Source organism: Microbacterium indicum DSM 19969, assembly GCF_000422385.1.
GTDB classification, from domain to species: Bacteria; Actinomycetota; Actinomycetes; order Actinomycetales; family Microbacteriaceae; genus Microbacterium; species Microbacterium indicum.
In genome coordinates this window covers 1-112,198 of sequence record NZ_AULR01000002.1, presented here as the reverse complement: position 1 = coordinate 112,198, position 112,198 = coordinate 1, and the positions used below count along the sequence as shown (strand labels likewise).

At 71.9% G+C, this 112,198-nt stretch carries 108 protein-coding genes, 2 tRNA genes and 1 pseudogene (1 of these 111 cut by a window edge); 37 read left to right on the top strand and 74 right to left on the bottom strand.

From position 1 onward, the window contains the following. A protein-coding gene (gene moaA, locus H576_RS0103125) for a GTP 3',8-cyclase MoaA (RefSeq protein WP_029149720.1) crosses the window boundary here: on the bottom strand, positions 1-436 show its start. It extends 611 nt beyond the left edge of the window; the window shows 436 of its 1,047 coding nt (coding positions 1-436); the start codon lies at positions 434-436; the stop codon falls past the left edge of the window. A gap of 96 nt (positions 437-532) precedes the next feature. On the opposite strand from moaA, the gene H576_RS0103120 reads away from it, so the two are divergent. From H576_RS0103120 to H576_RS0103100, 5 genes are read left to right on the top strand one after another with little or no spacing between them, the layout of a single operon-like run. Next, the gene (locus H576_RS0103120) at positions 533-1,600 is read left to right on the top strand and encodes a HesA/MoeB/ThiF family protein (protein WP_029149719.1); all 1,068 of its coding nucleotides are present in this window, start codon (positions 533-535) and stop codon (positions 1,598-1,600) included. Continuing rightward, the gene (locus H576_RS0103115) at positions 1,597-2,802 is read left to right on the top strand and encodes a molybdopterin molybdotransferase MoeA (RefSeq protein WP_029149718.1); all 1,206 of its coding nucleotides are present in this window, start codon (positions 1,597-1,599) and stop codon (positions 2,800-2,802) included. Before H576_RS0103120 ends, H576_RS0103115 begins: the two co-directional genes overlap by 4 nt. Then, positions 2,799-3,275 (top strand): cyclic pyranopterin monophosphate synthase MoaC, encoded by a 477-nt coding sequence (moaC, locus tag H576_RS0103110; protein ID WP_029149717.1) that lies wholly within the window; start codon positions 2,799-2,801, stop codon positions 3,273-3,275. Before H576_RS0103115 ends, moaC begins: the two co-directional genes overlap by 4 nt. Next, a complete protein-coding gene (locus tag H576_RS14130; protein WP_051172095.1) occupies positions 3,272-4,051 on the top strand; it encodes an NTP transferase domain-containing protein in 780 nt (259 codons plus the stop codon). The genes moaC and H576_RS14130 overlap by 4 nt, the downstream gene beginning before the upstream one ends. Then, positions 4,048-4,281, top strand: coding sequence for a MoaD/ThiS family protein (locus H576_RS0103100; protein WP_029149716.1), 234 nt, complete (start codon positions 4,048-4,050; stop codon positions 4,279-4,281). The genes H576_RS14130 and H576_RS0103100 overlap by 4 nt, the downstream gene beginning before the upstream one ends. 1 nt (position 4,282) lies before the next feature. On the opposite strand, the gene H576_RS0103095 is transcribed toward H576_RS0103100, so the two are convergent. The 3 genes from H576_RS0103095 to trmD are packed head-to-tail and all read right to left on the bottom strand — an operon-like array spanning position 4,283 to position 5,878. After that, positions 4,283-4,711 carry a molybdenum cofactor biosynthesis protein MoaE gene (locus tag H576_RS0103095; RefSeq protein WP_029149715.1) on the bottom strand — a complete coding sequence of 143 codons (429 nt, stop codon included), beginning with the start codon at positions 4,709-4,711 and terminating at the stop codon, positions 4,283-4,285. Next, positions 4,704-5,180 carry a MogA/MoaB family molybdenum cofactor biosynthesis protein gene (locus H576_RS0103090; RefSeq protein ID WP_029149714.1) on the bottom strand — a complete coding sequence of 159 codons (477 nt, stop codon included), beginning with the start codon at positions 5,178-5,180 and terminating at the stop codon, positions 4,704-4,706. Before H576_RS0103090 ends, H576_RS0103095 begins: the two co-directional genes overlap by 8 nt. After that, complete coding sequence (trmD, locus tag H576_RS0103085) at positions 5,177-5,878, bottom strand: tRNA (guanosine(37)-N1)-methyltransferase TrmD (RefSeq protein WP_029149713.1); 702 nt, start codon at positions 5,876-5,878, stop codon at positions 5,177-5,179. Before trmD ends, H576_RS0103090 begins: the two co-directional genes overlap by 4 nt. A 176-nt stretch (positions 5,879-6,054) precedes the next feature. Here trmD and H576_RS0103080 point away from each other — a divergent pair, with 176 nt between their 5' ends. Genes H576_RS0103080 through H576_RS0103070 form a run of 3 tightly spaced genes read left to right on the top strand, consistent with a single transcriptional unit; the run spans position 6,055 to position 11,069 of the window. Continuing rightward, entirely contained in the window at positions 6,055-7,446 is a 1,392-nt protein-coding gene (locus H576_RS0103080; protein WP_029149712.1) for an MFS transporter, read from the top strand. A gap of 3 nt (positions 7,447-7,449) precedes the next feature. After that, entirely contained in the window at positions 7,450-9,003 is a 1,554-nt protein-coding gene (locus H576_RS0103075; RefSeq protein WP_029149711.1) for an FAD-dependent oxidoreductase, read from the top strand. Further along, the gene (locus tag H576_RS0103070; RefSeq protein WP_084502404.1) at positions 8,943-11,069 is read left to right on the top strand and encodes a molybdopterin oxidoreductase family protein; all 2,127 of its coding nucleotides are present in this window, start codon (positions 8,943-8,945) and stop codon (positions 11,067-11,069) included. Before H576_RS0103075 ends, H576_RS0103070 begins: the two co-directional genes overlap by 61 nt. 27 nt (positions 11,070-11,096) lie before the next feature. Here H576_RS0103070 and H576_RS0103065 read toward each other — a convergent pair whose 3' ends face one another. The 11 genes from H576_RS0103065 to H576_RS0103010 all read right to left on the bottom strand — a co-directional run bounded on the left by H576_RS0103065 (position 11,097) and on the right by H576_RS0103010 (position 23,402). Further along, entirely contained in the window at positions 11,097-12,155 is a 1,059-nt protein-coding gene (locus tag H576_RS0103065) for an ABC transporter ATP-binding protein (protein ID WP_029149709.1), read from the bottom strand. Next, positions 12,152-12,976 (bottom strand): ABC transporter permease, encoded by an 825-nt coding sequence (locus tag H576_RS0103060; protein ID WP_029149708.1) that lies wholly within the window; start codon positions 12,974-12,976, stop codon positions 12,152-12,154. Before H576_RS0103060 ends, H576_RS0103065 begins: the two co-directional genes overlap by 4 nt. After that, positions 12,973-13,902, bottom strand: a complete 930-nt coding sequence (locus H576_RS0103055) for an ABC transporter permease (protein WP_029149707.1) — start codon at positions 13,900-13,902, stop codon at positions 12,973-12,975. Before H576_RS0103055 ends, H576_RS0103060 begins: the two co-directional genes overlap by 4 nt. Then, positions 13,899-15,014 carry an ABC transporter substrate-binding protein gene (locus H576_RS0103050; RefSeq protein ID WP_029149706.1) on the bottom strand — a complete coding sequence of 372 codons (1,116 nt, stop codon included), beginning with the start codon at positions 15,012-15,014 and terminating at the stop codon, positions 13,899-13,901. Before H576_RS0103050 ends, H576_RS0103055 begins: the two co-directional genes overlap by 4 nt. 136 nt (positions 15,015-15,150) lie before the next feature. Further along, on the bottom strand, positions 15,151-17,568 hold the full coding sequence (locus tag H576_RS0103045; protein ID WP_029149705.1) for a DEAD/DEAH box helicase: 2,418 nt from the start codon (positions 17,566-17,568) through the stop codon (positions 15,151-15,153). Between the two features lie 28 nt (positions 17,569-17,596). Continuing rightward, a complete protein-coding gene (gene tatC, locus H576_RS0103040) occupies positions 17,597-18,361 on the bottom strand; it encodes a twin-arginine translocase subunit TatC (protein ID WP_036319067.1) in 765 nt (254 codons plus the stop codon). Positions 18,362-18,430: 69 nt separating this feature from the next. Next, positions 18,431-18,661, bottom strand: a complete 231-nt coding sequence (gene tatA / locus H576_RS0103035) for a twin-arginine translocase TatA/TatE family subunit (protein WP_051172092.1) — start codon at positions 18,659-18,661, stop codon at positions 18,431-18,433. Between the two features lie 48 nt (positions 18,662-18,709). Continuing rightward, positions 18,710-20,674: a helix-turn-helix transcriptional regulator gene (locus H576_RS16260; RefSeq protein ID WP_084502402.1), complete on the bottom strand. Its 1,965-nt coding sequence runs from the start codon at positions 20,672-20,674 to the stop codon at positions 18,710-18,712. Between the two features lie 28 nt (positions 20,675-20,702). Further along, positions 20,703-21,701, bottom strand: a complete 999-nt coding sequence (locus H576_RS0103020) for an FKBP-type peptidyl-prolyl cis-trans isomerase (protein WP_029149702.1) — start codon at positions 21,699-21,701, stop codon at positions 20,703-20,705. A gap of 13 nt (positions 21,702-21,714) precedes the next feature. Further along, positions 21,715-22,713, bottom strand: a complete 999-nt coding sequence (locus H576_RS0103015; protein ID WP_029149701.1) for a tRNA (adenine-N1)-methyltransferase — start codon at positions 22,711-22,713, stop codon at positions 21,715-21,717. Then, positions 22,710-23,402, bottom strand: a complete 693-nt coding sequence (locus tag H576_RS0103010) for an HAD family hydrolase (protein ID WP_084502400.1) — start codon at positions 23,400-23,402, stop codon at positions 22,710-22,712. The genes H576_RS0103015 and H576_RS0103010 overlap by 4 nt, the downstream gene beginning before the upstream one ends. A 65-nt stretch (positions 23,403-23,467) precedes the next feature. Between H576_RS0103010 and H576_RS0103005 the strand changes: the two genes are divergently transcribed. Further along, positions 23,468-24,319 (top strand): PAC2 family protein, encoded by an 852-nt coding sequence (locus H576_RS0103005; RefSeq protein WP_036319055.1) that lies wholly within the window; start codon positions 23,468-23,470, stop codon positions 24,317-24,319. A gap of 1 nt (position 24,320) precedes the next feature. Here H576_RS0103005 and H576_RS0103000 read toward each other — a convergent pair whose 3' ends face one another. From H576_RS0103000 to H576_RS0102975, 6 genes are all read right to left on the bottom strand, one after another. After that, a complete protein-coding gene (locus H576_RS0103000; RefSeq protein ID WP_029149698.1) occupies positions 24,321-25,163 on the bottom strand; it encodes an undecaprenyl-diphosphate phosphatase in 843 nt (280 codons plus the stop codon). Between the two features lie 15 nt (positions 25,164-25,178). After that, complete coding sequence (locus H576_RS0102995) at positions 25,179-26,474, bottom strand: M20/M25/M40 family metallo-hydrolase (protein ID WP_029149697.1); 1,296 nt, start codon at positions 26,472-26,474, stop codon at positions 25,179-25,181. Between the two features lie 45 nt (positions 26,475-26,519). Further along, positions 26,520-26,891 (bottom strand): DUF5684 domain-containing protein, encoded by a 372-nt coding sequence (locus H576_RS0102990; protein WP_051172090.1) that lies wholly within the window; start codon positions 26,889-26,891, stop codon positions 26,520-26,522. Positions 26,892-27,045: 154 nt separating this feature from the next. Next, a tRNA-Leu gene (locus H576_RS0102985) sits at positions 27,046-27,131 on the bottom strand. Positions 27,132-27,230: 99 nt separating this feature from the next. Then, entirely contained in the window at positions 27,231-28,322 is a 1,092-nt protein-coding gene (locus tag H576_RS0102980; RefSeq protein ID WP_029149695.1) for a VIT1/CCC1 transporter family protein, read from the bottom strand. Positions 28,323-28,450: 128 nt separating this feature from the next. Continuing rightward, a complete protein-coding gene (locus H576_RS0102975; RefSeq protein ID WP_029149694.1) occupies positions 28,451-30,211 on the bottom strand; it encodes a DEAD/DEAH box helicase in 1,761 nt (586 codons plus the stop codon). A 41-nt stretch (positions 30,212-30,252) separates the two neighbouring features. Between H576_RS0102975 and H576_RS0102970 the strand changes: the two genes are divergently transcribed. After that, a complete protein-coding gene (locus H576_RS0102970; RefSeq protein WP_036319051.1) occupies positions 30,253-31,050 on the top strand; it encodes an SGNH/GDSL hydrolase family protein in 798 nt (265 codons plus the stop codon). 7 nt (positions 31,051-31,057) lie between these two features. On the opposite strand, the gene H576_RS0102965 is transcribed toward H576_RS0102970, so the two are convergent. Then, positions 31,058-31,885 (bottom strand): TrmH family RNA methyltransferase, encoded by an 828-nt coding sequence (locus H576_RS0102965; protein ID WP_029149692.1) that lies wholly within the window; start codon positions 31,883-31,885, stop codon positions 31,058-31,060. Between the two features lie 48 nt (positions 31,886-31,933). Between H576_RS0102965 and H576_RS0102960 the strand changes: the two genes are divergently transcribed. The 6 genes from H576_RS0102960 to H576_RS0102935 all read left to right on the top strand — a co-directional run bounded on the left by H576_RS0102960 (position 31,934) and on the right by H576_RS0102935 (position 37,877). Beyond that, a complete protein-coding gene (locus H576_RS0102960; RefSeq protein ID WP_029149691.1) occupies positions 31,934-32,776 on the top strand; it encodes a Sir2 family NAD-dependent protein deacetylase in 843 nt (280 codons plus the stop codon). A 9-nt stretch (positions 32,777-32,785) separates the two neighbouring features. Continuing rightward, a complete protein-coding gene (locus tag H576_RS0102955; protein WP_029149690.1) occupies positions 32,786-33,352 on the top strand; it encodes a histidine phosphatase family protein in 567 nt (188 codons plus the stop codon). A gap of 88 nt (positions 33,353-33,440) precedes the next feature. Further along, the gene (locus H576_RS0102950) at positions 33,441-33,920 is read left to right on the top strand and encodes an Lrp/AsnC family transcriptional regulator (RefSeq protein ID WP_029149689.1); all 480 of its coding nucleotides are present in this window, start codon (positions 33,441-33,443) and stop codon (positions 33,918-33,920) included. 35 nt (positions 33,921-33,955) lie between these two features. Next, positions 33,956-34,735 carry a GntR family transcriptional regulator gene (locus H576_RS0102945; protein ID WP_051172088.1) on the top strand — a complete coding sequence of 260 codons (780 nt, stop codon included), beginning with the start codon at positions 33,956-33,958 and terminating at the stop codon, positions 34,733-34,735. Positions 34,736-34,887: 152 nt separating this feature from the next. Beyond that, entirely contained in the window at positions 34,888-36,840 is a 1,953-nt protein-coding gene (locus H576_RS17060) for a glycerophosphodiester phosphodiesterase family protein (RefSeq protein WP_245559100.1), read from the top strand. A gap of 59 nt (positions 36,841-36,899) precedes the next feature. Continuing rightward, positions 36,900-37,877: a WxL protein peptidoglycan domain-containing protein gene (locus tag H576_RS0102935; RefSeq protein WP_029149687.1), complete on the top strand. Its 978-nt coding sequence runs from the start codon at positions 36,900-36,902 to the stop codon at positions 37,875-37,877. A gap of 18 nt (positions 37,878-37,895) precedes the next feature. On the opposite strand, the gene H576_RS0102930 is transcribed toward H576_RS0102935, so the two are convergent. After that, positions 37,896-38,774, bottom strand: coding sequence for an alpha/beta fold hydrolase (locus tag H576_RS0102930; protein ID WP_029149686.1), 879 nt, complete (start codon positions 38,772-38,774; stop codon positions 37,896-37,898). Positions 38,775-39,038: 264 nt separating this feature from the next. Here H576_RS0102930 and H576_RS0102925 point away from each other — a divergent pair, with 264 nt between their 5' ends. Then, a complete protein-coding gene (locus H576_RS0102925) occupies positions 39,039-39,770 on the top strand; it encodes a 3'-5' exonuclease (RefSeq protein WP_051172173.1) in 732 nt (243 codons plus the stop codon). A gap of 58 nt (positions 39,771-39,828) precedes the next feature. Here the strand turns inward: H576_RS0102925 and H576_RS0102920 are convergent, their stop codons facing one another. Both H576_RS0102920 and H576_RS0102915 read right to left on the bottom strand, forming a co-directional pair. After that, the gene (locus H576_RS0102920) at positions 39,829-40,077 is read right to left on the bottom strand and encodes a type B 50S ribosomal protein L31 (RefSeq protein WP_029149684.1); all 249 of its coding nucleotides are present in this window, start codon (positions 40,075-40,077) and stop codon (positions 39,829-39,831) included. Between the two features lie 110 nt (positions 40,078-40,187). Beyond that, positions 40,188-40,988, bottom strand: a complete 801-nt coding sequence (locus H576_RS0102915; RefSeq protein WP_029149683.1) for an ABC transporter ATP-binding protein — start codon at positions 40,986-40,988, stop codon at positions 40,188-40,190. A 38-nt stretch (positions 40,989-41,026) separates the two neighbouring features. Here H576_RS0102915 and serB point away from each other — a divergent pair, with 38 nt between their 5' ends. Beyond that, positions 41,027-41,662, top strand: coding sequence for a phosphoserine phosphatase SerB (gene serB, locus H576_RS0102910; protein WP_029149682.1), 636 nt, complete (start codon positions 41,027-41,029; stop codon positions 41,660-41,662). On the opposite strand, the gene fabG is transcribed toward serB, so the two are convergent. Next, positions 41,659-42,381, bottom strand: a complete 723-nt coding sequence (fabG, locus tag H576_RS0102905; RefSeq protein ID WP_029149681.1) for a 3-oxoacyl-ACP reductase FabG — start codon at positions 42,379-42,381, stop codon at positions 41,659-41,661. The two genes, serB and fabG, sit on opposite strands and share 4 nt — an antisense overlap. A 115-nt stretch (positions 42,382-42,496) precedes the next feature. On the opposite strand from fabG, the gene H576_RS14110 reads away from it, so the two are divergent. Genes H576_RS14110 through H576_RS0102885 form a run of 4 tightly spaced genes read left to right on the top strand, consistent with a single transcriptional unit; the run spans position 42,497 to position 44,405 of the window. Then, a complete protein-coding gene (locus H576_RS14110; protein WP_051172086.1) occupies positions 42,497-42,904 on the top strand; it encodes a DUF4190 domain-containing protein in 408 nt (135 codons plus the stop codon). A gap of 42 nt (positions 42,905-42,946) precedes the next feature. Next, positions 42,947-43,306, top strand: a complete 360-nt coding sequence (locus H576_RS0102895; protein WP_029149680.1) for a DUF3099 domain-containing protein — start codon at positions 42,947-42,949, stop codon at positions 43,304-43,306. Further along, positions 43,303-43,548 (top strand): hypothetical protein, encoded by a 246-nt coding sequence (locus H576_RS0102890; RefSeq protein WP_425411262.1) that lies wholly within the window; start codon positions 43,303-43,305, stop codon positions 43,546-43,548. Before H576_RS0102895 ends, H576_RS0102890 begins: the two co-directional genes overlap by 4 nt. Further along, entirely contained in the window at positions 43,545-44,405 is an 861-nt protein-coding gene (locus tag H576_RS0102885; protein ID WP_029149678.1) for an SURF1 family cytochrome oxidase biogenesis protein, read from the top strand. Before H576_RS0102890 ends, H576_RS0102885 begins: the two co-directional genes overlap by 4 nt. Positions 44,406-44,506: 101 nt before the next feature. Here the strand turns inward: H576_RS0102885 and H576_RS0102880 are convergent, their stop codons facing one another. From H576_RS0102880 to H576_RS14105, 4 genes are all read right to left on the bottom strand, one after another. Then, the gene (locus H576_RS0102880; RefSeq protein ID WP_029149677.1) at positions 44,507-46,105 is read right to left on the bottom strand and encodes an ABC-F family ATP-binding cassette domain-containing protein; all 1,599 of its coding nucleotides are present in this window, start codon (positions 46,103-46,105) and stop codon (positions 44,507-44,509) included. A gap of 104 nt (positions 46,106-46,209) precedes the next feature. Continuing rightward, a complete protein-coding gene (locus tag H576_RS0102875) occupies positions 46,210-46,797 on the bottom strand; it encodes an energy-coupling factor transporter transmembrane component T family protein (RefSeq protein WP_029149676.1) in 588 nt (195 codons plus the stop codon). After that, complete coding sequence (locus H576_RS0102870; protein ID WP_029149675.1) at positions 46,794-47,477, bottom strand: energy-coupling factor ABC transporter ATP-binding protein; 684 nt, start codon at positions 47,475-47,477, stop codon at positions 46,794-46,796. The genes H576_RS0102875 and H576_RS0102870 overlap by 4 nt, the downstream gene beginning before the upstream one ends. Then, positions 47,474-48,061 (bottom strand): biotin transporter BioY, encoded by a 588-nt coding sequence (locus H576_RS14105; protein ID WP_036319046.1) that lies wholly within the window; start codon positions 48,059-48,061, stop codon positions 47,474-47,476. The genes H576_RS0102870 and H576_RS14105 overlap by 4 nt, the downstream gene beginning before the upstream one ends. 50 nt (positions 48,062-48,111) lie before the next feature. Here H576_RS14105 and H576_RS0102860 point away from each other — a divergent pair, with 50 nt between their 5' ends. After that, positions 48,112-48,633 (top strand): TetR family transcriptional regulator, encoded by a 522-nt coding sequence (locus H576_RS0102860; RefSeq protein ID WP_029149674.1) that lies wholly within the window; start codon positions 48,112-48,114, stop codon positions 48,631-48,633. Here the strand turns inward: H576_RS0102860 and H576_RS0102855 are convergent. The 8 genes from H576_RS0102855 to sufB form a co-directional block, all read right to left on the bottom strand. Further along, on the bottom strand, positions 48,623-50,026 hold the full coding sequence (locus H576_RS0102855) for an MFS transporter (RefSeq protein WP_084502398.1): 1,404 nt from the start codon (positions 50,024-50,026) through the stop codon (positions 48,623-48,625). The genes H576_RS0102860 and H576_RS0102855 overlap by 11 nt on opposite strands. After that, positions 50,023-51,162 (bottom strand): MalY/PatB family protein, encoded by a 1,140-nt coding sequence (locus tag H576_RS0102850; RefSeq protein WP_036319042.1) that lies wholly within the window; start codon positions 51,160-51,162, stop codon positions 50,023-50,025. The genes H576_RS0102855 and H576_RS0102850 overlap by 4 nt, the downstream gene beginning before the upstream one ends. Before the next feature lie 98 nt (positions 51,163-51,260). After that, positions 51,261-52,010 (bottom strand): hypothetical protein, encoded by a 750-nt coding sequence (locus H576_RS0102845; protein WP_156888113.1) that lies wholly within the window; start codon positions 52,008-52,010, stop codon positions 51,261-51,263. A gap of 114 nt (positions 52,011-52,124) precedes the next feature. Further along, positions 52,125-52,454, bottom strand: a complete 330-nt coding sequence (locus H576_RS0102840; protein ID WP_029149670.1) for a metal-sulfur cluster assembly factor — start codon at positions 52,452-52,454, stop codon at positions 52,125-52,127. 10 nt (positions 52,455-52,464) lie between these two features. Then, a complete protein-coding gene (gene sufC / locus H576_RS0102835; RefSeq protein ID WP_029149669.1) occupies positions 52,465-53,235 on the bottom strand; it encodes a Fe-S cluster assembly ATPase SufC in 771 nt (256 codons plus the stop codon). A 1-nt stretch (position 53,236) separates the two neighbouring features. Next, positions 53,237-53,563: a non-heme iron oxygenase ferredoxin subunit gene (locus tag H576_RS0102830; protein WP_029149668.1), complete on the bottom strand. Its 327-nt coding sequence runs from the start codon at positions 53,561-53,563 to the stop codon at positions 53,237-53,239. Beyond that, positions 53,560-54,771 (bottom strand): Fe-S cluster assembly protein SufD, encoded by a 1,212-nt coding sequence (gene sufD / locus H576_RS0102825; protein WP_029149667.1) that lies wholly within the window; start codon positions 54,769-54,771, stop codon positions 53,560-53,562. Before sufD ends, H576_RS0102830 begins: the two co-directional genes overlap by 4 nt. 2 nt (positions 54,772-54,773) lie before the next feature. Further along, a complete protein-coding gene (sufB, locus tag H576_RS0102820) occupies positions 54,774-56,192 on the bottom strand; it encodes a Fe-S cluster assembly protein SufB (protein WP_029149666.1) in 1,419 nt (472 codons plus the stop codon). A gap of 229 nt (positions 56,193-56,421) precedes the next feature. Here sufB and H576_RS14100 point away from each other — a divergent pair, with 229 nt between their 5' ends. After that, entirely contained in the window at positions 56,422-57,474 is a 1,053-nt protein-coding gene (locus H576_RS14100; RefSeq protein ID WP_084502396.1) for a COX15/CtaA family protein, read from the top strand. Here H576_RS14100 and H576_RS0102810 read toward each other — a convergent pair. The 3 genes from H576_RS0102810 to H576_RS0102800 are packed head-to-tail and all read right to left on the bottom strand — an operon-like array spanning position 57,461 to position 61,149. Then, the gene (locus tag H576_RS0102810; protein ID WP_029149665.1) at positions 57,461-58,648 is read right to left on the bottom strand and encodes a hypothetical protein; all 1,188 of its coding nucleotides are present in this window, start codon (positions 58,646-58,648) and stop codon (positions 57,461-57,463) included. The two genes, H576_RS14100 and H576_RS0102810, sit on opposite strands and share 14 nt — an antisense overlap. Continuing rightward, on the bottom strand, positions 58,645-60,135 hold the full coding sequence (locus H576_RS0102805; protein ID WP_029149664.1) for an MFS transporter: 1,491 nt from the start codon (positions 60,133-60,135) through the stop codon (positions 58,645-58,647). Before H576_RS0102805 ends, H576_RS0102810 begins: the two co-directional genes overlap by 4 nt. A gap of 51 nt (positions 60,136-60,186) precedes the next feature. Then, the gene (locus H576_RS0102800) at positions 60,187-61,149 is read right to left on the bottom strand and encodes a heme o synthase (RefSeq protein WP_084502450.1); all 963 of its coding nucleotides are present in this window, start codon (positions 61,147-61,149) and stop codon (positions 60,187-60,189) included. A gap of 278 nt (positions 61,150-61,427) precedes the next feature. Here H576_RS0102800 and tkt point away from each other — a divergent pair, with 278 nt between their 5' ends. The 4 genes from tkt (at position 61,428) to H576_RS0102780 (ending at position 67,207) form a co-directional block, all read left to right on the top strand. Beyond that, positions 61,428-63,524 carry a transketolase gene (tkt, locus tag H576_RS0102795; RefSeq protein ID WP_029149662.1) on the top strand — a complete coding sequence of 699 codons (2,097 nt, stop codon included), beginning with the start codon at positions 61,428-61,430 and terminating at the stop codon, positions 63,522-63,524. After that, positions 63,521-64,627: a transaldolase gene (gene tal / locus H576_RS0102790; RefSeq protein WP_029149661.1), complete on the top strand. Its 1,107-nt coding sequence runs from the start codon at positions 63,521-63,523 to the stop codon at positions 64,625-64,627. The genes tkt and tal overlap by 4 nt, the downstream gene beginning before the upstream one ends. A 103-nt stretch (positions 64,628-64,730) precedes the next feature. Continuing rightward, a complete protein-coding gene (zwf, locus tag H576_RS0102785; protein ID WP_029149660.1) occupies positions 64,731-66,278 on the top strand; it encodes a glucose-6-phosphate dehydrogenase in 1,548 nt (515 codons plus the stop codon). Further along, positions 66,275-67,207: a glucose-6-phosphate dehydrogenase assembly protein OpcA gene (locus H576_RS0102780; protein ID WP_029149659.1), complete on the top strand. Its 933-nt coding sequence runs from the start codon at positions 66,275-66,277 to the stop codon at positions 67,205-67,207. The genes zwf and H576_RS0102780 overlap by 4 nt, the downstream gene beginning before the upstream one ends. A 56-nt stretch (positions 67,208-67,263) precedes the next feature. Here the strand turns inward: H576_RS0102780 and H576_RS0102775 are convergent, their stop codons facing one another. The 15 genes from H576_RS0102775 to H576_RS0102705 form a co-directional block, all read right to left on the bottom strand. Continuing rightward, complete coding sequence (locus tag H576_RS0102775) at positions 67,264-67,617, bottom strand: RNA polymerase-binding protein RbpA (protein ID WP_029149658.1); 354 nt, start codon at positions 67,615-67,617, stop codon at positions 67,264-67,266. After that, complete coding sequence (gene secG / locus H576_RS0102770) at positions 67,617-67,865, bottom strand: preprotein translocase subunit SecG (protein WP_029149657.1); 249 nt, start codon at positions 67,863-67,865, stop codon at positions 67,617-67,619. Before secG ends, H576_RS0102775 begins: the two co-directional genes overlap by 1 nt. 130 nt (positions 67,866-67,995) lie before the next feature. Next, complete coding sequence (gene tpiA / locus H576_RS0102765) at positions 67,996-68,784, bottom strand: triose-phosphate isomerase (protein WP_029149656.1); 789 nt, start codon at positions 68,782-68,784, stop codon at positions 67,996-67,998. Beyond that, entirely contained in the window at positions 68,778-69,989 is a 1,212-nt protein-coding gene (locus H576_RS0102760; RefSeq protein WP_029149655.1) for a phosphoglycerate kinase, read from the bottom strand. The genes tpiA and H576_RS0102760 overlap by 7 nt, the downstream gene beginning before the upstream one ends. A gap of 82 nt (positions 69,990-70,071) precedes the next feature. Continuing rightward, positions 70,072-71,079 carry a type I glyceraldehyde-3-phosphate dehydrogenase gene (gap, locus tag H576_RS0102755; protein WP_029149654.1) on the bottom strand — a complete coding sequence of 336 codons (1,008 nt, stop codon included), beginning with the start codon at positions 71,077-71,079 and terminating at the stop codon, positions 70,072-70,074. 135 nt (positions 71,080-71,214) lie between these two features. Then, positions 71,215-72,192 carry a DNA-binding protein WhiA gene (gene whiA / locus H576_RS0102750; RefSeq protein ID WP_029149653.1) on the bottom strand — a complete coding sequence of 326 codons (978 nt, stop codon included), beginning with the start codon at positions 72,190-72,192 and terminating at the stop codon, positions 71,215-71,217. A gap of 146 nt (positions 72,193-72,338) precedes the next feature. Beyond that, complete coding sequence (gene rapZ, locus H576_RS0102745) at positions 72,339-73,244, bottom strand: RNase adapter RapZ (RefSeq protein WP_051172082.1); 906 nt, start codon at positions 73,242-73,244, stop codon at positions 72,339-72,341. Beyond that, positions 73,219-75,156 carry an excinuclease ABC subunit UvrC gene (uvrC, locus tag H576_RS0102740; protein ID WP_029149651.1) on the bottom strand — a complete coding sequence of 646 codons (1,938 nt, stop codon included), beginning with the start codon at positions 75,154-75,156 and terminating at the stop codon, positions 73,219-73,221. The genes rapZ and uvrC overlap by 26 nt, the downstream gene beginning before the upstream one ends. 2 nt (positions 75,157-75,158) lie before the next feature. Further along, entirely contained in the window at positions 75,159-78,065 is a 2,907-nt protein-coding gene (uvrA, locus tag H576_RS0102735) for an excinuclease ABC subunit UvrA (protein WP_029149650.1), read from the bottom strand. 87 nt (positions 78,066-78,152) lie between these two features. Continuing rightward, complete coding sequence (gene uvrB, locus H576_RS0102730) at positions 78,153-80,240, bottom strand: excinuclease ABC subunit UvrB (protein WP_029149649.1); 2,088 nt, start codon at positions 80,238-80,240, stop codon at positions 78,153-78,155. Positions 80,241-80,278: 38 nt separating this feature from the next. After that, on the bottom strand, positions 80,279-82,000 hold the full coding sequence (locus H576_RS0102725; protein ID WP_029149648.1) for an acetyl/propionyl/methylcrotonyl-CoA carboxylase subunit alpha: 1,722 nt from the start codon (positions 81,998-82,000) through the stop codon (positions 80,279-80,281). A 1-nt stretch (position 82,001) separates the two neighbouring features. Continuing rightward, positions 82,002-83,591: a 5-oxoprolinase subunit B/C family protein gene (locus H576_RS0102720; protein WP_029149647.1), complete on the bottom strand. Its 1,590-nt coding sequence runs from the start codon at positions 83,589-83,591 to the stop codon at positions 82,002-82,004. Continuing rightward, on the bottom strand, positions 83,588-84,370 hold the full coding sequence (locus H576_RS0102715; protein ID WP_029149646.1) for a putative hydro-lyase: 783 nt from the start codon (positions 84,368-84,370) through the stop codon (positions 83,588-83,590). Before H576_RS0102715 ends, H576_RS0102720 begins: the two co-directional genes overlap by 4 nt. Beyond that, entirely contained in the window at positions 84,367-85,137 is a 771-nt protein-coding gene (locus H576_RS0102710; protein ID WP_029149645.1) for a LamB/YcsF family protein, read from the bottom strand. The genes H576_RS0102715 and H576_RS0102710 overlap by 4 nt, the downstream gene beginning before the upstream one ends. Before the next feature lie 3 nt (positions 85,138-85,140). Next, positions 85,141-86,397: an NRAMP family divalent metal transporter gene (locus tag H576_RS0102705; RefSeq protein ID WP_029149644.1), complete on the bottom strand. Its 1,257-nt coding sequence runs from the start codon at positions 86,395-86,397 to the stop codon at positions 85,141-85,143. A gap of 137 nt (positions 86,398-86,534) precedes the next feature. Here H576_RS0102705 and H576_RS0102700 point away from each other — a divergent pair, with 137 nt between their 5' ends. Further along, positions 86,535-87,176 (top strand): GntR family transcriptional regulator, encoded by a 642-nt coding sequence (locus H576_RS0102700; protein ID WP_029149643.1) that lies wholly within the window; start codon positions 86,535-86,537, stop codon positions 87,174-87,176. Here H576_RS0102700 and coaE read toward each other — a convergent pair. From coaE to H576_RS0102645, 11 genes are all read right to left on the bottom strand, one after another. Beyond that, positions 87,154-87,762 (bottom strand): dephospho-CoA kinase, encoded by a 609-nt coding sequence (coaE, locus tag H576_RS0102695; protein WP_029149642.1) that lies wholly within the window; start codon positions 87,760-87,762, stop codon positions 87,154-87,156. The genes H576_RS0102700 and coaE overlap by 23 nt on opposite strands. A gap of 22 nt (positions 87,763-87,784) precedes the next feature. Beyond that, entirely contained in the window at positions 87,785-88,630 is an 846-nt protein-coding gene (locus H576_RS16050; protein WP_156888112.1) for a hypothetical protein, read from the bottom strand. Further along, on the bottom strand, positions 88,624-89,109 hold the full coding sequence (locus H576_RS0102685) for a hypothetical protein (RefSeq protein WP_156888111.1): 486 nt from the start codon (positions 89,107-89,109) through the stop codon (positions 88,624-88,626). The genes H576_RS16050 and H576_RS0102685 overlap by 7 nt, the downstream gene beginning before the upstream one ends. Before the next feature lie 113 nt (positions 89,110-89,222). Then, entirely contained in the window at positions 89,223-90,677 is a 1,455-nt protein-coding gene (gene rpsA / locus H576_RS0102680) for a 30S ribosomal protein S1 (RefSeq protein ID WP_029149640.1), read from the bottom strand. Between the two features lie 215 nt (positions 90,678-90,892). After that, positions 90,893-91,990, bottom strand: a complete 1,098-nt coding sequence (locus H576_RS0102675; RefSeq protein WP_029149639.1) for an NAD(P)-dependent alcohol dehydrogenase — start codon at positions 91,988-91,990, stop codon at positions 90,893-90,895. Positions 91,991-92,097: 107 nt separating this feature from the next. Then, a complete protein-coding gene (gene ilvC, locus H576_RS0102670) occupies positions 92,098-93,129 on the bottom strand; it encodes a ketol-acid reductoisomerase (protein WP_036318998.1) in 1,032 nt (343 codons plus the stop codon). Positions 93,130-93,173: 44 nt separating this feature from the next. Further along, a complete protein-coding gene (gene ilvN, locus H576_RS0102665) occupies positions 93,174-93,680 on the bottom strand; it encodes an acetolactate synthase small subunit (RefSeq protein ID WP_029149637.1) in 507 nt (168 codons plus the stop codon). 1 nt (position 93,681) lies between these two features. After that, positions 93,682-95,484 (bottom strand): acetolactate synthase large subunit, encoded by a 1,803-nt coding sequence (locus H576_RS0102660; protein WP_029149636.1) that lies wholly within the window; start codon positions 95,482-95,484, stop codon positions 93,682-93,684. A 45-nt stretch (positions 95,485-95,529) separates the two neighbouring features. After that, complete coding sequence (gene ilvD / locus H576_RS0102655) at positions 95,530-97,242, bottom strand: dihydroxy-acid dehydratase (protein WP_029149635.1); 1,713 nt, start codon at positions 97,240-97,242, stop codon at positions 95,530-95,532. Positions 97,243-97,318: 76 nt separating this feature from the next. Continuing rightward, on the bottom strand, positions 97,319-98,101 hold the full coding sequence (gene otsB / locus H576_RS0102650; RefSeq protein WP_029149634.1) for a trehalose-phosphatase: 783 nt from the start codon (positions 98,099-98,101) through the stop codon (positions 97,319-97,321). Further along, entirely contained in the window at positions 98,098-99,528 is a 1,431-nt protein-coding gene (locus H576_RS0102645) for an alpha,alpha-trehalose-phosphate synthase (UDP-forming) (protein ID WP_029149633.1), read from the bottom strand. The genes otsB and H576_RS0102645 overlap by 4 nt, the downstream gene beginning before the upstream one ends. Positions 99,529-99,598: 70 nt before the next feature. Between H576_RS0102645 and H576_RS14090 the strand changes: the two genes are divergently transcribed. Further along, on the top strand, positions 99,599-99,880 hold the full coding sequence (locus H576_RS14090; RefSeq protein WP_051172078.1) for a hypothetical protein: 282 nt from the start codon (positions 99,599-99,601) through the stop codon (positions 99,878-99,880). Between the two features lie 49 nt (positions 99,881-99,929). Here H576_RS14090 and H576_RS0102635 read toward each other — a convergent pair whose 3' ends face one another. The 5 genes from H576_RS0102635 to H576_RS0102615 form a co-directional block, all read right to left on the bottom strand. Further along, positions 99,930-101,186, bottom strand: coding sequence for a D-arabinono-1,4-lactone oxidase (locus tag H576_RS0102635; protein ID WP_029149632.1), 1,257 nt, complete (start codon positions 101,184-101,186; stop codon positions 99,930-99,932). Positions 101,187-101,279: 93 nt separating this feature from the next. Then, the gene (gene araA / locus H576_RS0102630; protein WP_029149631.1) at positions 101,280-102,785 is read right to left on the bottom strand and encodes an L-arabinose isomerase; all 1,506 of its coding nucleotides are present in this window, start codon (positions 102,783-102,785) and stop codon (positions 101,280-101,282) included. Between the two features lie 21 nt (positions 102,786-102,806). After that, positions 102,807-103,508 carry an L-ribulose-5-phosphate 4-epimerase gene (locus H576_RS0102625; RefSeq protein ID WP_029149630.1) on the bottom strand — a complete coding sequence of 234 codons (702 nt, stop codon included), beginning with the start codon at positions 103,506-103,508 and terminating at the stop codon, positions 102,807-102,809. A 14-nt stretch (positions 103,509-103,522) separates the two neighbouring features. Next, the gene (locus H576_RS0102620) at positions 103,523-105,121 is read right to left on the bottom strand and encodes an FGGY-family carbohydrate kinase (RefSeq protein ID WP_029149629.1); all 1,599 of its coding nucleotides are present in this window, start codon (positions 105,119-105,121) and stop codon (positions 103,523-103,525) included. A gap of 60 nt (positions 105,122-105,181) precedes the next feature. Further along, positions 105,182-106,222: a LacI family DNA-binding transcriptional regulator gene (locus H576_RS0102615; protein ID WP_245559099.1), complete on the bottom strand. Its 1,041-nt coding sequence runs from the start codon at positions 106,220-106,222 to the stop codon at positions 105,182-105,184. Positions 106,223-106,342: 120 nt separating this feature from the next. Between H576_RS0102615 and H576_RS0102610 the strand changes: the two genes are divergently transcribed. The 7 genes from H576_RS0102610 (at position 106,343) to H576_RS0102580 (ending at position 111,020) form a co-directional block, all read left to right on the top strand. Next, a tRNA-Lys gene (locus tag H576_RS0102610) sits at positions 106,343-106,415 on the top strand. A 55-nt stretch (positions 106,416-106,470) separates the two neighbouring features. Further along, a complete protein-coding gene (locus H576_RS0102605) occupies positions 106,471-107,256 on the top strand; it encodes an inositol monophosphatase family protein (protein ID WP_036318990.1) in 786 nt (261 codons plus the stop codon). Beyond that, a complete protein-coding gene (locus H576_RS14085) occupies positions 107,253-107,768 on the top strand; it encodes a hypothetical protein (RefSeq protein WP_036318986.1) in 516 nt (171 codons plus the stop codon). Before H576_RS0102605 ends, H576_RS14085 begins: the two co-directional genes overlap by 4 nt. Positions 107,769-107,928: 160 nt before the next feature. Then, on the top strand, positions 107,929-108,537 hold the full coding sequence (locus H576_RS16930; RefSeq protein WP_029149626.1) for a GntR family transcriptional regulator: 609 nt from the start codon (positions 107,929-107,931) through the stop codon (positions 108,535-108,537). A gap of 49 nt (positions 108,538-108,586) precedes the next feature. Then, positions 108,587-109,969: a PQQ-binding-like beta-propeller repeat protein gene (locus H576_RS0102590; RefSeq protein WP_029149625.1), complete on the top strand. Its 1,383-nt coding sequence runs from the start codon at positions 108,587-108,589 to the stop codon at positions 109,967-109,969. A gap of 80 nt (positions 109,970-110,049) precedes the next feature. Beyond that, a complete protein-coding gene (locus H576_RS0102585) occupies positions 110,050-110,580 on the top strand; it encodes a type 1 glutamine amidotransferase domain-containing protein (protein ID WP_245559098.1) in 531 nt (176 codons plus the stop codon). Between the two features lie 47 nt (positions 110,581-110,627). Further along, positions 110,628-111,020 (top strand): VOC family protein, encoded by a 393-nt coding sequence (locus H576_RS0102580; RefSeq protein WP_029149623.1) that lies wholly within the window; start codon positions 110,628-110,630, stop codon positions 111,018-111,020. A gap of 12 nt (positions 111,021-111,032) precedes the next feature. On the opposite strand, the gene H576_RS16560 is transcribed toward H576_RS0102580, so the two are convergent. Both H576_RS16560 and H576_RS0102570 read right to left on the bottom strand, forming a co-directional pair. Next, positions 111,033-111,921, bottom strand: a protein-coding gene (locus H576_RS16560; RefSeq protein ID WP_156888110.1) for an IS5 family transposase whose coding sequence is annotated in 2 segments (ribosomal slippage) — positions 111,033-111,569 and positions 111,571-111,921 — 888 coding nt in all. Because the reading frame shifts where the segments join, the coding sequence is not laid out codon by codon here. A 46-nt stretch (positions 111,922-111,967) separates the two neighbouring features. Then, positions 111,968-112,198, bottom strand: a pseudogene (locus H576_RS0102570) (IS5/IS1182 family transposase); the annotation flags it as partial.

The window sequence follows — 112,198 nt, the reverse complement described above, 5'->3', positions numbered from 1 at the left end:
CGAGCGTGTCGATCGAGATGTTGAGGCGTCCGAGCCCCGCGTCGACGAGAGCGGGGAGCCGCCTGTCGAGCCCGATCGCGTTCGTCGTCATGGCGATCTCGGCGCCGGGAATCCGCGCGAGCCGGGCGACGACGTCCTCGAGGTCGCGCCGGAGGAGCGGCTCTCCGCCCGTGAGTCGGAAAGTCGTGATCCCGTGCGTCGCCGCGATCCGGGCGATGCGCTCGATCTCGTCGGTCGTGAGGATCGACTGGCGCGCGAGCCACTCGCTGCCCTGCTCGGGCATGCAGTACGTGCAGCGCAGCGAACAGCGGTCGGTGAGCGAGATCCGCATGTCGCGGTGCACGCGCCCGAAGCGGTCGGCGATGGGGCCCGAGGCGGGCATGTCGGGCGCGGAACGGTGCGGCGCGGGGGCGATCGCGACGTTCACGGCTGGCATCCTCCGAGCCTACGACCGGATCTGTTGCCGCGGCCTCACCGCGGGCCGAGCGCGCTCGTGAGGCCCGGGAAACCGCGGCCGTCCTAGGCTCGTGGCATGCCCCTCCCCCCTCTCGTCGAGCCCGTCGCGGCGCTCTCGCCGGCCGAGTCCGCCCGCACAGCACGCCACGCCGCGCTCTACCCCCTGGGCGAGGCGGGGCAGAGGCGGCTCGCGGCGGCCCACGTCGCGATCGTCGGCGCGGGCGGGCTCGGCTCCCCCGCTGTCCTGGCGCTCGCGGCCGCGGGCGTCGGGCGGCTCACGGTGATCGACGACGACCGCGTCGAGGCGTCGAACCTCCAGCGGCAGGTGATCCACCGCGCGACCGACGTCGGCGAGCCCAAGGTCGAGAGCGCGGTGCGCGCCGCGCGCGACCTCGCGCCCGAGTGCGTCGTGACGCCGATCGCCGAGCGCCTGACCGGCGCCGACGCCGCGCGGCTCCTCGCGGGCGCCGACGTCGTGATCGACGGGAGCGACGGGTTCGCGACGCGCGTCGACGTCGCTGCGGCGTGCGAGGCGCTCGGGGTGCCGCTCGTCTGGGGCGTCGTGCAGGAGTTCGCGGCGCAGGTCACGGTGTTCTGGTCGCGCCCGCCGGAAGGCGCGGCCCCCGTGCGGCTCGCGGATCTGTATCCCGAGGGCTCGGCGGGCGAGCCGCCGAGCTGCTCCGAGGTCGGCGTCCTCGGGGCGCTCACGATGCAGGTGGGCTCGCTGCTCGCGACGCAGGCGATCCTCCTCATCGCCGGGATCGGCGAGCCCCTCCTCGGGCGTCTCGCACTCATCGACGGGCTGCGCGGCACGATGCGCGAGGTCGCGCTCCGCGCCGCCGCGCCGCGCGGGACCTCCCCCGCCCCCGAGCCCGCGTCGCGGCCCGACGCCCCCGTGACGTACCTCGACGTGCGGAACCCCGACGAGTGGGCGACGGGGGTGATCCCGGGCGCCGTGCTCCTGCCCCTCGACGCGCTGCTGGCGGGCGCCGCGGCGCGCTTCGACGGACCGGTCGTCGCCGTCTGCGCCTCGGGCGTCCGCTCGCTGCACGCCGCGCGCGTCCTGCGCGATCGCGGGGTCGACGCGACGAGCCTCGACGGCGGCATGGCGGCGTGGACGGGCGACGTGGAGGTGCGCGCGTGATCACGGTCGAGGAGCACCTCGGGCGCGTGCTCGCGGCCGCCCGCCCCCTTCCCCCGGAGACGGTCCCGGTCGAGACGGCGACGGGCCGCACGCTCGCGGCCCCCGCGTTCTCGCGGCTCGACGTCCCCGCCTTCGCGAACTCGGCGATGGACGGGTTCGCGGTGCGCTTCGACGACCTCTCCTCGATCCCCGCGACGCTCCGCGTCGTCGCCGACGTCCCGGCGGGATCCGCGGAGGATCCCCGGCTCGGCCCCGGCGAGTGCGCGCGGATCATGACCGGCGCGCCGCTGCCGTCCGACGCCGACGCCGTCGTGCCGTTCGAGCAGACCGCGGGCGGCCTCGACGACTCGCTCGAGACCGCCGTCGTCGTCGCCCGTCCGGCCGCGCGCGGCGCCAACGTCCGCGGGCGCGCCGAGGACGTCGCGGCGGGCGACGAGGCTCTGCCCGCCGGGATCCTCGTCGGGCCCCGCCAGGTCGCGGCGCTGATCTCGACGGGCGTCGCCGAGGTCGCGGTCGCGCGCCGCCCCCGCGTCGCGGTCGTCTCGACGGGCGCCGAGCTCGTCGCCCCCGGCGTCGACCCGGGTCCCGGACGGATCCCCGACTCCAACGGCGCGCTGCTCGCGGGGCTCGTCGCCGAGGCGGGGGCCGAGGTCGTCGCCCGCGGGCGCGTCGGCGACGACCCCGCCGAGCTGACGAGCCTGCTCGCGGGCCTCGACGCCGACGTCGTCGTGACGTCGGGCGGGGTGAGCGCGGGCGCGTTCGAGCCCGTGAAGCTCGCGCTCGCGGGCCGCGTCGCCTTCGAGAAGGTCGCGATGCAGCCCGGCAAGCCGCAGGCGTTCGGCGTCCTGGACGGCGCGCTCTTCTTCGGCCTCCCCGGCAACCCCGTGAGCGTCGCGGTCTCGTTCGAGGTGTTCGTCCGCCCGGCGCTCCTCGCGATGCAGCGGCGGCGCGAGATCGCCCGTCCCCTCCTCCGGCTCCCGGCCGCCGTGGGATGGCGCACGCCCCCGGGCCGCCGCCAGCACATCCCGATCGCCGTCAACCGTGCGGACCCGGGGTGCTGGACGGTCGGGCCGGCGACGACGGGCGGGTCCGGCTCCCACCTGCCCGCCGGGCTGGGCCTCGCCGAGGGATACGCCGTCGTGCCGGCCGAGGTCGACGCCGTCGCGGCGGGCGACCTCGTCGATGTCATGCTGATCCCATGAGCGATTTCACGCACCTCGACGCCGCGGGCAACGCGCGGATGGTCGACGTCACCGAGAAGCGCCCCACGGTCCGTTCGGCGACGGCGCGCGCGTTCGTGCGGTGCGCCGCCGAGACCGTCGCGGCGCTGCGCGACGGCACGGTCCCGAAGGGCGATGTCCTCGCGGTCGCCCGGATCGCGGGGATCCAGGCCGCCAAGCGGACCCCCGAGCTGCTGCCGCTCGCCCACGTGATCGGCGTGCACGGCGCGACCGTCGACCTCGAGATCGTCGACGCGGGCGTAGAGATCGAGGCGACCGTCCGCACGGCGGACCGGACGGGCGTCGAGATGGAGGCCGTCACGGCGGCGACCGTCGCGGCGCTCACGATCCTCGACATGGTCAAGGGATCCGACCGCTCGGCGCTCATCGAGAACGCCCGCGTCGTCGCGAAGCACGGCGGCCGCAGCGGCTCGTGGGAGCGGCCGGGCGGATGACGCGGGTCGCGGGCGTCATCCTCGCGGGCGGGCGCGCGTCGCGCGTCGGGGGCGCCGACAAGGCGCTCTTCGTCGTCGCCGGCCGCACCCTCCTCGCGGCGGCCGCGGCGGCGCTCGCGTCGTGCGACGAGGTCATCGCGGTCGGCCCCGAGCGCGGGGGCGCCGCTGGCGTGCGCTGGGTGCGCGAGGATCCGCCCTTCGGCGGCCCCGTCCCCGCCCTCCGCGCCGCCCTCGCCACGACGACGGCCGACGACCTCCTCGTCCTTCCCGCGGATCTCCCCGGCGCGTCCGCCGCCGCCGCGCTGCTCCGCGTGCCGCTCGCGGGCGACGGGGCGGTGCTCGAGGATCCGGGCGGCCGCGCGCAGTGGCTCACGGCACGCTATCGCCGTGCGGCGCTCGAGCGCGCCCTCGACGAGGTCACGGAGCCGTCGATGCGGGCCGTCGCCGCGCGCCTGCGGCTCGAGCGGATCCCCGCGCCCGCGCGCGCGACGGAGGACGTCGACACGTGGGAGGATCTCGAGCGGGCGAAAGGACGCGCGACCATGGCAGAGAACACACCCGAGGACCTCGAGAGCTGGGCCGCGGCAGCGGCCGCGGAGGTCGGCGTCGACCCCGCGCGCGTCGACATCGCGGCGATCCTCGACATGACGCGCGAGGTCGCGCACGGCGTCGCGCGTCCCGCGGCCCCCGTCACGGCCTACATCGCGGGCCTCGCGGGAGGCGATCCCGAGGCGGTCGCGAAGCTCGCGGCGCTCGCGCAGGGCTGGCGCGCATGAGCGTCGTCCGGTTCTTCGCCGCCGCGGAGGAGGCCGCGGGCACGGCCGAGGAGCAGCGCACCGAGGCGAGCCTCGACGCGCTGCGCGCGGGTCTCGTCGCGGATCATCCGCTGCTCGCGCCGATCCTCCCCCGGTGCGCCGTGCTCGTCGACGGCACGCGCCGCGACGACGACGTGGCGATCCCCGAGGGCGCGACGGTCGACGTGCTCCCGCCGTTCGCGGGCGGCTGAGTCAGCCGCCGAGGCCCTTCCACGCCGTCTGGCCGTCGGCCTCGATCTGGCGCTTCCAGACGGGCAGCTCGCGCTTGATGTCCTCGATGATCCGCCGGCACGCGTCGAAGGCCTCGGCGCGGTGAGCCGAGGCGACGGCGATCACGACGGCTGCGTCGCCCACGGCGAGGCGCCCGATCCTGTGGCTCACGGCGACGAGGGATCCCGTCTCCTCGGCCGCGCGCCGCGCGAGCTCGCCGAGGATCCGCTCGGCGTCGGGGTGCGCCGTGTACTCGAGCGCCGCCACGGCGCCCGCCGCGTCGGGGTCGTGGTCGCGCACGCGCCCGACGAAGCTCGTCTCGGCGCCCATGCGCGGGTCGTCGACCGCGGCCGCGTGATCGGCGAGGCCGATCGGCTCGGCGCTGATCCGCGCGAGTCGCACCTCACCCATGGTCGCCCCCGTCGAGCTGCGAGAGCACGTGCGGCGCGAGGCGCAGGACGAGGCCGACGCCGTCGCGCACGGCCCCGGGCGATCCCGGGAGGTTCACGACGAAGCCGCGGCCCGCGACGCCCGCGAGCCCACGGGAGAGGAGCCCTCCCGGCGCGACGCCCGCCCCGATGCGCCGGAGCTCCTCCGGGATCCCCCGCAGGTGCCGGTCGAGGACGGGCTCGGTGCCCTCGGGCGTGAGGTCGCGCGGGCCCACGCCCGTGCCGCCCGTCGTCACGACGATGCGCGCCCCCGCGGCGAGCGCGTCGCGCAGGGCCGCCTCGACCGACCACGCGCCGTCCGGCACGACGACGGCGTCGTCGCACGCGTAACCCGCGCCGCGCAGCGCCTCGACCGCGACGGGGCCGCCGCGATCCTCGCGCTCGCCCGCGGCGGAGCGGTCGCTGACCGTGATGACCGCGGCGCGGATCATGCCTCGTCCAGGAGATCGGGGCGGCGCTCGCGGGTGCGCTCGAGCGCCTGGTCGCGGCGCCACGCGTCGACCCTGCCGTGGTCGCCGCTGAGGAGGACGGGCGGGACCTCGAGGCCGCGCCAGGCGGCCGGTTTGGTGTAGATCGGGTACTCGAGCATGCCGAGCTCGTGCGACTCCTCGACGAGGCTCTCGGGGTTGCCGACGACGCCGGGGATGAGGCGGCCGATCGCCTCGATCATCGCCATCGTCGCGACCTCACCGCCGTTCAGCACGTAGTCGCCGATCGAGACGAAGCGCACGCGGCCGCGCGACGCGTAGTGGTCGAGCACGCGCTGGTCGATGCCCTCGTAGCGGCCGCACGCGAACGCCAGGTGGTCCTCCTGCGCGAGCTCCCGCGCGGTGCGCTGCGTGAAGACCTCGCCCGACGGGGTCGGCACGATGAGGACGCCCTCGAAGGGATCCGGGTCGGCCGCGCCGAAGACGGCGTCGAGCGCCTCGCCCCAGGGCTCGGGCTTCATGACCATGCCCGCGCCTCCCCCGTACGGGGTGTCGTCGACGGTGCGGTGTCGGTCGTGCGTCCAGTCGCGCAGGTCGTGGACGCGCAGGTTGAGGAGGCCCTTCTCGCGCGCCTTGCCGATCAGCGAGACATCGAGCACGTCGAAGAACGTCGGGAAGATCGTGACGATGTCGAGGCGCATTCCTCGAGTCTACGGATCCGGCGCCTGTTTCCGCCGTGTTACGCGGCCCTCCCCCGCCGATCGTGCGGCGCGTGATCGGACGGTGACGGGGCGGCAACCGCGGGGCCGCGCCCCCGGAAACACCCCGCCCGTACCGTCGCCGGTATCCGTGACGACACCTCTCGAAGGGCAGGCCCATGGCCTCGACTGTGAGCACCACGAGCACCACCCCCGCGAGCACCGCGCTCACGACGCGGCCCGGCCGCTGGATCGACGGCTGGAACGCCGAGGATCCCGCGCAGTGGGCGGCGGACGGGCGGCGGATCGCGAAGCGCAACCTCGGCTGGTCGATCTTCGCCGAGTTCCTCGGCTTCGTCGTCTGGCAGCTCTGGAGCATCGTCGTCGTGATGCTCCCCGACGCGGGCTTCGCGATCTCGGCGAGCGAGCAGTTCTGGCTCATCTCGGTTCCGACCCTCGTGGGCGCGACGCTGCGCTTCCCCTACACCTTCGCGGTCGCCCGCTTCGGCGGCCGCAACTGGACGATCGTCTCGGCCTGCCTCCTCCTCGTCCCGGCGATCCTCCTCGGCATCGTCGTCCAGCACCCCGAGGCGACGTTCTGGCTGCTCCTCGTGATCGCGGCCCTGAGCGGCGTCGGCGGCGGCAACTTCGCGAGCTCGATGGCGAACATCACCTACTTCTTCCCGCAGAAGGAGAAGGGCTGGGCGCTCGGGCTCAACGCCGCGGGCGGCAACCTCGGCGCCGCCGTCGCGCAGCTCCTCGTCCCCATCGTCGTGACGCTCGGCGCAGCGGGGACCCTGAACCTCGGCCTCGCGGGCTTCGTGTGGATCCCGCTGATCGTCGTCGCGATCGTCGGGGCGTGGATGGCGATGGACAACATCTCGACGGCGCGCAGCGACTTCGCGGGCGTCGCCGCGGCGCTCCGCGAGCCGCACCTCTGGATCATGGCCGTCCTCTACATCGGCACCTTCGGCTCCTTCATCGGCTTCGCGGGCGTCTTCCCCAAGCTGATCCGCGACCAGTTCCCCGACTTCTCGGAGTTCCACATCGGCACCGCGGCGCTCTCGCTCGCCTTCCTCGGCGCCCTCGTCGGCTCGCTCGCCCGTCCCTACGGCGGCAGGCTCGCCGACCGGATCGGCGGCGCCCGCATGACGATCGTCTCGTTCGCCGTCATGATCGCCGCGACGATCGCGGTGGTCGCGACCCTGCCCCTCGGCAGCTTCTGGCTCTTCCTCGGCCTGTTCCTCGTCCTGTTCTGCGCGACGGGCATCGGCAACGGGGCGACCTACCGCATGATCCCGTCGATCTTCGCGGCGCGCGGCGCGGCGAAGGCAGGCGAGGAGCACGGCGTCTCGACGCAGCGCCAGGCCGCCGCCGCGACCGGCATCATCGCGGCGATCGGGGCGTACGGCGGCTTCCTCATCCCGCAGGTGCTCAACGCGTCGCAGTCGGCGACGGGCGCGTACACGGCCGCGTTCTGGGCCTTCGTCGCGCTCTACGCCGGGATGGCGGTCCTCACCGCCGTCGTCTACCTCGTGCCGCGCGCCTCGCTCGACCGCCGTATCGTCTGACCGATGGAGAACCGCCCCGCCATGCGCATCGCCGTCATCGGCTTCGGCCCCACGGCCGTGCGCTTCGCCGAGGAGATCCTGCCCGAGGTCGACGCGGGCCGCGTCGAGCTGACGATCGTCGGCGCCGAGACGCATGCCCCGTACAACCGGATCCTCATCGCCGAGTACGCGGCGGGCGAGGCGGTGCGCGACGACCTCGTGATCGCCGATCCCGACGAGCTGCGCGCCGCGGGCGTCCGCATCGTGATGGGCCGCCGCGCCGTGCGCATCGACCGGGAGGGATCCGCCGTGGAGCTCGACGACGGATCCCGGGTCCCCTTCGACCGGGTCGTCATCGCGACGGGAGCCCGCGCGAACGTCCCGCGGCTCGACGGGCTGGAGCTCACGGGGCGCGACGCGTCGGGACACGACGAGACCCTCACCGAGGGCGTCGTCGTGCTGCGCTCGATCGACGACGCCGAGCGGGTCGCCCGCGTCGTCGAGGCCGGAGGGCGCGTCGTCGTCCTCGGGGCGGGGGTCCTCGGGATCGAGCTCGCCCTGATCCTCGCGCAGGCGGGAGCGATCCCCCATATCGCGCACTTCGGCCCCATCCCCATGCCGCGACAGCTCGACCGCGGGGCGGCGCACGTGCTCGCCGGCGCCCTCGCCGCGTCGGGCGTCACGGTCGTCCCCCACACGCGCGCCGAGGCGATCGTCGCCCGCGAACAGGGCGGGGTCCGCCGCTTCGAGGCGCTCGTCTCGGGCGACGGCAAGCGCATCGACGGGGATCTCCTCGTCCTCTCGTGCGGGGTGCAGCCGCGCGCCGAGCTCGCCGAGGGGGCCGGGCTGCGCACGGGCCGCGGCGTGCTCGTCGACGAGCGGCTGCGCTCGTGGACCGACCCGCGCATCCACGCGATCGGCGACGTCGCCCACATCGCCGACCCCGCCGTGCACGGCGAGGAGAAGCGCGTGCCCGGCGGCCCGTCGGGCCTCATCGGACCCGGGTGGCGCCAGGCGGAGTGGCTCGCCGCCGCGATCACGGCCGAGCTCGACGGGGCCGACACCGAGCCGTTCCGCGAAGAGGCCCCGGGCGTCGTCCTCGTGAAGGCGAGCCAAGTCGACCTCGTGTCGGCCGGCGACGTGCAGGGCGATCCGTTCGCCCCCGCCGCGCACGGCGAGGAACCCGCGGAGATCGCGATGTGGGCCGACCCGCAGCACGGCACCTACGTGAAGATGCAGACGACGGGAGGGGTGCTCGACGGCTTCGTCGCCGTCGGGATGCCGCGCGCCGCCGCCGAGCTGTCCGTCCTCTATCAGCGCCGCGGGGAGCTGCCGAGCGACCGGTCGCTGCTCCTCCGCCTCGACGCCGCCGAGGCGAGCGCCCCCCGCGCCGAGGGTCGCGACGCCATGGTCTGCATGTGCAACGCCGTCACGGCGGGCGCGATCGAGGACGCCGTCGCGGAGCACGAGTGCACGACGGTCGAGGACGTCGGCCGCTGCACCCGCGCCGGCACGGGATGCGGCGGGTGCCGCGCTCGCATCGGCGAGATGCTCCAGCAGCTCGAGGTCGCGGCGTGAGCGCGGCGACCCACTGCCCGTACTGCGCGCTGCAGTGTGCCATGACGCTCGAGCCGACGCCGGGAGAGCGCCTGCCGGTCTCGGTCGCGGGCCGCGACTTCCCCACGAACCGCGGCGGCCTCTGTCGCAAGGGGTGGACCTCGGCAGAGCTCCTCGGGCGCGGCGATCGCCTCACGACCCCGCTCATGCGGCGCCCCGACGGATCCCTCGGCGAGGCCTCGTGGGAGGAGGCGCTCGACCGGATCGCGGCCGAGGTCGTCCGGCTCCGGGCCGAGAGCGGGCCCGACGCGATCGGCGTGTTCGGCGGCGGCGGGCTCACGAACGAGAAGGCGTACCAGCTCGGGAAGTTCGCGCGCATCGGCTTCGGCACGCGGCTCATCGACTACAACGGGCGCTTCTGCATGTCGTCGGCCGCGGCGGCCGCGAACCGCGCGTTCGGGCTCGACCGCGGACTCCCCTTCCCCCTCGCCGACCTCGACACCGCCGAGGCGATCCTCGTGCTCGGGTCGAACATGGGCGACACGATGCCGCCGTTCGTGCAGCATCTGCAGGGCGCGCGCGGCCGCGGCGGGCTCGTCGTCGTCGACCCGCGGCGCTCGACGACCGCACGGCTCACGGAGGACGGCGCGGGGATCCACGTGCAGCCCGTCCCCGGGACCGACCTCGCGCTGCTCCTCGGCATCGCGCACGTCATCGTCGCCGAGGGCCTCGTCGACGAGAGCTACGTCGCCGATCGGACGGTGGGGCTCGCGGCCCTCAAGCGCTCGGTCTCGCCGTGGTGGCCCGCGCGCACGGCCGAGGTGACGGGCGTGCCCGCCGAGCAGATCCGGGCGGTCGCGCACCTGCTCGCGGGCGCGCGCAGCGCGTACGTGCTCACGGGGCGCGGCGTCGAGCAGCACGCCGACGGCACCGACACCGCGACCGCCGCGATCAACGTCGCTCTCCTCCTCGGCCTCGTCGGCCGCGAGGGCTCGGGATACGGAACCCTCACGGGCCAGGGCAACGGCCAGGGCGGGCGCGAGCACGGGCAGAAGAGCGACCAGCTCCCCGGCTACCGCAAGATCACCGACCCCGCCGCCCGCGCGCACGTCGCCCGTGTGTGGGGCGTCGACCCCGCGTCGATCCCGGGGCCCGGCCTCCCCGCCGTGCAGCTGCTCGAGCGGTGCGGCGCGGACGGCGGCGTCCGCGCCCTGTTCGTGCACGGCTCGAACGTCGTCGTCTCGGCGCCCGACGTCTCGCGCGTGCGCTCGGCCCTCGGCCGGCTCGACCTGCTCGTGGTGAGCGACTTCTTCCTCTCCGAGACGGCCGAGCTCGCCGACATCGTGCTCCCGGTCCTGCAGTGGGCCGAGGAAGAGGGCACCATGACGAACCTCGAGGGGCGCGTGATCCGCCGCCGCCGCGCCGCCGAGCCTCCCGCGGGCGCGCGCAGCGAGCTGTGGATCCTCGCCGAGCTCACGCGCCGTCTCGGGGCGCCCGGCACCTGGTCGACCGACCCGTCCGAGGTCTTCGACGAGCTCGCGCGGGCCTCGGCGGGCGGCCTCAGCGACTACTCGGGCCTCTCGCACGCACTGCTCGACACGGGCGTCGCGGCGCACTGGCCGTATCCCGCGGGCTCGGCCGGAACGCCGCACCTGTTCCGCGAGCGCTTCGCGCACGACGACGGGCGCGCGCGCCTCGTCGCCGTGCGCGCGCGGCGCCCCGAGACGCCCCGCGGATCCGAGATGAGCCTCATCACGGGGCGGCTCCTCGGCCACTACCAGTCGGGCGCGCAGACCCGTCGCGTCGGCGAGCTCAACGACCTCGCCCCGCGCCTCGTGGCGCAGATCCACCCTGCGACGGCGGGCGACAGGGGCATCGCGGCGGGATCGCGGATCCGCCTCGCGAACGCCCGCGGGTCCGTCGAGGCCGACGTCGAGCTCTCTCCCGACATCCGCGCCGACACCGTCTTCCTGCCGTTCCACTACGCGGGCTCGGAGAGCGCCAACATCCTGACGAGTGCGAGGACCGACCCGCACTCGTCGATGCCCGAGTTCAAGAACGCCGTCGTGACGGTGACGCCGGCCTGATCCGGGGCGGGGGTTCCCCGCCCCGGATCAGCGGCGCACGACGACGGGAACCGGTTCGACCCCGACCGTCACGCGGTCGCCCGGGGCGACGGCGTCGGCGGCCGCGTGCTGCACCGTGAGCTCGACTCCGCCCTCGGCCTCGAGGCGCGTGCGCCGGAGCGATCCGAGGAACGTCGACTCGCGCACGACGGCGGGCACGGGGCCCCCGAGCCGCAGGTTCTCGGGGCGGACGAACGCCTCGGCGGGGCCGTCGGGCTCGTCGCCCACGACGGGGACGCGCGTGCCGAGCACCTCCGCCGCGCCGGACGAGACCGTGACGGGGACGAGAGAGGACAGGCCGACGAACGCCGCGACGTTCGCCGTGGCGGGGCGCCGGTACAGCTCCTCGGGCGTGCCGATCTGCTCGATGCGGCCCGCGTCCATGACCGCGACGCGGTCGGAGACCGCGAGCGCCTCCTCCTGGTCGTGCGTCACGAACACCGTCGTGATGCCGAGGCGCAGCTGGATGCGGCGGATCTCGTCGCGCAGCTGGACGCGCACCTTCGCGTCGAGCGCCGAGAGCGGCTCGTCGAGCAGCAGGACGCTCGGCTCCGTCACGAGCGCCCGCGCGAGCGCGACGCGCTGCTGCTGGCCGCCCGAGAGCTCGTGCGGGAAGCGGTCGGCGAGGTGCCCGAGCCCCACGAGCTCGAGCGCGTCGCCGGCGCGCCGGGCGGCCTCGGCGCGGGCGACGCCGCGACGCCGCAGCCCGAAGGCCGTGTTGTCGCCGACCCGCAGGTGCGGGAAGAGCGAGTAGGCCTGGAACACCATGCCGATGTCCCGCTTGTTCGTGGGCGTGCCCGACACGTCGCGGCCGCCGAGCATGACGGGTCCGCCGCTCGACTGCTCGAGGCCCGCGAGGACGCGCAGCGCGGTCGTCTTGCCGCAGCCCGACGGGCCGAGCAGCGACACGAACTCGCCGGGCCGGATGTCGAGATCGATGCCGTGCAGGACCCGCGTCGCACCGTAGTCCTTGACGACGCCGCGGAACTCCACGCGCGTCCCCGGGGCCGCCGACGCGCGCGGCGTGGTGGTGTCGACCGAAGTCATCGTTTCCTGGCCTTCCTGAGGGGGCGCCGCGCGGCCGTGCCGCCGCCCGCCCCGCCGATGATGAGGAGCAGGACGAACACGAACGCGAGCGCGAGCGCGAGCAGGGTGAAGATCGCGGGCGCGTAGACGTCCTGTTTGCTGACGACGATCATCGCCGTCTGGAGGACCTGCCTGTTGAGGAGCGACGCGATCGTGAACTCGCCGAGCACGACGGCGACCGAGATGAGCGCGGCGGCCAGCAGGCCCTGCCGGAGGTTCGGGGCGAGAACGCGCAGGACGACCGTGATCCACCCGGCGCCGAGGGAGCGCGCCGCCTCCGTGAGGGTGCGCAGGTCGATCGCGTCGACCGACGCCTGGATCGCGCGATACGCGAAGGGGAGCACCGTGACCCCGTAGGCGAACGCGAGCGTCCACGCGCCCGTCCCGAGCGTGCGCGACACCTGGAGGTAGACGGGAGCGAGCCCGACGACCAGCACGATCGCGGGGATCGAGATGGGCAGAAGCGCCACGAACTCGAACGCGCGCTTGAGGCGCGGGAACCGGAGGTTCACGAGGATGATCGTGGGCGCGAACAGCACGAGGACGATGATCACGGTGACGAGCACCAGGACGAGCGAGTTGCCGAGGCCCGTCCACAGCGGCTTGAGCGTGCTCGCGGACGCGGGGTCGAGGAGCCGCGCCCAGTTCGCACCCGAATAGCCGTCGCCGTCGCGCAGCGTGTAGAGCAGCGTCGCGACGAGCGGCACGAGGAAGAACAGGCCGACGACGACGCCGATGACCCAGCGCACGGCGCGCGAGGGGGCGAGGGGGCCGGCGCTCATCGCTGCCACCGCGCCGCGCGGCGCTGGATCGCCGAGTAGCCCCACATGACGAGGGCGACGACGAGGATCATGCCGACGGCGAGGGCGCCCGCGAGGTTCTCCCGGCCGAGCACGGTCTCGCTCGTGAGGGCCGCCCGGATCTGCAGGGGCACGATCGGCGCGCCCTGGCTCACGAGCGCCGCGGCGGTCGCGTACGACGAGAACGCGTTGGCGAACAGGAGCAGGAGGCTCGCGAGGAACGACGGCGCGAGAACGGGGATCCCGACGTGGGCCCAGAAGCTCGCGCGCGTGCCGCCCAGCGTCAGGTTCGCCTCGGCCCACTGCGGCCTCAGGGCCGAGAGGGCGGGCATGAACGTGATGACCATGAGCGGGATCTGGAAGTAGAGGTACGGGGCGACGAGGCCGGGCAGGTCGTACAGCCACATGCCGCCCGCGTAGATGTCGAGGCCGAACGCGTCCTGCAGGACGACCCGGAGGATCCCCTGCTGGCCGATCGTCGCGATGAAGATGAACGCGAGCATGACGCCGCCGAACTGCGCGAGCACGCCCGAGGCGGCGTCGACGGCGCGGCGCACCGCGCTGCTCTCGGAGAGCCCGAGGAGGGCGTAGCAGACGAGCGCGCCGACGATCGCTCCGATGACGGCTGTGAGGGCCGAGACCCCGATCGTGCTCGCGAAGGCCTGCACGATGACGGGGTCGGCGAGCGCCGTGAGATTGTCGACGGTCAGCGCCCCGTCGGCGTCGAACAGCCCCGAGACGAGGGCGAGCACCGTCGGGACGACGAGGAACAGCAGGATGTACGCGGCGAACGGGGCGAGGCCGAGCCAGGAGAACAGCGCCGAGAGCCGTCGCCTCGGGGCGGGCGCCCCGCCGGTCGCGGCCCCCGAGCGCGCGGGGGCCGCGACCGGAAGAGCGGCGGACGTCACTGGATGGCCGCGGCCCACTCGGAGCCGAGCAGCTCGCCGGCCGCGGAGCTCTGCTCCTCGGTCGGGACGAGGGTCTCGGCCGGGGTCGCGGGGAGCGCCGACGCCAGGTCGGCGTCGATCGTGCCGGCCTCGGTCATCGCGTCCATGCGCACGGGGCGGGCGCCGCCCGCGAGCCACAGGTTCTGCACCTTGTCGCTGTACAGGAACTCCTGCCAGAGGCGCGCCGCCGCGGGGTGCGCCGCGTCCTTGTTGATCGCCTGGTTGTAGTAGCCGGCGTAGCCGAGGTCGTCGAACACGACGACCTTCCAGTCGTCGTTGTCAGCCGTGTGCGTCGCGTTGAGGTAGTCCCAGTCGAAGACGACGGGGGTCTCGCCGCTCTCGATCGTCGCGGGCGTCACGTCGACCTTGAGGAAGTTGCCCGCCGCGTTGAGCTCCTGGAAGAAGTCGATCCCGGGCTGGAAGTCGTCGAGGTCCCCGCCCGACTGGAGGGTCGCGAGGCCCACGCCCGCGAACGCCGCGCCCGCCTGGGTCGGGTCGCCGTTGAGCGCGACGGATCCCGAGAAGTCCGAGCCGAGCAGGTCGTCGAGCGACGTGATCTCGGGGAACTTCGACGAGTCGTAGCCGATCGACATGTATCCGCCGTAGTCGCCGACGAACAGGCCGGTCGACTCCTTGAGGGCGTCGGGGATCTCGTCCCAGGTCTGCACCTGGTACGGCGCGAACTGGTCGGTGCTCTCGAGCGCGACCGCGAGACCGAGGTCGAACACGTCGGGAGCGGTGTCGAGGCCCGCGTTGGTCTCGGCGGCCTGGATCTCCTCGGCGCTCGACACGTCGGGCGACTGCTCGGTGATCTCGATCTCGGGGTACTTCTCGGCGAACAGGTCGAGGATCGCGCCGTAGTTCGCCCAGTCGCGCGGCAGCGCGATGACGTTGAGCGCGCCCTCGGCCTTCGCGGCCTCCTCGAGGTCGGAGAACGAGCCGAAGTCCGACAGGGAGGTCGCGGACGCGGCGTCGCTCGACGCGGCGTCGGTCGACGGGTCCGAGGAGCAGCCCGCGAGGACGAGCGCCGACACGGCGAGGAGGGAGGCGGGAAGCAGGGCACGGCGGAGCATTCGGGTCCTTCCGAAGGGGCGACGCCGCGGCACGGCCGGGCATCGCACGAGACGGCCCGCCAGGGGAACGGGCCTCCCGAAATCTAGGGACGCCCGGTGAACGGCCGCCCCTCCGGACGGTGAACGGACGGTGTCGTCAGACGCCGGAGTACGCGACGATCCCGCGCCGCACGGCGTCGAGCGCGCGGCGCGCCGTGCGGGCGAGGTCGCCCGACGCGACGAGCGAGATCTGGTCGAGCAGGTCGATCGTCTGCTTCGCCCAGCGCACGAAGTCGCCCGCCGCCATGTCGGCGGATCCGAGGACCCGATCGAGCAGCTGGCCGCGCGCCCACATGTGCATCGCGGCAGAGAGGCCGGGCGCGAGCGGCGCCGTCCCGGGCAGGCGGTGATCCTGCTCGAGGTCGTCGAGCTCGGCCCACAACCGCTCCGTCTGGTCGAGCGCCTCGCGGAACGCGCCCCGCGGCAGCGCGTAGTCGCCGCCCTGGTCGGCCCCGCGGCGCGGCTCGTACACGAGCGAGCAGGCGAGCGCCGCGAGCGACGGCGCATCGAGCTTCTGCCACAGGCCGAGCCGCAGCGCCTCGGCGACGAGCAGATCGCGCTCGCCGTAGATCCGCTTCATCGTGCGGCCCTCGTCGGTGAGCTCCGCGGCGTCGCCGTCGGTGCGGACGTAGTCAAGGGTCTCGAGCACCTCGACGATCCGGTCGAACTGGCGCGCGACGGTTCCCGTGCGGCCCTCGATCTGGCGGCGCAGCTTATCGGTCTGCCGCTTGAGCTTGTAGTAGCGCTCGCCCCAGCGCGCGTGCTGCTCGCGGTCGTTGCACTGGTGGCAGGGGTGGCGCTGCATGCGCTTGCGCAGCTGGGCCATCTGCTGCCGGCGCTGCTCCTGCCGCGCCTTCGACGCCGTGACGTCCTTGCGGCTCTTCTTCTCGAGATCGTTGAGCTCGCGCCGGAGGGCGGCGTACTCCGAGAAGTCGCCCTTGTCGCACGTCATCGCCTCGAGGTAGCCGCCGAGCGACTCCTCGGCGGCGCGCACCTCGCGGGCGAGGCCCACGACGGCGCGGTCGGCCTGGAACTGCGCGAACGATGACTCGAGGATCTCGCGCGCCTCGGCGCGGCCGAACTGGTCGATGAGGTTCACGGCCATGTTGTAGGTCGGCCGGAACGACGAGTTGAGCGGGTACGTGCGGCGCGACGCGAGCGACGCGACGGCATGCGGGTCGAGCCCGTCGGTCCAGTGCACGACCGAGTGCCCCTCGACGTCGATCCCCCGGCGGCCCGCGCGCCCCGTCAGCTGCGTGTACTCCCCCGACGTGATGGGAACCCGCGCCTCGCCGTTGAACTTCTCGAGCTTCTCGAGCACGACGGTGCGGGCGGGCATGTTGATCCCGAGCGCGAGGGTCTCGGTCGCGAAGACGACCTTCACGAGCTTGCGCTGGAAGAGCTCCTCGACGACCTCCTTGAACGCGGGCAGGAGCCCCGCGTGGTGCGACGCGATCCCGCGCTCGAGATCCTCGGCCCACTCGTAGTAGCCGAGCACGCCGAGGTCCTCATCCTGCAGCGAGGTTGTGCGCTGGCGCACGATCTCGCGGATCTCCAGGCGCTCGTCGCGGTCGGTGAGGCGGGTCCCCGCCCGCCGCACCTGCTGGACGGCCTGGTCGCAGCCGACGCGGCTGAAGATGAAGAAGATCGCCGGCAGAAGATTCTGCCCCTCGAGCAGCTCGATCGCCTGGCCCCGGTCGAGGCGGGCCCCCGCGCGCGGCGGGCGCCCCTGCGCGTGCGGGCTGCGGCGCCCGCGGTGGGGCCGGTTCGACGATGGAAGCGCGCGCCCGATCCGCAGCAGGTCGCGGTTCACCTCGGATCCCGTGCCGCCCGTCTCGTCGAAAAGGGGAAGGAGGTCGCCGCGCGCCAGGACGTGCTGCTCGAGCGGGACGGGCCGCGTCTCGGAGACGATGACCTCGGTGTCGCCCCGGACGGTGCCCAGCCAGTCGCCGAACTCCTCGGCGTTCGACACCGTCGCCGAGAGCGACACGAGGCGCACGCTCTGCGGCAGGTGGATGATGACCTCCTCCCACACCGCCCCGCGGAAGCGGTCGGCGAGGTAATGCACCTCGTCCATCACGACGTAGCGCAGGCCGTCGAGCGCGCTCGACCCCGCGTAGATCATGTTGCGCAGGACCTCGGTCGTCATCACGACGACGCGGGCGTGGGCGTTGACGTTGGTGTCGCCCGTCAGGAGGCCCACCTCGTCGGCGCCGTACACCTCCTGCAGCTCGCGGAACTTCTGGTTCGAGAGCGCCTTCATGGGCGTCGTGTAGAACGCCTTCTCGCCCGGGGTGCGCATCGCGAGGTGGATCGCGAACTCGCCGACGATCGTCTTTCCCGCGCCCGTCGGCGCGGCGACGAGGACCGAGGATCCCCCCTCGAGCGCCCGGCACCCGGCGATCTGGAACGGGTCGAGGTCGAAGCGCTGGGCCCCCGCGAACTCCTCCGTCACGGGGTGGGTGCGTCGCTCGCGATCTTCCGCGTAGCTTTCGGCGGGCGTCACGGAGGTCATGCTCCCATCCCACCACTCCCCGGACGGTTCAGGCGTATTCGATGAAGAGGTCGGGGTTGCGCTTCTTCTTGCGCCAGTCGAAGAACAGCGCCACGCCCGTCGCGAGGAAGTAGAGCACGTACATGATGCCGGCGACGACGAACATCGTCACCATGTCGGCGGGCGGCGACGCGAGCATGCCGAAGACGAGGCACACGACGAGCACCCAGCGCCACGCCTTGAGGATCGCCTTGGCCCGCACGATGTCGGCGAGGTTCAGCGCGACGAGGAAGACGGGCGAGACGAAGCCGACGCCGATGAGCGTCAGGACGCGGAAGACGAAGTTGTAGTACTCGGGCGCCGTGAACATCTGCGCGACGCCGTCGATGTCGTCGGGGACGAACGACGTCATGAGGACGATCATGTTCGGCAGCAGGAAGATCGCGAGCACGACGCCGCCGAGGAACAGCGGGATCGCGGCCGCCATGAACCCGAAGGCGTACCAGAACTCCTTGCGGGTGAGGCCCGGCGTCACGAAGCGCCAGATCTGCCACAGCCACACGGGGGATGAGATCACGAGGCCCGCGACGAACGAGATCCGCAGGCGCATGTCGAACGCGCCCGTCACGGTCGTGTAGGTGAGCCGCGTGAAGTTCTCGTCGCCGAGGCGATCGGCCACCTCATCGATGGGGTACGTGAGCCACGTGATGATCCCCTCGGTGAGGAACCACGAGATGACCATGCCGACCACGAGCCCGATGGCCGCGATCGTGAGCCGCTTGCGCAGCTCCCTGAGGTGCTGCGACAGCGTCATGCGCCGATCGTTCGGCGGCTGGGCCGGTGCGGCAGGCCCCTCGCTCGGGAGGGTGCCGGACACGGTCGCTTACTTCGTGGTGTCGGGAGACGCGGAGGCGTCGTCGCCCGGCTTCTCCTGGTCGACGGCCTCGGAGGTCGCGGTTCCGGCGGAGGCGGCGTCCTCCTCCTTCATCTGCTTCATCTCGCCCTTGAAGGCGCGGGCCGACTGGCCCATGCTCTTCGCGAGAGCGGGGAGGCGCGAGGCGCCGAAGATCAGCAGGACGATGACGAGGATCAGCAGGATCTGCCAGATACCCATATTGGCGAACATGACGACTCCGTCGTTGAGGGGAAGGTCCGGCTCAGTCTAACCCTGGGGATACAGATCGCGACCGGCACGCGCCCACGCCCGCGCCGCGTCTCGCGCCGCGGGAGGGCCGAGCACCTCGACGCGGCCGCCGCCGCGAGCGGCGAGCGACTTGACGACGCCGACGTCTCCTACCGCGATCCGCGCGAGCACGAAGCCCGGGATCTCGCGGATCTCGGCGTGTTCGAGGTACCCGGCGATGACGGGGAGCATGACGGCGGGGAACCGCAGCTCGACCGTCACGTCGCCCGTTCCCGTCGCGAAGAGGCCCGCGGCCGCGCGTCCGGAATGCTGGACGACCTCATCGGTGACGGATAGGGCGCTCATACGCTCGATGAGGAACGTGCGGGGTGCGCGGCGCAGGTGGCACCACCCCTGGAGGTACCACTCGCCTCCCGCGAACAGCAGGCCCCACGGATCCACGGTGCGCGCCGTCGCCTCGCCGCCGGGGCGCGTGTACGAGAAGCGCACCGCGCGGCCGTCGCGGACCGCCCGCGCGAGGGCGGAGCGCGTCGGGTCGGCGGGACCGTCGGCGACGACGACCTCCGCGGGCTCGGATCCGCTCCCGCGGGCGAGCTTGTCGCGCAGGCCGCGGACGAGCGAGTCGTCGGCGACGCCCGGAGCGGCGGCGATGAGCTGGAGACCCGCCGCGAGGGCCGCGGCCTCCCGCGACGTGAAGCGCTGCACGCGCTCGATCCCCACCGAGCGCGTGAGCCGGATCACGCCGTCGGCGTCGAGCGCGTCCCAGTCGATGTCGAACATGTCGCCCGTGTAGGCGTCGAGGTCGGGCGCGCCCACGAGCGTGAGCGTCTCGACCATGCGGCGCATGTCGGACGGCGCGACCTCGAACTCGGCCGCGGCCTCCGCGACGGTCGCCTCGCCGCGTTCGAGGAGCCACGGCACGAGCGTCAGATAGGTTCGCACGCGCTCGGCCGCCGCGACGGGCGATCGCCGGCGACGGCGCGGCTCGGGCGCGTCGGCCGGCGCCGGGTCGGGAGCCCCCGTGTGCACGCGCTCCGCCTCGGCGAGGCGCAGGACGACGAGCTCGCGCAGGCTCTCGGGCTCCACGACGCGCGCGTCGGGGCCGTACGACGCGATCTCGTCGGCGAGGACGTGCTGGTCGATATACGCGACAGCCGTGCCGCGGCCCTCGGCCCCCGGCACGGCCCGTCGCGCGAGCCGCAGGGCGGCCTCGGATCCCGGCGTCGCCTCGATGAGCGCGCGGTTCCGGGACGCGACGTCGCGGAGCCCCGCGATCGCGCGCTCGCCGGCGCCCACGCGCAGAGCCGGGTCGAAGCGCTCCCCCGTCTCGACGACGGGCGAGACGATGCGGACGAGGAGGAAGGTGCGCGCCTCGTCGAAGTGCGTGTCGTGTGCGTGCAGGTGCCAGCGCCCCTCGAACTGCACGAGGGCGAGGGGGCGCACGGTGCGGGCCCGGACGTTCGCCGATCCGGGCCGCAGGTAGTCGAAGCGCACGACGGCGGCGCGGTCGATCGCGGCCTCGAGGGGCGCGAACGCCGGCTCGCGGGCCGTGAGCCGCGGCGTGAACCCGAGGACGGGCTCGTCGACGTCGAGGCCGAGGGCGCGGATCTTGCGCACCCCCGCGCGCGCCTCGCGCGACATCGTCGCCTCGCCCCAGGCGTCGGCCGCGAGGCTCAGGAGCGCGAGCTCGGCTGGTGTGAACTCGAGGTCGACGGGCAGGGCGTTGTCGTCGCGCGGGATCCGGTACCGCGCGTCGCGCTGGTTCTGCGGATTCTCGGGATCGCCGATCACCTCGATCCGCGTGCCGAGGCCGACGAGGGTCTCCTTGTCGCGCTCGAACATGCGCTCGCGCGCCTCGGTCCCCGCGTGCTCGGCGTAGCCCGAGACGCTCTGGAAGATCTGCGCGCGGCTCAGCCCCACGTCGGTGCCCAGAAGGGCGACCGTCAGATTGAGAAGCCGCTCTTCGGCCGGGATCCGCGCCACCCGCCGATCCTATCGGCGGGAGGGCGGGTCAGGACGCAGCGACGGAGCCGAGGACGTCGATCACCGAGACGGTCGCGTTGCCGTCGTCGCCGGGGACGACCGTGAGGATCTGCGATCCGACCGTCGCGCCCGTGATCGCGTCGGCGAATCCCGCCGGCAGCTGGTCGAGCGTCGTGGTCGCGGGCGATCCGCTCTCCCACGTCGAGGTGGTCTGCGCCTTCGTGTTCCAGTTGACCGAGAGGTACTGGATCGTCACGACGTCGCGGTCGGCGACCTCCGCACCGTCGCCCGCGAGGAGCGTCTGCGTCTTCTGCTCGGTCGGGGCGTCGCCGTCGGGCACGATGACGCCGGGCACGCCCTCGGGCGTGCGGACGACGCTCGGCATGCCGTGGCCCGAGTTGTAGACGGGCGAGCCGTCGGCCGAGGCGGGCAGGACGCGCTCGATGTCGACGACGACGAGGGTGCGCGAACCGTCGACCGTGTCGAAGCCGCCGGGCCACGTGTCGGTGCCCTGCACCTGGTCGATCATCGCGTTCTGCTGCGACGCCGAGGTCAGCTGCTGGCCGTACGAATCCTCGATGCCGCCGGCGCCGAGCGCCGCGACGACGCGCGATCCCTCCGACGCGCACATGAGCGCGTCCTCGAGGCCGGGCATCGCGGTGAGGAAGGTCTGGATCGGCAGCACCTGCGTGAGGTCGCCGGCCGGAGCCGCCGCCGTGAGCTGCGCGCCCGTCTCGCCGTCGACGAGCGTGACGTCTGCGACGATCGCCTGCGACGTCGAGGTGATCACGGGGCCGTCACCCGTCGTGAGGTCGAGGTGCTCCGCCGACTTCGAGACGAAGGGCTCGGGGGCGTCGACCGTCAGGGTCGAGCCCGCGTCGCCGTCGACGGCGATGTCGCCCATGAGGCTCGCGTCGGTGTCGGCGACGCGGCCGCAGGCCTCCGGGGTCTCCGGCTGCGACGAGCAGCCGACGAGGGCGATGGCCGCGAGGCCGAGGATCGAAGCAGCAGCGAGGGTCTTGCGCACCCCCGCAGTCTAATCAGGCTTCTTCAGTGGATCCGTTCACGGCCCGGCGCACGCCCTCCGCCGCCTTCTCGGCGTCGCGGATCCGCTTGCGCAGGTTCTTGTCGGTGATCTCCCGATCCCCGACGGCCCCCGGCGTCCAGACCTCCTGGTCCTCATCGGTGTAGCTGCGCTTCGAGGCGCGGCGCTTGACCTCCGGCGGGACCGATCCGTCGGCGAGGCGGCGCGCCGTGATGAGGAACCCCGTGTGGCCGACCATGCGGTGGTCGGGGCGCACCGAGAGGCCGTCGACGTTCCAGCCGCGCACCATCGTCTCGCTCGCCTCCGGCTCCGTGAAGCTGCCGTAGTCGCGGAGGAACTCGGCGACGCGGCTCAGCTGGGTCGCGGTCGCGACATAGCAGAGCACGACGCCGCCGGGCGTGAGCGCGTCGGAGACGGCGGGGAGCACCTCCCACGGCGCGAGCATGTCGAGCACGACCCGGTCGACCGTGCCGTTCTCGACGTCGCGAGGCAGCGCCTCGGCGAGATCTCCCTCGTGGATCTCCCACCACGCGGGCTCCTCGCCGAAGAACGTCTCGACGTTCGCGCGGGCGACCTCGGCGAACTCCATGCGGCGCTCGAACGAGAGGAGCCGCCCCGTCTCGCCCACGGCGCGGAGGAGCGAGAGCGAGAGCGCCCCGGACCCGACGCCCGCCTCGACGACGACCGCGCCGGGGAACACGTCGGCCTGGACGACGATCTGGCCCGCGTCCTTGGGGTAGACGATCGCCGCGCCGCGCGGCATCGACATGACGAAGTCCCGCAGAAGAGGGCGCAGCGCGAGGTACTCGTGACCCATGTCGTTCTGCACGACGGATCCGTCGGGCCGGCCGACTAGCACCTCGTGGCGCAGGACGCCCTGGTGCGTGTGCCACTCCCCGCCCTCGCGGATCGTCATCGTGTGGAGCTTGCCCTTGGGACCCGTCAGCTGCACGCGGTCGCCGTAGCGGAACGGCCCGCGGGGCGCGCCGGTCACGCGCGGCCCTCCGCCGCGCTCGCGCGCCACACGCCCGCGACGTCGGCGGCGGTGCGGCCCTCGAGCGTGTCCCAGATCGCGGCGGCGCCCGGCACCTCGAGCGGCACGAAGTGCGGCACGCCGATCGCCGCGGCGCCCGAGGCGACCGCCGAGGTCAGGCCCGTCGGGGAGTCCTCGATCGCGACGCAGTCGCGGATGTCGACGCCGAGCGCCTCGGCGCCCGCGAGGTACGGATCCGGGAACGGCTTGGGGCGCGCGACGTCGTCGCCGCCGAGGACCGCGTCGAACGCGTCGAAGCCGAACAGGTCGGCGATCCGGCGCGCCATGCGGCGGCGCGACATCGTCACGATCGCCGTCCGGACGCCGGCGGCGCGCAGGTCGCGCAGCAGCTGCTCGGCGCCGGGGCGGAAGGGAACGCCCTTCTCGGCCATCTGGCGCAGCACGCCGTCGGTGAGGTGCTCGACGATCTCGTTCGCGCCCATCCGGACGCCCGCGCGCTGGAGGATCTCGGCGGAGCCCTCGAGCGAGCTGCCGACGAGCTGCAGCGCGTCCTCGTGGGTCCAGGAGCCGCCGAAGCTCTCCACGAGCGGGGTCTCGGCCGCCATCCAATAGGGCTCGGAGTCGACGAGGGTGCCGTCCATATCCCAGAGCACGGCCTTCGGATACGCGAGGTCGGTCGAAGCAGTCACCGGACAAGCCTAGGGGCCCGGAAGCGGGTCTACCCTGGGGGAACGCGAGAGCAGGAGGGAGCCCGGTGAGCTCACGCACGCAGCAGGCACTCGGACCGAGGATCGCCGTCGCCGCATTCGACGGCTGGAACGACGCAGGAGAGGCCGCCTCGCAGGCGGTGCAGGCCCTGCGCGACGAGTACCCCTCGGTCGAGATCGCGTCCGTCGATCCCGAGGCCTATTTCGACTACCAGTACACGCGCCCGTTCGTCCGGACGGCCGCGGACGGCAGCCGCGTCATCGACTGGCCCGAGGCGGCGCTGCACCGCCCGATCGGGCCCGACGGCTTCTGGACGCTGCGCGGCGCCGAGCCGGCCCGCGCGTGGAAGGGCTTCACGGGTGAGATCATCGACGCGATGCTCGCCGAGGACGTCACGGGGTTCGTGACGATCGGCGCGATGATGAGCGACGTCCCGCACACCCGCCCCATCTCGGTGCACGCGTCGAGCGACAACGAGCTGCTGCGCAACCAGCTCGAGATCGACCGCTCGCGCTACGACGGCCCGACGGGGATCCTCGGTGTCCTCACCGACGCCGCCGAGAGCGCCGGGATCCCGACGCTCTCGCTGTGGGCGAGCGTTCCGCACTACGTCGCGGGGGCGACGCCCTCCCCCAAGGCGACGCTCGCGCTCCTCGAGAAGCTCGGCGAGGTCTCGGGGCGGGAGATCTCGATGGGGTCGCTCCCGACCGAGGCCGCCACGTGGGAGGCGACGGTCGACGCGGCCGCCGCCGACGACGAGGAGATGACGGAGTACATCCACCAGCTCGAGGAGACCCGCGACGCGTGGGACTCGCCCGAGGCCTCGGGCGACGCCATCGCGCAGGCGTTCGAGCGCTACCTGCGCGGCGACGGCAACGGCAAGGGGCCGCGCCGCTAGATCACGCCCCGCCGTAGGGCGTGAGGACGCCCGCTGCGAGCAGGATCATGACGGCGACTCCGAGCACGATGCGGTAGACGACGAACGGCAGGAAGCTGCCCGTCTTGAGATACCGCATCAGGTAGGCGATGACGAGCCAGCCCACGACGCCCGCGATGATCGTCGCGACGATGACGCCCGCCCACCCGTAGGGGCCGGGATCGCCCGTCTGCAGGCCGTCGCGCAGCTCAAACAGGCCCGATCCGAAGACAGCGGGGACCGCGAGCAGGAACGCGAACTCGGACGCGGCCGTGCGGCTGAAGCCGAGCCAGCGCGCGGCCGTCGTCGTGGCGCCCGAGCGCGAGACGCCCGGGATGAGGGCGAGCGCCTGGGCGATGCCGATCGTGAGGCCCTGGGGGTAGCTGACCTCGTCCATCTCCTTGCGGCGCGACGCGACGCGGTCGACGACGCCGAGCAGGATGCCGAAGACGATGAGCACGACGGCGACGAGCCACAGGTTGCGGAAGGTGTTGCGGATGACGTCCTGGAGCACGAAGCCGAGCACGCCGATGGGGATCGATCCGAGGATCACGATCCAGCCCATGCGCGCGTCGGGGTCGTTTCGCGGCACGCGCCCGGCGAGCGACTGCGCCCACCGCGAGATGATGCGCCCGATCTTCGGCAGGAAGTAGACGACGACCGCGAGCTCGGTGCCGATCTGCGTGATCGCGGTGAACGTCGCGCCCGGGTCGGCCTGCGAGGGCAGGAACTCGCCGACGATGCGGATGTGCGCGCTCGACGAGACCGGGAGGAACTCGGTGAGGCCCTGGACAAGGCCGAGGATGATCGCCTCGATGATGTGCATGCGTGCCCTCTGGCGTCAGTAGGAGCGGATGAGGTCTGTCAGGACGTTCTGTCCGAACACCAGAGCATCCATCGGAACGCGCTCGTCCACGCCATGGAACATGCCGGTGAAATCGAGTTCACGGGGGAGCTTCAGCGGAGCGAATCCGAATCCGCGGATCCCGAGCTCGGCGAGCGCCTTGTTGTCGGTCCCCGCACCGAGGAGGTACGGCAGGACCGGGACGCCGGGATCGTGCGCGCCGAGCGCGGCGATCATCGCCTCGACGAGCTCGCCGTCGAACGTCGTCTCGAGGCCGATGTCGCGGTGGAACATGCCGATCTCGATGTCGGGTCCGACGAGCTCCTGCAGCTCGGCGAGGACGCGGTCCTCCTGACCCGGCAGGACGCGCACGTCGACCGTGGCGGTCGCCGCGTCGGGGATGACGTTGTGCTTGTAGCCGGCCGTGAGCCCGGTGGGGTTCGCGGTCGTGCGCCAGGTCGAGGCGAGGAAGGCCTCGGCGGGGCCCGCCTGCCGCGCGACGGCGTCGGGGTCGGCCGGGTCGACGCCGCAGATCTCGCTCATGCCCGCGATCAGCTGTCGCGTCGTGTCGGTGAGCTCGACGGGCCAGCTCTTCGTCCCGATCGCCTCGATCGCGCGGGCGAGGGTCGTGATCGCGTTGTCGGGGTGCACGCGCGACCCGTGCCCCGCGCGGCCGCGGGCCGTGAGAGTGATCCACAGGAGGGCCTTCTCGCCGACCTGCAGGAGGTAGGCCGAGTCGTCGCCGACGGGGATCGAGTACCCGCCGACCTCGCTGATCGCCTCGGTCGCCCCCGCGAACCACTCGGGGCGGTCCTCGACGACGCGCATCGACCCCTCGATCCCGCCGTTCTCCTCGTCGGAGAAGAACACGAGCACGAGGTCGCGCGCGGGCTTCTCCCCCGCGCGCAGCAGGTCGGCGACGGCCGTGAGGATCATGGCGTCCATGTTCTTCATGTCGACGGCGCCGCGACCCCAGAGCATGCCGTCGCGGATCTCGCCCGCGAACGGGTCGACCGACCAGTCGGCGGCGACGGCCGGCACGACGTCGAGGTGGCCGTGCAGCACGAGGGCCGGCTTGTCGCGGTCGCGGCCCGCCACGCGCGCCATGACGCTCGTGCGGCGGTCGACCGGTTCGTAGTACTCGGGCTCGAGCCCGAGCGACTCGAGGAACGCGCCGACGTACTGTGCGGCCTCGCGCTCGCCCTTCGCGTCGCCCCCGCCGTAGTTCGAGGTGTCGAAGCGGATCAGATCGCGCGCGATCCGCACGACCTCGGGCAGCTGGGCGTCAGGCATGCGCTCCACGCTACCCGGGCGCGATCGGAGCGTCCTTCGCGGAGCTCAGCGGTCGGAGTAGCGCGCCCCGCCGAAGCCGAGGATCAGGTAGCCAATGACCTGGAGCAGCCAGAGCAGGAAGAACGAGAAGGCGCCGCCCTTGCCGAAGCGGCCGCCGACCCGCACGGCGACGACGATCGAGAAGACGATGTTGACGACGGGGACGATGTACAGGAGCGTCCACCACATCGACAGGCCCGCGACCTTCGTGAGGAAGAACACGTTGACGATGGGGATGACGGCGAGGAATCCGGGGATCCCCGCCTTCGCGAAGACGCGCCAGAGCGCGATCGCGACGACGACGTACCAGATGACGCCGAAGACGCCGCCTGCGCCCCAGAGCGCGCCGAGACCTGCCGAGTCGGTGATCGAGTACATGCTGCTCTCCTGGTCGTGTGGCTGATGGGGGCGGATCCGGGGATCTGCACCTCATCGTATGGGAGGCCGGGGCGCGGCGCGGCGGAGCGCACGCGCGGCTCCCCGCCCCCGGGTACGACGAAGGCCCCGGATCTCTCCGGGGCCTTCGTTTCTGTGCGCGAGGGGGGACTTGAACCCCCACGCCCTAATACGGGCACTAGCACCTCAAGCTAGCGCGTCTACCTATTCCGCCACCCGCGCATCTGGGTGTCGTTGCTGCGAGATTCTCTCTCGCGGCAACGAAGAACAACATTACCACGCGCGGTGGAGGCGCACGAACCGCGCCGCCCTCCGGGCGTGTCAGACCGCGCCGACCCCGAAGAGCAGGCCCAGGACGTAGGTCACGCCGGCGGCGCCGAGGCCGATGCACAGCTGCCGGAGCGCGCGCGGGAGGGGCGACGAGCCCGACAGGATCCCGACGGCGGATCCCGTGAGCATGAGCGCGAGCCCGACGATCACGAGCGCCACGAGGATCGCGCCGATGCCCGACATCCCGAAGATCCACGGCAGGACGGGAAGCAGCGCTCCCGTGCCGAAGAACGCGAAGCTCGACCCCGCGGCGCGCCAGGCGCCGCCGATCTCCTCGTACGCGTCGTCGTGCTTCGCCCGGCTCGGCATGCGCCCCGCGTGGGCCGCCTCGATCGTCGCGCGCGCCTTGCGCTCGGCGTCCTCCTCGGACATGCCGCGCGTGCGGTAGACGAGGGCGAGCTCATTCGCGTCGATGTCGAGGTCGGGCAGCCCCGAGTCGGCGAAGCCGCTCTCCTTCGTCGAGTCGAGGAGCTCGCGCTGCGAACGGATCGACACGTACTCCCCCGCGGCCATCGAGAGCGCGCCGGCGAGGAGCCCCGCGATGCCGCTGAACAGCACGAACTGCGGCGCGGCGCCCGTCGCGCCGATGCCGAGGACGAGCGCGAGGTTCGACACGAGGCCGTCGTTCGCGCCGAAGATCGCGGCTCGGAAGGTTCCCGAGAAGCTGCGGCGGCTGCGGGCGGCGAGCCCACGCACGACCTCGTGGTGGATCTTCTCGTCGGCGCGCATCGCCGGGGTCGCGTGCGGGTCGTCGTCGTACGGCGAGCGGGCCTCGGCTCGCTGCGCGAGCGCGAGCGTGAAGACCGACCCGAAGCGCGCCGCGAAGAACGCCGTGAGGCGGGTCGTGAAGCTCGCCCGCGGCACCCGTTCGGGCTCCTCGCCGAGGAGGTCGAGCCAGTGCTGCTCGTGGCGCTTCTCGGCTTGCTCGAGCTCGAGCAGGATCTCGCGCTCCTCGCCCTCGCGGCGACGCGCGAGGCGGCGGTAGACGGCGGCCTCGGCGCGTTCGTCGGCGAGGTACTGTGCCCACCGGCGCCGCTGGGCGGGCGACGCGGACGAGGGATCGAGGTCGATAGCGGCGTTCATGGGGTGCTCCGGGATCGATTCGCCCCGCGCGGCGTGCCGCGGGGCCTCAACGAGGTTAGGGCCGGAGGCGCCCCGGAACCGCGCGGATCCGCGGCTTTCGAAGCATTTCGGGCCGCCAAAGCGGCGGATCAGCTGCGGACGCGCTTGCGGAGGGTGTCGATGCGCGACTGCAGCTGCGTGACGGTCGCCTGCGCGACGGCGGGACCCCCGCAGGTGCTGCGGAGCCACGCGTGGATCTGCCCGTGCGGTTGGCCGGTCTGGCGCGCGTAGACGCCGACCAGGCTGTTGAGCAGCTGCCGCTGCTCCTTGAGCGTGCGGTGCAGCGGCGCGGGGAGGTCGGTCTCGGCCCGCCCCGTCTGCTGCTCGCGCGTCTCGCGCACCTGCCGATGGCGCGACTGGCGGGCCTGGCGCTGCATGAGGAGGTCGTGCACGTGCTCGGGCTCGAGGAGCCCCGGCAGGCCGATGAACTCGAGCTCCTCCTCGGTTCCCGGCACGGCGAGCTGCCCGAACTGCTGTCCGTCGAAGACGACCGAGTCGAAGTGCGCCGTCGACTCGAGCGACTGGAATGCGAACTCCTCCTCGTCGCCCGCGAGCTCGTCGCTCGCCTTCTCCTCGCGCTGCGCCGAGTCGAGCAGCGAGTCGTCGAGACCGTCGGAGTCCTTCTCGCCGCGATCGAGGACGTGATCGCGCTGCTTCTCCATCTCGTGCGCGAGCTCCATGAGCGCCGGCACCTGGGGCAGGAAGACGCTCGCGGCCTCTCCCCTGCGGCGAGCGCGCACAAAGCGCCCGATCGCCTGCGCGAAGAAGAGCGGGGTCGACGAGCTCGTGGCGTAGACCCCGACGGCGAGGCGCGGGACGTCGACGCCCTCCGACACCATGCGCACGGCGACCATCCAGCGCGACGAGTTCGCGGCGAACTGCTCGATGCGGCTCGACGCCTCGGCCTCGTCGCTCAGCACGATCGTGGGCGGCTGCCCGGTGAGGCCACGGAGGATCTCGGCGTAGGCGCGCGCGTTCGCCTGGTCGCTCGCGATCACGAGGCCGCCCGCGTCGGGGACGTGGTGGCGGATCTCCGTGAGCCGCTGGTCGGCGCTGCGCAGGACGGCCGGCATCCACTCGCCGGCAGGGTCGAGCGCCGTGCGCCACGCCTGGCTCGTGATGTCCTTCGTGTTGTCCTGCCCGAGGTGCGCTTCGAGCTCGTCGCCCATGCGGGTGCGCCACTTCATGTGCCCGGAGTAGACGTGGAAGAGGACGGGACGGACGACGCCGTCGGCGAGGGCACGCCCGTACCCGTAGCTGTAGTCGGTGATCGAGGTGCGCAGGCCCTGCGCGTCGGGCGCGTACTCGACGAACGGGATCGGCGCGTCGTCGCTGCGGAAGGGGGTCCCGCTGAGCAGCAGCCGGCGCTTCGCGGGGCCGTACGCGTCGCGGATCGCGTCTCCCCAGCTCAGCGCGTCGCCGCCGTGGTGCACCTCGTCGAGGACCACGAGGGTGCGCGCGCCCTTCGTCAGGTCGCGGTGCACCGTCGCCTTCACGGCGACCTGCGCGTACGTGACGACGGCGCCATGGTACTGGCGCGAGAGGTACGGCGATCCGTTCGAGAAGTCGGGGTCGAGGCGGATCCCCACCCGCGCCGCCGCGTCGGCCCACTGCGTCTTGAGGTGCTCGGTCGGGCACACGACGACGATGCGGTCGATCTCGCCGCGCTGGCGCAGCTCGCGCGCGACCGTGAGGGCGAAGGTCGTCTTCCCGGCGCCGGGGGTCGCGGCGACGAGGAAGTCGCGCCTGTCGGCCTCGAAGAACAGGTCGAGCGCCTCGCGCTGCCAGGCGCGCAGGTTGTCCGCCGTTCCGCGTGGCGCGCGCAGGGGGAATGACGGGCTCAGAACCATGGGGGATCCAGGATAAGCCCGCTCTCCGATAGGTTTCCCTTATGCCCCGTTCACCTTTCGTGCCCAACGAGGGCGCGCATCCCTGGCACCGCTACGTCGCCGTGGGCGACTCGTTCACCGAGGGGATCGGCGACCCCGAGCCCTCGGTTCCCGGCGGCTTCCGGGGCTGGGCCGACCGCACCGCCGAGGTCCTCGCCCAGCGCGAGGACGACTTCTCGTACGCGAACCTCGCCGTGCGGGGGAAGCTCATCCGCCAGATCCGCGACGACCAGCTCGACGCGGCGCTTGCACTGCAGCCCGACCTCATCACGCTGTGCGCCGGCGGCAACGACGTCCTCCGCCCGGGAAGCGACCCCGACGAGATCGCGACGATCCTCGACGAGTGCGTCGCGAAGCTGTCGACGACGGGCGCGGCGGTCGTCGTGTTCACGGGCTTCGACGTCGCGTGGAACCCGGTCTTCCGCCCCATGCGCGGGCGGATCGCGATCTACAACGAGAACGTGCGCGCCGTCGCCGAGAAGCACGACGCGATCGTGGCCGACCTGTGGGCGCTGCTCGAGATCCAGGACGCGCGGTTCTGGGCGACCGACCGTCTCCACCTGAACCCGCTCGGGCACCACGAGGTCGCCCGCATGGTGCTCCGCACGCTCAACGTCGCGAACGACCTGCAGCCGATGCAGCCGGATCCCGTGCCCGCGCGCACGTGGCGCGCGGCCCGCGGCAACGACCTCGTGTGGGCGCGCGAGTACTTCGTGCCCTGGGTGCTGCGGCGCCTGCGCCACCAGTCCTCGGGCGACGGCCGCTCGGCGAAGCGCCCCGAGGCCGGCCCCGTCGCCTGACGCGCTCTCAGATCCGGGGCGGGTGCTGGAGCGCCCAGAGCGCGACCGACGCGGCCGCCGACACGTTGAGCGAGTCGACGCCGCCCGCCATCGGGATGACCACCTTCGTGTCGGCGGCCTCGAGCGCCCAGGCCGTGAGGCCGGGCCCCTCGGATCCCATCGCGAACGCCACGCGCTCGGGCCGCTCCGCCGCGAAGCGGTCGAGCGGGACGGCGTCGTCGGCGAGCGCCATCGCGGCGATGTGGAAGCCCGCGGCGTGCAGCATGTCGCGCGCGCCCTCGCCGTCGCGCGAGCGCCACTCGGGCAGGCGCGTCCACGGCACCTGGAACACGGTCCCCATCGACACGCGGACGCTGCGCCGGTAGAGCGGGTCGGCGCAGCGGGGCGTCACGAGCACGGCCTCGGCCCCGAGCCCCGCCGCGCCGCGGAACGCCGCTCCGACGTTCGTGTGGTCGACGACGTCCTCGAGCACGAGGACCGTCCGCGCCCCGCGCAGCACCTCGGCGACGGGCGGCAGGGCGGGCCGGTGCATCGCCGCGAGCATCCCGCGGTGCACCTGGAAGCCCGTGACCCCCTCGGCGACGCCGTCGGGGACGACGTAGACCGGCACGTCGAGCGCGCCGACGAGCGCCTCGACGTCGCCGAGCCACTTCTCGGCCGTCAGGACCGAGCGCGGCCGGTGCCCCGCGGCGAGCGCCCGCCCGAGCACCTTGGCCGACTCGGCCATGTAGAGCCCGTTCTCGGTCTCGAGGAGGCGCCGGAGGGCCACGTCGGTGAGCCCCCGGTAGTCGGAGAGCCGCTCGTCTGCGGCGTCGTCGATGCGCACGATCTGCATGTGCCCATCTTCGCCGACCCGCCCGTGCGCGCCCCTAGGATCGGAGACGTGACGACCACCGAGAGCCTCTTCGCCGAGCAGGTGGATCGCGCGATCGACGCGCTGTCGGGGCGACGGCTCGCCGTCCTCACGGGGGCCGGGGTCTCGACCGACTCGGGGATCCCCGACTACCGCGGCGAGGGCGCCCCGCCGCGCACCCCCATGACGTGGCACGACTACTCCTCGAGCGACGCGGCGCGCCGGCGGTACTGGATCGGATCCCATCTCGGGTGGAAGGCGTTCACCGCGCCCGTCCCGAACGCAGGCCACGCGGCGCTCGCCTCGCTCGAGCGCGACGGGATCGTGAACGGGATCGTGACGCAGAACGTCGACGGCCTGCACCTGCGCGCGGGGTCGACGCGGGTCGTCGAGCTGCACGGCACCATGCGGCGCGTGTACTGCCTCGACTGCGGCCAGGTCTTCGACAGGCGCGACATCGGCGAGCGCATCGAGCGCGACAACCCGTGGATCTCGGTGCCCGACAGCGTGCCGCTGGGCCCCGACGGCGACGTCGACCCCGGCGCCGACCTGCCGTTCGCGATCCCCGACTGCACGGTGTGCGGCGGCCGGCTCAAGCCCGACGTCGTGTTCTTCGGAGAGTTCATCCCCGCCGAGCGGTTCCGCGCCGCCGAGCAGCTCGTGAACGCGGCCGACGCGCTGCTCGTCGCGGGATCGTCGCTCGTCGTCAACAGCGGGATCCGGCTCGTCGAGCGGGCGCGCCGGCGGCGCCTGCCGATCGTCGTCGTCAACCGCGGAACGACGAAGGGCGACGGCCGCGCGACCGTGAAGGTCGACGGCGGCACGAGCGAGGCCCTGGCGCGCTTCGCCGAGGCGCTGCCGCAGGCCCGATAGGGTCGACCCGTGACCGTCATCGCCCTCGTCCGTCATGGTGAGACCGAGTGGAACAGGCTCGGCAAGGTGCAGGGATCGAGCGACATCCCCCTCAACGACACGGGCCGCGCCCAGGCCGCGGGCGCCGCGGCCGCTCTCCGGGGCGGCGAATACGAGCTGCTCGTCGCGAGCCCGCTCTCGCGCGCCCGCGAGACCGCCGAGATCATCGGATCCGCCCTCGGGCTCGGCGCGCCCGAGCTCGTCCCCGACCTGCGCGAGCGCGGCTACGGAGACGCCGAGGGCATGGCGGTCGGCGAGTGGACCGCGCTCTGGCCCGGCGGCGCCGTGCCCGGCATCGAGCCGCGCGAGGATGTCGTCGCCCGCTCGGCACGGGCGCTCCACGAGATCGCCGAGCGCGCGGGCGAGCGCCCCGTCATCGCCGTCGCGCACGGCGCCGTGATCAGCTCGCTGCTGCGGGCCGTCTCGGACGAGCAGTACCCGCTGCGCGGCGAGCGGATCGGCAACGCGAGCCAGCAGATCCTCGACGTCACGCCCGACGGCATGCGCGTGCTCTCCTACATCGGCGTCCCGATCTGAGCCGGGCGTTGCGGATCGCGCACTCGATCCGATAACGACCGTGCACAACGATCATGAGCACGCGGCCGACGCTGATAACGTCGACATCATGCCCTCCCTGGATCACGTCGACCTCGAGCTGATCGCCGCCCTCTCGCGCGACCCCCGCGCGACCGTCGTGGCCCTCGCCGAGCAGCTGCACCTCTCGCGCAACACCGTGCAGGCCCGCATGGCCCGCCTCGAGAAGTCGGGCGTCTTCCAGTCGTACGAGCGGTCGATCTCGCCGGCCGCCCTCGGGTTCCCGCTGCAGGCGTTCATCTCGATCGGCGCGACCCAGCTGTCGCTCCCCGCGATCACCGAGGACCTCCGCCGCATCCCCGAGGTCGTCGAGGTGCACGGCGTCTCGGGGCAGATCGACCTCATCGCGCTCGTCGCCTGCCGCGACGCGCGCCACCTCTTCGACGTCGACGCGCGGATCCTCGCAGTTCCCGGCGTCGAGCGCACCGAGACGCAGCTCGTGATGAGCGACGCGATCCCCTACCGGGTATCGGGGCTCATGGAGCTCGCCCGCCGCGAGAGCCGCCGGTAACCGCCGGTTCATACGCCGCCCACAGGATGGGCGGCATGTCCGGAACCTCCCCCGCACCGGCACCGCGCACCGTCGCGCCCCGGCACCGCATCGCCCGCAGGACCCACAAGCACACGGCCGTCGCCGCCGACATCGAGGCCGACATCGCGGCGGGGCGCTTCGCCGACGGCGCCCTCCCGAGCGAGTCGGCGCTCGCGGCACGCTTCGGGGTCGCACGCGGCACCGTCCGCCGCGCGCTCGAGCACCTCGAGCAGACCGCGGGCGTGGTCTCGCACCAGGGCACGCGCTGGGCCGCGCACCCCCGCCCGCTCGACCAGGACATCTCGCGGCTGCGCTCCTTCGGGCAGTGGGCGCAGGCGATCGGCCACACCCCCGGCGGCCGCACGGTGTCGAGCAACGAGGGCCGCGCGACGGCGGTCGAGGCGCGCGAGCTGGGCGTCGGCGAGAAGTCGCCCGTGCTGCGGATCGTGCGCCTGCGCTCGCTCGACGGCGACCCCGTCATGGTCAAGCGCACGACCTTCCCCGAGTGGCTCATCCCCACGATCGCGCGCCTCCCGGACGACGCCCGCTCCATCATGGAGGTCGTCGAGAGGCGGCACGGGCCGCACCAGCTCGCCCACGGAGAGCTGCGGGTCTCGGCGATGCTCCCCGACGCCGAGGACGCGCGCCTGCTCGGCATCGCCCGGTCAGCACCCCTCCTGCGGGTGCAGCGGGCCGCGCGCACCCGCGACGGCCGGCCGTTCGAGTACAGCGACGACCGCTACGTCGCGACCGCGACGACCCTGCGGTTCGCGAGCTCGGCGGAATCCCGCTGACGGTTCGCCGCAACCGTCACGCGGCGTCACGGATCCTTCTCCCCCGGGCCGGGCCGGGGATCCCGCCCGTGCACCCCGCCGTCGCCCGCGCTTCCTGGGATGGACGAGCCGCGCATTCCGCGCGGCCTCCACCCCCATGGAAGGACACCCCCATGTCCCAGCGCTCCCCGCGCATGGTGCGGCTCGGCGCGGCAGGAATCGCCGCCGCGGCGATCCTCGCCGGCTGCCTCGCAGCACCTCCCGCCCTCGCCCAGACGGGCGACGCCCCCGCCGCCGCGGACGAGGCGGGCGACGTCCTCGTCTCCGAGTCGTTCGACTCGGGCGAGATCCCCGACGGCTGGACCGTCGCCGGCGGATCCTGGTCCGTCGAGGACGGCGCGCTCGTCGGCACGAGCGGATCCGAGGACGCCAAGATCCTCTTCGGCCGCTCCGCCGAGAACTTCTCCTTCGACGTCGACGTCACCTTCGAGAAGGCTTCCGACAGCGCGCGCTGGCTCGCGCTCGTGCTCGACGCCCGCGCCGACGGATCGGTCCCGTGGCAGCATGCCGCGCTGCGCAACGGATCGAACGCCGCGAACGGCGTCGAGTTCGCCCAGCGCACGGCGCAGAGCACCTGGAACGTCACCGACACGGGCTCGACCGCCGACCCCGTCGGGATCGGGAACACGGCGCACCTCCGCGTCGAGGTGCACGGCAACCAGGGCACCTGGTACGTCGACGGCCAGGAGATCATGTCGACGCGCCAGCTCGCCCGCACCGCAGACGGCGTCCAGGGCCTCATCGCGAACAGCTCGACGGTGCGGTACGACAACGTCGAGGTGCGCGAGATCGACCCGCTCCCCCCGATCGCGCTCAAGAACCCGGGCGAGACGGGCATCGTCGCCGCCCACCGCGGGAACTCGTCGATGGCGCCGGAGAACACGATGCCGGCGTTCGTCGCCGCGACGCGCGCCGGATCCGACTACTTCGAGATCGACATCGACATGACGAGCGACGGCGTGCCCGTCGTGATCCACGACGACACCGTCGACCGCACGACCGACGGCACCGGGCGCGTGCGCGACCTGACCTACGACGAGATCCGCTCGCTCGACGCCGGCTCGTGGTTCTCGCCGGCCTACGCGGGGACGCAGATCCCCTCGCTCGAGGAGGTGCTCACCTACGTCGAGAACGGCGGGGCCGACCTGCTGCTCGAGTACAAGGGCGACTGGACGACCGACGAGGCGCAGGTGACGCTCGACATGATCGAGGAGCACGGGGTCGCGCAGAAGGTCTTCGCGCAGAGCTTCAGCCAGACGACCGTCGCGAACCTCGCGCAGGTCGCCCCCGACCTCACCCTCGGGTGGCTCGTCGGCGGACTCGACCAGGCGACGATCGACCGCACCGTCGAGCTCGGCGCCGACGCCGTCAACCCGTCGGGCCCGACGGCCGAGACCGTCGCGGCCGCCCACGCCGCGGGCCTCGGCGTGTTCACGTGGACGAAGGACACCGCGGGCGAGTGGCAGCAGCTCACGGCCATGGGCGTCGACGGCATCATCACGAACCGTCCCGACCAGCTCGTCGGCTGGAACCTGCGCTACAACCAGGGCGGCGGCGCCCCCGAGGAGCCCGAGCAGCCCGAGCCCGGCGAGCAGCCCATCGCCGTGACGATCCCCGACGCGGTCCAGCCGAGCGGCGAGTTCACCTGGCGCCTCCGCTCGCAGGACGTCGTCTCACTCGGCACCGCGACGGCGCTCGGCGACAGCTACGTCGCGTCCGGCGTGCTGAACGACATCGAGATCACCGACACCCGCGCGAACCCCGCCGGCACGTGGACCCTCACGGGCCAGGCGTCGCCGTTCCGGGCGGGCGACGACGAGTTCGACGCGAGCGCGCTCGGCTGGACCCCCGAGGTCCGCGCCGAGGGCGCAGGGGCCGCCGCCGGCGAGCCGGCCGTCGCGGGATCGGGCGGCCTCGCCGAGGCCTCGGTCCTCGCCTCGGCCGCGAGCGACGAGTACAAGGGCGCCGGCACGGCCGTCGTCGGCGCCGGCCTCTCGCTGCGCCTCCCCCTCGGCCAGGAGGCGGGCGACTACACGTCGACCCTCTCCGTCACCGCCATCCAGTAGCACCCCCTGGGGAGGGGCCGCCCGGCCCCTCCCCTCCCTCTCTTCCCCGAAGGATCCTCATGCGCATCGCCCGCATCGCCGCAGCCCTCGCCCTCACCGCCGCCCTCGCCGCAGGCTCGACCCCCGCGCTCGCGGCGGGCGACGGGTCGATCGCCTGGAGCGTCACCCCCGTGATCACGAACGTCGGGGCGGAGCGCGCGAACTTCCAGCTCGCCGCAGACCCGGGCCAGACGCTCAGCGACGCGGCGCTCGTGCGCAACTCGGGATCCGACGCGCTCGTCCTCGAGGTCTCGGGCGCCGACGCCGTGACCGACGCCGCGGGCCAGCTCGACATCGCGACCGAGGAGGCGGGATCCGCCGACGCCGGCACGTGGATCCGACCAGGCGTCGACGCGATCGAGGTCGCCCCAGGCGAGCTCGCGCGGATCCCCTTCACGGTCGAGGTGCCGGACGACGCGGTCCCCGGCGAGCACGCCGCCGCCCTCCTGACGGTCCTGCCGCGCGACGGCGAGACCGTCGCGGTCGACATGCGCTACGCGACCCGCGTCACCGTCACCGTCTCGGGCGAGCTCACGGCCGGGCTCGCGCTCGCCGACGGATCCCTCGACGTCGCGACGGGCTTCTGGCCCTGGGAGGCCGCGACCGCCGCCGCGTCGTACTCGGCGTCGAACACGGGGAACACGCGGCTCACGGCGCCGCAGCTCCTCGAGGCGCAGGGCCGACAGCTCTTCTCGTCCCCCGACGGGTCCTCGGGCCTCGCCGACCTCGCCGAGCTCCTGCCGGGCGCGTCGGTCGACGTCGACGCGCGCCTCGACGGCCTCGCCGCCTGGTCGCCGTTCTTCTCGGCGACGGTCTCGGTCGCCCCGCAGGTGCTCACGACCGCGACGGGCGACGTCCCGACGATCGCGCAGCAGCAGGTCGACCTCGAGGCCGTCGCGATCGCCCCGGGCTGGTGGGTGATCCTCGCAGCCGTCCTCGTCGTCGCGGCGGTCGTGATCGCCCTGATCGTCCGCCGGCGCCGCCGCTCCGCGCGTTAGCGGGGCCCGCGATCCGCGCTATGCGAGGAAGGCGCGGATCGCGGCGGCCGCCTCGGCGGGCTTCTCGTAGTGGATCAGGTGTCCGACGCCGTCGATCTCGACGAGGCGCGCGTCGGGGAACATGCCGACGAGCTCGCGCTCGGCGGCGATCGGCGTGATGTCGTCCTGGACGGCGGCGATGAGGAGCGTCGGCCGCGCGATCCGCGGGGCAGAGGCGCGCACGTCGTGCGAGACGCTCGTCACGAAGCCGTCGCGCAACGAGTCGCGCGAGAAGAAGCCCGAGAAGTAGCGGCGGTGCTGGTCGTGGATCCAGCGGCGCAGCCCCGCGTCGCGCGTCTTCGCCATCGCGATGCTCGCGACGCGCACGATGACCCGCGAGCGCAGCAGCCAGGATCCGAGACGCTCCGGAAGCCACGCGCCCGCGCGGTAGTAGAAGACCGCGAGGCGCGTCATGACGCCGCGCGGTCCCTCGAGCGCGGGGGCCCCGATGGGGTTCACGAGGATGAGGCGCGGGGTGTCGAGCCCGCGGGCGACCGCCTCAGCCGACACGATCGAGCCGAACGAGTGGCCGAGGACCACGGCGCCGGGCGCGACCCGTCCCGCGAAGTCGCGAAGCCAGTCGACGTATGCGTCGAGGTCGAGCGCGCTCCCCGGCGCCGGATCCGTCTCGCCGAACCCCGGCAGGTCGGGCATGATCCAGCGCACGTCGCGCAGCTGGGCGACGATCGGCTCGAGGCCGTGGTGGTCGCCGCGGAACCCGTGCACCGCGAGGATCGTCGTCTCGGCGTCGTCGGGTCCGTAGACCCAGTACGCGGTCTCGGTGCCCCCGGCCCGGACCGCGCGGCGCCGCGCGGGGATCCGGCTGAGCAGTTCGGCGTAGGGAGAGGGCACGGGCACCCCGCGATTCTACGGGCGTGGCGCCCCGCGTTCCGCCGCGCGACGCCTAGCGTCGGGACTATGAAGACGACGTGGCCCGATCCGCCGCCGCTCTTCGGGCTCAGCGACATCGACCCGGGCGAGCACTGCACGTGGGTGCCCCGCGAGCCGCGCGTCCGCGCTCCGCGCCGATCCGCCGACGGCCGCGGCCACGCGCAGCCGGCCCTCGTCGACATCGACGGCACGCTCTTCATCGACACGACCCCCCACGACGAGGACTCCCTCATGACCTTCGACGACGTCACGATGGCGTTCGCCCCGACGCCCGGCCGTCTCTTCCCCCGCATCGCGGTCTTCGACCTCGAGACGACGGGCGTCGACACCTCGACGGTGCGCATCGTGACGGCCTACGTGGGCGTCCTCGACGCCCAGGGGAACGTCTCCGATGAGGCGTCCTGGATCGCCGACCCCGGGGTCGAGATCCCCGCGGGCGCCGCGGCCGTGCACGGCTTCACGACCGAGCGGGCGCGCGCCGAGGGCCGCCCCGCCGTCGAGGTCGTGGGCGAGATCGTCGCCCGGCTGCGCGAGATCTTCGCGGCGGGGATCCCCGTCGTCGCCTACAACGCGCCCTTCGACTTCTCGGTGCTGAAGAACGAGGCGATCCGCCACGGCCTCGACCCGATCGCCGATCCGTCCCCCGTCGTCGACCCGCTCGTCATCGACAAGCAGCACGACCGGTACCGTCGCGGGAAGCGCACGCTCGACATCGTCGCGGCGCACTACGGCGTCGCCCTCGACGACGCGCATGAGGCCTCGGCCGACGCCATCGCGGCGGGCCGCGTCGCCCTCGCGCAGGCCGACCGCTACGAGGCCGATCTCCCGGGGTCGGCGGCCGAGCTCCACGACCAGCAGGTCGGGTGGGCGGCCGAGCAGGCCGCGAGCCTCACCGAGTACTTCCACAAGGTCGGGCGCATGCAGCCGCACGAGAGCGTCTCGGGCACCTGGCCGATCCGGTAGCGGCCCGGACGCGACGAAGCCCCCGCCGAGGCGGGGGCTTCGTCGTATCGGCTCGGGCTTACTTGCCGAAGCCCTTGAAGCGCTGGTTGAACTTCTCGACGCGGCCGGCCGAGTCCATGATGCGCTGCTTGCCCGTGTAGAACGGGTGCGACGCCGACGAGATCTCGACGTCGATGACGGGGTACTCGACGCCATCGAGCTCGATCGTCTTGTCGCTCGTCGCGGTCGAACGGGTGAGGAAGGTCTCGCCCGAGCCGAGGTCGCGGAAGACGACCGGCTGGTACGTGGGGTGGATCTCAGTCTTCATGGCTGTCCTTGCAGGAAAATCGGGATGAGGAGGGAAGCGCACGGGCCCGCGCCCGTGCAGGCGCACCTCGAGCGCCAGCGAACGATTCTACCAGACGGGATCCCCGGACCTCAGGACGCGGTGGGAGCCTCGGCGCGTGCGACCCAGCGCCCGCCGATCTCGGCGATCGCGATCGGGAGGCCGAAGGTCGCCTGCAGGTTCTCGCGCGTCAGCGTCTCGCGGAGCGGGCCCTGCGCGACCGCCTGGCCGTCGCGCAGCAGAAGCACGTGCGTGAAGCCGACGGGGATCTCCTCGACGTGGTGCGTGACCATGACGATCGCGGGGGTGTTCGGCTCGCGCGAGTAGTCGGTCAGGAGCTGGAGGAGCACCTCGCGGGCGCCGAGGTCGAGGCTCGCGGTCGGCTCGTCGAGCAGCAGCAGCTCGGGGTCGGTCATGACGGCGCGGGCGATCTGCACGCGCTTCTGCTCGCCGTCGCTGAGCGTGCCGAAGAGGCGATCCGCGAGGTGGTCGAGCTGCCAGTCGACGAGCACCTCGCGGGCGCGGTCCTCGTCGACGCCCTCGTACTCCTCGCGCCAGCGCCCCGTGACCGCGTACGCGGCGGTCAGGACGACGTCGAGCACCGTCTCGTCGGCGGGGATCCGCCTCGCCATCGCCGAGGAGGCGAGGCCGATCATCGTGCGGACCTCGAAGACGTTGGTGCGGCCGAGCCGCTCCCCCAGGACGTCGACCGTTCCGGTCGTCGGGAAGAGAAGGGTGTCGGCGAGCTGGAGCAGCGTCGTCTTGCCCGCGCCGTTGGCGCCGAGCACGACCCACCGCTCGCCCTCGCGCACGGTCCACGAGACCCCGTCGACGATGTGGCGGCCGGTGCGACGCACGACGACGTCGTTCATCTCGAGGACTGCGGTGCTCATGGGTCCCAGCCTAGTGAGGGCGCCCGCTACGCTCGGTCATCGTGACCGCGCGTTTTCTCGTCGTCCTCGACGCCGACTCCACCCTGATCCGCAACGAAGTGATCGAGCTCATCGCCGACGAGGCGGGGCGCGGGGCCGAGGTGGCCGCCGCGACCGAGGCGGCGATGCGCGGCGAGACCGACTTCGCGACGAGCCTCCGCTCGCGCGTCTCGGCCCTCGCCGGCGTTCCCGTCGCCGCGTTCGAGCGGGTGCTCGCGCGGATCGAGCCGACGCCCGGCGTGCGCGACCTGACCGCGGCCGTTCACGCGCGAGGCGGAATCGTCGGCGTCGTCTCCGGCGGGTTCCACGAGATCCTCGACGAGCTCGCGCCGGCCCTCGGCGTCGACGTGTGGCGGGCGAACCGCCTCGCGGTCGCCGACGGATCCGTGACGGGCGAGGTCGCGGGCGCGATCGTCGACGCGCAGGCGAAGGCCGATCAGCTCGCGGCGTGGGCCGCCGAGCACGGCGTCGCACCGCACCGCACGATCGCGATCGGCGACGGCGCGAACGACCTGAGGATGATCGCGGCCGCGGGGCTCGGGCTCGCGTTCAACGCGAAGCCGCGCGTGCGCGCCGAGGCGCCGCTCGTCGTCGGCACCGTCGACCTCGCGCAGGTGATCCCGCTCCTGCCCTAGTGGCCCATCCCGAGGCCGCCGTCGACCGGGATCACGGCGCCCGAGATGTACGAGGCGTCGTCGGACGCGAGCCACGAGACGACGCCCGCGACCTCCGCCGGCGTGCCGTAGCGGCCGGCCGGGACCTGCTTCTTGTACTGGGCCTGCAGGTCGTCGCCGAGCTCGGCGGTCATGTCGCTCTCGATGAAGCCGGGGGCCACGACGTTCGCCGTGATGCCGCGGCCGCCGAGCTCGCGCGTGATCGAGCGGGCGAAGCCCACGAGGCCCGCCTTCGACGACGAGTAGTTCGCCTGGCCCGCGACCCCGAAGAGGCCCGAGACGCTCGAGATGAGGATCACGCGACCGCGGCGGGCGCGGATCATGCTCGTGATCGCGCGCTTGACGACGCGGAACGCGCCGCCGAGGTTCGTGCCGACGACGGCGTCGAAGTCGTCGTCGCTCATGCGCATCAGCAGGGTGTCCTTCGTGATGCCGGCGTTCGCGACGACCGTCGTGACGGGGCCGAGCTCGGCCTCGATCTGCTTCAGGGCCGCGTCGAGCGAGGCGCCGTCGTTGACGTCGGCCGTGACCGTGAGGGATCCCTCCGGGCCCTGGCCGCTGCGCGCCGTGACCGCGACGCGGTAGCCGTCGGCGACGAGGCGCTCGGCGATCGCGTAGCCGATGCCGCGGTTGCCTCCTGTGACGAGGGCGACGCGGTCGGACGGGGCGGGTGCGCTCATGTGATGCTCCAGAGGATCGAGGGACGTCGCGTCCCAGGCTAACGAAGCGCCCCTGGTGCGGCGGTGCGCGCCGCCCATAGGGTGGGTATGTCGCCATCCCGGGGAAGGATCCGCCATGTCCGATCAGCAGTATCAGTCGCAGTACTACCCGCCCGCGCCGCAGTACCAGCCGCCGACCGGATACACGCCGCTTCCGCCGACGGGCCCCGCGAACCCCATGGCGCTCACGGCGCTCATCCTCGGGATCGTCCCCTTCGCCGCGCTCGTGCTGTTCTGGATCCCGATCGTCGGGACGATCCTCGTCACGGCGGGCGGGATCTCCGCGATCCTCGCCGTCGTCTTCGGACACATCGCGCTCTCGCAGATCAAGCGCTCCGGCCAGAGCGGCAAGGGCATGGCCGTCACCGGGCTCGTGCTCGGCTACATCAGCATCGGCTTCACGCTGCTGCTCATCCTGATCGCGGTGGCGCTCTTCGGCGGCCTCGCCGCCGTCCTCTCGACGACGTCGGGCGGCATGGCCTGACCCGCGACCCTTCGGGTCGCGCCGCGTAGACTGAGCGGCACCGTGAAGAACCGCAGGAACCCGGCGCACACCGCCACGTCGCTCGAGAAGTCGCCGCAGGACGACGAGACGTCGCGCATGCGGCAGTACCTCATCTCGATGGCGATCCGCACGGCCTGCGTCGTCGCGATGTTCGCGTGGCAGCCGTTCGGGTGGCACACCGCGATCCTCGCCGTCGGCGGCGTCTTCCTGCCCTACTTCGCCGTGGTGATCGCGAACCAGTCGATGGCGGGGCGCGTCTCGCGGGCCGAGCGGCCCGAGATCCAGATCGCCCCGACGGCCTCGGGCGCGGCGCCCGCGACCGGCGACGACCGAGTCATCCGCCTCGAGGAGTCGCCGCGGCCGGGCGAGGCCGCGACATGATGTTCGGCTTCGAGCCCGACGCCGCGCAGTGCGCCCGCGCGGGCTGCCGCGAGACCGCGACGGCGAGCGTCGTCTGGCGGAACCCCCGGATCCACACGCCCGACCGGCGCAAGGTGTGGCTCGCGTGCCCCGATCACGTCTCGTACCTCGAGGGCTTCCTCGCCTCGCGCGGATTCCCCGTCGTCGTGGCGGCCGGCGTCGTCGACGGATCGGGCGTCGAGCTCCCGGAGGCGGCCGCATGAAGGCCTGGCCCCGCGCCGGACGGTGGGCGATGTACGTCGCGATCGCGATCCTGTTCGCGGTCGCGTGCGGCTTCCTGTCGCACTGGCAGTTCAGCCGCAACGCGGGCCGGGAGGCCGCGAACGCGCTCATCGCGGACAACTACGACGCGACGCCCGTCGCCGTGGACGAGCTGCTCCCCGAGGGATCCGACTTCGATCCGGGCGACGAGTGGCGCCAGGTCGTCCTGACGGGTGAGTACCTCGCCGACAAGCAGGTCCTCGCGCGCAACAGGCCGCGCGGCAACACGAGCGCGTATGAGGCGCTCGTGCCGTTCCGGCTCGACGACGGGCGCGTCATCGTGGTCGACCGCGGATGGGTCGAGCCCGTCTCGGGCGTCGAGGCGTCCGAGGTCCCCGATCCGCCGGAGGGCGAGGTGACGGTCGTCGCGCGTCTGCGCCCGAGCGAGGCCGAGCCGCGCAACGGCCGGGGCGCCCCCGAGGGCCAGGTCGCGACGATCTGGCTGCCGGGCATCGCGTCGGACCTCGCCGACGACGGCGTCGCGGGCGAGGTCGTCGACGACGCCTACGCGCTCATGGCGTCGGAGGACCCGGCGCCGGCGGCGGCGCCGAACCAGATCGATCGGCCCGAGCAGGATCCGGGGCCGTTCCTCTCGTACGCCGTGCAGTGGATCCTCTTCGCCGTCATGGGCTTCGGGTTCATCGGCTACATGATCCGCACCGAGATCGTCGCGGCCCGCGCCCCGGAGCCCGATCCCGACGACGACGATGACGACGACCCGCTCCCCCCGCCGCGCCCGAAGCGCCGCGCCCCCCGACCCTCCGACGAGGACATCGAAGACGCCCTCCTCGACGCCTAAGTCTCCTTTTCTCCGTGTTTTCCCCATTCGATGAATGGGGAAAACACGGAGAAAAGGAGACTTACGGCGGGCAGGCAGGTGGGCGGGGCGGCCGGGGCGGGTCAGTCGAGCGCGATGAGGTCGGCGTATGACTTGTTCCAGATGTCCTCGGTGCCGTCGGGCAGGAGGAGGACGCGCTCGGGGTTGAGCGCCTCGACGGCCCCCTCGTCGTGCGACACGAGCACGACCGCGCCCTCGTAGTGCGCGAGCGCGCCGAGGATCTCATCGCGCGACGCCGGGTCGAGGTTGTTCGTCGGCTCATCGAGCAGCAGCACGTTCGCGCTCGAGACGACGAGCGTCGCGAGGGAGAGGCGCGTCTTCTCGCCGCCCGACAACACGCCGGCGGGCTTGTGCACGTCGTCGCCCGTGAAGAGGAACGACCCCAGCACCTTGCGGGCCTCGGTCTCGTTGAGATCGGGCGCCGACGACATCATGTTCTGCAGCACCGACCGCGTGACGTCGAGGTTCTCGTGTTCCTGCGCGTAGTACCCGATCTTCAGGCCGTGGCCCGGGTCGACCGAGCCCGTGTCGCTCTCGGAGACGCCCGCGAGGATCCGCAGCAGCGTCGTCTTGCCCGCTCCGTTGAAGCCGAGCACGACGACCTTCGAGCCGCGGTCGATCGCCAGGTCGACGCCCGCGAAGATCTCGAGCGCGCCGTACGACTTCGACAGGCTCGTCGCCATGAGCGGCGTCTTGCCGCACGGCGCCGGCTTCGGGAAGCGGATGTTCGCGACGCGATCGACCTGGCGGACCTCCTCGAGACCCGAGAGGAGCTTCTCGGCGCGCGCCTGCATCTGGTGCGCGGCGGCCGCCTTCGTCGCCTTCGCCCCGAACTTCGCGGCCTGCTGCTGCAGCGCCGACGCCTTCTTCTCGGCGTTGGCGCGCTCCTTCTTGCGGCGCTCCTCGTCGGCGACGCGCTGGCGCTGGTAGTTCTTCCAGCCCATGTTGTAGACGTCGATCAGCTGGCGGTTCGCGTCGAGGTAGAACACGCGGTTGACGGTCTCGCCGACGAGCTCGACGTCGTGGCTGATCACGATGAGCCCGCCGCGGTAGCCCTGCAGGAACTGCCGCAGCCACACGACGCTGTCGGCGTCGAGGTGGTTCGTCGGCTCGTCGAGGATCATCGTGTCGGCGTCGGAGAAGAGGATCCGCGCGAGCTCGATGCGGCGGCGCTGACCGCCCGACAGGGTCTTGAGCGGCTGGTCGAGGATCCGATCCGGGAGCGCGAGGTTGTTGCAGATCACCGCGGCCTCGGACTCGGCCGAGTACCCGCCGATCGCCTCGAACTGCTCGGTCAGGCGGCCGAAGCGGCGCATCGCCTTCTCGGCGACGGCCGGATCCTCGGACGCCATCTCCTCGGTCGCGCGCGCGATGCCGGCCTGGAGGTCTCCGAGGCCGCGCGCGTTGAGGATGCGCGTGCGCGCGAGTTCCTCGGGGTCGCCCGTGCGCGGGTCCTGCGGCAGGTAGCCGAGCTCGCCCGAGAGGGTGACGGTGCCGTCGGACGGCAGCAGGTCGCCCGCCAGGACCTTCGTGAGCGTCGTCTTGCCCGCGCCGTTGCGCCCGACGAGGCCGACCTTGTCGCCGTCGGCGACGCGGAACGACACATCGCTCATGAGCGTGCGAGCGCCCACGCGGATCTCGAGATTGCTGACGGCGAGCACGAGGGAGGGTTCCGATCTGTCGGGAGACGGCGCGGCCGCGCCAGCCTCCCATCCTAAGTCGCCCCGGGTGAACGGGCCGTGCACGCCGGTGCGGACGGGATCCGTTACAGGACCCCGCGCGCCGTGAGCGCGTCGCCCACCTCGTCTGCGTGGCGCAGCGCGAGGACGAGGAGCGTGACGACGGACCGCACCCCGAGTCGCACGCCGCGCGCGCGGCTCGCCTCGCGGATCTGCGCCGCGAGGCCCGCGACGACGGGGATCGCCGCGATCGTCAGCGAGACGGTGAACGACACCCGCCACGCGTCGATCCCCGGGACCCGGCGCAGGAGCGCCTCGATCGCGTCGATCATCGCGCCGACGGGCGTCGTGAGCGTCACGAGGGCCGCGAGCAGGATCACCGCGACGACCCGCGTCGTCCCGATGAGGGCGGGCACGGCGCCGAGGAACAGGAGCTGCGAGGCGACCAGGATCGCGACGAGCCACTTCATCGACCACACCTGCCGCGCCCAGACCACAGGCGCGAAGCCCCCGAGCCCGAACAGCGCGACGGTCGCGGCGAGCGATCCCGCCGCCGTCCACGCCGTGTGCGGCCAGAGCGACACCGCGAGCGCGAGGACCGCGAGCCCCGCGAGCTTGGCCCCGGCCGGCAGCCGGTGCAGGGGGCTCGTGCCGGGGCGATGGAGCGCGATCACGCGACGTCCGCGCGGTACCGGGCGATGACCTCGCCGGGATCGCCCCTGTCGACGAGGCGCCCTCCCGCGAACCGCAGCGCGACGTCGCACCGCGCCGCGAGCTCGAGGTCGTGCGTGACGATCACGACCTGTTCGGCGCCGGTTCCGGACCCCGCCAGCAGATCCCCGATCCGGCGCGCGTTGCCGAGGTCGAGGAGCGTCGTGGGCTCGTCGGCGACGAGCACCCGCGGTCCGCGCGCGATGACGGCGGCGAGGGCGAGGAGCTGCTTCTGACCCCCCGACAGGCTGTAGGCGGGCTGGTCTGCGTGCTCCGCGAGCCCGAACCGGGCGAGCGCCTCAGCGGCGCGTCCCGGGATCTCCGCGCGGGGGATCCCCGCCGCGCGGAGCGAGAGGCCGACGTCCTCGGCGGGCGTCGGCAGGAGGATCTGCGCGTCGGGGTTCGAGAAGAGGAACCCGACGGCGTCCCGCGCGCGCTTCGGCGAGCGGACGACGTCGACGCCCGCGACCTCGAGCGAACCCTCGGAGGGCGTGACGAGCCCGTTGAGGGTCCGGGCGAACGTCGACTTCCCCGATCCGTTGGCCCCGATCACCGCGACGCGCGGCGCGTCGAGCTCGAGCGTCACGCCCGCGAGGATCCGCGCGCCGTCGATCTCGACGCCGACGCCCTCCGCGCGGATCACACCGCGACCGCGCGCCGGCGGGCGACGGCGGGGAAGGCCGGCGGGTAGGCGCGCGCGAGCGCCATCGTGAGCACGACGGCGACGGCGGCCTTGATCGCGTCGCCCGGCAGGAACGCGAGCGAGAAGAGCCCGGCCTCGCCGACCGAGATCCCCGTCACGGCGGCCTGCACCGGCACGCCCACGGCGTAGATCACCGCGATGCCGCCGACGACCGCGCCCACGATCGTCCGCCAGACGCGCGGGCGTCCCCCGGCGTGGGCGATGAGGCCGATGACGATCACGCCGGGAAGCCACCCGACGAGGTAGCCCGCCGTCGGGCCGACGAAGGCGCCGAGGCCCCCGCGGCCACCCGAGAGCACGGGCAGCCCCACGGCGACGAGGAGGAACACGACGAGCACCGCCGCTCCCCCGCGCTTCCACCCGAGGACGGTCCCGGCGAGCATGACGCCGAGCGTCTGCGCCGTGATCGGGACGAGGCCGGGTACGGGGATCGGCCCGACGACCCCCAGCACGACGATGATTCCGGCGAAGACGGCGATGCGCGCGATGTCGCGCGCGTCGAAGCGGTCGGGCGATGCGGCCACGGGATCCTCCTGAACACTGTTCACTGAACGGTGTTCACTATACTCGAACCATGCGCAGCGCCCGGCCCGGACTCGACGGCATCGTCGACGAGGCCCTCGCGCTCCTCGACGAGATGGGGCTTCCCGACCTCTCGATGCGCCGCCTCGCCGGGCGACTCGGCGTGCAGCCCAGCGCCCTCTACTGGCACGTCGACAGCAAGCAGGCGATGCTCGCAGCGCTCGCCGACCGGATCCTCGACGAGGCTCCCCCGGCCGAGGGCGTCGCCGCGACGGCCCGGGCTCTGCGCGGCGCGATCCTCGCGCACCGCGACGGCGCCGAGGTCGTGCTCAGCTCGGCCGCGCTCGCGCTCGGCGGCGACGCGGCGCGCGAGCGGCTCGCCGCCGCGTTCCGGGCCGAGGGCCGCGACGAGCGCGCCGCGACCGTCACCCTGCAGTTCCTCCTGGGCCACGCGTCGCTCGTGCAGCAGCGCATGCAGGCGGCCGAGCTCGGGATCTACGAGGCCGACCCCGCCGCCGTCGCCGCCGAGACGCTCGCCGAGTTCGACGCCGGCATCGCCCGCCTCATCGCCTGAGCTCGCGCGCGTGCCCGAGCCGCAGCCCCGGGACGAGGGCCGCGAGCGCGATCAGCAGCGCGAGGCCGAAGACGAGGGGGAACCCGTCGGGCACCGCCGTGAAGATCAGGCCCATGATCGCCATCGACGCCGCGGTTCCGACGGCGTCGGAGATCTGGATCGCCGACGAGTTGAAGCCCTGCGTCGTGCGCGACGAGTACGCGAGCGCGAGAACCGTCGTGCGCGGGTGCATGAAGCCCATGCCGAGCCCCGCGAGCCCCCAGAACGCGATGGGGATCCAGGGCGCGAGCCCGAGCAGCGCCGAGAGGAGCATGACCACGAGGGCCGACGCGAGGAGGGCGATCCCCGTGAGTGCGACCCGGCGGTTGCCCATGCGATCACCGCGCCTGCCTGAGACCTCCGACCCGACCGCCCAGGTGATCGCCGCGGCGGTGAGCGCGAGCCCCGCGAACGTCGGTGAGAAGCCGTACTCGGCCTGGAACAGGTAGGGGACGTAGATCTCGGCGCCGAAGAGCGCGCCCGCGATGACGCCGCGCAGGAGGACGACGCTCGGCAGACCCCGCGCAGCCGTGAAGGTGCCGCGCGGCAGCAGGGGGCGCATCGCGATGAGCACCACGGCGAGCGCGGCGACCGCGACGATCGCCCGCGCCGCGGTCGTCGGGAGCTCGCCCGCGAGATTCAGGAGCAGCGCCCCGACCGCGACGACGACCGAGAGAGCGATGCGCCTGCCGAAGCGGTCGTCCTCGGGCTTCTCGTCGGCGTGCGGGATCGACCGCAGGCGCGGTGCGAGCATCGCGAACGACGCGACCGCGAGGATCGCGACGCCGCCGAAGACCCAGCGCCAGTGCAGGTACTCCGTCACGGCCCCCGCGAGCGCCGGGCCGATGAGCGAGGGGACGACCCACGCGGCGGCGAAGAGCGCGAGCACCCTCCCGTGCAGGTTCGCGGGATAGACCCGCGCGACGATCACGTAGAGCGACACCACGAGGCCGCCCGATCCGAGGCCCATCACGAGGCGGCCCACCACGAGGATCTCCATCGTCGGCGCCGCAGCGTCGATCACGACGCCCGCGAGGAAGAGCGCGACGGCCGCCGTGATCGGGATGCCCGGGCCGCGCCTGTCGCTCAGCGAACCGGCGGCGACCATGCCGATGACGCTCGTCGCGAAGGTCCCCGAGAACGCGAGCGCGTACAGCGAGCCCCCGTCGAGGTCGGCCGCGACGACGGGCATGACGGTCGTGACGGCGAGCGACTGGATCGCCGCGAGGAAGATCAGGGCGACGGCGCCGAGGGTCGTCCAGACGAAGCGGCGGCTCCAGATGCTCGCGCCGGGCTCGTCGGGCTGCAGCGGAAGCGGGCCCGAGAAGCTCGACGGATCCGCTGAGTGGCTCACCGACGGACGAGCGCGCCGATGCGGCGCACGGCCTCGGTCAGGATCTCGGGGCCCGTCCCGATGTTGATGCGCACGAAGCCCGGGGCCCCGAACGCCTCGCCGGGGTTCAGCGCGACGCGCGCCTCGGCGAGGATCCGGTCGCGCGGGCGCTCTCCGAGGCCCGTTCCGCGCACGTCGACCCACGCGAGGAAGCCCGCGTCGCCCGGCTCGTACACCGCGCCCGGGAGGTGCTCGGCGAGCAGATCGACGAGGAGCGCCTGGTTGCGCACGAGCCGCTCGCGGAGGGCGTCGAGCCACGCGTCGCCCTCGGAGTACGCGGCGATCCCCGCCGTGATGCCGAAGATGCCCGTGCGCCACTCGACCTCGTCGGGCATCGCGTCGACGACCGCCGTCGTCTCGTCGGCCGCCGTCACGATGTGCGCGCACTTCAGGCCCGCGAGGTTGAACGCCTTGCTCGCGCTGTGCAGCGCGTAGCCGACGCGGCTGGCGTCGTCCGACACGGTGAGGAACGGCACGAAGGCCGTCTTCCCGGGAAGCGCCAGGGGGGCGTGGATCTCGTCGCTCACGATCGCGACGTCGTGGAGCGCGGCGAGGCGGGCGAGCTCCGCGAGCTCCTCCGCCGTGTGCACCGTGCCGGTCGGGTTGTGGGGGTTGCACAGGAGCATCGCGACGGCGCCGTCGGCGAAGGCACGCTCAATCCCGGCGAGGTCGAGCCGGTCGTCCACGAGCGGAACGTCGACGTACTCGGTGTGCGACTCGGCGTGCACATCGAAGAACGGCGGGTACACGGGCGAGGTCAGCACGACCTTCTCCCCCGGCTCCGCGACGGCGCGAAGCAGCTCGGCGACGCCCATCATGACGTCGCACGTCGTGCGGATCCGCCGCTCCTCGACCGCCCAGCCCCAGCGCCGCGCGGCGAAGGACGCGAACGCCGCGGGGTACCCCGTGCGCGGCGGCACGTAGCCCGTGTCGCCGAGCGCGACGGCGTCGGCGAGCGCCGCGCGGATCGGCTCCGCGAGCGGGAAGTCGGTCTCGGCGACGAAGAGCGGCAGCACGTCGTCGCCGAACGTCGACCACTTCGTGCTCGTCCGCTGTCGCAGGGTCTCGAGGGGCAGGGCGTCAAGCGGAGCGGTCACGCAACCCAGCGTATGCCACGACCGGCGGCGCGCGGAGGGGCGATCGGGCCGCGGCGGAACGCGGCGTCATGAGGGGCGTCGCCGAGCCGCCGCCGGGCTCAGCTTCCGCTGGGCGGGGCGTAGCGCGCGGCCGCCCCGGGATCGCGGATGCTGTCGGGATCGGGCTCGAGGAGGATCTCCGACCGGTCGCCGTCGCCGAGGTGCCAGACGAGCACCGTCCCCTCGAGGATGGGCGCGGCGGCGGGCTCCGTGCGCAGATCGCCGGTCACGGTGCGGGCGCCGGAGGGCGCGGCGAACCGCGCCGTGACGCGGAGTCGCGGGTACCCGTAGTTCCACTCACCCGTGAAGTCGACGCCGACGACCTCGCCGACGGACCGCTCGCCGTGGCCGCGCACGCGCGTGACGTACCGGCGGAGCCGCTCCGACTCCGCACGGTCCCTCCGCCCGTCCGCCGTGATGAACGCGGCGATGAGCCCGACGATGACGGCGACCGTCGCGGCGACGAGCCGCATGTCGGGCGTCGCCGTCAGGACGGTGATCGCCGCCCCCGCCGCGAATCCCCACACGAGCGGCAGGAGGGCGACCTCGAAGGCGTCCCCCTCGGCCGCCACCTGGCGCACGTACGGCGAGGCGTCGTCGAGGAAAGCGGGCGGCGCCGAGCGCCGAGCGCTGTCCCGCCGCAGCAGGGCGGCGGATCCGAGCGGCACGGCGACGGTCAGCAGCGACAGCTCGCCGCCCTCGTACCGCCCGTCGCCGAATCCGAGGAGCACGCGGAAGATCACCCAGATCGACGCGGCGGCGGTGACAGCGGTGATCCACCACAGCGCGCCGCGCATCTTCCCGTCCATGTGGCCAGTCTCGCGCACCGCGATGCTCCCGATCACGGCTCCGCGCCGGATCCCGGATACGCAGAGAGATCCTCCGGCCGGGTTCGTCCCGGCCGGAGGATCTCTCTCAGCGGCTCAGATCGCGAAGCCGAGCGCGCGCATCTGGTCGCGCCCGTCCTCGGTGATGCGCTCGGGGCCCCACGGCGGCATCCAGACCCAGTTGATGCGGAACCGCTCCACGACGCCGTCGAGCGCCTGCGCGGTCTGCTCCTCGAGGACGTCGGTGAGAGGGCAGCCGGCGCTCGTGAGCGTCATGTGGATCACGAGGGCGTCGTTCTCGTCGTCCCACGCGAGGTCGTAGATCAGGCCGAGATCCACGACGTTGACCCCGAGCTCGGGGTCCATGACGTCCTTGAGCGCCTCGGTGACCTCGTCCCACTTCTGGGGAGTCAGCGTGCCGGTCATGTCAGCGACCCTACGCCTCGATGGGGGCGTCGGCGGGGAGGTACGCGGCGTAGCCCTCCTCCTCGAGGCGCTCGGCGAGCTCGGGACCGCCCTCCTCGACGACCTTGCCCTTGACGATGAGGTGCACGAACTCGGGCTTGATGTAGCGGAGGATGCGCGTGTAGTGCGTGATCAGCAGGACGCCGAGGCCGGTCGACTCCTTGGCGCGGTTGACGCCCTCCGAGACGATCTTGAGCGCGTCGACGTCGAGGCCCGAGTCGGTCTCGTCGAGGATCGCGAAGTGCGGCTTGAGCAGCTCGAGCTGCAGGATCTCGTGGCGCTTCTTCTCGCCGCCCGAGAAGCCCTCGTTGACGTTGCGCTGTGCGAACCGCGGGTCCATGCGCAGGTTCGCCATGCCCTCCTTGACCTCCTTGGCCCAGGTGCGGATCGCCGGCGCCTCGCCGTCGACCGCGGTCTTGGCCGTGCGGAGGAAGTTCGTGACCGTGACGCCGGGGATCTCGACGGGGTACTGCATCGCGAGGAACAGGCCCGCGCGGGCGCGCTCGTCGACCGTCATCGCGAGGACGTCCGCGCCGTCGAGCGTGATGGTGCCGCCCGTGACGGTGTACTTGGGGTGACCGGCGATCGTCGACGCGAGCGTCGACTTGCCCGAGCCGTTGGGGCCCATGATCGCGTGCGTCTCGCCGCTCCGGATGGTGAGGTTGACGCCGTTGAGGATGGGGAGCGTTCCCTCGTCGGTGTCGACCGTGACGTGCAGGTCGCGGATCTCGAGGACAGCCATGTCAGTTTTCCTTCTTCACGTTGATGTCGATGAGCACGTCGTCGCCGTCGATCTCGACGGCGTAGACCGGGACGGGCTCGAAAGCGGGGAGGGTGAGGGGCTTGCCGGTCGTCAGCGAGAACGCCGACCCGTGCGCCCAGCACTCGAGGGTGTCGCCCTCGACGAAGCCCTCGCTGAGCGAGATGTCTCCGTGGGTGCAGGTGTCGCCGATGGCGTGCACCTCGTCGTTGGAGTCGCGCACGACCGCGATCGGCACGCCGTTGACCTCGACCCGCATCGCGGTGTCCTGCTCGAGGTCGCTGAACGCGCACACGCGGGTCGCGGTCACGCGGCCACTCCCTCGGCGATCTCGCGCTCGATCGCGGCGAGGAGCTGCTCGCGCAGCTCGGGGACCTCGATCTTCTGGGCGATCTCGGCGAGGAACCCGAGGACGACGAGGCGGCGGGCCTCCTCCTCGGAGATGCCGCGCGCCTGCAGGTAGAAGAGCTGCTCGTCGTCGAAGCGACCGGTCGCCGACGCGTGTCCGGCGCCCTGGATGTCGCCCGTCTCGATCTCGAGGTTCGGGATCGAGTCGGCGCGCGCGCCCGTCGTGAGGACGAGGTTGCGGTTCCGCTCGTACGAGTCGGTGCCCGTGGCGTCGGGGCCGATGAGCACGTCGCCGATCCACACGGCGCGGGCGGTCTCGCCCTGCAGCGCCGTCTTGTAGAGCACGTTGCCGAACGTGTCGGCGCCCTTGTGGAAGAGGTACACCTGGCTCTCGAGGTGCTGGCCGGCGTCGCTGAACGAGAGGCCGAAGAGCTCGCCGTGCGATCCGCGGCCCGCGAGCTCGACGTTGGGGTTGACACGGACGACGCCGCCGCCGAAGCTCACGACGAAGTGCTTGAGCTGGGCGTCGCGGTCGACGCGCACCTGGTGCGCCGAGGCGTGGATCGCCTCGTCGTCCCAGTCCTGCAGCGTGATGACGGTGAGGTCGGCGCCGTCGCGCACGAGCACCTCGACGTTCTCGGCGAGCTGCGCCGATCCCGTGTGGCGCAGGATCACGATGCCCTTCGACATCGGCTGCGCCTCGATCACGATGTGCTGGTCGGCGCGCTCGCCCGAGCCCGCGACGTCGACGACGATCGGCTCGGCGATCTCGGCCTCGCGGGGCAGCTCGATGTGCAGGGCCTCGGCGGATCCCTGCCACGCGAGGGCGGCCGGGAGGTCCTCGGGCTCGAAGAACTCGCCGCGCGGGGCGTCGCCGGCCTTCAGCGGGGCCGCGACGTACTCGGATCCGGCCGACACCGTGACCGAGACGGATCCCGTCGCGGCCTCGAACAGCGGCGCGAAGCGGCGCAGCGGGGTGTGCTTCCAGTTGACCTCGCGGCCCGTCGGGGCGCCGAAGTCGGCGGGATCGAACGAACGCGGTCGCTCGGAGCGGGTCTGGACGGGCACGAAGTCCTCGTCCTCGCGCAGCGCCTTCGCGAGCTGGGCACCCGGGTCGACGTGGGCGTGCGTGTCCTGCGCGCTCGCGGGCGCGCTCGTCGGGGTCGTCATGCTCAGCCGACCGATCCTTCCATGCCCATCTCGATGAGCTTGTTGAGTTCCAGCGCGTACTCCATGGGCAGCTCGCGCGCGATCGGCTCGATGAAGCCGCGCACGATCATCGCCATCGCCTCGTCCTCGGGCATGCCGCGGCTCATGAGGTAGAACAGCTGCTCCTCGGAGACCTTCGAGACCGTGGCCTCGTGGCCGAGCTCGACGTCGTCGACGCGGATGTCGATCGCCGGGTACGTGTCGCTGCGCGACTGCGTGTCGACCAGCAGCGCGTCGCAGCGGACCGTGTTCGCCGAGTGGTGCGCCTTCTCGTCGACGCGGACCTCGCCGCGGTAGCCGGCGCGGCCGCCGCCGCGCGCGATCGACTTCGAGACGATCGACGACTGCGTGTACGGCGCCATGTGGATCATCTTCGCGCCGGCGTCCTGGTGCTGGCCCGGGCCCGCGAACGCGACCGAGAGGGTCTCGCCCTTGGCGTGCTCGCCCATGAGGTAGATCGACGGGTACTTCATCGTGACCTTCGACCCGATGTTGCCGTCGATCCACTCCATCGTCGCGCCCTCTTCGGCGATCGCGCGCTTCGTGACGAGGTTGTAGACGTTGTTCGACCAGTTCTGGATCGTCGTGTAGCGCACGCGGGCGTTTTTCTTCACGATGATCTCGACGACGGCAGAGTGCAGCGAGTCGGACTTGTAGATCGGCGCCGTGCAGCCCTCGATGTAGTGCACGTAGCTGCCCTCGTCGGCGATGATCAGCGTGCGCTCGAACTGGCCCATGTTCTCGGTGTTGATCCGGAAGTAGGCCTGGAGCGGGATCTCGACGTGGACGCCCTTCGGGACGTAGACGAACGAGCCGCCCGACCACACCGCCGTGTTGAGCGCCGCGAACTTGTTGTCGCCCGAGGGGATCACGGTGCCGAAGTACTCGTCGAAGAACTCGGGGTGCTCGCGGAGCGCCGTGTCGGTGTCCATGAAGATGACGCCCTGCTCCTCCAGGTCCTCGCGGATCTGGTGGTAGACGACCTCGGACTCGTACTGCGCGGCGACGCCCGCGACGAGGCGCTGGCGCTCGGCCTCGGGGATGCCGAGGCGCTCGTACGTGTTCTTGATGTCGTCGGGCAGGTCGTCCCAGGTCTGGGCCTGCTTCTCCGTCGTGCGGACGAAGTACTTGATGTTGTCGAAGTCGATGTCGCTGAGGTCGGCGCCCCAGGTCGGCATGGGCTTCTTCTCGAAGAGCTGAAGCGCCTTGAGGCGGTTCTTCAGCATCGACTCGGGCTCGTTCTTCAGGCGCGAGATGTCGCGCACGACGGCTTCGGAGAGCCCGCGCTGGGCGCTGGCGCCGGCGACATCGGAATCGTGCCAGCCGAACTCATACACCCCCAGGCCCTCGAGCTCGGGTCGGTCGATCAGCACGTCAGACATGGCTGCTCACACTCTCTTCTCCGGGTCTCAAACAGTGTCATCTGCCCCGCCGCCCGGAGCGCGGACGGCGATGGGAACCCTGCGGTTCGGCGCAGGTTGCGGCGCCTAGACTGTCTGCGGATGCTCCGAGCCTCGGGCTCGCATCCGCGTTGCACCCGATTCTACAGGTCTGCATGCCGCCCGGCCCCGTCGCGGCGCACCGCATTCCGTCCGCCAGGAGCCCCGCCGCATGACCGCCGACGCCCCCGTCCGCACCCGTTTCTCCCCCACGCTCACGGTCTTCGCGTGGCTGTCGTTCCTCTCCGAGGTGCTCATCGTCGCCACGGGAGGCACCGTCCGGCTCACGAGCTCGGGCCTCGGCTGCTCCGACTGGCCCCTGTGCACGCCCGGTTCGCTCGTGCCGACGCAGGAGCTCGGGATCCACGGGCTCATCGAGTTCGGCAACCGCACGATGACGGGCGCCGTGGGGATCCTCGCGATCGTCGTGCTGCTCCTGACGCTCGGCGCGCTGGGCCGCCGCCGCGACGCCCTCGCGGCCGTGTGGTTCGCCGCCGGGGGCCTCGTCCTCGCCGTCATCGGCTTCGCGATCCAGCTGCCCGCATGGATCCCCTCGGCCGTTCTGCTCGTGACGGTCATCGTCGCCGCCGTCTACTCGCTGCGCACCGTTCCCGTGCGCCGCGATCTGTCGACGCTCGCCTGGGTCGTCCTCGCCGGCGTCATGTCGCAGGCCGTCGTCGGCGGATTCGCGGTGCTGACCGAACTCAACGCGTTCCTCGTCGGCTTCCACTACGTCGTATCGCTGCTGCTCGTCTGCGTGACGGCCGCGTTCCTCGTGCGCCTCCGAGCCGTGCCCGGCCCGCGCGAGCGCGCCGTTCCGCTCTGGTACCTCGTCCTCGCTCACGTGACCTCGCTCGTCCTCGCGGTCACGGTCGTCTTCGGCGTCCTCACGACGGCCAACGGCCCGCACTCGGGCGACGACGCGATCGTCCGCAACGGCTTCGACGCGACGATCATGGCCCACGTCCACTCGATCCCGGGCTACACGCTCGCGGTGCTCACGATCGTGCTCGTCGCCGCGGCGTGGACGCTGCGCCTGCCGACGCGCGGCTGGCTCGTCGCCTTCGTCGTCGCGCTGCTCGCCCAGATCGGCGTGGGCGTCTGGCAGGCGAACTCGGCCCTGCCGCCCCTGCTCGTCGGCACGCACATGGTCATCGCTGCACTGCTATCGGCCGCGTACGTCGTCGTGATCCTGCGGCTCAAGCGGCCGGTCAGCGGCAGCTGAGCGTCGCGTCGACGAGGTCCTGATCCGGGGCCCGGCCGCCGTAGTAGTAGTCGACGCCGTTGCCCCAGGGGTTCGTGTAGCCCATCCCGATCGCCCAGGCGGTCGCCATGAGCTCGACGTCGCCGTCGAAGGCGTCGTCGAGGAGCGAGCGGCACTGCGACGTGATCGCGTGCCCCGACTCGTGCACCACGAGGCCCTGGAACCGCTCGTCGGGCCAGTACGCCGCGACGCTGTCGGACAGCTCCATCGTCGAGTAGCCGCCGTCGTCGTACCACCAGGTCGTGTAGCCGCCCGCCGAGACGCCCTCCCCGAGGCCGTTGACGAGGGGCGACCAGTCGAAGTCGACGCGGGTCGCGCCGACGATGCCCCGCACGAACTCCTCAACCGCGAGGCGCGCCTCGTACAGCCCGTCGCCCCTCTGCTTCTCGGCGAGCTCGGCTGCCTGCGACTCGACGACGTCCTGCGCCGCGGCGGCGTACTGCGCGACGGCGCCAGCCAGCGACGCCGCGTCGGCCTCCGCGGCTCCCGCGGCGGCGTCCTGCATCGCGATGCGCGTCGGTGCGCGAGACGAGATGCTGCCGCGCTCGACGCGGTCGGCGGCGGCGGGCAGGTCGGCGACGAGGGCCGCGACCGCGGCGTCGAGCGGCGGGACCGCGTCCGAGAGCCCGTCGAGGGCATCGGTCAGCGATGCCGTCTGCGCGTCGAGATCCTCCGTCGCGGTGGCGACGTCCGCGGCGCCCGCCCGATACTCGGCGATCGTCTCGCACGCGCACGGCCCGGCCCCCGCGACGTCGGCCGGGTCGGTGCGCTCCTCGCCGTCCGCGAGCGCCGCGACGGGGGCCGCGGCGTCGGCGACCCGCTGCAGGAGCGCGTCGTCGAAGACCGCGGATCCGGCGAAGGGCCGGGCGGCGTCGGCGACGCCCAGGAGGACGGCCGGCTCGGACGAGGCCTGCGCGTCGTCGCCCTGCGGCCCCGCCGCGAGCGCGTCGTACGCTGCGGCGTAGGACGCCGCGGCCGCGTCGTAGTCGTCGACCGCCGACGAGTACGCGCCCTCGGCGACGACGAGGCGGATCGCCTGGACCGCGGAGAACCCGCCGACGACCACCGCGACGGCGCCGGCCGCCGCGATGACCCCGAGGAGGGCGCCGCGACGGCGCCGGTGCGATCCGGTCACGCCTCGCGCGCGCCCGCCCGCTCGGCGCGGCGGCGGCTCGACTGGTCGACGAGCGCGACCGCCAGCGCGAGCGCGACGAGCACGCCGGCCGCGATGATCCCGTTGCCGTAGGCGTCGTGGAAGGTCGCGCTGTCGACGTTCCCCGACGGATCCGACGCGTAGATCGTCGAGTAGAAGAGCGAGAGCGCGATCGCCGCCCCGATGGCGTTGCCGATGCGCTGCCCGAGCTGGCCCACCGAACCCGCGAGGCCGCCCTCGCTCGGCGGGATCTCGGCGAGCGTGAGCGTCTGGTTCGGCGAGATCACGAATCCGCCGCCGACGCCGCCCACGACCATGATCCCCGCCATGAGCCACGGCGTCGCGGCGTCGCTCGCGGTGTGGGCGATGACGACGAGCCCGACGATCGTGACGAGGACGAGGCCGAGCCCCCAGATCACGAGCGTGCGGCCGTAGCGCTGCACGAGGCGGCCGCCGAGATACGACGAGTAGGCGCTCGCGAGCGCGAAGCCGATCGTCACCATCCCGGCGAAGACCGCCTGCAGGCCGACGCCGGTCTGGAGGAAGAGCGCGGTGAGGAGGAACACGGACGGGAGCGCGGCGAAGTACAGGGTCTGCAGCAGCGTGCCGTTGCGCCACGAGCTGATGCCGAACAGGCGCAGGGGCACGAGGGGCGATCCGCCGCGCGCGGCGTACCGGCGCTCCCAGGCGATGAACCCGCCGATGAAGAGCACGAAGGGCACGAGCAGCCACCAGCGCAGCGGGCTGTCGGTCGGCTCGCCCGTCGTGAAGAGGAACGGCAGCATGAGCGAGACCACCGACAGCGCGAAGAGCACGAGGCCGACGGGATCGAGCGAGAGCTTCGCCGTGCTCGGCCTGCGCACCTCGGGCAGGACCGTGATCGCGAGGATCACGACGACGAGGCTCAGGGGGACGTTCATCCAGAAGATCCAGCGCCACCCGTCGGTCGGCCCGCCGACCGCGATGAGGAGCCCTCCGATCGTGGGCCCGAACGCCGTCGCGAGGCCGATCGTCGCGCCGAAGAGGCCGAAGGCCGTCGCGCGCTCCCTGCCCGTGAACAGCTGCTGGATCGTCCCCATCACCTGCGGCATCTGCACGCCGGCGGCGACGCCCTGGAGGAAGCGCGCGACGATGAGGAAGTACACGTTGGGCGAGAGCGCGCACAGGGCGCTCGTGACGAGGAAGCCGATGAGGCCGCCGATCATGAGGCGGCGGCGCGAGCGCTGGTCTCCGATCCGCCCGAACGGCACGAGCGTGAGGCCGAAGGCGAGGATGTAGCCCGAGACGACGAGCTGCAGCTCGGTGGATCCGCCCCCGAGCGCCTGCTCGATCGAGTGGAGCCCGACGTTGACCTTCGAGATGTCGAGGATCGTCAGGGCCGAGACGGACACGCAGACCCAGAACGCGCGCCAGCGCGCACCGCGGTCGATCGTGATGGATCTCGTCTGGTGCGGGTCAGCTTCTGTCATCACCGGACGAGCTTAGTGCCGCATGGTGGACGGCGGTCGACGCGCTGTGCGTCAGAACGGCAGGAGCGGGTCGACCGCGACCGCGATGAAGAGGAACGTCAGGTACGAGATCGAGGCGTGGAACACGCGCATGGGGCGTGCCTCGGATCCCTCTTCCTGACCCGCCGCCGCGCGGACCGACATCGCGTACATGCGGTGCGACTCGTAGATGAACCAGCCGCCGAACACGATCGCGCTCGCGATGTAGACGATGCCCATGTGGCCGACCGGGATGAGGATCAGCGAGCAGGCGACCGTCGCCCACGCGTAGAGCACGACCTGCAGGCCGACCTGCGCGTTCGAGCGGGTGACGCCGAGCATCGGCACGTCGGCCGCGTCGTAGTCGGCCGCGTACTTGATCGAGAGCGGCCAGTAGTGCGGCGGCGTCCACAGGAAGATCAGGGCGAACAGCACCCAGGCGGGCCAGTCGAGCGAGTTCGTGACGGCCGCCCAGCCGATGAGGACGGGGAAGCAGCCGGCGATGCCGCCCCACACGATGTTCTGCTCGGTGTGGCGCTTGAGCAGGATCGTGTAGATGACGACGTAGAAGAAGATCGCGACCGACGAGAGCACTGCCGTCAGCACGTTCGTGAACGCGAGGAACCAGACCGCCTGGATCACGGCGAGCGACCACGAGAAGATCAGCGCCGCGCGCGGCGTGACCTCGCCCGTCACGAGCGGCCGGTCCTTGGTGCGCCGCATGTGCGCGTCCATGCCGCGGTCGATGTACATGTTGAACGACGCCGCGGATCCCGCGCTCATCGCGCCGCCGATGACGGTCGCGAGAACGAGCCAGAGGTTCGGCATGCCGCCCTGGGCGAGGAACATGACGGGGATCGTCGAGACGAGCAGCAGCTCGAGGACGCGCGGCTTGGTGAGCTGCACGTACGCCATGATCGTGCGCCGCCAGTCGCGCTTCGCCGGGGCCCCGTCCGCCGTCTCCGGCGCGAACGCCCCGTCAGGGCGACTGGTGATCGACACGCGCGTGCCTCCCGGCTTCTCGAGTGCTGTGCAACCCTCCAAGTGTAGGCCAGCGTGCGCAGCGGATCCGCTCAGCCCGCTCACAAACTGGGGGCAGGCGAAGAGAGGTCGATGCGCCGCGCGCGGGCGGCGTCGCGGGCGTGCACGGACCCTCCCGCGACACTATGCTGGGAGACGGACGTGCGCCGGCGACGCCAAGCGGGCATCTCCCGTGGGCGCGGAACGGTCGATCAGGACCACGGCGCTTTCACCCACACACGAAAGGCGGTCCCGTGGCGGATCTGCGTTGGGACGAGATCGATGAGCGCGCGGTCAACACCGCACGCGTGCTTGCGGCAGACGCGGTTGAGAAGGTGGGCAACGGGCACCCCGGCACGGCGATGAGCCTCGCGCCGGCCGCCTACCTGCTCTACCAGCGGGTCATGAACCACGACCCGGCCGACACCCACTGGGTCGGTCGCGACCGCTTCATCCTCTCGGCGGGGCACTCCTCGCTCACCCAGTACGTTCAGCTGTACCTCGGCGGCTTCGGCCTCGAGCTCGAGGACCTCGAGTCGCTCCGCACGTGGGGCTCGAAGACCCCGGGTCACCCGGAGTACCGCGAGACCGACGGCGTCGAGATCACGACCGGTCCTCTCGGCCAGGGCCTGGCCTCGTCGGTGGGCTTCGCGTACGCGGCCCGCTACGAGCGCGGCCTCTTCGACCCCGAGACCCCGGCCGGCGAGAGCCCCTTCGACCACAACATCTACGTCATCGCCTCGGACGGCGACCTGCAGGAGGGCGTCACGAGCGAGACCTCGTCGCTCGCGGGCCACCAGAAGCTCGGCAACCTCGTCGTCGTGTACGACGCCAACCAGATCTCCATCGAGGACGACACCGACGTGGCGTTCACCGAGGACGTCGCGGCCCGCTACGAGGCCTACGGCTGGCAGGTCATCACGGTCGACTGGAAGAAGTCGGGCGAGTACGTCGAGGACGTCCAGGAGCTCTTCGACGCGATCGAGGCCGCGAAGGCCGAGACCGACAAGCCGTCGCTCATCGTCCTCAAGACCGTCATCGGCTGGCCGGCCCCCGGCAAGCAGAACACGGGCGGCATCCACGGCTCGAAGCTCGGCGGCGAGGAGCTCGCGGCGACCAAGACGGTCATGGGCTTCGACCCCGAGAAGAGCTTCGACGTCGCCGCCGACGTCATCGAGCACACCCGCTCGCTCGCCGAGCGCGGCGCCGCCGCCCACGCCGAGTGGCAGACGAAGTTCGACGCCTGGGCCGCCGCGAACCCCGAGCGCAAGGCGCTGTTCGACCGCCTCGAGGCGGGCGAGCTGCCCGAGGGCCTCGAGGCCGCTCTCCCCGCGTTCGAGGCCGGCAAGGCCGTCGCCACGCGCGCCGCGTCGGGCAAGGTCCTGAACGCGATCGCCGCCGTGATGCCCGAGCTGTGGGGCGGTTCGGCCGACCTCGCGGGCTCGAACAACACGACGATCGAGGGCGCGAAGTCGTTCCTGCCCCCCGAGCACTCGACCGCCAAGTGGACGGGCAGCCCCTACGGCCGCGTCCTCCACTTCGGCATCCGCGAGCACGGCATGGGCGCGATCCTCAACGGCATCACGCTGCACGGCAAGACGCGCGCCTACGGCGGCACGTTCCTGCAGTTCGCCGACTACATGCGCCCCGCGGTCCGTATCGCGGCGCTCATGAACATCCCGAGCCTCTTCGTGTGGACGCACGACTCGATCGGCCTCGGCGAGGACGGCCCGACCCACCAGCCGGTCGAGCACTACGCCGCGCTCCGCGCGATCCCGAACCTCGCGTTCGTCCGCCCGGCCGACGCCAACGAGACGGCGTACGCCTGGTTCGAGATGCTCAAGCGCCAGGAGGGCCCCGCCGGCATCGCGCTCACGCGCCAGGGCGTCCCGACCTACGCGCGCGGCGAGGGCGAGGCCTCGGGCGACACGTTCGCTTCGGCGTCGCTCACCGGCAAGGGCGCGTACGTCCTCGCCGAGGCGCCGAACGGCACCCCCGACGTCATCCTGATCGGCACGGGCTCGGAGGTGCAGCTCGCCGTCGAGGCGCGCGAGGCGCTGAAGGCCGAGGGCGTGAACGCCCGCGTCGTGTCGGCCCCGTCGCTCGAGTGGTTCGCCGAGCAGCCCGAGGAGTACCGCGAGAGCGTCCTCCCCTCGAGCGTCAAGGCGCGCGTCTCGGTCGAGGCCGGCATCGCGATGCCCTGGGCCCCGATCGTCGGCAGCACGGGCCGTTCGGTCTCGCTCGAGCACTTCGGTGCATCGGCCGACGCGAACGTCCTCTTCGAGAAATTCGGAATCACCACTGACGCGGTCGTCGAGGCCGCTCGCGAAACCATCAAGGAGAACGCATGACCTCCCCCACCGCCCAGCTCGCCGCCGCCGGCGTCAGCATCTGGCTCGACGACCTCTCGCGCTCGCGCATCTCGACCGGCAACCTCGAGCAGCTCATCTCGTCGCGCAGCGTGACCGGCGTCACGACCAACCCGACGATCTTCGCCGGTGCGCTCTCGAACGGCGAGTCCTACGCTCCCGCCGTCGCCGAGCTCGCGAAGGCCGGCACGGGCGTCGACGAGGCGATCTTCACGATCACCTCGACCGACGTGCGCGACGCGTGCGACATCTTCCGCCCCGTCTACGACGCCACGAACGGCGTCGACGGCCGCGTCTCGATCGAGGTCTCCCCCGACCTCGCTCACGACACCGAGGGCACCGTCGCGCAGGCGAAGGACCTCTTCGGCCGCGTCGACCGCGAGAACGTCCTCATCAAGATCCCCGCGACCAAGGCCGGCCTCCCCGCCATCACCGAGGTCATCGGCGCGGGCATCAGCGTCAACGTCACGCTGATCTTCTCGCTCGAGCGCTACGCCGAGGTCATCGACGCGTACGTCGCGGGCCTCGAGAAGGCGAAGGCCGCCGGCCTCGACCTCTCGAAGATCCACTCGGTCGCCTCGTTCTTCGTGTCGCGCGTCGACACCGAGGTCGACAAGCGCCTGACGGCGATCGGCTCGGACGAGGCGCTCGCGCTCAAGTCGAAGGCCGGCGTCGCGAACGCCCGCCTCGCCTACGAGCTCTTCGAGCAGAAGTTCGCCGAGGAGGGCGCCCAGGCGCTCGTCGCCGGCGGCGCCAACGTGCAGCGTCCGCTGTGGGCCTCGACGGGCGTCAAGGACCCGTCGCTGCCCGACACGCTCTACGTGACCGAGCTCGCCGCGGCCGGCACCGTCAACACGATGCCCGAGAAGACGCTCGAGGCGACCTTCGACCACGGCGTCGTCACGGGCGACACCATCACGGCGAACTACGCCGACGCGCACAGCGTGTTCGAGCAGCTCGCCGCCGTCGGCGTCGACTTCGCCGACGTCACCCAGGTGCTCGAGGATGAGGGAGTCGAGAAGTTCATCGGCTCCTGGCACGAGCTCCAGGACACCGTCAAGACGGCCCTCGACGCCGCCAAGTAAGTGACGCCCCGTACGGCCGCCGCGCAGAACCCCGTGTTCGTCGCGGCGGCCGTACGCGTACCCCCTCGCGGTCTCTGACCGCCCATCGTCCCCAAGGGAATCCATGCCTGCTCCGATCCAGCGCGGCGTCAACCCGCTGCGCGACCCCCACGATCGCCGCCTCAACCGGATCGCGGGGCCCAGCGCCCTCGTGATCTTCGGCGTGACCGGCGACCTCTCGCGCAAGAAGCTCATGCCCGCCGTGTACGACCTCGCCAACCGCGGCCTCCTGCCCCCCGGATTCGCGCTCGTGGGCTTCGCCCGCCGCGACTGGGAGGACGAGGACTTCGCGCAGGTCGTCCACGACGCCGTCAAGGACCACGCCCGCACCGAGTTCCGCGAGGAGACCTGGCAGCAGCTCTCGCGCGGGATCCGCTTCGTGCAGGGTGAGTTCGACGACGCCGAGGCCTTCGCGCGCCTGCGCTCGACGCTCGAGGCACTCGACACCGAGCGCGGCACGATGAGCAACCACGCGTTCTACCTGTCGATCCCGCCCAAGGCGTTCTCGATGGTCACGACGCGCCTGCTCGAGTCGGGCCTCGTCGACGGCACGAAGGACGGCGACAGCGCCTGGCAGCGCGTCGTCATCGAGAAGCCGTTCGGCCATGACCTCGCGTCGGCCCGCGAGCTGAACGACTCGCTCGAGGCCGCGTTCCCGAGCGACTCGATCTTCCGCATCGACCACTACCTCGGCAAGGAGACGGTGCAGAACATCCTCGCGCTGCGCTTCGCCAACGAGCTGTACGAGCCGATCTGGAATCGCAACCACATCGACCACGTGCAGATCACGATGGCCGAGGACATCGGCGTGGGCGGCCGCGCGGGCTACTACGACGGCGTCGGCGCCGCCCGCGACGTGATCCAGAACCACCTGCTGCAGCTCTTCGCCCTCACGGCGATGGAGGAGCCGATCAGCCTCTCCGCCGAGCACCTGCGCGCCGAGAAGGAGAAGGTCCTCGCCGCGGTCTCGCTGCCGGACGACCTCTCGACGGCGACGGCCCGCGGCCAGTACGCGGGCGGCTGGCAGGGCGGCGAGGAGGTCACGGGCTTCCTCGACGAGGACGGCATGGACCCGCACTCGACGACCGAGACCTACGCCGCGATCAAGCTCGAGGTCGACACGCGCCGCTGGGCGGGCGTGCCGTTCTACCTGCGCACGGGCAAGCGCCTGGGCCGCCGCGTCACCGAGATCGCGGTCGTGTTCAAGAAGGCCCCGGGCCACCTGTTCGGCGACGACGAGACCGAGCTCGGGCAGAACGCCCTCGTGATCCGGGTGCAGCCCGACGAGGGCGTCACGATCCGCTTCGGGTCGAAGGTCCCCGGCAACGGCACGCACGTGCGCGACGTCACGATGGACTTCGGATACGGCCACGCCTTCACCGAGGCGAGCCCCGAGGCCTACGAGCGCCTGATCCTCGACGTCCTCCTCGGCGACCCGCCCCTCTTCCCCCGGCACGAGGAGGTCGAGCAGTCCTGGCGGATCCTCGACCCGGTCGAGGAGTACTGGGCCTCGCTCGACGAGCCGCTCGAACAGTACGAGTCGGGCTCGTGGGGCCCGTCGTCCGCTGATGCCCTGCTCGCGCAGGATGGCCGCGTCTGGAGGCGGCCGTGATCATCGACCTGGAACAGACGACGGTCTCGACCGTCGCCAAGAAGCTCGTCAGCGTGCGCGAGGAGGGCGGCGCCGTCGCCCTCGGCCGCGTGCTGACCCTCATCATCAAGAGCGACCACCGCCCGTCCGAGGAGGCCATCGAGGCCGCCAACGACGCGTCGCGCGAGCACCCCATGCGCGTCATCGTCCTCGTGACCCACCCGGGCGACGAGGCGAAGCTCGACGCGCAGATCCGCGTGGGCGGCGACGCCGGCGCGAGCGAGGTCATCGTGCTGAGCGCCTACGGCGAGGCCGGGTCGAACCCCGAGGCGCTCGTCACGGGCCTCCTGCTGCCCGACGCGCCCGTCGTCGTGTGGTGGCCCGACTCGGTCCCCGACTCGCCGTCGGCCGACCCGCTCGGCCGCATCGCGCAGCGCCGGATCACCGACTCGTCGAAGCAGGGCGCCGGCGCCGCCGACCGCCTGCAGGCGCTCGACGAGGTGTACGTGCCCGGCGACACCGACCTCGCGTGGACGCGCCTGACGCGCTGGCGCGAGCAGCTCGCCGCCGTGCTCGACCAGCCCCCGTACGAGCCCGTCACGGCCGTCGAGGTGCGCGGTGCGTCGACCTCGCCGTCCACGGCGCTCCTGGCCGCGTGGCTGGGCATGGCGCTCGACGTCACGGTCGACTGGACCTACGAGGACGCGAGCGACTGGGACCACGGGATCCACTCGGTGCGGCTCACGCGCGCCTCGGGCGACATCCTGCTCGAACGCCAGTCGCAGACGCACGCGAAGCTCACGCAGCCGGGCCAGCCCGACCACGAGCTCCTGCTCCCCCGCCGCTCGCTGCGGGAGTGCCTCGCCGAGGAGCTGCGCCGGCTCGACGCCGACGCGCTCTACGGCCGCGTCATCACCGAGGGCTGGGACGCCCTGAAGCAGCCCGCCTGAGGGCGCGCATGAAGAAGGACCCCCGGCCGATCGGCCGGGGGTCCTTCTTCATGCGATCACTCGCCGCGCTTCTCGCGCAGCTTCTGCAGGGCCTCGTCGAGGAGCTCCTGCGCCTCGTCGTCGCTGCGGCGCTCCTTCACATAGGCGAGGTGCGTCTTGTAGGGCTCGTTCTTCTCGGGCGACGGCGGGTTCTCCTTGTCGCGCCCGGCCGGAAGGCCCGACTTGGGGTGGTCGACGATCTCCGGGATCTCCTCCTCGGGGATGTCGGCCGCGTAGTGCTTGACGACCTCGTTGCCCTTGGCGTCCCAGTAGCTGACCGAGACGCGCTCGGCCTGGTGCCCGTGATCCATCTCGCCCATCGGGCCGGATCCGACCCGCGTGCCGCGGATCGCGCTCGATCCCGCGGCCATCAGATGGCCTGGAACTTCGTGATGAGGCCGAGCCCCACGATCGCGAGGAACCAGACGAGCGCCAGCACGATCGTGATGTAGTTCAGCACGCGCTCCGCCGAACCGGACGAGCTGACGGCCTGCGCCATGCCGCCGCCGAACATGTCGGACAGGCCGCCGCCGCGGCCCTTGTGCATGAGGATGAACAGCGCGAGCAGGACGCTCGTGATGCCGAGCAGCACCTGCAGGATGAACTGGAGAATCTCCACGGAATGGCCTTTCGATGCGTGCGACCGGTCAGGCCGCACGAACCCTCAGATTACCAGGGCGCGACGGGGTGGTCCCGCCGGGAATCGCCGCCGCTCACGCAGCGGATCCCCCGGGCGGGACCCGGACCGTCTAGACGCCGACGTGCTTCTGGAAGCGGATGATCGACGCGAACTCGTCGACCTTGAGGCTGCCGCCGCCCACGAGGGCGCCGTCGATGTCGGGCTCGCGCATGAACGCCGCGATGTTCGTCGACTTGACCGAACCGCCGTACAGCACGCGGGTCGCGGCAGCCGCGTCGTCGCCGATCTTCTCGGCGATGACGGCGCGCAGCGCGGCGCACACCTGCTGCGCCTGCTCGGGCGTCGCCGCCTGACCGGATCCGATCGCCCACACGGGCTCGTAGGCGACGACGATCTCGGTGCCAGCCGCGACTCCCTCGAGCGCCTGCTCGAGCTGGGCGACGGGGACGGCGCTGGCGCCGAACTTCTCGAGGTCCTCGCTCGTCTCGCCCACGCAGATCACCGGGACGAGGCCGTTCGCGAGCGCGGCCTGGACCTTCGCGGCGACGACCGCGTCGGTCTCGCCGTGGTCCTGGCGACGCTCCGAGTGGCCGATGATGACCTGGCTGCACGCGAGCTTCGCGAGCATCGCGCCCGAGACGTCCCCCGTGTGCGCGCCGGACGCGTGCACCGACAGGTCCTGCGCGCCGAGGCCGAAGGGGATCTTGTCGGCGTCGACGAGCGTCTGCACGCTGCGCAGGTCGGTGAACGGCGGGAAGACCGTGACGTCGACCGACTCGAACTCGTGCTGCGCGTCGCGGAGGGCCCAGAACAGCTTCTGGACGAGCGCGACCGCCTGCAGGTGGTCGAGGTTCATCTTCCAGTTGCCCGCGATGAGCGGGGTGCGCGTCGTCACCATCCGAGGACCTCCAGTCCGGGGAGCTTCTTGCCTTCGAGGAACTCGAGGCTCGCGCCGCCGCCCGTCGACACGTGGCCGAACTGGTCGTCGGCGAAGCCGAGCTGGCGGGCCGCGGCGGCCGAGTCGCCGCCGCCCACGACCGTGAACGCGTCGGCGTCGACGAGAGCCTGTGCGACGGCCTTCGTTCCGGCCGCGAAGGCCGGGAACTCGAAGACGCCCATGGGACCGTTCCAGAACACGGTCTTCGACCCGGCGATCGCCGCGGCGAACTGCTCGGCCGTGGCCGGGCCGATGTCGAGGCCGAGCGCGTCGGCGCCGAACTCGGTTCCCTCGAGGTCCTCCGAGGGCGCGACCGCGTGGCCGGCGTCGGCCGAGAAGCCGGCGGCCATCTCGCTGTCGACGGGGACGATGAGCTCGACGCCCGCCTCCTTCGCCTGCTCGAGGTACTTCAGGGCCGTGGGGATCTGGTCCTGCTCGACGAGGCTCTTGCCGATGGCGTGGCCCTGCGCGGCGAGGAAGGTGTACGCCATGCCGCCGCCGATGAGGAGCTTCTGGACGCGCGGCAGGAGGCTGTCGATGACGCCGAGCTTGTCGGAGACCTTCGAGCCGCCGAGGACGACGGTGTAGGGCTGCTCGGGCGCCGTGAGAAGGCGATCGAGGACCGACACCTCGTGGGCGACGAGCAGGCCGGCCGCCGACGGGAGCAGCTTCGCGAGCTCGTACACCGACGCCTGCTTGCGGTGCACGACGCCGAAGCCGTCGGAGACCATGACGTCGGCGAAGTCGGCGATCCGGGCCGCGAACGCCTCGCGCTCGGCGTCGTCCTTCGACGTCTCGCCCGCGTTGAAGCGCAGGTTCTCGAGGACGGCGATCCGGCCCGCCTCGAGCGACGAGACGACCGACTGCGCCGACTCGCCGACGGTGTCGGTCGCGAAGGCGACGGGCTGTCCGAGCAGCTCGGCGAGCCGGTCGGCGACGGGGCGGAGGGAGAACTCGGGGTTCGGCTCGCCCTTGGGGCGGCCGAGGTGCGAGGAGGTGATCACCGTCGCGCCCGCGGCGAGGAGCGCCTGGAGCGTCGGGAGGGCGGCGCGGATCCGGCCGTCGTCGGTGATGGCGCCGTCAGAGAGCGGCACGTTGAAGTCACAGCGGACGAAGACGCGCTTTCCAGCGAGGTCGCCCAGGGATTCGAGGGTGCGAAGAGTCATCAGTTCCCCAACTTACAGCGAACGCCCGCCGGGACACGCGCAGTGCGCGACCCGGCGGGCGTTCGGCTCATGTCGATCGAGTTCAGAGACGCTCGCCGACGTACTCGGCGAGGTCGACGAGGCGGTTCGAGTAGCCCCACTCGTTGTCGTACCAGGACGAGACCTTGGCGAGGTTGTCGGTGACCATCGTGAGGCCCGAGTCGAAGATCGACGAGAACGGGTTCTGCTGGATGTCGCTCGAGACCAGCGGGTCCTCCGAGTACTGGAGGATGCCGTTCAGGCGGCCGTCCGCGGCGGCGGCGGCGTAGGCCTGGTTGATCTCCTCGGGCGTCAGGCCGTCCTTGGTGACGAGCGTCAGGTCGACGATCGAGCCCGTGGGGACCGGAACGCGGTAGCTCGTGCCCGACAGCTTGCCGTTGAGCTCGGGGATGACGAGGCCGATCGCCTTCGCCGCACCCGTCGAGGTGGGGACGATGTTGATCGCGGCGGCGCGGGCGCGGCGGAGGTCCTTGTGGGGGCCGTCCTGCAGCATCTGGTCGGCCGTGTAGGCGTGCGCCGTCATCATGAAGCCGCGCTCGATGCCGAAGGCGTCGTTGAAGACCTTCGCGAGGGGCGCGAGGGCGTTCGTGGTGCACGACGCGTTCGAGATCACGTGGTCGGTCTCGGGGTCGTACGAGTCCTCGTTCACGCCCATGACGAACGTGGGGGCCGGGCCGCTGGCCGGGGCCGAGATGATGACCTTCTTGGCGCCGCCCTGGATGTGCTTCTGCGCGTCCTCGGGCTTCGTGAAGCGGCCGGTCGACTCGATGACGACGTCGACGCCGAGGTCGCCCCACTTGAGGGCGGCGGGGTCGCGCTCGGCGAAGGTCTTGATGGTGACGCCGTCGACGGTGATCGACTCATCGTCGTACGACACCTCCTTGCCGAGGGGGCCGCCGACAGAGTCGAACTTGAGAAGCTGCGCGAGCGTCTTGTTGTCGGTGAGGTCGTTGACCCCCACGAACTCGACGTCGGCGCCCTGCGAGAACGCGGCGCGGACGAAGTTGCGGCCGATGCGGCCGAAGCCGTTGATTCCGATCCTGACGGACACTGAGTCTCCTGATTGTCATGCGCCGGAGCGCGGGTGGTGATGGAGATGTATGCCGAGCCCCGGATCCGCACACCGTGAGCCCGCCACCCCTCATCCTAGTGATGAGCGAGGGCCCCGCGGCACGTGCCGTCGGAGTCAGGCGTTCTCGGTGGCGGGGACGGCCGCCTCGGTGCCCGGGATCCCGTCGGTCGCGGCCTTCTTGTCGGCCATCGCGAGGAGACGACGGATCCGGCCCGCGACGGCGTCCTTCGTGAGCGGCGGGTCGGCGTGGTGGCCGAGCTCGTCGAGGCTCGCGTCGCGGTGCGCGAGGCGCAGGTCGCCCGCCTGCTTGAGGTGGGCGGGCACGCCGTCGCCCAGGATCTCGAGCGCGCGCTCGACGCGGGCGCAGGCCGCGACGGCCGCCTGCGCGGAGCGGCGGAGGTTCGCGTCGTCGAAGTTCACGAGGCGGTTGACGCCGGCGCGGACCTCCCGGCGCTGGCGCATCGCGTCCCACGCCTCGGCGGTCTTCTGGGCGCCCATCGCCTGGAGCATGGCGCGGATCGCGTCGGAGTCGCGGATCACGACGCGCGGGACGCCGCGCACCTCGCGCGACTTCGCGGCGATGCCGATGCGGCCCGCGGCGCCGACGAGCGCCATGCCGGCCTCGCCCGACGGGCAGGCGACCTCGAGCGACGCGGAGCGGCCCGGCTCGGACAGCGTGCCCGCGGCGAGGAACGCGCCGCGCCAGATGGCGGCGAGGTCGTCGCTGTTGCCCGTCGTCAGGCGGTTCGGGAGGCCCCGCACGGGGCGGCGGCGCATGTCGAGGAGACCCGTCTGGCGAGCGAGGGTCTCGCCGCCCTTGACGACGCGCACGGCGAAGCGCTCGCCCTCGCGGGCGCCCGACGCCTGGATGTGGGCGAGCTCGGGGCGCACGCCGTAGATCTCGGCGATGTCGCGCGCGGTGCGGATCGCGAGGCTGCGGTCGTCGACCTCGGCCTCCACCGCCACGTGTCCGGCGATCGAATGCAGCCCGCCGGCGAACCGCAGAAGAGCGGTCGTCTCAGCCACGCGGACCGTCGGTCGCGGGTCGCGCACAGCGATCAGTTCAGCCTTCACATCGGCGGTCAGTGCCACGGGTCTCCTCACTCGGGAACGTCGGAAACGCTCCCCTCGGGAGCGGGGGATCCAGCCTATCGTCCGGCGTGTCGCGGTGGCATGGTGGAACTCCCAGCGCCCCGGGATATAACCGGATCGGGCGCGATCGCTCCCAGCTTGATGCCTTATTCGCGCCCGAGATCGCGGTGCCGCACGCGCACCTGCACGCCCGGCGTCCCGTCCAGCAGACGGGCCAGCGCGATCGACATCGCGACCGAACGGTGCTTGCCGCCCGTGCACCCGATCGCGATCGTCGAGTGGCTCTTGTTCTCGCGCTGGTAGCCCTCGATGACAGGGCGCAGCGCCGCCGCGTACGCGTCGAGGAACTCGGTCGCGCCCTCCTGCTCGAGGACGAACGCGCTGACGGCCTCGTCCTCTCCCGTGAGGTTCCGCAGGTCGTCGTTCCAGAACGGGTTCGGCAGGAAGCGCATGTCGGCGACGAGATCGGCGTCGGCCGGAAGCCCGTACTTGAAGCCGAAGCTCATGATGGTGGCGCGGTGCCGGGGCGCGCCGTCGTCGGCGAAGAGGTCGGCGACGCGGCTCGCGAGCTGGTGGATGTTGAGGTTCGTCGTGTCGACGACGACGTCGGCCCGCTCGCGGATCGACTCGGTCTGCCGGCGCTCCTCGCGGATCCCGTCGAGCAGCGTGCCGTCGCCCTGCAGCGGGTGCGGGCGGCGGACCTGCTCGTAGCGGCGCACGAGCGCGGCGTCGCTCGCGTCGAGGAAGAGGATCCGCAGGTTGTTCGCGTCGCGCAGCTGCTGCGCCGTGGCAGGCAGCTCGGCGAAGCGGTCGCCGCCGCGGACGTCGACGACGGCTGCCACGCGCGGCAGCTGCTGGTCGACGCGCCCCGCGAGGTCGAGGAGGGGCACGAGCATCTGCGGCGGGAGGTTGTCGACGACGTACCACCCGTGATCCTCGAGAGCGTTGCCGACCGTCGACCGACCGGCACCCGACATGCCGGTGACGATCAGGACCTCTCCGCGTTGCTCGCTCACCGATTCCAGCCTATCCGTTGGTCGTTTCCGGCTCATTGCCCGCGTCTGCCGCGAGGAAGGCCACGACCGACGCGGCCAGCTTCGGGCCGATGCCCGGCAGCTCCTCGATCTGCTCGGCCGTCGCGTCGCGCAGGGCCGCGACGGATCCGAAGTGGCGCAGGAGCGCCTTGATCCGCGCCGCGCCGAGCCCCGGGACCTCGCTCAGGACCGTGTGGATGTCGCGACGGCGGCGCTTGCGCTGGTGCGTGATCGCGAAGCGGTGCGCCTCGTCGCGCAGGCGCTGCACGAGGTAGAGGGCCTCGGACGTGCGCGGCAGGATCACGGGGAAGTCCTCCCCCGGCAGCCACAGCTCCTCGAGGCGCTTCGCGATGCCCGCGAGCGCGATCTCGGTGTGGCCTGCCGCCTCGAGCGCCCGCTGCGCCGCGTTGACCTGCGGCAGTCCGCCGTCGACGAGGAGGAGCTGGGGCGGGTACGAGAAGCGCCTCTTCGTGGGCCCCGAGGTCACGACGGCCTCACCGTCGCCCGTGGCGATCTCGGCCGCGTCGGGCACCTGCTCGGAGGGGTCGTCGAGCCGCGCGAGGCGCCGCATGAGGACCTGGTTCATGCTGTCGGTGTCGTCGGTCGTCTGCGCGATCGAGAACGAGCGGTACTGGTCTTTGCGCGGCAGCCCGTCCTCGAACACGACCATCGAGCCGACGACGTTGGTGCCCTGCAGGTGCGAGATGTCGTAGCACTCGATGCGCAGGGGCGCCTCGTCCATGCCGAGGGCGTTCTGCAGGTCGGCGAGAGCCTCGGACCGCGACGCGAAGTCGGCCGTGCGACGGGTCTTGTACCGGACGAGCGCCTGCATCGCGTTGAGCTCGGCGTTGCGCATGAGCTCGGCGCGCTGGCCACGCTGCGCCACCTGGATCTCGACCCGGGTGCCGCGCCGCTCCCCGAGAAGCTGCTCGAACTCGTCGTGCGAGGCGGGCAGCTCGCTCACGAGGATCCGGCGCGGGAGATCGTCGTCGGGAGCGTCGGCGTAGGCCCGCTGGAGCACCTGGTCGACGAGCTCGCCGCGGGTCATGTCGAGCTCCTTGTCGACCGTCGTCGACTGGACTCCGCGCACGCGCCCTCCGCGGATCACGAAGTGGTGCACGGCGGCGGCGAGCTCGTCGTCGGCGATGCCGAACAGATCGGCGTCGACGTCGTTCGGGAGGACGAGGGCGCTCTTGTTGAGCACCGCGTCGAGCGACTCGAGCTTGTCGCGCAGCTGCGCCGCGAGCTCGTAGTCCATCGCGGCCGCGGCCGCCTTCATGCGGCGGGTGAGCTCACGCGTGAAGCGCTCGTCGCCGCCCTGCATGAACGCGATGAAGTCGTCGACGACGGCGCGGTGCTCGGCAATCGTGACCCGGTGCGAGCACGGACCGCCGCACCGGCCGATCTGGCTCGGGAAGCAGGGCTTGCCCGTCGCCATCGCTCGCTTGTACGAGGCGTCGCTGCAGGTGCGGATCGGGAACACCTTGATCATGAGCTCGATCGTGTCGCGCACCGCCCAGACCTTGGGGTACGGGCCGAAGTACTTCGCGCCGCGGATCTTCGCGTTGCGCGTCACGATCACCCGCGGCGCCTCGTCGGCGAGCGTGATCGCCATGAACGGGTACGACTTGTCGTCCTTGAGCCGCACGTTGAAGGGCGGGCTGAACTGCTTGATCCACTGATACTCGAGCTGCAGCGAGTCGACGTCGGTCGGGACGACCGTCCACTCGACGCTCGCCGCCGTCGTCACCATGCGGCGCGTGCGCTCGTGCAGCGTGTGCAGCGGCGCGAAGTAGTTCGAGAGCCGCTGGCGCAGGTTCTTCGCCTTGCCGACGTAGAGGATCCGCCCCTCGGCGTCGCGGAATCGGTAGACGCCGGGGTCGGTGGGGATCTCGCCGGGCTTCGGCTTGTAGGGCAGGACGTCGGCCATGGCTATCGGGACGCCACCGCCTTCGCGCGCGTGGCGCGCTCGACGAGGCCAAGCGTCTCGGCGAGGAACCGGCCCGTGAAGCTGTCGGGGTTCTTCGCGACCTTCTCGGGGGTGCCCGTCGCCACGATCGTGCCGCCGCCGGATCCGCCCTCGGGACCGAGGTCGACGATCCAGTCGGCCGACTTGATGACGTCGAGGTTGTGCTCGATGACGATGACGGTGTTGCCCTTCTCGACGAGCCCGCCGAGCACCTCGAGGAGCTTGCGGACGTCTTCGAAGTGGAGCCCGGTCGTCGGCTCGTCGAGCACGTAGATGCTGCGGCCGCGGCTGCGCTTCTGCAGCTCGGTCGCGAGCTTGACGCGCTGCGCCTCGCCGCCCGAGAGCGTCGTCGCGGCCTGGCCCAGGCGCACGTACCCGAGGCCGACGTCGACGAGCGTCTTCATGTAGCGGTGGATCGCCTGGATCGGCTCGAAGAACTCGGCCGCCTCGGCGATCGACATCTCGAGGACCTCGGCGATGTTCTTGCCCTTGTAGTGCACCTGCAGGGTGTCGCGGTTGTAGCGCTGGCCGTGGCAGACCTCGCAGTCGACGTACACGTCGGGCAGGAAGTTCATCTCGATCTTCAGCGTGCCGTCGCCCGAGCAGGCCTCGCAGCGGCCGCCCTTGACGTTGAAGCTGAAGCGCCCGGCCTGGTACCCGCGCACCTTCGCCTCGGGGGTCTCCGAGAACAGCGTTCGGATGCGGTCGAAGACGCCCGTGTAGGTCGCCGGGTTCGAGCGCGGCGTGCGGCCGATCGGCGCCTGGTCGACGTGCACGACCTTGTCGAGGTGCTCGAGCCCCGTGACGCGCTTGTGCTTGCCCGGGACGTTGCGGGCGCCGTTGAGCTTCTGCGCGAGCACCTGATAGAGGATGTCGTTCACGAGGCTCGACTTGCCCGATCCCGAGACGCCGGTGACGGCCGTCAGGACCCCGAGGGGGAACTCGGCGTCGACGTCGTGCAGGTTGTTCGCCCGCGCCCCGACCACCTTGAGCATGCGCGATCGGTCGATCCGGCGCCTCTTCTTCGGCACGGGGATCGCGCGGCGCCCCGCCAGGTAGTCGCCGGTGATCGACTTCTCGTCGCCGAGGAGCTCGGCGAACGTGCCCGAGTGGATCACGTTTCCTCCGCCCTCGCCGGCGCCGGGGCCGACGTCGACGATCCAGTCGCTCGCTTCGATCGTCTCCTCGTCGTGCTCGACGACGACGAGCGTGTTGCCGAGGTCGCGCAGCGCCTCGAGCGTCTCGATGAGGCGGCGGTTGTCGCGCTGGTGCAGTCCGATCGAGGGCTCGTCGAGGACGTAGAGCACGCCCGTGAGGCCCGTGCCGATCTGCGTCGCGAGCCGGATGCGCTGCGCCTCGCCGCCCGAGAGCGACCCCGCCGCGCGGCTCATCGTCAGGTAGTTGAGGCCGACGCGCAGCAGGAACTCGAGGCGCACGCGGATCTCGCGCAGCACCTGGGCCGCGATCGCCGCCTCGCGCTCGGTCAGGTCGACGGTGTCCATGAACGTCATCGCGTCTTCGAGGCTGAGGTCGGCGACCTCGGCGATCGAGCGGCCGACGACCTTGACCGCGAGCACCTCGGGCTTGAGGCGCGCGCCCCCGCAGACCGCGCAGGGGATCTCGCGCAGGTACTCGCCCCAGCGGGCCCGCTGCGTGTCGCTCTCGGCCTGTTCGTACTGGCGCTCGATGTGCGGGACGACGCCCTCGAAGCCGCTCGCGTAGCGGACCTGGCGTCCCCAGCGGTTCTTGTACTGCACGTTGACGCGGTAGTCCTGCCCGTAGAGCACGGCCTCGCGGACCGCCTCGGGGAGCGCGCGCCACGGGGTGTCGAGCGAGAACCCGAGGTCGTCGGCGAGCGCCTCGAGCAGGCGCTCGAAGTACTGGTAGAGCCCCTTGCCCTGCGAGGTCCAGGGAAGGATCACGCCCTCGGCGATCGACAGCTCGTCGTCGCCGAGCAGCAGGTCGACGTCGACCGACATCTTCGTGCCGAGGCCCGAGCAGGCGGGGCAGGCGCCGAAGGGCGCGTTGAAGGAGAACGTGCGCGGCTCGATCTCGGTGAGCTGGATCGTGTGCCCGTTGGGGCAGGCCAGCTTCTCGCTGAACGACTCCCACGCCCCGTCGCCCTCGCCGTCGACGAAGTTGACCTGGACCACGCCGTCGGCGAGGCCCAGCGCCGTCTCGACCGAGTCGGTCACGCGGCCGAGCATGTCGGCTCCGCGCGCGACGAGGCGGTCGACGACGACCGCGATGTCGTGCTTGTACGACTTCTTGAGCTTCGGCGGCTCGGCCAGCTGGATCAGCTCGCCGTCGACGATCGCCCGCGAGAAGCCCTTCGCCCCGAGCTCCTGGAAGAGGTCGACGAACTCGCCCTTCTTCTGGTTCACGACGGGCGCGACGACCTGGTAGCGCGTGCCCTCGGGCAGCTCGACGAGCTGGTCGGCGATCTGCTGGACCGTCTGCCGCTCGATCCGCGCGTCGCAGACGGGGCAGTGCGCGACGCCGATGCGCGCCCAGAGGAGGCGCAGGTAGTCGTAGATCTCGGTGATCGTGCCGACGGTCGAACGCGGGTTGCGGTTGGTCGACTTCTGGTCGATCGACACCGCGGGGCTCAGCCCCTCGATCGCGTCGACGTCGGGCCGGTCGACCTGGCCGAGGAACTGGCGCGCGTAGGCGCTCAGCGATTCGACGTAGCGGCGCTGGCCCTCTGCGAAGATCGTGTCGAACGCGAGGCTCGACTTGCCCGAACCCGAGAGGCCCGTGAAGACGATCATCTTGTCGCGCGGGATCTCGAGGTCGACGTTCTTCAGATTGTGGACGCGGGCACCGCGGACGGTGATCTTCTGCGAGGTCTCTACGGGGCTGATCGGCACGTCACAAGTCTAGGCGGGATCGCCGACATGTGGACCTTTGTTCGATAGGTTTTCTCGCCGCGTCGCCCCGCACTCACCGCCCGTCGGTCAGGCGTGGCCCGCCTTCTCCATCTGGCGCAGCTCGTATTTGAGATCGGAGACCTCGTCGCGGAGGCGGGCCGCGAGCTCGAACTTCAGCTCCTCCGCCGCCTGCAGCATCTGCTGCGAGAGGTCGGCGATCGTCGCCTCGAGCTGCTCGGCTCCCTCGGCCGCGATGCCCTCGCGCGGCCGGATGGCCGGCACGCCGCGCCCGCGTCCGCCGTCCTTGACGCGCGGATCCTTCTTGCGCTTGCCGAGCAGCTCGGCCGTGTCGGCCTCCTCGCGCACGATCGAGTCGGTGATGTCGGCGATGCGCTTGCGCAGCGGCTGCGGGTCGATCCCGTGCTCGCGGTTGTACGCCATTTGGATCTCGCGGCGCCTGTCGGTCTCGCTGAGGGCGCGCTTCATCGAGTCGGTCATGACGTCGGCGTACATGTGCACCTCGCCCGACACGTTGCGGGCGGCGCGGCCGATCGTCTGGATCAGCGAGGTCTCGCTGCGGAGGAAGCCCTCCTTGTCGGCGTCGAGGATCGCGACGAGCGACACCTCGGGAAGGTCGAGGCCCTCGCGCAGGAGGTTGATGCCGACGAGCACGTCGTAGACGCCCTGACGCAGCTCGGTGAGGAGCTCGACGCGGCGCAGGGTGTCGACGTCGCTGTGCAGGTAGCGCACGCGCACGCCGTTCTCCTCGAAGAAGTCGGTCAGCTCCTCAGCCATCTTCTTCGTGAGCGTCGTGACGAGCACGCGCTCGTCCTTCTCGGCGCGGATGCGGATCTGCTCGAGCAGGTCGTCGATCTGGCCCTTCGACGGCTTGACGACGATCTGCGGGTCGACGAGGCCCGTCGGGCGGATGATCTGCTCGACGACGCCGTCGGCGATGCCCATCTCGTACTTGCCCGGCGTCGCCGAGAGGTACACCGCCTGGCCGATGCGCTCCTTGAACTCGTCGAAGCGCAGCGGCCTGTTGTCGAGGGCGCTCGGCAGCCGGAAGCCGTGGTCGACGAGCGTGCGCTTGCGCGACGCGTCGCCCTCGTACATCGCGCCGATCTGCGGAACCGTCACGTGCGATTCGTCGATCACGATGACGAAGTCGTCGGGGAAGAAGTCGAGCAGCGTGTGCGGGGGCTCGCCCGCCTCGCGGCCGTCGAGGTGGCGTGAGTAGTTCTCGATGCCCGAGCAGAACCCGATCTGCTGCAGCATCTCGAGGTCGAAGGTCGTGCGCATGCGCAGGCGCTGGGCCTCGAGGAGCTTGCCCTGCGACTCGAGCTCCTCGAGCCGCTGCGCGAGCTCGACCTCGATCGTCTTGATCGCCCGAGCCACGGTGTCGGTGCCCGCGGCGTAGTGCGTCGCCGGGAAGACCGCGACGGCGTCCATGTTCTCGATGACGTCGCCCGTGAGCGGGTGCAGCTTCTTGATCGCCTCGATCTCGTCGCCGAACAGCTCGATGCGGATCGCGTTCTCCTCGTAGACGGGGATGATCTCGATCGTGTCGCCGCGGACCCGGAAGTTGCCGCGCGAGAAGTCGACGTCGTTGCGGTTGTACTGCATGGCGATGAACTGACGGATCAGCGCGTCGCGGTCGTAGCGCTCCCCCACCTGCAGCGCGACGAGCGAGCGCAGGTACTCCTCGGGCGAGCCGAGGCCGTAGATGCACGACACGGTGCTCACCACGACGACGTCGCGCCGGCTGAGGAGCGAGTTCGTCGTCGAGTGACGCAGGCGCTCGACCTCGGCGTTGATCGACGAGTCCTTCTCGATGAAGGTATCGGTCTGCGGTACGTACGCCTCGGGCTGGTAGTAGTCGTAGTAGGAGACGAAGTACTCGACGGCGTTGTTCGGCATGAGGTCGCGGAACTCGTTCGCGAGCTGCGCCGCGAGCGTCTTGTTGTGCGCGAGGACGAGCGTCGGCCGCTGGATCTGCTCGATGAGCCAGGCCGTCGTCGCCGATTTGCCGGTTCCGGTCGCGCCCAGCAGGACGACGTCGGTCTCGCCCGCGTTGATGCGCTGGGCGAGCTCGGCGATCGCCTTCGGCTGATCACCCGACGGGGTGTACTCGCTGATGACCTCGAAGGGCCTCACGCTGCGCGTCGCTTGCATACTCCAACGTTAGAACAGATCTCCGACACACGAGGCGATCACGCCGGATCCGTGATCCTCGCGATCTCGGATCCGATCGCGACGTCCTGCCCGACCTCGACCCCGCGGCGCAGCGTGCCCGCTCGGTGGGCGGCGACGCGCGTCTCCATCTTCATCGCGTCGATCACCGCGACGTCCTCGCCCGCGTCGACGGAGGCGCCGTCGTCGACGAGCCAGCGCACGAGCGCACCCGGAACGGGCGCCTCCAGCGCGTCGGGGGCCGGGGCGTCGGGCGCGTCTGCAGGAACGGGCGCCGTCGCGAGGCCCGCGAGGATCGCCGCGGGCACCCCGACCTCGACGCGCCGCCCGTCGACCTCGATCGCGAACCGCCGCAGCTCGGCGTCGGGCGCGGGATCCGCCCGGCGCTGCGGCTCGAGCCGCGGCATGAGGTCGGACTCGATCCACTGCGTGTGGACCGCGAAGCCCGCGGTCGAGAACGCGGGATCGGCGATGAGCTCGCGCGCGAACGGCGCGACGGTCGCGACGCCCTCGACCGCGAGCTCGCGCAGGGCGCGGCCGGCGCGGACGAGCGCGGCGTCGCGGCTCGGCGCGCTGACGATGAGCTTCGCGATCATCGAGTCGAAAGCGGCCTGGACGGCGTCGCCCTGCTCGATCCCGGCGTCCCAGCGCACCCCGGCGCCCGCGGGGATCCGCAGCCCCGAGACGACTCCGGGGCTCGGGAGGAATCCGCGCCCCGGGTCCTCGGCGTTGATACGCATCTCGATCGCGTGTCCCTGCGGCGCGGGCGTCTCCGTGAACGACGGCCCGTCGCCGGCGGCGATCCGCAGCTGCTCGCGTACGAGGTCGACGCCCGTCACCGCCTCGGTGACGGGGTGCTCGACCTGCAGGCGCGTGTTGACCTCGAGGAAGGAGATCGAACCGTCCTCGCCCATGAGGAACTCGACCGTGCCCGCCCCGCGGTAGTCGACGGCGGCGCAGACGTCGCGCGCCGCCGCGTGGATCCGTTCGCGCTGCTCGTCCGTGAGGCCCGGCGCCGGCGCCTCCTCGACGAGCTTCTGGTTGCGGCGCTGCAGCGTGCAGTCGCGGTCGCCGACCACGACGACCCCGCCGCGCCCGTCGCCGAGCACCTGCGCCTCGATGTGGCGCGGCCGGTCGAGGAAGCGCTCGACGAAGCACTCGCCGCGGCCGAACGCCGCGATCGCCTCGCTCGCCGCCGATTCGAAGGCCCCGGGGACCTCCTCGATCGTGCGGGCGACCTTGAGCCCGCGGCCTCCTCCCCCGAACGCCGCCTTGATGACGATCGGGAGCCCGTGCTCGCGCGCGAACGCGACGGCCTCGTCCGCCTCCTGCAGGGGCTCGGCCGTGCCGGCGACGAGCGGCGCGCCCACGCGGGCCGCGATCCGCCGTGCCGTGATCTTGTCGCCGAGCGCCTCGATCGTCGCGGGTGTGGGGCCGATCCAGACGAGCCCAGCCGACTCGACGGCGCGGGCGAAGTCGGCGCTCTCGGAGAGGAAGCCGTAGCCGGGGTGCACGGCGTCGGCCTCCGAGGCGCGGGCGGCGGCGAGGATGCTGTCGATCGACAGGTAGGTGTCGGCCGGCGTCCGCCCGCCGAGCGCGTACGCCTCGTCGGCGAGGCGCACGTGCATCGCGTCGGCGTCCTGGTCGGCGTAGACCGCGACCGACGCGATCCCGGCCTCCGCGAGAGCGCGCGCGACCCGCACCGCGATCTCCCCGCGGTTCGCGATGAGCACCTTGTCCATGTCAGTCTCCTGTCGTCGCGCGGAACCGGATCCGCGCGCCGGGCGGCAGCTGCCCGGCGATGTCGAGATCGGCGTCCACGACGGCGCCGATAATGGGGTATCCGCCGGTGAGCGGGTGGTCGGGAAGGAACAGGACGGGCTGCCCGTCGGGCGGCACCTGGATCGCGCCCGTGACGGCGCCCTCGCTCGGGAGCTCGCCCGGCGTCGCGCGCTCGAGCGGCGTCTCCCCCGCGAGGCGGATCCCGACGCGGTCCGACCGCGGCGTCACGGTCCACTCCTGCTCCAGGAGGGTCCTCACGCCCGCCGGCGTGAACCAGTCGTCGCGCGGGCCGAGGACGACGCGCAGCTCGACGAGGTCCCCGCTCGCGGGGACGGGGCGGGGCGCGACGCGGTCGACGGCTCGGGGCGCCGCGGACGGGCCGCGGAGCGGGATCACGGCGCCGGCGGCCAGCGGATCCCCGCCCGTCTCCAGCGCGCCGAGGCCCGCGAGGGTGTCGCTCGAGAGGCTGCCGAGGCCCGGGGCGAGGTCGATCCCGCCGCGTACGGCGACGACGACCCGCAGCCCGCTCGTCGCGGGGCCGATCGTCAGCTCGTCGCCGTCCTCGACGGCGGAGGGTTCGCCGCCGCCCACGGAGTATGCGGCGCCGTCCGCGCGGACGAGCGACGCGGGGGCCGGCGCACCCGCGAGCGCGATCACGCCGTCCCCGCGGAAGCGCAGGACGGCCCCGCCGCCCGCGAGCTCGAACGCCGCGGCGCCCGCGTCGTTGCCGACCGCGCGGTTCGCGTCGCGGAGGGCCCCGCGGTCGGCGATGCCCGACGCCGAGACGCCGAGCGCGGCGTGGCCCGGCCTCCCCCCGTCCTCGATGACGAGCTGCAGACCGGGGCGCACGACCTCGACGGCGTGGCGGGGCGGATCACTCGCGGAGTCGGACGCCGGAGCCGTCGTCGCGGCGGCATCGCTCAGCGGGATCCGCTCGCGCGGCGAGCGCTCGAAGCGCACCGTCGTGCCGGGCGCGAGGAGCGCGGGCTCGGGCCGTGCGAGGTCCCACATCACGGCGTCGGTGCGCCCGATGAGCTGCCAGCCGCCCGGGCTCTCGCGGGGGTACACGCCGGAGAAGGCGCCGGCGAGCGCCACGGACCCGGCCGGGATCCGCGGGCGCGGCGACGGCCGCCGCGGCACGTCGAACAGGGCGTCGTCGCCCGCGAGGTATCCGAAGCCGGGCGCGAAGCCCGTGAAGGCGACACGCCAGGTCGCGGCGAGGTGCCGCGCGACGAGCTCGTCGGGCGTGACGCCCAGGATCCCCGCGACCTCGCCCAGGTCCTCGCCGTCGTACGAGACGGGGATCACGACCGAGCCCGCGGCGCCCGACGCGGCGTCGGCGGATGCGAGGACGGCGATCCGCTCCGTCAGGACTCCCGCCGACACGGCGCGCGGGTCGAAGCGCACGAGGACCGTGCGCGCGGCGGGCACGAGCTCCGCGACCCCCGGCAGAGCGGCCGCCTCGAGAGCCGCGTGCAGCCGCATCGCGCCCTCGAGATCGGCTTCCTCGACGAGGAGCGCCGTGTCGGACGCGGGGAGGATCCGCCTCACGCGGCGTACTCCGCGTCCGGAACGTCGGTGACGAACATGTGGCCCGGCGCGTGCGTCAGGGCGAAGGGCGGGCGCGACGCCATGATCGCCGCCTGCGGGGTGACGCCGCAGGCCCAGAACACGGGGATCTCGCCGTCGCGGATCTCGGGGGCGTCGCCGAAGTCGGGAGCCCCGAGGTCGGCGATCCCGAGGGCCGCGGGGTCGCCGACGTGGATCGGCGCGCCGTGCACGGCCGGGTAGCGGCCCGTGATCCGCACGGCGTCGGCGACGCGGTCGCCCGCGATGGGGCGCATCGAGACGACGGTCTCGCCGCGCAGCCGCCCGGCCGCTTCGCATGCCCGGGAGGTGCGGTACATGGGGACGTTGCGGCCGAGCTCGCGGTGCCGGATCGGGACCCCCGCGTCGACGAGGCCGGCCTCGAACGTGAAGCTGCAGCCGATGAGGAACGACACGAGATCCGGGTGCTCCTCCCAGGCCGACGACGCGTCGACGGTCTCCTCCGCGAGCTCGCCGTCGCGCCAGATCCGGTAGGAGGGGATGTCGGTGCGCAGGTCGGATCCCGGCGCGAGCCGCGACTCCACTGCGCCCGCGTCGAGGACTTCGAGGACGGGGCACGGCTTCGGGTTGCGCTGCGCGAACAGCAGCACGTCGTAGGCCCAGTCGGCCGGCACCGAGATGAGGTTCGCCTGCACGAGACCGTGCGCGACGCCGCTCGTGGGCTCGACGCGGCCCGCGCGGTAGGCGGCCCGCGCCGCCCGCGCGTCGTCGACGGCGGTCACAGCGCCGCTCCCGCGAACGGCGCGATCTCGATGCCCTCGCTCTCGAGCAGCTCGCGCGTCGCGGCCGCCATCGCGATGGCTCCCGCGCTGTCTCCGTGCACGCAGATCGAGTCGGCGCGGACGGCGACGTCGGATCCGTCGATCGCCTCGACGACGCCCTCGCGCGCGAGGCGCAGCATCCGCGCGGCGACCGATCCGGCGTCGTGCAGGACCGAGCCCGGCTCGGTGCGCGAGACGAGCTCACCCGCCGGCGTGTAGGCGCGGTCGGCGAAGGCCTCGGCCGCCGTCGCGAGACCGGCCGCCTCCGCGACGCCGATCGCCGCGCCGCCCGCGAGGCCGAGCATGACGAGCGACGGATCGATCGCGCGGATCGCCGCGACGACGTCGCGCGCCTGGCGCTCGTCGCGGGCGATCGTGTTGTACAGCGCGCCGTGCGGCTTGACGTACCGCACGGCGCCGCCGACCGACGACGCGAGCCCCAGCAGCGCGCCGAGCTGGTACTCGACGTGCGCCTGGAGCGTCGCGGAGTCGATCTCGACGGCCGTGCGGCCGAAGTTCTCATAGTCGCGGTAGCCGGGGTGCGCCCCGATCGTCACGCCGTTCGCGACGGCCGCGTCGAGCGTCTCGCGGATCCCCTCGGGGCTCCCCGCGTGGAACCCGCACGCGACGTTGGCGCTCGTGACGATCCGCAGCATCGCCGCGTCGTCGGCCACCACGCGATCGGGGGTGTTCTCTCCGAGGTCTGAGTTGAGATCGATCGTCGCCATGCGTCAGCCTCCGATGCCGATGAACGCGAAGATGGGGCCGACCGACACGACGCCCATGTACCAGCTCAGCGCCGTCGCGAGCGTGCCCACGACGAGAAGCCAGACCGGGTAGCGGTAGCCGTGCAGCAGGTCGCGCTGGCGGAACCACCCGATGTACATGAAGATCGTCATGCCGATGGGGAGGATGAGGCCGTTGAACCCGCCGACGAAGACGAGGATCGCGGCGGGAGCCGCGCCGATCACGAGGTACAGCACGAGCGAGACGACGATGAACGCGACCGTCGTGAGCTGCAGCGGCCAGCCGTTCGCGAGCTTCTTCGAGAAGGTCGAGACGAAGGTCGCCGACGTGTAGGCGGCTCCGATGACCGATGAGATCGCCGCGGCCCAGAAGATGAAGCCGAAGATCCGGATCCCCGCGTCTCCGAGGACCGAGCCGAACGCCTGGGCCGCGGGGTTCGCGCTCGCGCTCGTGACGTCGAGGACGACGCCCGACGCGACGACGCCGAAGATCGCGAGGAAGAGGACGTAGCGCATGATGCCCGTCACGAGGATGCCGCTCACGGCCGCCCGGTGCACCGACTTCGCGTGCGCGGGGCCGGTCTGCCCCGAGTCGAGGTAGCGGTGCGCGCCCGCGTAGGTGATGTATCCGCCGACCGTCCCGCCGACGATCGTCGTGATCGTGGCGAAGTTCAGCTCGTCGGGGACCACCGTCTGGCGCAGCGCATCGCCGATCGGCGGGTGCGACATGATCGCGACGACGACCGTGAGACCGATCATCACGACGCCCAGGACGATGACGAGGACGTCGACGACGCGTCCCGCGCGCTTGAAGAGGAAGATCCCGATCGCGAGCAGGCCCGACAGCAGGCCGCCGATCTTCGCGTCGATGCCGAGCAGGGCGTTGAGGCCGAGCCCCGCGCCCGCGATGTTGCCGATGTTGAACGCGAGGCCGCCGATCACGATCAGCACCGCCAGCAGGTGGCCCGAGAACGGGATCGCGGCGTTCGCGAGGTCGCCCGCGCGCTTGCCCGCGACGGTGATGATGCGCCACACGTTCATCTGCAGCGCGAAGTCGACGAGGACCGACACGAGGATCGCGAAGGCGAACGAGGCGCCCATCTGCGCCGTGAAGGTCGCGGTCTGCGTGATGAAGCCCGGGCCGATGGCCGACGTGGCCATGAGGAAGATCGCGCCGAGGATGGGGCCGCGGCGCGAGCGGACGAACGAGCTCGCGCGCTCGGAGGTCGTGGGCGTGGACATGTGTGCTCCTCGTGAGACGAGTGGTGCAGACGGAAAGAGGAAGTGGAGCAACTGTAAGACAAACTCACAGCGATTGTTGAACAATGTAGACCCGATGTGTTTCGCCCGTGTTGCGACCTCGGCAATATGATTCGGGCATGCCCGAACACGATGAGACGCTGGCCGACGCCCTGCGGCGGCGCATCATCGCGGGCGATTTCGCCCCCGGGGAGCGCCTCTCGGAGCTCGCGGTCGCCGAGTCGCTCGGCGTCTCGCGCAACACCCTGCGCGAGGCCTTCCGGGTGCTGGCCGAGCAGGGCCTCATCGAGCACATCCCCCACCGGGGAGCGTCGGTCGCCTCACCGGCCGTGGCCGACGTCGTCGACATCTACCGCGCGCGTCGGTACGTCGAACCCGCTGCGCTGCGCACGGGATCCCCCCTGCACCCCGCTGTCGCGGCGATGCGCGCGGCGGTCGAATCGAGCGAGGCCGCCCTCGCCGCCCAGGAGTGGGGCGTCGTCGGCACCGGGAACATGGAGTTCCACGCCGCGATCGTCGACCTCGCCGACAGCCCGCGGCTCGCGCGGCTGTATCGCGACGTCGCGGCCGAGCTGCGCCTTGCGTTCCTCGCGATCGACACCCCCGAGGCGCTTCACGCGCCCTACGTCCCGCGCAACCGCGCGCTCCTCGAACTGTTCCTTGCCGAGGGCGGCGAGGTCGCGTCGCGCGAGCTCACCGACTACCTCGTCGAGTCGGAGCAGACGGTGCTCGGCGCGTTCACGCGCCAGCGTCGGGGCTGATCCTCTCCCAGAGCGCGTCGGCCTGCGCGATCGTCTCGTCGAGGGATCCCGACGTGTCGATGACGACGTCGGCGACGGCGAGCAGCTCGTCGTCGGTGGCCTGGCTGGCGATGCGCGCCTCGGCCTCGGCCCGCGTCATGCCGCGGTTCTCGACCATGCGCCGCGTGCGCACCTCGGCGGGCGCGTGCGCCACGACGACCGCGTCCCACTCCCCCGTTCCGCGGGCCTCGGCGAGCAGCGGCACGTCGTAGACGACGACGGCACGCGGGTCGCGCTCGAACGCCTCGCGGAACCGCCGCTGCGTGTGCTCCTTCACGGCAGGGTGCACGATGCCGTTGAGCTGGGCGAGCTTCTGCGGGTCTGCGAAGACGATCGCGCCGACCGCCCTGCGGTCGAGGGTTCCGTCGCCCGCGACGATTCCGGCGCCGAAGGCCTCGACCATCGCCGCGAAGACGGGCTGCCCGGGCTGCTGGAGCTCGCGCACGGTCTGATCGGCGTCGATGACGATCGCTCCGTGCTCGGCGAGGCGATGTCCGATGGTCGACTTGCCCGACGCGATGCCGCCGGTCAGCGCGATGAGTGGCATCCCTCCACGCTATCCGTCCCGCTCAGACCGCCGCGCATCCGGGGCCGAGCGGATCCTCGATGCACGTCCTGTCGACGAGGGCCGACGTGTGCTCGAACACCCGGACGTCGACGCCCGGGCCTCCCGTGACGACGAAGCCGTCGACGGGGTACGTGCCCCAGACGCCGAAGTCGACCGTCGCGGAGTACGACACGTCGATCGACACCGCGTAGGTGCCGCGCGCCTGATAGGCGTGGCTCGTCGGCGTCGCAGTGAGCTGAGCCTGGCCCAGCTCACCCCACGTGCCGGATCCGGTCGTCGTCTCGATCACGGTGCCGTCGCCGTAGTCGACCGTGTAGAGCTCGGGAACGAACGTCACCGCCATCGGCAGCCCGAAGAGGGCGCCGCCGACCGTCTGCGTCTCGGCGCCCATCGCGACGTTCATCGGCGCGCCGAGGATCGCGATGCCGAAGGGCTCGATCGTCGGCGATGTCGGGGCGGGCGCGAAGGACGCGACGTCGGTGACGGTGATCGCCGGGATCGTCGGCACGAACGGCTCTTCCGGGTCCTCCGGGGCCTCGGGGAAGTCGATGACGCAGTTGCCGCTCAGATCGTCCTGACCGCGCGTGCAGTCGTCGACGGTGGTCGGCGGCGGGGCCGGGTTCTCGGGCGCACCAGGCACCTCGCCGACGGGATTCGGAGCCGGATGCCCAGGGTCGGGCGCCGCAGGTTCCTCGCCGGGCCAGGTGACCTCTCCCCCGACGTCGATCCCGTCGTCGCCGCCCGCATTGCAGGTCTGCTGAAAGATCTGCAACGGCGTGCAATACACGGCCTGGGCTTCGAACTCGGTGCCCGTGACCATCACGAGCATCGCAAACAGCATCAGCATCCGGTGCCCGCGTTCTCGGTGAGCTCGGCGATCAGCATCTGGCCATCGACCGACGTGACGACCGCATCGATCTCATAGACCGGGTCAGCCCGAACAGGCTCTTCCGCGCCTTCGTCATCGACCACCCGCACATCAGAATCGTCCTGGCATGCCGTGACGTTCACCGTCGCGGTCTCCCCGACGAGGTCGAAGTCAGCTGTGGTGAGGTCTGTGATGACGGACTGACCGCGGATCTCCGGGGCTCCGCTTGCGAGCGATTCCTCCTCAGCGGCGCGGAGCTCTCCGGTCAGGTATTCGAGGTAGGCGCCATCCGAGCCGTATCCGTCTTCTTCGGACAGCCAGGCATCGTGGAACTCCCGAAACACCTCCTCGGCCGCCGCGTACGCCTCCTCCTCGGTCCACGCGGGCTCGGGCTCGGCCTCCGCGGCGCACCCGACGAGAAGGAGGGGCAGGGCGAGAAACACGGCGACGCGACGCATGCGGATCACCGTAGAGGAATTCCGAGATCGGCCTCGAAAGTTATCCACAGGCACGCGAAAGGGGTCGGACCCCGAAGGATCCGACCCCTGTCAGTTCAGCGTTGCGCCGCGGGTCAGTTGCCCGCGAGCTGCTCGCGGAGCGCCGCGAGGGCCTCGTCGTCGGCGAGGGCGCCGGCGCCGTTGCTCTCGGTCGAGAACGAGGTGCCGCTGGCGGCGCCCGTCTCCTCGACGTTCGCCTCGGCCTCGATGGCCTTGGCGACCTGCTCCTTGTGCTGGGTCCAGCGGGCCTCGGCGGCCGCGTACTCGGACTCCCACTTCTCGCGAGCCTCGTCGTAGCCCTCGAGCCACTGGCCCGACTCGGCGTCGAAGCCCTCGGGGTACTTGTACTCGCCGTTCTCGTCGTACTCGGTCGTCATGCCGTAGAGCGACGGGTCGAACTCGGTGCCGTTCGGGTCGACCATGTCGTTGGCCTGCTTGAGCGACAGCGAGATGCGACGACGGTCGAGGTCGATGTCGATGACGCGGACGAAGAGCTCCTCGCCCACCGACACGACCTGCTCGGCCATCTCGACGTGCTTGTGCGACAGCTCGGAGATGTGCACGAGGCCCTCGATGCCGTCGGCGACGCGGACGAACGCACCGAAGGGAACGAGCTTCGTGACCTTGCCGGGCGTGATCTGACCGATCTGGTGCGTGCGGGCGAAGACCTGCCAGGGGTCCTCCTGCGTCGCCTTGAGCGACAGCGACACGCGCTCGCGGTCGAGGTCGACCTCGAGAACCTCGACGGTGACCTCCTGGCCCACCTCGACGACCTCGCTGGCGTGGTCGATGTGCTTCCACGACAGCTCGGAGACGTGGACGAGACCGTCGACGCCGCCGAGGTCGACGAACGCACCGAAGTTGACGATCGACGAGACCTGGCCCTTGCGGACCTGACCCTTGTGCAGGCCGTTGAGGAACTGCGTGCGCGTGGCCGACTGCGTCTCCTCGAGGAGGGCGCGGCGCGACAGCACGACGTTGTTGCGGTTCTTGTCGAGCTCGAGGATCTTCGCCTCGAGCTCCTGGCCGAGGTACGGCGTCAGGTCGCGCACGCGGCGCAGCTCGATGAGCGAAGCGGGGAGGAAGCCGCGGAGGCCGATGTCGAGGATGAGACCGCCCTTGACGACCTCGATGACCGTGCCCTTGACGACACCGTCGTTCTCCTTGATCTGCTCCACGTCGCCCCAGGCGCGCTCGTACTGAGCACGCTTCTTCGACAGAATCAGACGGCCTTCCTTGTCCTCCTTCTGGAGGACGAGGGCCTCGATCTGGTCGCCGACCTTGACGACGTCGTCAGGGTTGACGTCGTGCTTGATGGAGAGCTCGCGCGAGGGGATGACGCCCTCGGTCTTGTAACCGACGTCGAGGAGGACCTCGTCGCGGTCGATCTTGACGATCTCGCCTTCGATGATGTCGCCGTCGTTGAAGAACTTGAGCGTCTTCTCGACAGCAGCGAGGAAGTCGTCAGCAGATCCGATGTCGTTGATCGCGACCTGCTTGGTGGCCGGGGTGGCCGTCACGTTAGTCATTTAGGTGGTTTGCCTTAAGGGTTGTCTTCTCGGGCCCGACCGACGCGAAGACAGTGCGCCGGCGAGCGGCTGGATGGGGTTGTGCTGCGTGACCCGCGGGGCACGACGAACGCGCCGCCTGTGGGTGACACCTCAGACTATCAGAGACAACGCGGGCCCACAGGTGTGCATTCCCATGGGCCCGCGATGCGTCGGCGATGCCGACACGCGTCAGATCACGCCATCGTGAGGACGGCCTTGACCGTCTTGCCCGACTGCGTGTCGGCGATCGCCTGCTCGATCTCGTCGAACGCGTAGGTCGTGACGAGCTCTTCGAACGGGAAGCGCCCGGCCTTGTTGAGCGCGATGAGCTCGGGGATGAAGTTCTGCGGGATCGAGTCACCCTCGATCGCGCCGACGATCGTCTTGCCGCCGACCTTGGTCGCGTCGATCGTGGTGCCGGGCTTGGACACGGCGATGAAGGCGAGCTTGGCGCCCATGGCGGTCGCGTCGATCAGCTGGTCGAGAACGGGCGCCGCGCCGGTCGTGTCGACCGCGTAGCTCGCGCCGTCGCCCGTGATCTCGCGGATCCGCGCGACGGTGTCCTCTTCCTTGCCGTTGATCGTGTGCGTCGCACCGAGCTTCTTCGCGAACTCGAGGCGCTCGGGGATGACGTCGACGGCGATGATCGTCGTCGCGCCCGCGACCTTCGCGCCCATGATGGCCGAGAGGCCCACGGCGCCCGTGCCGGCGACGACGATGCTCGCGCCCGCGGGGACGGCGAGCGAGTTGAGGACCGTGCCGGCGCCGGTCTGGATGCCGCAGCCGAGCGGGCCCGCGATCTCGACGGGGGCGTCGGCGTCGAGCTTGACGACGTTCTTCGCGGAGGCGATCGCGTGGTCCGCGAACGACGACTGGCCGAAGAAGCTGCCGTGCACGACGCCGCCGTCGGCGTCGGTGAAGGTCGTCGATCCGTCTTCGCGGATGCCGCCGAAGTTCAGGGGGAAGAAGCTCAGGCAGTACGCCTCTCGACCGGCGAGGCAGTTCGAGCAGTGGCCGCAGGCGGCGTACGAGATCGCGACCTTGTCGCCGACCTCGAAGCCCGTGACCGCGGATCCGACCTCCTCGACGATTCCGGCTCCCTCGTGCCCGAGGACGAAGGGGAACGCGCCCGGCATGTGCCCGTGCTGGATCGCGAGGTCGGTGTGGCACAGCCCCGTCGCGACGATCTTCACGAGCAGCTCGTCGGGGCGGATGTCGTCGAGCGTGAGGGTCTCGAAGCGGAAAGGCTCGTCGACTCCGTGGAGGACGGCGGCGCGAACATCGGTGGTCATCATCTTTCCTTTCACCTGAATGGATGAGATGACTCAATGCTACGCCTGTCGATGTGACGCGGAAGGGCCCCACGGCGCGTCGCCGTGAGGCCCTTCCGGAACGCAGGTCACCGCGCGGCGGTGCCCTCCGTGTAGTCGTCGTCCGACGACTTCGACCACGAGAACAGCGAGCGCAGCTGGCGGCCCGTCTGCTCGATGGGATGCGTCTCCTCGGCGGCGCGCAGCTTCTTGAACTCGGGGGCGCCCGCGTCCTGGTCTGCGATGAAGCGCTCGGCGAACGCGCCCGACTGGATGTCGGCGAGAACGGCCTTCATGTTCTCCTTGACGTGCGCGTCGATCACGCGGGGGCCCGAGACGTAGTCGCCGAACTCGGCGGTGTCGGAGATCGACCAGCGCTGCTTCGAGATGCCGCCCTCCCACATGAGGTCGACGATGAGCTTCATCTCGTGGAGGACCTCGAAGTACGCGATCTCAGGCTGGTAGCCGGCCTCGGTCAGCGTCTCGAAGCCCGCCTGCACGAGGTGGCTCATGCCGCCGCAGAGCACGGCCTGCTCGCCGAAGAGGTCGGTCTCGGTCTCCTCGGTGAAGGTCGTCTTGATCACGCCGGCGCGGGCGCCGCCGATGCCGGCCGCGTACGAGAGCGCGAGCGCCCACGCGGATCCCGACGCGTCCTTCTCGACGCCGATGACGTCGGGGATGCCGCGGCCCGCGACGAACTCGCGGCGCACCGTGTGGCCCGGCGCCTTGGGCGCGATGAGGATCACGTCGACGCCCTCGGGCGCCTCGATGAGGCCGAAGCGGATGTTGAAGCCGTGCGCGAACGCGATCGCCTTGCCCGGCGCGAGGTTCGGCAGGATGCTCTCGGAGTAGATGCCGCGCTGGTGCTGGTCGGGCGCGAGGATCATGATGACGTCGGCCCAGGCGGTCGCGTCGGCGACCGACAGCACCTCGAAGCCCTCGTCGGCGGCCTTCTGCGCCGACTTGGATCCCTCGCGCAGCGCGATCTTGACCTCGACGCCCGAGTCGCGCAGGTTCTGCGCGTGGGCGTGACCCTGCGAGCCGTAGCCGACGATCGCGGTCTTCTTGCCCTGGATGATCGACAGATCGGCGTCTGCGTCGTAGAGGATCTCTGCTGCCATGGTGATGCTCCTGTTGATTGCGGTGGAATGGGGAAAAGCGGGGGTCAGCGCAGGACGCGCTCGGAGATCGACTTGGGTCCGCGGCCCAGCGCGAGCAGGCCCGACTGGACGATCTCCTTGATGCCGAACGGCTCGATCGCGCGCTGGAACGCGTCGACCTTGCCCTGGTCGCCCGTGATCTCGACCACGACCGAGTCGGGCGCGTAGTCGACTACGCTCGCGCGGAAGAGGTTCACGACCTCGAGGACGTTCGCGCGGCTCGCGTTGTCGGCGCGCACCTTCACGAGCATGTGCTGGCGCTGGACCGACGCGGCGGGGTCGAGCTCGACGATCTTCACGACGTTCACGAGCTTGTTGAGCTGCTTCGTGACCTGCTCGAGCGGCTGGCCCTCGACGTCGACGACGACCGTGATGCGCGAGAGGCCGCGCACCTCGGTCACGCCGACCGCGAGCGAGTGGATGTTGAAGCCGCGGCGGGCGAACAGGCCCGCGACGCGCGTGAGCAGGCCGGGGGTGTCTTCGACGAGGAGGCTGAGGACGTGCGTCGACATGTCAGATCTCCTCATCGAAGGCCGGCGAGTTCTCGCGGGCGTACTGGATCTCGCTGTTGCTGACGCCCTGCGGCACCATCGGCCACACCATCGCGTCGCTCGACACGACGAAGTCGATCACGACGGGGCGGTCGTTCGTCTCGAGCGCGAGCGTGATGGCCGCGTCGATCTGGTCTTCGCTCTCGACGCGGATCGCGAGGCAGCCGTATGCCTCGGCGAGCTTCACGAAGTCGGGGATCCGCTTCGAGTCGTGACCCGTGTTGAGCTCGGTGTGCGAATAGCGGCCGTCGTAGAACAGCGTCTGCCACTGGCGCACCATGCCGAGCGACGAGTTGTTGATGATCGCGACCTTGATCGGGATGTCGTTGAGCGCGCAGGTCGCGAGCTCCTGGTTCGTCATCTGGAAGCAGCCGTCGCCGTCGATCGCCCACACGGGGCGGTCGGGCTGGGCGACCTTCGCACCCATCGCCGCGGGAACCGCGTAGCCCATCGTGCCCGCGCCGCCCGAGTTGAGCCACGAGTTGGGACGCTCGTAGCGGATGAACTGCGACGCCCACATCTGGTGCTGGCCGACGCCCGCGACGAACACGCCCTCGGGGCCCGTGAGCTCGCCGATGCGCTGGATGATGCCCTGCGGGGCGAGGCGCCCGTCGGACGGCTCGGTGTAGCCGAGCGGGTACTGCTCGCGCAGCCCGTCGAGGTACGCCCACCACTCCTCGAACTTCGGGGCGCGTGCCGCGACGGCCGAGCCGTACGCGGTCTCGAGGTCGACGAGGACGTCCTTGACGTCGCCCACGATCGGCACGTCGGCCACGCGGATCTTGCCGATCTCGGCGGGGTCGATGTCGACGTGCACGACCTTCGCGTTCGGGGCGAAGAGCGCGGCCTTGCCCGTGACGCGGTCGTCGAAGCGCGCGCCGAGCGCGATGATGAGGTCGGCCTCCTGCAGCGCGAGCACGGCAGGGACCGCGCCGTGCATGCCCGGCATGCCGAGGTGCTGCGGGTGCGAGTCGGGGAACGCGCCGCGCGCCATGAGCGTCGTCACGACGGGCGTGTGCGACGACTCGGCGAACGCGAGCAGCTCGCGCGACGCGCCGGCGCGGATCACGCCGCCGCCGACGTACAGGACCGGGTGCTTCGCCTCGGCGAGCAGCGCGGCCGCGGCCTGGATCTGCTTGCCGTGCGCCTTCGTCACCGGCCGGTAGCCCGGCAGGTCGAAGCGCGGCGGCCACACGAAGGGCACCTCGGCCTGCTGCGCGTCCTTCGTGATGTCGACGAGCACGGGGCCCGGGCGGCCCGTGCTGGCGATCTCGAAGGCCTGCGCGATGGCGCGCGGGATGTCCTCGGCCTTGGTGACGAGGAACGAGTGCTTGGTGATCGGCATCGTGATGCCCACGATGTCGGCCTCCTGGAACGCGTCGGTTCCCATGAGGGTCGAGAAGACCTGGCCGGTGATCGCGACCATGGGCACGGAGTCCATGTAGGCGTCGGCGATCGCGGTCACGAGGTTCGTCGCGCCGGGGCCGGACGTCGCGATGGCGACGCCGACGCGGCCCGACGCCGCGGCGTAGCCCTCGGCCGCGTGGCCGGCGCCCTGCTCGTGGCGCACGAGGACGTGGTTGATCGAGTTCTCGACGGTCAGGGCGTCGTAGGTCTCGATGATGGCGCCGCCCGGGAGGCCGAAGACGTCGGTGACGCCCAGAGCCTCGAGCGAGCGGACGACCGCCTCGGCGCCCCGGATGACGGGGGCGCTGCCGGGGCGGGCCGGCGGACGGGGAACGGCAGCTGTCTGATCTGCGGGCACGGAGGATTCCCTTGATCTGTTCGGAGCGGAGTGCGCGGACTCGCGTCAGCCCGTGACGGCGCCTTCGGCAGCCGAGTGGACGAGCTTCGAGTACTTGGCGAGAACGCCGCGGGTGTAGCGCGGGGGAAGAGGCTCCCAGCCTTCGCGGCGGGAGGCGAGCTCAGCGTCGTCGACGAGTACGTCGAGAGTGCGAGCTGCGACATCGACCCGGATCAGATCTCCATCGCGCACGAATGCGATGGGACCTGCGTCCACCGCCTCGGGTGCAATGTGGCCGATGCACAGGCCGGTTGTGCCGCCTGAGAATCGTCCGTCCGTCAAGAGTAGTACATCCTTGCCGAGGCCAGCGCCCTTGATGGCCGCCGTGATCGCGAGCATCTCGCGCATGCCGGGGCCGCCCTTGGGGCCCTCGTAGCGGATGACGACGACGTCGCCCTTCTGGATCTCGCCGTTCGTCAGGGCGTCCATGGCGGCGCGCTCGCGCTCGAACACGCGGGCCGGGCCCTCGAAGACCTCGGCGTCGAAGCCGGCGGTCTTGACGACGGCTCCGTCGGGGGCGAGCGATCCGTCGAGGATCGTGAGGCCGCCGGTCGCGTGGATCGGGTTGTCGAGGGTGCGGACGACCTCGCCGTCGAGCGGCTGCGTCACGTCGAGATCCTCGAGGTTCTCGGCGAGCGTCTTGCCCGTGACGGTCATGGCGTCGCCGTGCAGCAGGCCGGCCTCGAGGAGGGCCTTCATGACGACGGGCATGCCGCCGACGCGATCGAAGTCCTGCGCGACGAAGCGTCCGAACGGCTTCACGTCGGCGAGGTGCGGCGAGTTCTGCCCGATGCGGGTGAAGTCGTCGAGCGTCAGGTCGACGCGGGCCTCGCGGGCGATCGCGAGGAGGTGGAGGACCGAGTTCGTGGATCCGCCGAGCACCATCGCGACCGTGATCGCGTTCTCGAACGCCTTCTTCGTGAGGATGTCGCGCGTCGTGATGCCCTTGCGGAGCAGGTTCACGACGGCCTCGCCCGAGCGGTGGGCGTACATGTCGCGGCGGCGGTCGGCAGACAGCGGGGTCGACGAGCCGGGGAGACTCATGCCGAGCGCCTCGGCGATGCACGCCATCGTGTTGGCGGTGTACATGCCGCCGCAGGCGCCCTCGCCCGGCGCGAAGCCGCACTCGATTGCCTTGAGGTCGCTCTCGCACATCTGGCCGGCCTTGTACGCGCCCACGGCCTCGAACGAGTCGATGATCGTGATGGTGCGCTCGGTGCCGTCGGACATCCGCGCGAAGCCCGGGGCGATGGACCCCGCGTAGAGGAAGACGCTCGCGAGGTCGAGGCGCGCGGCGGCCATGAGCATGCCGGGCAGCGACTTGTCGCAGCCCGCCAGCAGGACGGTGCCGTCGAGGCGCTCGCCCATGACGACGGTCTCGACGCTGTCGGCGATGACCTCGCGGCTCACGAGCGAGAAGTGCATGCCCTCGTGACCCATCGAGATGCCGTCCGACACGCTGACGGTGCCGAACTGCAGCGGGTACCCGCCGCCGGCGTGGACGCCCTCCTTGGAGCCCTGCGCGAGGCGGTCGAGCGAGAGGTTGCAGGGAGTGATCTCGTTCCAGCTCGAAGCGATGCCGATCTGGGGCTTCTCCCAGTCGTCGTCGCCCATGCCGACCGCTCGGAGCATGCCGCGCGACGTGGTCGCTTCGATGCCGTCGGTCACCACGCGACTGCGGGGCTTGATGTCGATTCCGGAAACTGCTTCGTCACTCACGAGGGAAGTCTATTGCCCGCGCCGACGGCTTCCGGACGCACCGCCGAAGTGCGAAATCACGCGGCGAGTCGGGGGCTCACGATGCTCGATATGACGCGAGCCGATTGAGCACCGCTGCGAGGTCGGCGATGCCGTCGACCGTGAAGCGCGCCGACGTCTCCCCCGCGCCGACGCGGATCCCCAGATCGCCCTCGACGAGCGAGCGCAGCGCGTCCTCGTCGGTCACGTCGTCGCCCGCGAAGAGCACGGCGTCGGCGGCGACCGCCTCGCGCAGCTCGGCGATCGCGGTGTCCTTGCCCTCGTGGCGCCACGAGAACTCGACGACGTTCTTGCCCTCGCGGCGGCGCCAGGACGGCGCCCGCTCGGCCATCAGCTCGTCGATGCGGCGCTGGGCCTCGGCCGCGGCGTCGGCCGCCGCGAGGCGCGTGTGCACCGCGAGTCCGAACTCCTTGTCCTCGATCCACGCGCCCTCGAGATCGGCGACGGCGGCGTGCGCATCGGACCGGATCCCCTCGGCCTGCCCGCGCAGGCGGTCGTCGCGCTGGGCCGTCGGCCGCATGCGCGGCGGCGCACCCGCGGGGCGCAGGTGCTCGGCTCCGTGCGACCCCGCGAGCCACACCCGCGACGCGTCGTCGTGCTCGGAGATCACGCGGAGGGCGGCGAGCGTGCGGCCCGAGACGTAGGCGACCGTGACGCCCTCGCAGGCGACGAGACGCTCGACGGCGGCCTTCGCCTCGGGCGTCGCCCGCGCCGCCATCGGATCGTCGACGAGCGGGGAGAGCGTTCCGTCGAAGTCGAGCGCCACGAGGATCCGCGGGGCCGAGGCGAGCACCTCGAGCGCCTCGTCGAGGGAGGTCACGAGGCCTGCTCCTCCCCCGCGCGGAACGCGCGGATGCGCTCCACGTCGGCGAGGAAGAGCGCGCCCCACTTCTCGACGTCGTTCTCGAGGACCTTGCGCCGCATCGTGCGCATGCGGCGGGCCTGCTCTGCCGGCGGCATCTCGAGCGCGCGCATGATGGCGTCCTTCATGCCGTCGATGTCGTGCGGGTTGATGAGGAGGGCGCTGCCGAGCTCGTCGGCCGCCCCCGCGAACTCGCTCAGGACGAGGACGCCCGTGTTGTCGCCGCGCACCGCGACGTACTCCTTCGCGACGAGGTTCATGCCGTCGCGCAGCGCCGTGATGAGCATGACGTCGGCCGCGAGGTAGAGGGCGACCATCTCCTCGCGCGGGAAGCCCTGGTGGAGGTAGCGGATCGCGGTGTTCTCGACGGTCGAGTAGTCGCCGTTGATGCGCGCGACCGTCATCTCGATCTCGTCGCGCAGGTCCTGATACGCCTCGACGCCCGGACGACTGGGGCTCGCGACGTTGACGAGCGTCGCGTCGTGCCCCTTGATCCGCCCGTCGTGGAGCAGCTCGCCGTACGCCTTGAGGCGGTGGCGGATGCCCTTCGTGTAGTCGAGCCTGTCGACCCCGAGGAGGACCTTGTCGGATCCGACCTGCTCTCGCAGCTCCTTCGCCCGGGCCAGGACCTGCGGATCCTGCGCGAGCTCGATGAACTGCTTCGCGTCGATCGAGATCGGGTACGCCTTCGATACCACGAGGCGGTGGCTGTCGTCGGCGGTGGGGACCCGGATGGTGTCGCCCTTGGTCGGGTAGCTGAGGAGTCGGCGGATCGAGCGCTGGAAGTTGCCGGCGTCGGCGACGCGCTGGAAGCCGACGACGTCGGCCCCGAGCAGGCCCTCGAGCACCTGGCGCCGCCACGGCAGCTGCTGGAACAGTGCGTATGCGGGGAACGGAATGTGATGGAAGTACCCGATGATCACGTCGGGGCGCAGCTCGCGGAGCATCTGCGGCACGAGCTGCAGCTGGTAGTCCTGCACCCACACGAATCCGCCCTCGGCGACGTGCTCGGCCGCGGCCTCAGCGAAGCGCCTGTTGACCCGCACGTACGCGTCCCACCAGGAGCGCTTGAACTCGGGCGTCGCGATGACGTCGTGGTAGAGCGGCCAGATCGTGCCGTTCGAGAAGCCCTCGTAGTAGTCGCGCAGGTCGCTGCGGCTGAGCGGGACGGGGACGAGGAGCGTGCCGTCGAGGTCGAACGGCTCGACGTCGAGATCGGGCTTCCCACCCCATCCGACCCACGCACCGTCGATGTTCTGCATCACCTGCTCGAGGGCGGTGACGAGGCCTCCGGGCGACCGGCGCCACTGCGGCTCGCCGTCCGGCCCCTCGATTCGGTCCACGGGCAGGCGGTTCGCGACGACGACCAGGTCAGCTTGGGGCATGGCTCCTCCGTAATCCTGCTCTCACCATACTGAGGTCCGACGCGACGCGCCGGGGCGCTACCGTGGATCCATGCGCAAGTACCTGCTCGGCACCGGACTCATCGGCGCGATCACCAGCGGCTACTCGCTGCTGCGGGGGTCGAACGCCCAGCCGTTCACCTGGCGCGTGGCGCTCGCGTGGCTCAGCTGGGGCATCACGGCGGCCCTGTCGATCGGCATGATCCTCGACATCCGCACCGCGACGAAGGGCGGCAGGGTCTCGGCCGACTCGCCCATCGCGGGCAAGGAGGCCAAGTACTCGAAGGCCGCCGCCCCTGAGACCGCGAAGAAGCGCGGGCGCGGCAGGAAGTGATCGGCGAGGCGGCCCGGCTCCCCTTCGGAGCCGGGCCGCCTTCGTCCGCCTACAGGCCGAGGCGCTCGGCGTAGGCATTGCGGAAGGCGCCCTCGGGGTCGAGGCGCGCGCGCAGTGCGCGGAAGTCGTCCCAGCGCGGGTAGAGCGCCGCGATCGCGTCGCCCGACATCTCGAACACCTTGCCCCAGTGGGGACGGGCGCCGAACGGCGCGAGGGCGGCCTCGAGCGCGGGCAGCACGGCGCGCACGGCGGGCTCGTCGCGGTGCCACGTGAAGTGCAGCGCGAGCGACTCATACCCCGACGACGGGCTCAGCCAGAGGTCGTCGGCCGCCATCGTGCGGATCTCGCACACGAAGAGATGCGGCGCGATCGTCTCGCGGAGCCCGCGGAGCGCCTGGATCGCGGCGCGCGCGTGCTCGAACGGCAGGATGAACTCGCTCTGGATCTCCTCGCCGACCGACGGCGTGTGAGCGAGGCGGAAGTGCGGCAGGCGCTCGAACCACTCGCCGGCCACGCCGCCCTGCACGCTCGTCGCCGCGGTGTCGACCCCGGGGATCGGGTGACGCGGGCCGTCGGCCTCGGTCGATCCGATCGCCGCGACGACAGCGGATGCGTCGGGCCAGGCGCGGTCGGTGCGGCGCTTGACCCAGAGCGTGCTGGCGCGATCGGGATCCTCGAGCGTCGTGAAGACGCTGACGCTCGACCCGAGGGCCTCGACCTCGTCGAGCCGGTCGAGGAGCTCGTCCCACAGCGGGGCGTCGTAGACCGTCTGCGCGACCGCGTACGTCGGCTCGGTGTCCAGCTCGAGGTGGGTGACGACGCCGAGGGCGCCGAGGCTCACGACCGCTCCCCCGAAGTCGGCGTCGCCGCGCCGCAGAACGACGAGCTCGCCCGACGCCGTGACGATCTCGATCGACCGCACCGCGGCCGAGAGGTTGGGGATCTCGCGCCCCGAGCCGTGCGTGCCCGTGATCACGGCGCCCGCGACCGAGATGTGCGGCAGCGAGGCGAGGTTCGCGAGCGCCCGGCCGTTCTCCTCGAGCACCGGCGCGACGTCGCCGTAGCGCAGGCCCGCGGCGACGCGGACGGAGTCGTCGAGGATCTCGATGTCGCGGGGCATGCGCTCGAGCGAGATGAGCGTGCCGGTCGTGTCGGCGATGTCGTTGAAGCAGTGCCGCGTCCCGATGACGCTCACGGGGCCGCCCGCGGCCAGGATCCCCCGCAGCTCGTCGACCGATTCCGGCGTCGTGATCCGCTCCGCCGCGTAGGCGAGGTTGCCCGCCCAGTTCGTCCCCACAGTTGTCATCGCCTGCACCTTCCACCGCTCCGTCGCGGAAATGTTTTGATCAACAACATAATGCCACGGGGCGGACCGCGATCCGCCCCGTGGCACCTCGGATCACATGCCGTCGGCGATGTGGTGGAACACCTGGTTCCACTTGAGCTCGTTGCGGAAGCCCTGCGTCGTGGTCTGCTCGTCGATCACGGCGAGCTCGACCTGCGCCATCTCGGCGAAGTCGCGCCAGGCGTCGATCCCGACGGCGTTCGTCATGACCGTGTGGTGAGCGGCGCCCGCCGCGAGCCAGCACGCCGCGCTCGTCGGCATGTCGGGAGCCGGGCGCCACACGGCGCGGCCGACCGGGAGCTTCGGCAGCTCGGGGGCGTCGACGTTCTCGACGACGTTCGCCGTGAGGCGGAAGCGCGTGCGCATGTCGCTCAGCGCGACGACGACGGCGGGGCCCGGGTCGGCCGTGAAGACGAGCCGCACGGGGTCGTCCTTGCCGCCGATGCCCAGCTCGTGGATCTCGGCGCGGACCTTCTTCGTCGTGAGCGACGGCGAGACCTCGAGCATGTGCGCACCGAGGATCAGCTCGCTGCCCGGGGTGAGCTCGTAGGTGTAGTCCTCCATGAGGCTCGCGCCGCCCGGGAGGCCCTTGCCCATGACGTTGGCGATCCGCACGAGGACCGCGGTCTTCCAGTCGCCCTCGGCGCCGAACCCGTAGCCGTCGGCCATGAGGCGCTGCGCCGCGATGCCCGGGAGCTGCTTGAGGGTCCCGAGGTCCTCGAAGTTGTCGGTGAAGGCGCCGAAGCCGCCCTCCTCGAGGAACGCGCGCAGGCCGACCTCGATCGCCGCCGCGTCGCGCAGCGACTGGTGACGCGCGGCGCCCGCCTTGAGTTCGTCTGCGACGTCGTAGGTCGCCTCGTACTCGGCCACGAGGGCGTCGATCTCGGCATCGGTCGCGGCGTCGACCTTCTCGATGAGCTCGTTGACGCCCCACGTGTTGACCTGCACGCCGAGGCGCACGGCGGCCTCGGTCTTGTCGCCCTCGGTCACGGCGACGTTCCGCATGTTGTCGCCGAAGCGGGCGACCTTCATGGTGCGCGCGGCGTCGAGCCCGGCCGCGGCGCGGATCCAGGTCGCGATCTCGCCGACGACGCGCGGGTCGCTCGCGTGCCCCACGACCGTCTTGCGGGGCACCTGGAGGCGGCTGAGGATGTAGCCGTACTCGCGGTCGCCGTGCGCGGCCTGGTTGAGGTTCATGAAGTCGAAGTCGATCTCGCCCCAGGGCAGCTCGACGTTCGCCTGCGTGTGGAAGTGCAGCAGCGGCTTCTGCAGCGCCTCGAGGCCCGCGATCCACATCTTGGCGGGGCTGAAGGTGTGCATCCACGTGATGACACCGAGCACGCCGTCGTCGCTGTTCGCGTCGAGCATCGCGCGGCGGATCGACGCCGGGTCCTTGAGGACCGGCTTCCACACGACGTCGGCGGGGATCGCTTCGGCGCCGTCGAGCAGAGCGGCGACGTGCTGCGACTGCTCGGCGACCTGGGCGAGGGTCTCCTCGCCGTAGAGGTCCTGGCTCCCCGTGAGGAACCAGACCTGCTTATTCTCGTAGACCTTGGTCATGGTGTTCCTTTCGCGGCCGCGTCAGTGCTGGCCGTAGACGTTCTGGTAGCGGTCGAAGAGCGAGTCGATGTGACGCTGCTCGATGGGAAGCGGATCCCCGAGCTGGCGCGAGACGTGCACGGTCTTCGCGACCTCCTCGAGCAGCACGGCCGCCTTGACGGCGGCCTTCGCGTCGCCGCCGATCGTGAAGGGGCCGTGGTTCTGCATGAGCACGGCCTTGGAGCGGTGGCCGGAGAGCGTCTCGACGATGCCGCGGCCGATCGAGTCGTCGCCGATGATCGCGAACGGACCGACGGGGATGGGCCCGCCGAACTCGTCGCCCATCATCGTGAGGACGCAGGGGATCTCCTCGCCGCGCGCGGCCCAGGCCGTCGCGTAGGTCGAGTGGGTGTGCACGACGCCGCCGACCTCGGGCATGTGCTCGTACACGTACGCGTGCGCCGCGGTGTCCGACGAGGGGCTGCGGGTGCCCTCGACGAGCTCGCCCTTCAGGTCGGTGACGACCATCGCGTCGGCGTCGAGCTCGTCGTAGGAGACCCCGGACGGCTTGATCACGAGCAGGTCGGGGGCGCCGTCGACGCCCTTCACCCGCTCGGACACGTTGCCGGCGGTCCAGACGACGAGGCCCCAGCGGGGCAGCTCGGCGTGCAGGTCGGCGACCTTCTGCTTGGCGGCGTCGACCGCCTCGCGCATCGAGGCGGGGACTTCGGAGACGGCGGGCATGGCGATCCTTTCGGTCAGCGGGTGATCGAGTCGGCGGCGGCGCGCTCGGCGGCGAGCCCGGCCGACCAACGGTCGAGGAAGGAGGCGTGGTCGGCGACCGCGTCGGCGTCGGGCTCGACGCGCGAGGCGTCCGATCCCGAGAAGATCCGGTCGGAGAGCCAGGCGTCGAGGGGCATGCCGTCTGCGGAATGCGCGTGAGCGGCGAGGAGCGCCATGCCCCACGCACCGCCCTCACTCGCGGTCTCGCTGACCGTGACGGGCGCGCCGAGCGCCTCGGCGAGGAGGCGCTGCGCGACGCCCTCCGTGCGGAAGATTCCTCCGTGGGCATACATGTCGTCGACCGCGACGCCCTCGGCCGTGAGGATCCGCATCCCGAGTGCGAGGGTCGCGAACGACCCGCGCAGCTGCGCGCGCATGAGCCCCGCGAGCGAGAGCGAGGATCCGGGGGTGCGGACGACGAGCGGGCGCCCGTCGTCGATGCCCGCGATCGGCTCGCCCGAGAGATGGTTGTAGGCGTAGACGCCGTCGTCGGCGCCCGCCGCCGTCGCCCCGCCCAGGAGCGCCGCGAAGGCCGCGTCGGCCGAGACGGGGGATCCGATCGCGGCGGCGAACTCGCGGAAGACGCCGGCCCACTCGCCGATCTCGCTCGCGCCGTTGTTGCAGTGCACCATGCCGACGAGGTCGCCCGTCGGCGTCGTCACGACGTCGATCTCCTCGTGGCGCTCGACGAGCGGACGCTCGAGGACGACCATCGCGAAGATGCTCGTTCCGGCGCTCACGTTCCCCGTACGCGGGGCCACGGCGTTCGTCGCGACCATGCCCGTCCCGGCGTCGCCCTCGGGAGCCGCGGCGACGGCTCCGGGGCGCAGGGAACCCGTGGGGTCGAGGAACGCCGCGCCGTCGGCGGTGAGGGATCCGGCGCCCTCCCCCGCGGTGCGGACGGCCGGGAACGCGCCCGAGATCGTGAGGTGCGCTGCCCCCGCCTCGGCGAGGAGGCGGTCGGCGATCGCGGCCCGCGGCGCGTCGTAGTCGCGCGTCGCGGGGTCGATCGGGAACATGCCCGAGGCGTCGCCGACGCCGAGGACGCGCTCGCCCGTGAGGAGCTCGTGGACGTAGCCGGCGAGCGTCGTGACGTGCGCGACGCGGGAGACGTGGTCCTCCCCCGCCAGCACCGCCTCGTAGAGGTGCGCGATCGACCAGCGCAGCGGGATATTGACGTCGAGCGCGGCCGAGAGCTCGGCGGCCGCGCGGGCCGTGCTGACGTTGCGCCAGGTCCGGAACGGGACGAGGAGCTCGCCCGCCTCGTCGAACGCGAGGTAGCCGTGCATCATCGCCGAGACGCCGATGCCGGCGAGGCCCGTGAGCTCGACGCCGTGCTCGGCGCGCACCGCGCCGGCGAGGTCGGCGTAGGCGGCGCGCAGCCCGTCGTGGACGTCGCCGAGGGCGTAGGTCCACAGGCCGTCCTCGAGCGCGTTCTCCCAGTCGTGGGATCCCGTTGCGAGGACCGTGCCCGCCGAGTCGATCAGACACGCCTTGATGCGCGTCGATCCGAGCTCGATGCCGAGCGATGCCCCGCCCGATCCGATGAGGTCGGCCGCCGTCTGCTGCTCCATCGCAACCGCTTTCCGTGAGAGGTGGCGCCGGATCGTCCCGGCACCGTCATATGTTAGCGCTCACACATGCGGTGCGGAAGCACGGCGTGTCGCGCTCTCGCGCACGATGAGCTCCGCCTCGACGACGCCCCGCGCGTCGCCTCCCAGGAGGGCGTCGACGACGCGCGATCCCAGCTCCTCGAACGGCTGGCGGACCGTCGTGAGCGACGGGATCAGCACGTCGCCCGCGTCGATGTCGTCGAACCCGACGACCGACGCGTCGTCCGGCACGCGGAGGCCCCGATCCGCGAGCGCACGGATGACGCCGAGCGCGAGGTGGTCGTTCGCCGCCGCGATCGCCGTGATCCGCCCGGCCCGCACGTCGTCGGCGAGCGCGGCCGCGGCGGCGAGGCCGTCTCGGGCGCTCCATCCGCCGGCGTCGACGACGCGGGGCTCGAGGCCGGCCTCCTCCATCGCCAGCGCGTACCCGCTCGCGCGCTCGATCGCGTCGAACCACCCCTCCGCGCCGCGGACGTGCGCGATCCCGGTGTGGCCGAGGCCGACGAGGTGACGGGTGGCCTGCGCCGCTCCCCCGCGCTGGTCGACCGCGACGTAGCGGACCGAGGATCCCTCCGGGGCATCGCCGCGGGCCGCGACGACCACGACGGGGATCGGGAGCGACACGTCGTCGACGAGGCGGGCGACGTCGACGACGGGCGCGACGATCGCGATCCCGTCGACGCCCTGCTCCTGCATCGCGCCCAGCGTGGCCCGCGCGGAGTCGGCGTCCGCCTCGGGCAGCGCCGCGAGCGACACGAAGCGCCCCGCACCGCGCGCCGCCCGCTCGATCGCGAGCACCGTGCTCGCGGGCCCGTGGTCCGCCGTCCCCGTCGTCACGACGCCGATGACGCCGCTGCGCGCCGTCGCGAGGGCGCGCGCCGCCTGGTTGCGCCGGTAGCCGAGCCGTTCGATCGCCGCGTTGACCCTGTCGCGGGTCTCCTCCCGCACGTAGGCGTGCCCGTTGAGGACGCGCGAGACGGTCTGGTGCGAGACGCCGGCGGCGTCGGCGACATCGGCCATGGACGGGCGGCGACCTGCGGGCATGCCGCCGATCGTAGCCATCCTCGAACCCTCAGCACCCGCTCAGACACGCCGGAGAACGGGCCCGATTGGCGCCGGGGCCGGGGTCTGGGTAAAGTAATTCCTCGGTTCGCGCCACGGTTTCGATCGGCCCGACACCATGCGCCTCTAGCTCAATCGGCAGAGCAATTGACTCTTAATCAATGGGTTCAGGGTTCAAGTCCCTGGGGGCGCACAACCGAAGGCCCTGTCTGTGAGAGCAGATAGGGCCTTCTCTGTACCCTGGGGCAATGGCCTCTCCCGCGCTCGCCGACGACCTCGCCCTCGCCCTCCGGCTCGCCGACGCGGCCGACGCGCAGACGCTGCCGCGGTTCGACGCCGCCGACCTCGAGGTCTCGCTCAAGGCCGACCGCACGCACGTCACGGAGGCCGACCTCGCCGCCGAGCGGGCGATCCGCGAGCTCATCGCCGCCGAGCGCCCCGGGGACGGCGTGTTCGGCGAGGAGTTCGGCGCCAGCGCGCCCACGTCGCGCCGCTGGATCATCGACCCGATCGACGGCACCGCCAACTACCTGCGCGGCGTGCCGGCATGGGGGACGATGATCGCGCTCGAGATCGACGGCGCCGTGAGCGTCGGCGTCGTGAGCATGCCCGCTCTCGGCCGGCGCTGGTGGGCGGCGACGGGCCTCGGCGCGTGGACTGACGGCGACCGGCGCGTCTCGGTCTCCGACGTCGCCTCGCTCGACGAGGCCTCGCTGAGCTTCCAGTCGATCGACCAGTGGCGCCGGGCGGGCCACCTCGACGAGCTGCTCGCCCTCCAGGAGCGCGTCTGGCGCGACCGCGCCTACGGTGACATCTGGTCGTACATGCTCCTCGCCGAGGGCCGAGTCGACATCGTCGGCGAGTTCGACGTCAAGGAGTACGACATCGCGGCGGCCGTGGCGATCGTGCGCGAGGCCGGCGGGCGCTTCACCTCCTTCGAGGGCGCCGACCGCATCGACACGCTCTCGGCCCTCGCGTCGAACGGCCTCGTCCACGACGCCGCCCTCGCGGTGCTCCACGGCGCGAGCGCATGATCCGCCGGTCCGCCGCCGTCGCGGTCTTCGCCGCCGCGCTGCTGCTCGCGGGGTGCGGCGCGTCCGGCGACGCGCAGGAGGCGACGCCCGCTCCGACGGCGAGCGCGACGCCCGAGGAACTCACCTGCGAGTCGATGGTGTCGTCCGACTTCGCCGATCAGCTGGCCGACCTCGGCTGGACGGCCCGCGAGGACGTCTTCCGGATCGGCGAGCACGAGATCGACGGCGGGATCCAGTGCACCTGGGGCGACCCGGCCAACGGCGCCGAGGTCGCGCAGATCTACGGGTGGGCGGAGATCGACGCCGACGCCGCGACCGAGATGGAGCAGTACCTCGCCGGCCAGGGATGGACGGTCGAGGAGGGCGACGGCGTCGTGTACGTGACCGAGGACCCCGAGTACGCGATGTACCAGGACGACGACGGCTACGGCATGACCTACGAGTTCGGAGACGGCTGGGTCAAGCTCGCCGACACGAAGGCGTCGCTGGGCGTCGTCACCTGGCGCGGCTGAGCGAGGTTACGAATCCGCTGGGACACCCGGCATGACGGATCCCGGTCGATCCTCGGATGCCGGCATCGCGCCTAGTGTGAGACCACGAGCGCGAACCCGAAACGCGCTCGCTCCCCTGTCGAGACCGCGCGGTGTCGCGCGAAGGAGGTACCCGCTTCTCATGCTCCAGCCCGTTTCCGCCAATCCGATCCGGCTCGCGGACGCCGTGTTCGATCGCATGTCCGATGCGATCATCGACGGCACGCTCGAACCCGGCGAGCGCCTGCGCGACGCCGAACTCGCCCGCACGATGGGCGTGTCGCGCATGCCCGTTCGCGAAGCCCTGCAGCGCCTCGAGCGCATCGGCCTCGTCGAGATGTCGCCGAGCCGCTACACCCGCGTGACCGAGGTCACGCCCGAGCTCGTCGCGAGCACCCTCGAGTTCGCCGCCCACTACCGCGCGATGGCGGCCGCCTTGGCCGTCGCGCGCATGACGGCCGGGCAGCGCGGCCTCGCGACCTCGCACGTCGAGGACGCGATCGCGCGCGCGGCCCGCGGCGCCGACGTCAGCGAGGTCCTCGCGACCCTGCACGCCGCGTTCATCGAGGCCTGCGGCAATGAGTTCGTGAAGACCCTCGCGGGCGACGCCGACCTCGCCATAACGCGCAACCTGCACGGCGTCGAGATCACCGTCTCCGCCGACGACCTCACGGCGCTGCGCGACGCCATCGCGGCCGCCGACGCGCCCGCCGCGGAGGCCCTCGTGCGCGCGCAGTTCGCGACGCGATAAGTCGACGTCCCCTGGCGCGAGCCCTCCGGATCCCCCTATCCTCCGAGGCATGGGGGAACGCCGGGGGGCTCTCGCCGTCGTGACGGCGGCCGCGATCATCACGCTGACGGCATGCGCGGCGACGGCCGCCGACGATGATCCCTCGATCCTGCAGCCGTCGCCGACCGACGCGTCCGACGACGGGCCGACCCTCGCGGGGTACCCGCTGTTCGAGGGGTCCCCGCTGCCCGAGATCCCGCTCACGGAGGTGGTTCCCGAGGATCCCCTCGGCGTCGTCGACGTCACGCGCGCGACGGCCTCAGGCGACGTCCTCGTCGTCGCGGGCTCCGACGCGTCGGGCTACGCGCAGGTCGATGCCCTCGACCTCTCCACGGGCGAGGAGCTGTGGCGCCGCGAGACCTCGTTCGACCCGATCGAGGCGCCCGACGACACGATCGTGAGTCTCTTCTCGCAGGACGGCTGGCTCGTCGACGGCGCCGATCTCGGGCCGCTGCAGCTCGAGCTCTACCTCGCGAACCCGTGCGACGAGCCCGAGGACTGGTGCCGTGTCGCGGATCCCGACGGCACCCGCGAGGTCGGCGTCGTCGCGCTCGACGGCAGGACTGGCGACGACGCGCTCTGGGCGGAGCCGGTGATCGAGAGCGTCGCGGGCGACGACGAGGAGGCCGATCGCGTCGCCGATGCGGCCGTGCGGATCGTCGCCGTGTCGAGCCAGGCGATCATCGTGAACGTCGACGGAGGGCCCGCGGGCTTCGACCGCGACGAGGAGGGCGACCTCATGCGGACGGTCGCGCTCGATCCCCGCACCGGCCGCAGCCTCTGGACCGCGGACGGGGTGCACGCCGACCGGATCGCGGGTGCGACGGTGCTCGGGTACCGCCCGCCGCCCGAGCCCCTCGGGCTCGCGGACGACGCCGGCGTGCTCGTGGGGCTCGAGATCGCGACGGGCGAGGAGCGGTGGGGCCTCGACGACGAGGGGCCCGCGATCTGGCTCGGGCGCGACGCCGACAGCTCGCTCGGGGCGGCGCGCTTCCTCGACGCGGGCTACGCCGTCGTGGAGGGAGGCGACGGATCCGTCGTCACGGGCCTCGAGCGCCAGCCGGTCCTGACGGGCGACGTCGCAACGTGGTCGGAGGACGTGGCGGCGCTCGGCGCCGCCGAGGCGGACCTCGTGAGCGTCACCCCGGGCGAGTCGGCGGTCCGCGCACCGGATCCCGCCTCCCCCGAGACTACGTACGTGTCGGGCGGCGGCGGGTATCTCTGGGCCGAGCACGCCGACGGCACCTTCGTCGCGACCGACCGCGGCGGAACGCCTCTCAGCGCCGAGCTGCACGGATCCGCCCTCCGCACCGCGAACGGCGCGATCGTCGCGGTATCCGACGGCACCGTGCGCATCTGGCGGACGACGGAGGATCCCGCCCCGTCATCGTGAATCCACAGGCTGCGGACTTCCCCGACACGGCGGGGCGCGGCATGCTGGAGGCACCTGCAATGACGCGAAGGGAGCGCCGCATGCGCGCACTTGTAATCTCGACCAACTACGGAATCGAACAGGTCGAGCTCCTCTCGCCCGTGGCCGCGCTGCGCGACGCCGGCGCCGACGTCACGATCGCCGCCCTCGCGAACGAGCCGATCCAGACCCTCGTCGGCGACAAGGATCCCGGGGAGGTCGTCGAACCCGACACGACCGTCGCCGAGGCGTCGGTTCTGAGCTACGACATGCTCGTCGTCCCGGGCGGCACGATCAACGCCGACGCGCTGCGGCTCGACGAGCACGCCGTGGCCCTCACGAAGGCGTTCGCCGCCGCGGGCAAGACGATCGCCGCGATCTGCCACGCGCCGTGGCTGCTCGTCGAGGCGGGCATCGCCCAGGGCAAGACCCTGACGTCGTGGAGCAGCGTGTCGACCGACGTGCGCAACGCGGGCGGCACGTGGGTCAACCGCGAGCTCGTCGACGACTCGGCGGGCGGCTACCGCCTGATCACGTCTCGCTCGCCCGAGGACCTCGAGGCGTTCAACGCCGCGATCACCTCGGTCGTCTAGGACGTGTCTCCCAAACCCGTTTCGGAGGGGCTGAAAGACTGTAGGACGTGGCGGGGTTTCATCATGTGGAGGTTTGGGTCGCGGATCTCGCGGAGGCTCGGCGCGAATGGGGCTGGCTACTTCGCGAGCTCGGCTTCGAGCGTGAGAGCGAGTGGTCCGAAGGCGAATCCTGGGCTGCTGGCGGTGCGTATCTCACGTTGACGACGTCACCGAATCTGAGCGGGGCGGAGCATGATCGCCGAGCGCCCGGCGTGAACCATCTCGCGTTCAAGGCTGGCCCACTCGACCTGGTGGACGCCATCATGTCTGCCGCTGGCGAGCATGGGTGGGAGCCGCTGTATCAGGATCGCTACCCGCATGCGGGGGGCCCGGATCACTACGCGGGCTGGTTGCAGAACTCCGCCGGTTTCAAAGCAGAGGTCGTGGCGGACGACTCGTGACGACGAGGCAGCCTATGTTGTGGCCTTCAGCCAGAGCGTGATCGCGCGGAGGACGACACCGCCGCGATAGGTCAGGGCGAGATTGTCGTACCGAGTTGCGAGACCACGCCATTGTTTCGTCTCGTTGAACCCGCGCTCGACGACGTTCCGCCCCTTGTAGTCGTCGTGGTCGTAGCCGACGGGGCGACCGCCGCGGGCACCGCGACGTTTTCGATGCCCTTGCTGATCGGCTGGCTCCGGAATGACCGCGACGATCCCGCGCGAACGCAGGTGCTGCCGTATCACGCGCGACGAGTATGCCTTGTCACCGCGCACCCGGTCAGGGCGTGAACGGGGACGGCCTGGGCCGCGACGCCCGACCCGCAGGTGGTTCATCAGGACAGGAAACATCGGAGAGTCGCCCGCCTGGCCGGGGCCGATCAAGACCACCAGCGGTAGCCCTCGCCCGTCGACGAGCTGATGGATCTTCGTGCTCAACCCGCCACGCGACCGCCCGATCGCGTGATCAGGCGACTCCTCGCGCAGGTTCGTGTTATTCGACAGAGCCCCCTGTGTCCCGAGAGAGGTTCGTCGCGTGCTGGTGAGCGCGGTTGATCGTGGAGTCCACGCTCACAGACCAGTCCACGTCACCGATTGCGTCGGCGTCGGAAAGCAACTCGGCGTGGATCCGGTCCCATGTCCCGTCGCCGGAATAGCGGCGGTGCCGCTTCCACAGTGTTTGCCAAGGGCCGAACGAGGGCGGAACGTCACGCCACGGCGTCCCCACGCGATACCGCCAGACGATCCCCTCGACAACCCGGCGATCGTCCCGGAACGGACGCCCCCGCCGCCCGGCCGACGACGGCAACAAAGGACTGATCCGTTCCCACTGGGCATCCGTTAGGACCGCATCACGACTCACCCAAGAATCATCCCGCGAGGCACCCGCTCGAATTAGGAGACACGCCCTAGGGTGTGTCTGACAATTGTTTGGTCCAGGCGATGACGGCGTTGAGGATCACGGCGGCGCGGTAGATGATCGCGTGCTTGTCGTAGCGGGTGGCGAGTCCTCGCCATTGCTTGATGTGGCAGTAGCGGCGCTCGATGACGTTCCGGTTCTTGTAGTCGGCGGTATCGAGGCCGACGGGGCGGCCGCCGCGTGAGCCGCGCCGTTTGCGGCGTCCTTGCTGATCGGCGGG

Excerpts from the sequence above, each read along its gene's own strand:
- uvrC (WP_029149651.1), bottom strand. The coding sequence starts at position 75,156 with ATGGCCGACGTCCTGCCCTACAAGCCGAAGCCCGGCGAGATCCCCACC.
- araA (WP_029149631.1), bottom strand. The coding sequence starts at position 102,785 with ATGACCAAGGTCTACGAGAATAAGCAGGTCTGGTTCCTCACGGGGAGC.
- H576_RS0103070 (WP_084502404.1), top strand. The coding sequence starts at position 8,943 with ATGCGGCGGGTGCCGCGCTCGCATCGGCGAGATGCTCCAGCAGCTCGA.
- H576_RS0102705 (WP_029149644.1), bottom strand. The coding sequence starts at position 86,397 with ATGTCCACGCCCACGACCTCCGAGCGCGCGAGCTCGTTCGTCCGCTCG.
- tal (WP_029149661.1), top strand. The coding sequence starts at position 63,521 with ATGACCTCCCCCACCGCCCAGCTCGCCGCCGCCGGCGTCAGCATCTGG.
- H576_RS0102605 (WP_036318990.1), top strand. The coding sequence starts at position 106,471 with ATGGCCTCTCCCGCGCTCGCCGACGACCTCGCCCTCGCCCTCCGGCTC.
- H576_RS0103090 (WP_029149714.1), bottom strand. The coding sequence starts at position 5,180 with ATGATCCGCGCCGCGGTCATCACGGTCAGCGACCGCTCCGCCGCGGGC.
- H576_RS0102980 (WP_029149695.1), bottom strand. The coding sequence starts at position 28,322 with ATGAACGCCGCTATCGACCTCGATCCCTCGTCCGCGTCGCCCGCCCAG.
- H576_RS0102965 (WP_029149692.1), bottom strand. The coding sequence starts at position 31,885 with ATGCAGATCGTGCGCATCGACGACGCCGCAGACGAGCGGCTCTCCGAC.
- sufD (WP_029149667.1), bottom strand. The coding sequence starts at position 54,771 with ATGACGACCCCGACGAGCGCGCCCGCGAGCGCGCAGGACACGCACGCC.
- H576_RS0103050 (WP_029149706.1), bottom strand. The coding sequence starts at position 15,014 with ATGCTCCGCCGTGCCCTGCTTCCCGCCTCCCTCCTCGCCGTGTCGGCG.
- H576_RS0103060 (WP_029149708.1), bottom strand. The coding sequence starts at position 12,976 with ATGAGCGCCGGCCCCCTCGCCCCCTCGCGCGCCGTGCGCTGGGTCATC.
- uvrB (WP_029149649.1), bottom strand. The coding sequence starts at position 80,240 with ATGCAAGCGACGCGCAGCGTGAGGCCCTTCGAGGTCATCAGCGAGTAC.
- H576_RS0103000 (WP_029149698.1), bottom strand. The coding sequence starts at position 25,163 with ATGCACATCATCGAGGCGATCATCCTCGGCCTTGTCCAGGGCCTCACC.
- H576_RS0102970 (WP_036319051.1), top strand. The coding sequence starts at position 30,253 with ATGCCCCGTTCACCTTTCGTGCCCAACGAGGGCGCGCATCCCTGGCAC.
- H576_RS0103095 (WP_029149715.1), bottom strand. The coding sequence starts at position 4,711 with ATGGGTGAGGTGCGACTCGCGCGGATCAGCGCCGAGCCGATCGGCCTC.
- H576_RS14085 (WP_036318986.1), top strand. The coding sequence starts at position 107,253 with ATGATCCGCCGGTCCGCCGCCGTCGCGGTCTTCGCCGCCGCGCTGCTG.
- H576_RS0102860 (WP_029149674.1), top strand. The coding sequence starts at position 48,112 with ATGCGCAGCGCCCGGCCCGGACTCGACGGCATCGTCGACGAGGCCCTC.
- H576_RS0102725 (WP_029149648.1), bottom strand. The coding sequence starts at position 82,000 with ATGGACAAGGTGCTCATCGCGAACCGCGGGGAGATCGCGGTGCGGGTC.
- rpsA (WP_029149640.1), bottom strand. The coding sequence starts at position 90,677 with ATGACTAACGTGACGGCCACCCCGGCCACCAAGCAGGTCGCGATCAAC.
- H576_RS0102645 (WP_029149633.1), bottom strand. The coding sequence starts at position 99,528 with ATGCCCCAAGCTGACCTGGTCGTCGTCGCGAACCGCCTGCCCGTGGAC.
- zwf (WP_029149660.1), top strand. The coding sequence starts at position 64,731 with ATGCCTGCTCCGATCCAGCGCGGCGTCAACCCGCTGCGCGACCCCCAC.
- tatC (WP_036319067.1), bottom strand. The coding sequence starts at position 18,361 with ATGACGCTGTCGCAGCACCTCAGGGAGCTGCGCAAGCGGCTCACGATC.
- H576_RS0102620 (WP_029149629.1), bottom strand. The coding sequence starts at position 105,121 with ATGGAGCAGCAGACGGCGGCCGACCTCATCGGATCGGGCGGGGCATCG.
- H576_RS0102710 (WP_029149645.1), bottom strand. The coding sequence starts at position 85,137 with ATGGCGACGATCGATCTCAACTCAGACCTCGGAGAGAACACCCCCGAT.
- rapZ (WP_051172082.1), bottom strand. The coding sequence starts at position 73,244 with ATGAGCCGGAAACGACCAACGGATAGGCTGGAATCGGTGAGCGAGCAA.
- H576_RS16930 (WP_029149626.1), top strand. The coding sequence starts at position 107,929 with ATGCTCCAGCCCGTTTCCGCCAATCCGATCCGGCTCGCGGACGCCGTG.
- H576_RS0102950 (WP_029149689.1), top strand. The coding sequence starts at position 33,441 with ATGCCCTCCCTGGATCACGTCGACCTCGAGCTGATCGCCGCCCTCTCG.
- sufB (WP_029149666.1), bottom strand. The coding sequence starts at position 56,192 with ATGTCTGACGTGCTGATCGACCGACCCGAGCTCGAGGGCCTGGGGGTG.
- moaC (WP_029149717.1), top strand. The coding sequence starts at position 2,799 with ATGAGCGATTTCACGCACCTCGACGCCGCGGGCAACGCGCGGATGGTC.
- H576_RS0102945 (WP_051172088.1), top strand. The coding sequence starts at position 33,956 with ATGTCCGGAACCTCCCCCGCACCGGCACCGCGCACCGTCGCGCCCCGG.
- H576_RS0103065 (WP_029149709.1), bottom strand. The coding sequence starts at position 12,155 with ATGACTTCGGTCGACACCACCACGCCGCGCGCGTCGGCGGCCCCGGGG.
- H576_RS14130 (WP_051172095.1), top strand. The coding sequence starts at position 3,272 with ATGACGCGGGTCGCGGGCGTCATCCTCGCGGGCGGGCGCGCGTCGCGC.
- H576_RS0102990 (WP_051172090.1), bottom strand. The coding sequence starts at position 26,891 with ATGTACTCGATCACCGACTCGGCAGGTCTCGGCGCGCTCTGGGGCGCA.
- H576_RS0102925 (WP_051172173.1), top strand. The coding sequence starts at position 39,039 with ATGACCTTCGACGACGTCACGATGGCGTTCGCCCCGACGCCCGGCCGT.
- H576_RS0102625 (WP_029149630.1), bottom strand. The coding sequence starts at position 103,508 with ATGCCCGCCGTCTCCGAAGTCCCCGCCTCGATGCGCGAGGCGGTCGAC.
- ilvN (WP_029149637.1), bottom strand. The coding sequence starts at position 93,680 with ATGTCGACGCACGTCCTCAGCCTCCTCGTCGAAGACACCCCCGGCCTG.
- tpiA (WP_029149656.1), bottom strand. The coding sequence starts at position 68,784 with ATGGTGACGACGCGCACCCCGCTCATCGCGGGCAACTGGAAGATGAAC.
- H576_RS0103045 (WP_029149705.1), bottom strand. The coding sequence starts at position 17,568 with ATGACCTCCGTGACGCCCGCCGAAAGCTACGCGGAAGATCGCGAGCGA.
- H576_RS0102590 (WP_029149625.1), top strand. The coding sequence starts at position 108,587 with ATGGGGGAACGCCGGGGGGCTCTCGCCGTCGTGACGGCGGCCGCGATC.
- H576_RS0102845 (WP_156888113.1), bottom strand. The coding sequence starts at position 52,010 with ATGGACGGGAAGATGCGCGGCGCGCTGTGGTGGATCACCGCTGTCACC.
- H576_RS0102920 (WP_029149684.1), bottom strand. The coding sequence starts at position 40,077 with ATGAAGACTGAGATCCACCCCACGTACCAGCCGGTCGTCTTCCGCGAC.
- H576_RS0102935 (WP_029149687.1), top strand. The coding sequence starts at position 36,900 with ATGCGCATCGCCCGCATCGCCGCAGCCCTCGCCCTCACCGCCGCCCTC.
- H576_RS0102775 (WP_029149658.1), bottom strand. The coding sequence starts at position 67,617 with ATGGCCGCGGGATCGAGCGCGATCCGCGGCACGCGGGTCGGATCCGGC.
- H576_RS14090 (WP_051172078.1), top strand. The coding sequence starts at position 99,599 with ATGCGCAAGTACCTGCTCGGCACCGGACTCATCGGCGCGATCACCAGC.
- H576_RS14110 (WP_051172086.1), top strand. The coding sequence starts at position 42,497 with ATGTCCGATCAGCAGTATCAGTCGCAGTACTACCCGCCCGCGCCGCAG.
- ilvC (WP_036318998.1), bottom strand. The coding sequence starts at position 93,129 with ATGGCAGCAGAGATCCTCTACGACGCAGACGCCGATCTGTCGATCATC.
- trmD (WP_029149713.1), bottom strand. The coding sequence starts at position 5,878 with ATGCGCCTCGACATCGTCACGATCTTCCCGACGTTCTTCGACGTGCTC.
- sufC (WP_029149669.1), bottom strand. The coding sequence starts at position 53,235 with ATGGCTGTCCTCGAGATCCGCGACCTGCACGTCACGGTCGACACCGAC.
- H576_RS0102975 (WP_029149694.1), bottom strand. The coding sequence starts at position 30,211 with ATGGTTCTGAGCCCGTCATTCCCCCTGCGCGCGCCACGCGGAACGGCG.
- H576_RS0102840 (WP_029149670.1), bottom strand. The coding sequence starts at position 52,454 with ATGACCGGCACGCTGACTCCCCAGAAGTGGGACGAGGTCACCGAGGCG.
- H576_RS0102885 (WP_029149678.1), top strand. The coding sequence starts at position 43,545 with ATGAAGGCCTGGCCCCGCGCCGGACGGTGGGCGATGTACGTCGCGATC.
- H576_RS16050 (WP_156888112.1), bottom strand. The coding sequence starts at position 88,630 with ATGCTGATGCTGTTTGCGATGCTCGTGATGGTCACGGGCACCGAGTTC.
- H576_RS0103080 (WP_029149712.1), top strand. The coding sequence starts at position 6,055 with ATGGCCTCGACTGTGAGCACCACGAGCACCACCCCCGCGAGCACCGCG.
- H576_RS0102995 (WP_029149697.1), bottom strand. The coding sequence starts at position 26,474 with ATGCCTGACGCCCAGCTGCCCGAGGTCGTGCGGATCGCGCGCGATCTG.
- H576_RS0103120 (WP_029149719.1), top strand. The coding sequence starts at position 533 with ATGCCCCTCCCCCCTCTCGTCGAGCCCGTCGCGGCGCTCTCGCCGGCC.
- H576_RS0102615 (WP_245559099.1), bottom strand. The coding sequence starts at position 106,222 with ATGGCTACGATCGGCGGCATGCCCGCAGGTCGCCGCCCGTCCATGGCC.
- H576_RS0102915 (WP_029149683.1), bottom strand. The coding sequence starts at position 40,988 with ATGAGCACCGCAGTCCTCGAGATGAACGACGTCGTCGTGCGTCGCACC.
- H576_RS0103100 (WP_029149716.1), top strand. The coding sequence starts at position 4,048 with ATGAGCGTCGTCCGGTTCTTCGCCGCCGCGGAGGAGGCCGCGGGCACG.
- H576_RS0102890 (WP_425411262.1), top strand. The coding sequence starts at position 43,303 with ATGATGTTCGGCTTCGAGCCCGACGCCGCGCAGTGCGCCCGCGCGGGC.
- fabG (WP_029149681.1), bottom strand. The coding sequence starts at position 42,381 with ATGAGCGCACCCGCCCCGTCCGACCGCGTCGCCCTCGTCACAGGAGGC.
- H576_RS0102675 (WP_029149639.1), bottom strand. The coding sequence starts at position 91,990 with ATGACCACCGATGTTCGCGCCGCCGTCCTCCACGGAGTCGACGAGCCT.
- H576_RS14100 (WP_084502396.1), top strand. The coding sequence starts at position 56,422 with ATGACCGCCGACGCCCCCGTCCGCACCCGTTTCTCCCCCACGCTCACG.
- H576_RS0102685 (WP_156888111.1), bottom strand. The coding sequence starts at position 89,109 with ATGCGTCGCGTCGCCGTGTTTCTCGCCCTGCCCCTCCTTCTCGTCGGG.
- H576_RS0102635 (WP_029149632.1), bottom strand. The coding sequence starts at position 101,186 with ATGACAACTGTGGGGACGAACTGGGCGGGCAACCTCGCCTACGCGGCG.
- H576_RS0102805 (WP_029149664.1), bottom strand. The coding sequence starts at position 60,135 with ATGACAGAAGCTGACCCGCACCAGACGAGATCCATCACGATCGACCGC.
- H576_RS0102760 (WP_029149655.1), bottom strand. The coding sequence starts at position 69,989 with ATGACTCTTCGCACCCTCGAATCCCTGGGCGACCTCGCTGGAAAGCGC.
- H576_RS0103075 (WP_029149711.1), top strand. The coding sequence starts at position 7,450 with ATGGAGAACCGCCCCGCCATGCGCATCGCCGTCATCGGCTTCGGCCCC.
- coaE (WP_029149642.1), bottom strand. The coding sequence starts at position 87,762 with ATGCCACTCATCGCGCTGACCGGCGGCATCGCGTCGGGCAAGTCGACC.
- H576_RS0102585 (WP_245559098.1), top strand. The coding sequence starts at position 110,050 with ATGCGCGCACTTGTAATCTCGACCAACTACGGAATCGAACAGGTCGAG.
- H576_RS17060 (WP_245559100.1), top strand. The coding sequence starts at position 34,888 with ATGTCCCAGCGCTCCCCGCGCATGGTGCGGCTCGGCGCGGCAGGAATC.
- H576_RS0102700 (WP_029149643.1), top strand. The coding sequence starts at position 86,535 with ATGCCCGAACACGATGAGACGCTGGCCGACGCCCTGCGGCGGCGCATC.
- tatA (WP_051172092.1), bottom strand. The coding sequence starts at position 18,661 with ATGGGTATCTGGCAGATCCTGCTGATCCTCGTCATCGTCCTGCTGATC.